Source organism: Streptococcus mitis, assembly GCF_000722765.2.
Classification (GTDB): domain Bacteria; phylum Bacillota; class Bacilli; order Lactobacillales; family Streptococcaceae; genus Streptococcus; species Streptococcus mitis_AQ.
In genome coordinates, this window is sequence record NZ_CP028415.1 from 420,415 (window position 1) to 533,167 (window position 112,753).

Annotated in this window: 118 protein-coding genes, 1 tRNA gene, 4 pseudogenes, 1 riboswitch and 2 other annotated features (2 of these 126 running past the window's edge); of the genes and pseudogenes, 81 read left to right on the top strand and 42 right to left on the bottom strand. The window is 41.3% G+C overall.

Annotated features, from left to right (window positions below):
- The 3 genes from SK637_RS02340 to SK637_RS02350 form a co-directional block, all read left to right on the top strand.
- Positions 1–283, top strand: partial view of a galactokinase gene (locus SK637_RS02340; RefSeq protein WP_033688216.1) — the final stretch only. It extends 896 nt beyond the left edge of the window; only the last 283 of its 1,179 coding nucleotides appear in the window; its start codon lies off the left edge, out of view; it ends in the stop codon at positions 281–283.
- 18 nt (positions 284–301) lie between these two features.
- Positions 302–1,783, top strand: a complete 1,482-nt coding sequence (locus tag SK637_RS02345) for a UDP-glucose--hexose-1-phosphate uridylyltransferase (RefSeq protein ID WP_033688217.1) — start codon at positions 302–304, stop codon at positions 1,781–1,783.
- A 69-nt stretch (positions 1,784–1,852) separates the two neighbouring features.
- Entirely contained in the window at positions 1,853–2,257 is a 405-nt protein-coding gene (locus tag SK637_RS02350; RefSeq protein WP_033688219.1) for a PaaI family thioesterase, read from the top strand.
- 39 nt (positions 2,258–2,296) lie between these two features.
- Here SK637_RS02350 and SK637_RS02355 read toward each other — a convergent pair whose 3' ends face one another.
- The 4 genes from SK637_RS02355 to SK637_RS02375 all read right to left on the bottom strand — a co-directional run bounded on the left by SK637_RS02355 (position 2,297) and on the right by SK637_RS02375 (position 6,045).
- Positions 2,297–3,559 (bottom strand): nucleobase:cation symporter-2 family protein, encoded by a 1,263-nt coding sequence (locus tag SK637_RS02355; RefSeq protein ID WP_033688221.1) that lies wholly within the window; start codon positions 3,557–3,559, stop codon positions 2,297–2,299.
- A complete protein-coding gene (locus tag SK637_RS02360) occupies positions 3,559–4,140 on the bottom strand; it encodes a xanthine phosphoribosyltransferase (protein WP_033688223.1) in 582 nt (193 codons plus the stop codon). Before SK637_RS02360 ends, SK637_RS02355 begins: the two co-directional genes overlap by 1 nt.
- A gap of 350 nt (positions 4,141–4,490) precedes the next feature.
- Positions 4,491–4,586: riboswitch (purine riboswitch) on the bottom strand.
- A gap of 233 nt (positions 4,587–4,819) precedes the next feature.
- A complete protein-coding gene (locus SK637_RS02370; RefSeq protein WP_033688224.1) occupies positions 4,820–5,206 on the bottom strand; it encodes a bleomycin resistance protein in 387 nt (128 codons plus the stop codon).
- Between the two features lie 11 nt (positions 5,207–5,217).
- The gene (locus tag SK637_RS02375; protein WP_000767453.1) at positions 5,218–6,045 is read right to left on the bottom strand and encodes an exodeoxyribonuclease III; all 828 of its coding nucleotides are present in this window, start codon (positions 6,043–6,045) and stop codon (positions 5,218–5,220) included.
- Between the two features lie 219 nt (positions 6,046–6,264).
- On the opposite strand from SK637_RS02375, the gene SK637_RS02380 reads away from it, so the two are divergent.
- The 17 genes from SK637_RS02380 (at position 6,265) to trpA (ending at position 21,902) form a co-directional block, all read left to right on the top strand.
- Positions 6,265–7,164, top strand: coding sequence for a CPBP family intramembrane glutamic endopeptidase (locus tag SK637_RS02380; RefSeq protein WP_033688225.1), 900 nt, complete (start codon positions 6,265–6,267; stop codon positions 7,162–7,164).
- Positions 7,148–7,435, top strand: a complete 288-nt coding sequence (locus SK637_RS02385; RefSeq protein WP_000006510.1) for an autorepressor SdpR family transcription factor — start codon at positions 7,148–7,150, stop codon at positions 7,433–7,435. Before SK637_RS02380 ends, SK637_RS02385 begins: the two co-directional genes overlap by 17 nt.
- Entirely contained in the window at positions 7,416–8,057 is a 642-nt protein-coding gene (locus SK637_RS02390) for an SdpI family protein (protein WP_080710456.1), read from the top strand. Before SK637_RS02385 ends, SK637_RS02390 begins: the two co-directional genes overlap by 20 nt.
- A gap of 126 nt (positions 8,058–8,183) precedes the next feature.
- The gene (locus SK637_RS02395) at positions 8,184–8,639 is read left to right on the top strand and encodes a DUF3290 family protein (protein WP_000675343.1); all 456 of its coding nucleotides are present in this window, start codon (positions 8,184–8,186) and stop codon (positions 8,637–8,639) included.
- Entirely contained in the window at positions 8,636–9,271 is a 636-nt protein-coding gene (locus tag SK637_RS02400) for a DUF421 domain-containing protein (RefSeq protein WP_000174453.1), read from the top strand. The genes SK637_RS02395 and SK637_RS02400 overlap by 4 nt, the downstream gene beginning before the upstream one ends.
- A gap of 54 nt (positions 9,272–9,325) precedes the next feature.
- Positions 9,326–11,071, top strand: coding sequence for an ABC transporter ATP-binding protein (locus SK637_RS02405; protein WP_033688227.1), 1,746 nt, complete (start codon positions 9,326–9,328; stop codon positions 11,069–11,071).
- The gene (locus tag SK637_RS02410; RefSeq protein WP_033688228.1) at positions 11,061–12,803 is read left to right on the top strand and encodes an ABC transporter ATP-binding protein; all 1,743 of its coding nucleotides are present in this window, start codon (positions 11,061–11,063) and stop codon (positions 12,801–12,803) included. The genes SK637_RS02405 and SK637_RS02410 overlap by 11 nt, the downstream gene beginning before the upstream one ends.
- Positions 12,804–12,933: 130 nt before the next feature.
- Positions 12,934–13,626, top strand: coding sequence for a sugar transferase (locus SK637_RS02415; protein WP_000922212.1), 693 nt, complete (start codon positions 12,934–12,936; stop codon positions 13,624–13,626).
- 42 nt (positions 13,627–13,668) lie between these two features.
- Positions 13,669–14,898, top strand: a complete 1,230-nt coding sequence (locus tag SK637_RS02420) for a DegT/DnrJ/EryC1/StrS family aminotransferase (protein ID WP_033688229.1) — start codon at positions 13,669–13,671, stop codon at positions 14,896–14,898.
- A gap of 40 nt (positions 14,899–14,938) precedes the next feature.
- Positions 14,939–15,164, top strand: a binding site (T-box leader).
- Between the two features lie 53 nt (positions 15,165–15,217).
- Positions 15,218–15,352 (top strand): hypothetical protein, encoded by a 135-nt coding sequence (locus SK637_RS10225; RefSeq protein WP_272898308.1) that lies wholly within the window; start codon positions 15,218–15,220, stop codon positions 15,350–15,352.
- Positions 15,346–15,571 (top strand) — a binding site (T-box leader). Its footprint overlaps the gene before it by 7 nt.
- 71 nt (positions 15,572–15,642) lie before the next feature.
- Positions 15,643–17,004, top strand: a complete 1,362-nt coding sequence (gene trpE / locus SK637_RS02425; protein WP_033688230.1) for an anthranilate synthase component I — start codon at positions 15,643–15,645, stop codon at positions 17,002–17,004.
- Positions 17,001–17,567, top strand: coding sequence for an aminodeoxychorismate/anthranilate synthase component II (locus tag SK637_RS02430; RefSeq protein ID WP_000601909.1), 567 nt, complete (start codon positions 17,001–17,003; stop codon positions 17,565–17,567). Before trpE ends, SK637_RS02430 begins: the two co-directional genes overlap by 4 nt.
- A gap of 10 nt (positions 17,568–17,577) precedes the next feature.
- Complete coding sequence (gene trpD, locus SK637_RS02435; protein ID WP_033688231.1) at positions 17,578–18,582, top strand: anthranilate phosphoribosyltransferase; 1,005 nt, start codon at positions 17,578–17,580, stop codon at positions 18,580–18,582.
- Positions 18,579–19,346 carry an indole-3-glycerol phosphate synthase TrpC gene (gene trpC / locus SK637_RS02440; protein ID WP_033688233.1) on the top strand — a complete coding sequence of 256 codons (768 nt, stop codon included), beginning with the start codon at positions 18,579–18,581 and terminating at the stop codon, positions 19,344–19,346. Before trpD ends, trpC begins: the two co-directional genes overlap by 4 nt.
- Positions 19,333–19,932 carry a phosphoribosylanthranilate isomerase gene (locus tag SK637_RS02445; RefSeq protein ID WP_033688234.1) on the top strand — a complete coding sequence of 200 codons (600 nt, stop codon included), beginning with the start codon at positions 19,333–19,335 and terminating at the stop codon, positions 19,930–19,932. The genes trpC and SK637_RS02445 overlap by 14 nt, the downstream gene beginning before the upstream one ends.
- On the top strand, positions 19,910–21,133 hold the full coding sequence (gene trpB / locus SK637_RS02450) for a tryptophan synthase subunit beta (RefSeq protein WP_033688236.1): 1,224 nt from the start codon (positions 19,910–19,912) through the stop codon (positions 21,131–21,133). Before SK637_RS02445 ends, trpB begins: the two co-directional genes overlap by 23 nt.
- Positions 21,126–21,902 carry a tryptophan synthase subunit alpha gene (gene trpA, locus SK637_RS02455; RefSeq protein ID WP_033688237.1) on the top strand — a complete coding sequence of 259 codons (777 nt, stop codon included), beginning with the start codon at positions 21,126–21,128 and terminating at the stop codon, positions 21,900–21,902. Before trpB ends, trpA begins: the two co-directional genes overlap by 8 nt.
- Here trpA and SK637_RS02460 read toward each other — a convergent pair.
- Positions 21,874–22,479, bottom strand: coding sequence for a prepilin peptidase (locus SK637_RS02460; protein ID WP_050489867.1), 606 nt, complete (start codon positions 22,477–22,479; stop codon positions 21,874–21,876). The two genes, trpA and SK637_RS02460, sit on opposite strands and share 29 nt — an antisense overlap.
- Positions 22,480–22,602: 123 nt before the next feature.
- Here SK637_RS02460 and SK637_RS02465 point away from each other — a divergent pair, with 123 nt between their 5' ends.
- Positions 22,603–23,058: a GNAT family N-acetyltransferase gene (locus SK637_RS02465; protein ID WP_033688239.1), complete on the top strand. Its 456-nt coding sequence runs from the start codon at positions 22,603–22,605 to the stop codon at positions 23,056–23,058.
- Between the two features lie 33 nt (positions 23,059–23,091).
- A pseudogene (locus SK637_RS02470) lies at positions 23,092–23,370 on the top strand (transposase); the annotation flags it as partial.
- Positions 23,371–23,464: 94 nt separating this feature from the next.
- On the opposite strand, the gene SK637_RS02475 reads toward SK637_RS02470, so the two are convergent.
- The 5 genes from SK637_RS02475 to SK637_RS02495 form a co-directional block, all read right to left on the bottom strand.
- The gene (locus SK637_RS02475) at positions 23,465–23,668 is read right to left on the bottom strand and encodes a CsbD family protein (RefSeq protein ID WP_033688241.1); all 204 of its coding nucleotides are present in this window, start codon (positions 23,666–23,668) and stop codon (positions 23,465–23,467) included.
- Between the two features lie 30 nt (positions 23,669–23,698).
- Positions 23,699–24,307 carry an Asp23/Gls24 family envelope stress response protein gene (locus tag SK637_RS02480; RefSeq protein ID WP_033688243.1) on the bottom strand — a complete coding sequence of 203 codons (609 nt, stop codon included), beginning with the start codon at positions 24,305–24,307 and terminating at the stop codon, positions 23,699–23,701.
- 38 nt (positions 24,308–24,345) lie between these two features.
- Entirely contained in the window at positions 24,346–24,516 is a 171-nt protein-coding gene (locus SK637_RS02485; RefSeq protein ID WP_000455065.1) for a DUF2273 domain-containing protein, read from the bottom strand.
- An 11-nt stretch (positions 24,517–24,527) separates the two neighbouring features.
- On the bottom strand, positions 24,528–25,100 hold the full coding sequence (gene amaP, locus SK637_RS02490; protein WP_033688244.1) for an alkaline shock response membrane anchor protein AmaP: 573 nt from the start codon (positions 25,098–25,100) through the stop codon (positions 24,528–24,530).
- A gap of 78 nt (positions 25,101–25,178) precedes the next feature.
- Positions 25,179–25,415, bottom strand: a complete 237-nt coding sequence (locus tag SK637_RS02495; protein WP_033688245.1) for a GlsB/YeaQ/YmgE family stress response membrane protein — start codon at positions 25,413–25,415, stop codon at positions 25,179–25,181.
- Between the two features lie 374 nt (positions 25,416–25,789).
- Here SK637_RS02495 and SK637_RS02500 point away from each other — a divergent pair, with 374 nt between their 5' ends.
- On the top strand, positions 25,790–27,271 hold the full coding sequence (locus tag SK637_RS02500) for an AcpB/EbpR/MafR family transcriptional regulator (protein WP_033688246.1): 1,482 nt from the start codon (positions 25,790–25,792) through the stop codon (positions 27,269–27,271).
- 392 nt (positions 27,272–27,663) lie between these two features.
- Here the strand turns inward: SK637_RS02500 and SK637_RS02505 are convergent, their stop codons facing one another.
- Positions 27,664–30,378 carry an SEC10/PgrA surface exclusion domain-containing protein gene (locus tag SK637_RS02505; protein ID WP_033688248.1) on the bottom strand — a complete coding sequence of 905 codons (2,715 nt, stop codon included), beginning with the start codon at positions 30,376–30,378 and terminating at the stop codon, positions 27,664–27,666.
- Positions 30,379–30,529: 151 nt separating this feature from the next.
- Between SK637_RS02505 and SK637_RS02510 the strand changes: the two genes are divergently transcribed.
- Positions 30,530–30,865, top strand: coding sequence for a helix-turn-helix domain-containing protein (locus SK637_RS02510; RefSeq protein ID WP_033688249.1), 336 nt, complete (start codon positions 30,530–30,532; stop codon positions 30,863–30,865).
- Positions 30,866–30,905: 40 nt separating this feature from the next.
- Here the strand turns inward: SK637_RS02510 and SK637_RS09695 are convergent, their stop codons facing one another.
- The gene (locus tag SK637_RS09695) at positions 30,906–31,070 is read right to left on the bottom strand and encodes a hypothetical protein (protein ID WP_153227741.1); all 165 of its coding nucleotides are present in this window, start codon (positions 31,068–31,070) and stop codon (positions 30,906–30,908) included.
- Positions 31,071–31,136: 66 nt separating this feature from the next.
- Here SK637_RS09695 and SK637_RS02515 point away from each other — a divergent pair, with 66 nt between their 5' ends.
- Positions 31,137–31,421, top strand: coding sequence for a tyrosine-type recombinase/integrase (locus SK637_RS02515; protein ID WP_050489868.1), 285 nt, complete (start codon positions 31,137–31,139; stop codon positions 31,419–31,421).
- Positions 31,422–31,472: 51 nt separating this feature from the next.
- On the opposite strand, the gene SK637_RS02520 is transcribed toward SK637_RS02515, so the two are convergent.
- Positions 31,473–31,545, bottom strand: a tRNA-Lys gene (locus SK637_RS02520).
- Between the two features lie 264 nt (positions 31,546–31,809).
- Entirely contained in the window at positions 31,810–33,081 is a 1,272-nt protein-coding gene (locus SK637_RS02525) for a replication-associated recombination protein A (RefSeq protein ID WP_033688250.1), read from the bottom strand.
- A gap of 115 nt (positions 33,082–33,196) precedes the next feature.
- Between SK637_RS02525 and SK637_RS02530 the strand changes: the two genes are divergently transcribed.
- The 6 genes from SK637_RS02530 to SK637_RS02555 all read left to right on the top strand — a co-directional run bounded on the left by SK637_RS02530 (position 33,197) and on the right by SK637_RS02555 (position 38,783).
- A complete protein-coding gene (locus SK637_RS02530) occupies positions 33,197–33,667 on the top strand; it encodes a DUF3013 family protein (RefSeq protein WP_033688251.1) in 471 nt (156 codons plus the stop codon).
- Positions 33,668–33,676: 9 nt separating this feature from the next.
- Positions 33,677–34,105, top strand: coding sequence for an NUDIX hydrolase (locus SK637_RS02535; protein ID WP_033688252.1), 429 nt, complete (start codon positions 33,677–33,679; stop codon positions 34,103–34,105).
- A gap of 137 nt (positions 34,106–34,242) precedes the next feature.
- Positions 34,243–35,193 (top strand): 50S ribosomal protein L11 methyltransferase, encoded by a 951-nt coding sequence (gene prmA / locus SK637_RS02540; RefSeq protein WP_033688409.1) that lies wholly within the window; start codon positions 34,243–34,245, stop codon positions 35,191–35,193.
- 1 nt (position 35,194) lies between these two features.
- A complete protein-coding gene (locus tag SK637_RS02545) occupies positions 35,195–35,938 on the top strand; it encodes a 16S rRNA (uracil(1498)-N(3))-methyltransferase (RefSeq protein ID WP_033688253.1) in 744 nt (247 codons plus the stop codon).
- Between the two features lie 10 nt (positions 35,939–35,948).
- Positions 35,949–37,745 carry an oligoendopeptidase F gene (gene pepF / locus SK637_RS02550; RefSeq protein WP_033688254.1) on the top strand — a complete coding sequence of 599 codons (1,797 nt, stop codon included), beginning with the start codon at positions 35,949–35,951 and terminating at the stop codon, positions 37,743–37,745.
- Positions 37,746–37,991: 246 nt separating this feature from the next.
- Positions 37,992–38,783 (top strand): DUF2785 domain-containing protein, encoded by a 792-nt coding sequence (locus SK637_RS02555; RefSeq protein ID WP_033688257.1) that lies wholly within the window; start codon positions 37,992–37,994, stop codon positions 38,781–38,783.
- Positions 38,784–38,890: 107 nt separating this feature from the next.
- On the opposite strand, the gene SK637_RS02560 is transcribed toward SK637_RS02555, so the two are convergent.
- Entirely contained in the window at positions 38,891–39,655 is a 765-nt protein-coding gene (locus SK637_RS02560) for a (S)-acetoin forming diacetyl reductase (protein ID WP_033688258.1), read from the bottom strand.
- 255 nt (positions 39,656–39,910) lie between these two features.
- On the opposite strand from SK637_RS02560, the gene SK637_RS02565 reads away from it, so the two are divergent.
- Positions 39,911–40,579 carry an MIP/aquaporin family protein gene (locus SK637_RS02565; RefSeq protein ID WP_033688259.1) on the top strand — a complete coding sequence of 223 codons (669 nt, stop codon included), beginning with the start codon at positions 39,911–39,913 and terminating at the stop codon, positions 40,577–40,579.
- A gap of 242 nt (positions 40,580–40,821) precedes the next feature.
- Here the strand turns inward: SK637_RS02565 and queF are convergent, their stop codons facing one another.
- The 7 genes from queF to SK637_RS02595 form a co-directional block, all read right to left on the bottom strand.
- On the bottom strand, positions 40,822–41,313 hold the full coding sequence (gene queF, locus SK637_RS09940) for a preQ(1) synthase (protein WP_000082587.1): 492 nt from the start codon (positions 41,311–41,313) through the stop codon (positions 40,822–40,824).
- 18 nt (positions 41,314–41,331) lie between these two features.
- Positions 41,332–42,048 (bottom strand): 7-carboxy-7-deazaguanine synthase QueE, encoded by a 717-nt coding sequence (gene queE, locus SK637_RS09945; RefSeq protein ID WP_033688260.1) that lies wholly within the window; start codon positions 42,046–42,048, stop codon positions 41,332–41,334.
- Positions 42,041–42,484, bottom strand: a complete 444-nt coding sequence (queD, locus tag SK637_RS02575; protein ID WP_000464576.1) for a 6-carboxytetrahydropterin synthase QueD — start codon at positions 42,482–42,484, stop codon at positions 42,041–42,043. Before queD ends, queE begins: the two co-directional genes overlap by 8 nt.
- Entirely contained in the window at positions 42,484–43,137 is a 654-nt protein-coding gene (queC, locus tag SK637_RS02580; protein WP_033688261.1) for a 7-cyano-7-deazaguanine synthase QueC, read from the bottom strand. The genes queD and queC overlap by 1 nt, the downstream gene beginning before the upstream one ends.
- A gap of 201 nt (positions 43,138–43,338) precedes the next feature.
- Positions 43,339–43,653 carry a thioredoxin gene (gene trxA, locus SK637_RS02585; protein WP_001029581.1) on the bottom strand — a complete coding sequence of 105 codons (315 nt, stop codon included), beginning with the start codon at positions 43,651–43,653 and terminating at the stop codon, positions 43,339–43,341.
- A gap of 15 nt (positions 43,654–43,668) precedes the next feature.
- Entirely contained in the window at positions 43,669–43,890 is a 222-nt protein-coding gene (locus SK637_RS02590) for a DUF4649 family protein (protein ID WP_000570253.1), read from the bottom strand.
- A 99-nt stretch (positions 43,891–43,989) separates the two neighbouring features.
- Positions 43,990–44,370 carry a MarR family winged helix-turn-helix transcriptional regulator gene (locus tag SK637_RS02595; RefSeq protein ID WP_033688262.1) on the bottom strand — a complete coding sequence of 127 codons (381 nt, stop codon included), beginning with the start codon at positions 44,368–44,370 and terminating at the stop codon, positions 43,990–43,992.
- 283 nt (positions 44,371–44,653) lie between these two features.
- Here SK637_RS02595 and SK637_RS02600 point away from each other — a divergent pair, with 283 nt between their 5' ends.
- On the top strand, positions 44,654–45,028 hold the full coding sequence (locus SK637_RS02600) for a CidA/LrgA family protein (protein ID WP_033688263.1): 375 nt from the start codon (positions 44,654–44,656) through the stop codon (positions 45,026–45,028).
- The gene (locus tag SK637_RS02605; protein ID WP_033688264.1) at positions 45,025–45,720 is read left to right on the top strand and encodes an LrgB family protein; all 696 of its coding nucleotides are present in this window, start codon (positions 45,025–45,027) and stop codon (positions 45,718–45,720) included. Before SK637_RS02600 ends, SK637_RS02605 begins: the two co-directional genes overlap by 4 nt.
- A 51-nt stretch (positions 45,721–45,771) precedes the next feature.
- Here SK637_RS02605 and gggC read toward each other — a convergent pair whose 3' ends face one another.
- The 4 genes from gggC to SK637_RS02625 form a co-directional block, all read right to left on the bottom strand.
- A complete protein-coding gene (gggC, locus tag SK637_RS02610) occupies positions 45,772–47,319 on the bottom strand; it encodes a streptosactin export ABC transporter GggC (protein WP_033688265.1) in 1,548 nt (515 codons plus the stop codon).
- 138 nt (positions 47,320–47,457) lie between these two features.
- Entirely contained in the window at positions 47,458–48,222 is a 765-nt protein-coding gene (locus tag SK637_RS02615) for a hypothetical protein (RefSeq protein ID WP_033688267.1), read from the bottom strand.
- Positions 48,223–48,237: 15 nt separating this feature from the next.
- The gene (locus SK637_RS02620) at positions 48,238–48,933 is read right to left on the bottom strand and encodes an ABC transporter ATP-binding protein (protein WP_033688268.1); all 696 of its coding nucleotides are present in this window, start codon (positions 48,931–48,933) and stop codon (positions 48,238–48,240) included.
- Positions 48,934–48,937: 4 nt separating this feature from the next.
- Positions 48,938–49,303, bottom strand: coding sequence for a GntR family transcriptional regulator (locus SK637_RS02625; RefSeq protein WP_033688269.1), 366 nt, complete (start codon positions 49,301–49,303; stop codon positions 48,938–48,940).
- Positions 49,304–49,442: 139 nt separating this feature from the next.
- Between SK637_RS02625 and nrdR the strand changes: the two genes are divergently transcribed.
- The 14 genes from nrdR to recG all read left to right on the top strand — a co-directional run bounded on the left by nrdR (position 49,443) and on the right by recG (position 63,615).
- Positions 49,443–49,916 (top strand): transcriptional regulator NrdR, encoded by a 474-nt coding sequence (gene nrdR / locus SK637_RS02630; RefSeq protein WP_001203672.1) that lies wholly within the window; start codon positions 49,443–49,445, stop codon positions 49,914–49,916.
- Positions 49,917–51,086 (top strand): replication initiation and membrane attachment family protein, encoded by a 1,170-nt coding sequence (locus SK637_RS02635; RefSeq protein WP_033688270.1) that lies wholly within the window; start codon positions 49,917–49,919, stop codon positions 51,084–51,086.
- A complete protein-coding gene (gene dnaI / locus SK637_RS02640) occupies positions 51,087–51,983 on the top strand; it encodes a primosomal protein DnaI (protein WP_033688271.1) in 897 nt (298 codons plus the stop codon).
- Positions 51,980–52,693, top strand: coding sequence for an NADPH-dependent oxidoreductase (locus SK637_RS02645; protein WP_033688272.1), 714 nt, complete (start codon positions 51,980–51,982; stop codon positions 52,691–52,693). The genes dnaI and SK637_RS02645 overlap by 4 nt, the downstream gene beginning before the upstream one ends.
- Before the next feature lie 13 nt (positions 52,694–52,706).
- On the top strand, positions 52,707–54,017 hold the full coding sequence (gene der, locus SK637_RS02650; RefSeq protein ID WP_001207696.1) for a ribosome biogenesis GTPase Der: 1,311 nt from the start codon (positions 52,707–52,709) through the stop codon (positions 54,015–54,017).
- Positions 54,018–54,102: 85 nt separating this feature from the next.
- On the top strand, positions 54,103–54,438 hold the full coding sequence (locus tag SK637_RS02655) for a hypothetical protein (RefSeq protein ID WP_033688412.1): 336 nt from the start codon (positions 54,103–54,105) through the stop codon (positions 54,436–54,438).
- A 65-nt stretch (positions 54,439–54,503) separates the two neighbouring features.
- Entirely contained in the window at positions 54,504–54,851 is a 348-nt protein-coding gene (locus tag SK637_RS10060) for a hypothetical protein (RefSeq protein ID WP_033688274.1), read from the top strand.
- 32 nt (positions 54,852–54,883) lie between these two features.
- A complete protein-coding gene (locus SK637_RS02665; RefSeq protein WP_033688275.1) occupies positions 54,884–55,171 on the top strand; it encodes a hypothetical protein in 288 nt (95 codons plus the stop codon).
- A gap of 145 nt (positions 55,172–55,316) precedes the next feature.
- Positions 55,317–57,830, top strand: a complete 2,514-nt coding sequence (gene secA, locus SK637_RS02670) for a preprotein translocase subunit SecA (protein ID WP_033688277.1) — start codon at positions 55,317–55,319, stop codon at positions 57,828–57,830.
- Positions 57,831–58,016: 186 nt separating this feature from the next.
- Positions 58,017–59,048: a 3-deoxy-7-phosphoheptulonate synthase gene (locus SK637_RS02675; protein ID WP_004258559.1), complete on the top strand. Its 1,032-nt coding sequence runs from the start codon at positions 58,017–58,019 to the stop codon at positions 59,046–59,048.
- 1 nt (position 59,049) lies between these two features.
- Positions 59,050–60,081 (top strand): 3-deoxy-7-phosphoheptulonate synthase, encoded by a 1,032-nt coding sequence (locus SK637_RS02680; RefSeq protein ID WP_000864041.1) that lies wholly within the window; start codon positions 59,050–59,052, stop codon positions 60,079–60,081.
- Positions 60,082–60,125: 44 nt separating this feature from the next.
- A complete protein-coding gene (acpS, locus tag SK637_RS02685) occupies positions 60,126–60,488 on the top strand; it encodes a holo-ACP synthase (RefSeq protein ID WP_033688278.1) in 363 nt (120 codons plus the stop codon).
- A complete protein-coding gene (alr, locus tag SK637_RS02690; RefSeq protein ID WP_033688280.1) occupies positions 60,478–61,581 on the top strand; it encodes an alanine racemase in 1,104 nt (367 codons plus the stop codon). Before acpS ends, alr begins: the two co-directional genes overlap by 11 nt.
- Before the next feature lie 18 nt (positions 61,582–61,599).
- The gene (gene recG, locus SK637_RS02695) at positions 61,600–63,615 is read left to right on the top strand and encodes an ATP-dependent DNA helicase RecG (protein ID WP_033688282.1); all 2,016 of its coding nucleotides are present in this window, start codon (positions 61,600–61,602) and stop codon (positions 63,613–63,615) included.
- A 526-nt stretch (positions 63,616–64,141) separates the two neighbouring features.
- Here the strand turns inward: recG and SK637_RS10230 are convergent.
- The 4 genes and pseudogenes from SK637_RS10230 to SK637_RS02715 all read right to left on the bottom strand — a co-directional run.
- Positions 64,142–64,288: pseudogene (locus SK637_RS10230) on the bottom strand (Rpn family recombination-promoting nuclease/putative transposase); the annotation flags it as partial.
- An 11-nt stretch (positions 64,289–64,299) separates the two neighbouring features.
- Positions 64,300–64,668: pseudogene (locus SK637_RS10065) on the bottom strand (Rpn family recombination-promoting nuclease/putative transposase); the annotation flags it as partial.
- A gap of 8 nt (positions 64,669–64,676) precedes the next feature.
- Positions 64,677–65,579, bottom strand: coding sequence for an Rpn family recombination-promoting nuclease/putative transposase (locus tag SK637_RS02710; RefSeq protein ID WP_033688286.1), 903 nt, complete (start codon positions 65,577–65,579; stop codon positions 64,677–64,679).
- A 136-nt stretch (positions 65,580–65,715) separates the two neighbouring features.
- Positions 65,716–66,266 (bottom strand): annotated as a pseudogene (locus tag SK637_RS02715) (GNAT family N-acetyltransferase).
- A gap of 434 nt (positions 66,267–66,700) precedes the next feature.
- On the opposite strand from SK637_RS02715, the gene SK637_RS02720 reads away from it, so the two are divergent.
- The 11 genes from SK637_RS02720 (at position 66,701) to SK637_RS02770 (ending at position 75,905) form a co-directional block, all read left to right on the top strand.
- Positions 66,701–67,681 (top strand): acetylxylan esterase, encoded by a 981-nt coding sequence (locus tag SK637_RS02720; protein ID WP_033688289.1) that lies wholly within the window; start codon positions 66,701–66,703, stop codon positions 67,679–67,681.
- A 200-nt stretch (positions 67,682–67,881) separates the two neighbouring features.
- Complete coding sequence (locus tag SK637_RS02725) at positions 67,882–68,580, top strand: N-acetylmannosamine-6-phosphate 2-epimerase (RefSeq protein WP_033688291.1); 699 nt, start codon at positions 67,882–67,884, stop codon at positions 68,578–68,580.
- 114 nt (positions 68,581–68,694) lie between these two features.
- On the top strand, positions 68,695–70,023 hold the full coding sequence (locus SK637_RS02730) for an ABC transporter substrate-binding protein (protein ID WP_033688293.1): 1,329 nt from the start codon (positions 68,695–68,697) through the stop codon (positions 70,021–70,023).
- 155 nt (positions 70,024–70,178) lie between these two features.
- Complete coding sequence (locus tag SK637_RS02735) at positions 70,179–71,045, top strand: carbohydrate ABC transporter permease (protein ID WP_161970153.1); 867 nt, start codon at positions 70,179–70,181, stop codon at positions 71,043–71,045.
- A gap of 15 nt (positions 71,046–71,060) precedes the next feature.
- Positions 71,061–71,900: a carbohydrate ABC transporter permease gene (locus tag SK637_RS02740; protein ID WP_001192010.1), complete on the top strand. Its 840-nt coding sequence runs from the start codon at positions 71,061–71,063 to the stop codon at positions 71,898–71,900.
- A 172-nt stretch (positions 71,901–72,072) separates the two neighbouring features.
- Complete coding sequence (locus SK637_RS02745) at positions 72,073–72,525, top strand: NanQ anomerase/TabA/YiaL family protein (RefSeq protein ID WP_033688295.1); 453 nt, start codon at positions 72,073–72,075, stop codon at positions 72,523–72,525.
- A gap of 19 nt (positions 72,526–72,544) precedes the next feature.
- Complete coding sequence (locus SK637_RS02750; protein WP_000057475.1) at positions 72,545–73,189, top strand: DUF624 domain-containing protein; 645 nt, start codon at positions 72,545–72,547, stop codon at positions 73,187–73,189.
- A gap of 172 nt (positions 73,190–73,361) precedes the next feature.
- The gene (locus SK637_RS02755) at positions 73,362–74,279 is read left to right on the top strand and encodes a dihydrodipicolinate synthase family protein (RefSeq protein WP_033688296.1); all 918 of its coding nucleotides are present in this window, start codon (positions 73,362–73,364) and stop codon (positions 74,277–74,279) included.
- A gap of 17 nt (positions 74,280–74,296) precedes the next feature.
- The gene (locus SK637_RS02760; RefSeq protein WP_033688298.1) at positions 74,297–75,181 is read left to right on the top strand and encodes an ROK family protein; all 885 of its coding nucleotides are present in this window, start codon (positions 74,297–74,299) and stop codon (positions 75,179–75,181) included.
- A gap of 96 nt (positions 75,182–75,277) precedes the next feature.
- Entirely contained in the window at positions 75,278–75,565 is a 288-nt protein-coding gene (relB, locus tag SK637_RS02765) for a type II toxin-antitoxin system RelB/ParD family antitoxin (RefSeq protein WP_020901685.1), read from the top strand.
- Entirely contained in the window at positions 75,555–75,905 is a 351-nt protein-coding gene (locus tag SK637_RS02770) for a type II toxin-antitoxin system RelE/ParE family toxin (RefSeq protein WP_000384865.1), read from the top strand. Before relB ends, SK637_RS02770 begins: the two co-directional genes overlap by 11 nt.
- 61 nt (positions 75,906–75,966) lie before the next feature.
- On the opposite strand, the gene SK637_RS02775 is transcribed toward SK637_RS02770, so the two are convergent.
- Entirely contained in the window at positions 75,967–76,818 is an 852-nt protein-coding gene (locus SK637_RS02775; protein ID WP_033688299.1) for a MurR/RpiR family transcriptional regulator, read from the bottom strand.
- A gap of 192 nt (positions 76,819–77,010) precedes the next feature.
- Between SK637_RS02775 and pbp2b the strand changes: the two genes are divergently transcribed.
- From pbp2b to SK637_RS02860, 16 genes are all read left to right on the top strand, one after another.
- Positions 77,011–79,068, top strand: coding sequence for a penicillin-binding protein PBP2B (gene pbp2b, locus SK637_RS02780; RefSeq protein WP_080710461.1), 2,058 nt, complete (start codon positions 77,011–77,013; stop codon positions 79,066–79,068).
- A 10-nt stretch (positions 79,069–79,078) separates the two neighbouring features.
- A complete protein-coding gene (gene recR, locus SK637_RS02785) occupies positions 79,079–79,675 on the top strand; it encodes a recombination mediator RecR (RefSeq protein ID WP_000966754.1) in 597 nt (198 codons plus the stop codon).
- A 175-nt stretch (positions 79,676–79,850) separates the two neighbouring features.
- Positions 79,851–80,894, top strand: a complete 1,044-nt coding sequence (locus SK637_RS02790; protein ID WP_033688303.1) for a D-alanine--D-alanine ligase — start codon at positions 79,851–79,853, stop codon at positions 80,892–80,894.
- An 83-nt stretch (positions 80,895–80,977) separates the two neighbouring features.
- Positions 80,978–82,351 carry a UDP-N-acetylmuramoyl-tripeptide--D-alanyl-D-alanine ligase gene (locus tag SK637_RS02795; protein WP_033688304.1) on the top strand — a complete coding sequence of 458 codons (1,374 nt, stop codon included), beginning with the start codon at positions 80,978–80,980 and terminating at the stop codon, positions 82,349–82,351.
- Positions 82,352–82,445: 94 nt separating this feature from the next.
- The gene (locus SK637_RS02800) at positions 82,446–83,150 is read left to right on the top strand and encodes a YwaF family protein (RefSeq protein ID WP_033688311.1); all 705 of its coding nucleotides are present in this window, start codon (positions 82,446–82,448) and stop codon (positions 83,148–83,150) included.
- A gap of 214 nt (positions 83,151–83,364) precedes the next feature.
- Complete coding sequence (ftsA, locus tag SK637_RS02805) at positions 83,365–84,744, top strand: cell division protein FtsA (protein WP_033688313.1); 1,380 nt, start codon at positions 83,365–83,367, stop codon at positions 84,742–84,744.
- A gap of 17 nt (positions 84,745–84,761) precedes the next feature.
- Positions 84,762–86,018 carry a cell division protein FtsZ gene (ftsZ, locus tag SK637_RS02810; RefSeq protein ID WP_033688314.1) on the top strand — a complete coding sequence of 419 codons (1,257 nt, stop codon included), beginning with the start codon at positions 84,762–84,764 and terminating at the stop codon, positions 86,016–86,018.
- Positions 86,019–86,022: 4 nt separating this feature from the next.
- Entirely contained in the window at positions 86,023–86,694 is a 672-nt protein-coding gene (locus SK637_RS02815) for a YggS family pyridoxal phosphate-dependent enzyme (protein WP_004261850.1), read from the top strand.
- Between the two features lie 9 nt (positions 86,695–86,703).
- The gene (locus tag SK637_RS02820) at positions 86,704–87,237 is read left to right on the top strand and encodes a cell division protein SepF (RefSeq protein ID WP_024057153.1); all 534 of its coding nucleotides are present in this window, start codon (positions 86,704–86,706) and stop codon (positions 87,235–87,237) included.
- Entirely contained in the window at positions 87,237–87,500 is a 264-nt protein-coding gene (locus SK637_RS02825) for a YggT family protein (protein WP_000576495.1), read from the top strand. Before SK637_RS02820 ends, SK637_RS02825 begins: the two co-directional genes overlap by 1 nt.
- Positions 87,497–88,282 (top strand): YlmH family RNA-binding protein, encoded by a 786-nt coding sequence (locus tag SK637_RS02830; RefSeq protein ID WP_033688316.1) that lies wholly within the window; start codon positions 87,497–87,499, stop codon positions 88,280–88,282. The genes SK637_RS02825 and SK637_RS02830 overlap by 4 nt, the downstream gene beginning before the upstream one ends.
- Before the next feature lie 8 nt (positions 88,283–88,290).
- The gene (locus tag SK637_RS02835; RefSeq protein WP_033688317.1) at positions 88,291–89,166 is read left to right on the top strand and encodes a DivIVA domain-containing protein; all 876 of its coding nucleotides are present in this window, start codon (positions 88,291–88,293) and stop codon (positions 89,164–89,166) included.
- 252 nt (positions 89,167–89,418) lie between these two features.
- Positions 89,419–92,211: an isoleucine--tRNA ligase gene (gene ileS / locus SK637_RS02845; RefSeq protein ID WP_033688318.1), complete on the top strand. Its 2,793-nt coding sequence runs from the start codon at positions 89,419–89,421 to the stop codon at positions 92,209–92,211.
- Between the two features lie 145 nt (positions 92,212–92,356).
- Positions 92,357–93,049, top strand: coding sequence for a phosphoglycerate mutase (locus SK637_RS02850; protein WP_000240129.1), 693 nt, complete (start codon positions 92,357–92,359; stop codon positions 93,047–93,049).
- 120 nt (positions 93,050–93,169) lie between these two features.
- Entirely contained in the window at positions 93,170–93,871 is a 702-nt protein-coding gene (locus tag SK637_RS02855; RefSeq protein WP_033688319.1) for an ABC transporter ATP-binding protein, read from the top strand.
- 1 nt (position 93,872) lies between these two features.
- Positions 93,873–96,581, top strand: coding sequence for an FtsX-like permease family protein (locus SK637_RS02860; protein WP_033688320.1), 2,709 nt, complete (start codon positions 93,873–93,875; stop codon positions 96,579–96,581).
- A gap of 208 nt (positions 96,582–96,789) precedes the next feature.
- Here the strand turns inward: SK637_RS02860 and tpx are convergent, their stop codons facing one another.
- From tpx to SK637_RS02885, 4 genes are all read right to left on the bottom strand, one after another.
- The gene (gene tpx, locus SK637_RS02870) at positions 96,790–97,281 is read right to left on the bottom strand and encodes a thiol peroxidase (RefSeq protein WP_000256026.1); all 492 of its coding nucleotides are present in this window, start codon (positions 97,279–97,281) and stop codon (positions 96,790–96,792) included.
- Between the two features lie 121 nt (positions 97,282–97,402).
- Positions 97,403–98,332 carry a metal ABC transporter substrate-binding lipoprotein/adhesin PsaA gene (gene psaA, locus SK637_RS02875; RefSeq protein ID WP_000733069.1) on the bottom strand — a complete coding sequence of 310 codons (930 nt, stop codon included), beginning with the start codon at positions 98,330–98,332 and terminating at the stop codon, positions 97,403–97,405.
- A 31-nt stretch (positions 98,333–98,363) separates the two neighbouring features.
- Positions 98,364–99,212, bottom strand: coding sequence for a metal ABC transporter permease (locus SK637_RS02880; protein WP_000559791.1), 849 nt, complete (start codon positions 99,210–99,212; stop codon positions 98,364–98,366).
- The gene (locus SK637_RS02885; RefSeq protein ID WP_000619162.1) at positions 99,209–99,931 is read right to left on the bottom strand and encodes a metal ABC transporter ATP-binding protein; all 723 of its coding nucleotides are present in this window, start codon (positions 99,929–99,931) and stop codon (positions 99,209–99,211) included. The genes SK637_RS02880 and SK637_RS02885 overlap by 4 nt, the downstream gene beginning before the upstream one ends.
- Positions 99,932–100,113: 182 nt before the next feature.
- Here SK637_RS02885 and pepO point away from each other — a divergent pair, with 182 nt between their 5' ends.
- The gene (pepO, locus tag SK637_RS02890; RefSeq protein WP_033688321.1) at positions 100,114–102,006 is read left to right on the top strand and encodes an endopeptidase PepO; all 1,893 of its coding nucleotides are present in this window, start codon (positions 100,114–100,116) and stop codon (positions 102,004–102,006) included.
- Positions 102,007–102,132: 126 nt separating this feature from the next.
- Here pepO and SK637_RS02895 read toward each other — a convergent pair whose 3' ends face one another.
- Positions 102,133–102,762 (bottom strand): MBL fold metallo-hydrolase, encoded by a 630-nt coding sequence (locus tag SK637_RS02895; RefSeq protein WP_033688322.1) that lies wholly within the window; start codon positions 102,760–102,762, stop codon positions 102,133–102,135.
- Positions 102,763–102,906: 144 nt separating this feature from the next.
- The gene (locus SK637_RS02900; RefSeq protein WP_033688323.1) at positions 102,907–104,328 is read right to left on the bottom strand and encodes an N-acetylmuramoyl-L-alanine amidase; all 1,422 of its coding nucleotides are present in this window, start codon (positions 104,326–104,328) and stop codon (positions 102,907–102,909) included.
- Between the two features lie 291 nt (positions 104,329–104,619).
- Here SK637_RS02900 and SK637_RS02905 point away from each other — a divergent pair, with 291 nt between their 5' ends.
- The 5 genes from SK637_RS02905 to dtd all read left to right on the top strand — a co-directional run bounded on the left by SK637_RS02905 (position 104,620) and on the right by dtd (position 110,289).
- Positions 104,620–104,997, top strand: a complete 378-nt coding sequence (locus tag SK637_RS02905) for a zinc ribbon domain-containing protein (protein ID WP_033688324.1) — start codon at positions 104,620–104,622, stop codon at positions 104,995–104,997.
- Positions 104,998–104,999: 2 nt separating this feature from the next.
- The gene (locus tag SK637_RS02910) at positions 105,000–106,592 is read left to right on the top strand and encodes an ATP-binding cassette domain-containing protein (protein ID WP_050489869.1); all 1,593 of its coding nucleotides are present in this window, start codon (positions 105,000–105,002) and stop codon (positions 106,590–106,592) included.
- Position 106,593: 1 nt separating this feature from the next.
- Entirely contained in the window at positions 106,594–107,415 is an 822-nt protein-coding gene (locus SK637_RS02915) for an ABC transporter permease (protein WP_033688325.1), read from the top strand.
- A 178-nt stretch (positions 107,416–107,593) separates the two neighbouring features.
- Positions 107,594–109,816: a RelA/SpoT family protein gene (locus SK637_RS02920; protein ID WP_033688326.1), complete on the top strand. Its 2,223-nt coding sequence runs from the start codon at positions 107,594–107,596 to the stop codon at positions 109,814–109,816.
- Positions 109,817–109,845: 29 nt separating this feature from the next.
- The gene (gene dtd, locus SK637_RS02925) at positions 109,846–110,289 is read left to right on the top strand and encodes a D-aminoacyl-tRNA deacylase (protein WP_033688327.1); all 444 of its coding nucleotides are present in this window, start codon (positions 109,846–109,848) and stop codon (positions 110,287–110,289) included.
- A gap of 38 nt (positions 110,290–110,327) precedes the next feature.
- On the opposite strand, the gene SK637_RS02930 is transcribed toward dtd, so the two are convergent.
- The 5 genes from SK637_RS02930 to SK637_RS02950 form a co-directional block, all read right to left on the bottom strand.
- A complete protein-coding gene (locus SK637_RS02930) occupies positions 110,328–110,741 on the bottom strand; it encodes a hypothetical protein (RefSeq protein ID WP_080710466.1) in 414 nt (137 codons plus the stop codon).
- A gap of 18 nt (positions 110,742–110,759) precedes the next feature.
- Positions 110,760–111,173: a hypothetical protein gene (locus tag SK637_RS02935; RefSeq protein WP_033688328.1), complete on the bottom strand. Its 414-nt coding sequence runs from the start codon at positions 111,171–111,173 to the stop codon at positions 110,760–110,762.
- 122 nt (positions 111,174–111,295) lie between these two features.
- The gene (locus SK637_RS02940; protein ID WP_201798903.1) at positions 111,296–112,003 is read right to left on the bottom strand and encodes a nicotinamide mononucleotide transporter; all 708 of its coding nucleotides are present in this window, start codon (positions 112,001–112,003) and stop codon (positions 111,296–111,298) included.
- Complete coding sequence (locus SK637_RS10070; RefSeq protein WP_033688329.1) at positions 111,960–112,142, bottom strand: hypothetical protein; 183 nt, start codon at positions 112,140–112,142, stop codon at positions 111,960–111,962. Before SK637_RS10070 ends, SK637_RS02940 begins: the two co-directional genes overlap by 44 nt.
- On the bottom strand, positions 112,123–112,753 hold the 3' portion of the coding sequence (locus SK637_RS02950) for a metal-dependent transcriptional regulator (protein ID WP_033688330.1). The gene runs 20 nt beyond the window's last position; the window shows 631 of its 651 coding nt (coding positions 21–651); its start codon lies off the right edge, out of view — the gene reads right to left on this strand; the stop codon is at positions 112,123–112,125. The genes SK637_RS10070 and SK637_RS02950 overlap by 20 nt, the downstream gene beginning before the upstream one ends.

Genomic DNA, 112,753 nt, shown 5'->3' on the forward strand with positions numbered 1-112,753 from the left:
ATTTGGTCGTTTGATGAATGCATCTCATGTTTCTCTGGAACATGACTATGAAGTAACTGGTTTGGAATTGGATACTCTTGTTCATACAGCTTGGGCACAAGAAGGTGTTCTCGGTGCTCGTATGACAGGGGCAGGTTTTGGCGGATGTGCCATTGCCTTGGTGCAAAAAGACACTGTTGAGGCCTTTAAGGAAGCTGTAGGCAAACACTACGAGGAAGTAGTTGGCTACGCTCCAAGCTTCTATATCGCTGAAGTTGCAGGTGGCACTCGCGTCCTTGACTAGTCAAAAGGAGGCTCTATAGTGACCTTAGTAGATAAATTTGTAACACATGTCATTTCTGAAAGTTCATTTCAGGAAATGGATCGAATCTACCTGACCAATCGTGTCTTGGCACGAGTGGGAGACGGTGTTTTGGAAGTTGAGACCAATCTGGATAAATTGATTGATCTCAAGGACCAGCTGGTTGAGGAAGCCGTTCGATTAGAGACGATTGAGGATAGTCAGACTGCGCGTGAAATCCTTGGTGCTGAATTGATGGACTTGGTGACCCCTTGTCCGAGTCAGGTCAATCGTGACTTTTGGGCAACCTACGCCCAGTCTCCTGAGCAAGCGATAGCGGATTTCTACCAACTCAGTCAGAAGAATGACTACATTAAACTCAAGGCCATTGCTAAAAATATCGCTTATCGTGTTCTGTCTGATTACGGTGAACTTGAAATTACCATCAACCTCTCTAAGCCTGAAAAGGATCCCAAAGAGATTGCGGCAGCCAAGTTGGTGCAAGCTAGCAATTATCCCCAGTGTCAGCTTTGTCTAGAGAATGAGGGCTACCATGGTCGAGTTAACCACCCAGCTCGCAGCAACCACCGTATTATCCGTTTTGAAATGGCTGGTCAGGAGTGGGGCTTCCAGTATTCGCCCTATGCTTACTTTAATGAGCATTGTATTTTCTTAGATGGCCAGCATCGTCCCATGGCCATTAGTCGTCAGAGCTTTGAACGTCTGCTTGCTATCGTAGAGCAGTTTCCAGGATATTTTGCAGGCTCTAATGCCGACCTGCCAATCGTGGGAGGCTCTATTCTGACTCATGATCACTATCAGGGAGGCCGTCACGTATTTCCTATGGAATTGTCTCCTCTGCAAAAGACCTTCCTATTTGCTGGTTTTGAGCAGGTCAAGGCTGGCATTGTCAAATGGCCAATGTCAGTATTGCGTTTGACTTCGGATTCCAAAGAAGATTTGATCAACTTAGCTGACAAGATTTTGCAGGAATGGCGTCAGTATTCAGATTCTGCAGTGCAGATTTTGGCAGAGACAGACGAGACACTGCATCACACCATCACACCAATTGCTCGTAAACGTAATGGACAATTTGAGTTGGACTTGGTCTTGAGGGACAATCAGATTTCTGCAGAACATCCTGATGGCATCTATCATCCTCACAAGGATGTCCAACATATCAAGAAGGAAAATATCGGCTTGATTGAGGTCATGGGCTTGGCAATCTTGCCACCACGTCTGAAAGAAGAAGTGGAGCAAGTCGCTAGATATCTCGTGGGAGAAGCTGTTACAGTTTCCGATTATCATCAGGAATGGGCAGACCAACTTAGAGCCCAATATCCAGCCCTAACAGATAAAGAAAAAGCCCTTGAAATCGTCAAGGACTCTGTTGGTGCTATCTTTGCGCGTGTGCTTGAGGACGCAGGAGTCTACAAGCAGACAGAACAAGGACAGGCAGCCTTTATGCGCTTTGTGGAGCAGGTCGGAATTTTGCCAGACTAGGAGCTTTCTCCTTGCACAGTCCTATAAAAAGTAGTATCATAGTGTCGTTTGAAATATCAGGAGGAAACGATGAAAGACTTTCATTTTGACGCTATATCTGCCTTTGAAAATTACGAAATTGAACAAATGAGAGATGGTCACGTTGTGGTGACGACCAAAGTAGTGGACTCGTCTCTCAACTACTATGGCAATGCCCATGGTGGCTATCTCTTTACCCTTTGCGACCAAATCAGTGGTTTGGTGGTTATCTCGCTGGGGCTTGATGGAGTGACACTCCAATCTTCTATCAACTACCTCAAAGCAGGAAAACTCGACGATGTATTGACCATTAAAGGAGAATGCGTCCATCAAGGTCGCACAACTTGTGTAGTAGATGTCGATATCACCAATCAAGAAGGAAGAAACGTCTGCAAAGCAACCTTTACCATGTTTGTCACAGGCCAGAGGTCAGAAGACAGACAGGTAAGTATATAGAGAAACAAAAAAGAGGCTCACACCTCTTTTTCTTATTTCTTATTTCTTTTTCCGATTTAATACGGCATTGAGGACAATAGCAAGTAGGCTAGCTACGACGATTCCGTTTGAGAAGAACATTTGGAAGGCTGTTGGCATGCTGACAAAGAGATTACTGTTATTGAGTCCGACACCTGCAGCGATGGAGACTGCTGCGATAAGGAAGTTATGTTCATTGTTGGCAAAGTCAACACGGGCGAGGATTTGCATCCCTTGAATAGACACAAAACCAAACATTACCAGCATGGCACCACCGAGGACAGGGCTCGGAATGATTTGGGCAAGGGCACCAAACTTAGGAAGAAGTCCAAGGAGAACCAGGAACCCAGCTGCATAGTAGATTGGCAGGCGTTTCTTGATGCCTGATAATTTAACCAAACCAACGTTTTGTGAAAATCCTGTGTAAGGGAAGGTGTTAAAGATTCCTCCGAGAAGTACGGCCAAACCTTCTGCGCGGTAACCGTTGCGAAGGCGTGTGCTGTCGATTGGGTCTTTCGTGATATCAGACAAGGCTAGGTAAACACCAGTCGACTCAACCATAGACACCGTTGCGATGATACACATCATGACAATAGATGAGATTTCAAAGGTTGGCATCCCAAAGTAGAGGGGAGTTGGGACGTGGACAAGTGGTGCTGCTGCAACAGGAGAGAAGTCAACCAAGCCCATGCTAGCAGCAATGGCAGTTCCAACAACCAAACCAATCAAAATAGAGATAGACTTGATAAATCCTTTGGTAAAGATGTTAATCAAGAGGATAATCAGAACAGTGATAGCTGCAAGCAAGAGACTTTGACCAGTTGGCTCTGGAACGTTATTTCCCATATTTCCAATAGCGACAGGAATCAAGGTTAAACCAATCGTGGTAATTACAGAACCTGTTACGATAGATGGGAAGAGATTGGCCACTTTTGAGAAGATGCCTGAAACAAGAACCACGTAAATCCCTGATGCGATAAGGGCACCAAACATAGCGCCACTACCATGGCTTTGTCCAATCATAATCAAGGGAGCGACGGATTGGAAGGCAACTCCAAGAACGACTGGTAGTCCAATTCCAAAGTATTTGTTGAGTTGGAGTTGAAGGAAGGTTGCCACCCCACACATGAAGATATCTGTAGAAATCAGGTAGGTCAACTGCTCAGCTGAATAGCCAAGGGCTGTCGCAATCATGATGGGAACCAGGATGGATCCTGAGTACATAGCTAGTAAGTGTTGCAAGCCAAGAACGGCTGCTTGCGAATGTTTTTCTTGAGTTTGCATTAGAGATCTGCCTCCTTAAATACGACTTGACCATTTTCAAAACGATCCAAACGAGCGAGTGATAGGACAGGATAGCCTGCTTTTTCAAGCAAATCACGGCCATCTTGGAAGGATTTTTCAATCACAATACCGATAGCTTCGACTGTTGCTCCAGCCTGTTCGATGATTTGAATCAAGCCTTTAGCAGCTTGACCATTAGCAAGGAAATCGTCGATAATCAAGACCTTGTCCTCTGGTGAGAGGAATTTTCCAGCGATAGAAACGGTGCTGGTCACTTGCTTGGTAAAGGAGTAAACTTGGGCAGTTAAGATGCCTTCGTTCATAGTGATGTTTTTAGCTTTTTTAGCGAAAATCATGGGAACGTTTAAGGCTTCGGCTGTAAAAACGGCTGGTGCAATACCCGACGCTTCAATGGTTACGACCTTGGTAATACCAGCAGAAGCAAATTTTTCCGCAAAAACCTTACCAATTTCTCTCATTAGGCTAAAGTCAACTTGGTGGGTTAAAAAGGAATCCACTTTGAGGATGCTATCACCCAAGATATGCCCATCCTTGAGGATGCGCTCTTCTAATAATTTCATAAGACCTCCTAAAGTCTAAAAGCCAGTTTACTTGTTGGTTAAATATTTCTATAGTGATCCAGTTTGCTAGTACTATATATTTGATAAAACTAGTACGAGCGAAGCGAGTCTTATCAAATATTTCCCGTTGTAGTGGTATCATAGACAATAATCTTGTTATTGTCTATGACGGGATTTTTGAGACTTTTGGCTCAAAAATTAGGGATGAAATTCCCTGAATTCCTGAAATTATTCACAGGATAATTTCACCTCCCGTCCGCACTAATTAAGGGAAATATTAAAAATATTCAAAAAGGACTTACTTAATCTCTAAGTAAGTCCCCAAAATAGGCGTGGCAAAAACGACCATACCTCCAAGCTAACTTACTTATTGTTAGGTGTTCCGGCACCTTGTAGAAACATCGTGCCAATTCACGACATAAACAAGTAAAACGATATTTAATTTTAAATAGGCTGGAGCCAATGTTTTTATTTTACACTAAATAACTTTAGAAATCAAATATTTTGTTAGTGTTTTGCTTTAAAAAGCGAACAAATATAATAAAAATGGGCAAAAAACAACTTATTGGCTAACATTTAGAAGGTTTTCCATCATAAAAGGGCATATTATCAAGATTTTTCAAGACTTGACAATATGCCTTTTTCTAACTTTAAAGACTTTTTCCCAATCGTTATTATTCTACTCGCTAAATCTTAAAAAATAGCCATCAGGATCCAAAATCGCAAATTCATGAGGGTAAATAAAGCTATCTCCCACTCGAAATTCTCTTTTTGTCAGGGGACGATGGATGGGATAGTCAGCTTCCAGCAGTTTTTGGTGGAGCTGAGGAACATCCTCAATGCCAAAGGAAATATTGACACCACGCCCGAAAGGATAAGTCAGCTGAGCTAATTCTTCTGCGTCGCCTTCTTCTAACATGAGTTGGCAGTCTTCAAGGGAGAGGAAGAGAAATTTCTCCTCGGGGCGTTCGTATTCGACAGAGAAGCCTAGCAAGTCGCAGTAGAAGTAGCGCGACTTTTCGATGTTGGATACCACAAATTCGGGGATGACAGCTTGATAGTCCATTAGCTTTCTCCTTAGAGTTCAATCTCCAAGACAATCGGTGTATGGTCTTGGCGAGCTCCTGAGTCGATCATATCGGACTTGGTCACCTTGTCAGCGATGCGGTTACTTGTGAGCCAGTAGTCGATTCTCCAGCCTGTATTGTTGATTTTAGAAGTCTTGCTGCGCTGTGCCCACCAAGTGTAGCGTTCCGGAACATCGCCGTGAATGTGGCGGAAGGTATCGGTAAATCCAGTTGCTAAAAGGTTGGTAAATCCAGCACGTTCCTCATCGGTAAATCCTGGTGAACGGCGGTTGCTAGCAGGATTTGCAAGGTCGATTTCATTGTGGGCAACGTTGTAATCACCTGTAGCAAGGACTGGTTTTTCTTTGTCTAGTTCAGCCAAGTACTCCGCATATTTGACATCCCAGACCTGGCGTTCTTCCAAGCGTTTGAGACCGTCGCCAGCGTTTGGTGTATAAACTTGGGTTACGAAAAATTCATCAAATTCTAGAGTGATGATACGGCCTTCCAGGTCCATGGTAGACGGGGCACCGATTTCTGGAAAAGTGACAGTGGGTGTGAGTTCTTTCTTATAAAGGAACATGGTTCCAGCATAGCCTTTACGGGCAGGCTCTTGGGAAGAGCGCCACGTGTTTTCGTAGCCTGGGAAGAGTTCTTCTAAAATTTCTAAGTGTTTCTTTGTAGGCCCCTTGGCAGAAAGCTTGGTTTCTTGGATAGCAATGATATCAGCATTTTCAGCGACCAAGGTTTGTAGGACTTCTTGGGACAATTTTGCACGAGCTGAGTCACTAGTTAGGGCAGCATTGAGGGAATCAATATTCCATGAGATAAGTTTCATAAAGTTACCTTTTTCATTCAGATTATAGATTTTATTATACCAAAAAAAGGTCTATTTCCCCAACGTATGGTTTGAAAAATCACTCTTTAGACTTTATCCTGAGAAAATAAAAATTCCCTAAACTATTTAGAAAAAAATCTAAATAGTTCTTGTGTTTAGAATAGAAAGGTGTATAATGTTATTTAGAAAAACATCTAAATAGAAAGTGGAGTTACATATATGTCAAATAAGAGAACAATCCTTCTTTTTGTTGTCTTGTCTTATGCCCTTGCTTGGATAGTATGGTTGACACTATGGCTAAGTGGTGTTGGTCTAAATTCTCCATGGAGTCAGCTTGCTAGTATTGTAGCCATGTGGATGCCTGCGCTTGCAGTCTTTATTTTGGGGAAAATCACGAATCAACCTAGTGGAATCAAATCTAAATTAGTCGTGAATCTCAAGAGCAACTGGCGCTTTTACTTACTAGCTATCTGGTTACCAGCAGTCATCAGTTTTTTAGGAGCGGGACTTTATTTTCTTGTATTTCCTAGCAATTTCAGCCTTGGTTTTGAATCTATTCAAGCCATCTTACAAGAAAAAGGTGTCTCTCAATCAACCATTCCCTTATCTTCTTTGGTCTTGATTCAAATCCTAGCTAGTTTGACCTACGCTCCTTTTCTTAATAGTTTCTTTGCATTGGGAGAGGAAATTGGTTGGCGTGGCTATCTTTACCCAGCTCTAAGAGGACGCTTTTCAAGAGTCCAGACTCATGTCTTGCTTGGTCTCATTTGGAGTCTTTGGCATCTACCAATCAATTTGCAAGGATATAATTATGGTCTTACTTATTTTGCTTATCCCGTTTTGGGAGTTGTTGCTATGTTTCTATTTTGTTTTAGCCTAGGAATATTGTTGAGCTGGTTGTTGGAAAAGACAGGTTCTATCTGGGCTTCTGCCCTATTTCATGGGGCAATCAATGCAACTGCAGGTCTTGGGTTACTCTTTCAATTACCAGGAGAAAAAGTTTCAAGCCTCTTGATTTTAGGCCCATCACCGACCGGAATGCTATCAGTTTTACCTTGCTTAGTCCTAGCCCTACTAATATTACAAAGGGAAAGGAGTCATTATGAGTTTTGCAAATAGTTTTAAAGCCTTATCTCATCCAGTTAGGAGAGAGATTTTAAATTTACTCAAAGCAGGTAGATTATCTGCAGGAGAAATTGCCAGTCAATTCGAGTTGACAAGTGCAACGATTTCACACCATCTCACGATTTTGAAAGCAGCGGATTTGATTCATGAAATGAAAGAAAAAAACTTTATTTATTATGAGTTAAACACATCGGTTTTAGAGGATATAATGGTTTGGTTAGCAGATCTGAAAGGAGATCATTTTGATGAAGATAAAAATCAATAAGAAATTGGTATTATTTACGAGCATTCTCATCCTACTACCTTCCCTTGTAGGTTCTGTTTTCTGGGATCAATTACCAGAGGAGATACCCACTCATTTTAATCTACTGGGTCAAGCGGATGGCTACAATCATAAAATGTCTGCTATCTTTGGATTACCGACTCTCATGCTTTTGATGCATTGGTTGCTTCTATTTATAATGATTAAGGATCCTAAATCTAGCAATATCAGTTCAAAAATACAACTTTTGATTTACTGGATTATTCCTTTTGTATCTTGTCTATTAATGATTTCTATCTTCGGAGAATCTTTGGGTTATTCCATGATGAGTGGGCTACTAGCTCAGATTTTTATGGGAGTCATGATGATCATAATTGGAAATTATCTACCAAAAACACACCGAAATTATATAATCGGTATTCGACTACCGTGGACCTTGGAGAATGATGAAAACTGGAGAAAAACGCATCGTCTAGCTGGAAAAATTTGGGTATTAGGAGGATTGTTATTGTTTCTAAATTCCTTTGTGCAACTATATGTTTACTGGGTATTCTTCTTGACACTTTTCTTTGTAGTGATAATTCCTAGTGTCTATTCCTATCAATTATCAAAATTAGAATCTTGAAACAGGTATTTGAGTCATTAGTTAGAGAAGTTGGTCTGATAAGTCTATTTCCCCAACGTATGGCTTGAAAAATCACTCTCTTTAGTTTATAATGAAGAATGATTTTATGAAAGGGAGTGAAAATAAATGAAATTTTACTCATATGACTATGTACTTAGCCAAATCAGTCAGCAAAATGGAATGATGATTGGCTTTGGGATTGTGCTCCTAGCTATCACAGGATTTTTTGCTTTTAAAGCCTATCGAGATAAAAAGGGGACTAAGTTTCGGGAATTGGTCATGATTTTGGCCTTGACCTTGGTGGCCATGCTTTTGGTGACAATCTCAAAATACCAGACCAATCAAGCCTCTAACAACCAATTTCAAACTTCCCTTCATTTCATAGAGGTTGTTTCCAAAGACTTGGGAGTGGATAAATCAGAAGTTTATGTCAATACTTCTGCAGCCACTGATGGAGCACTTATCAAGGTAGGTTCAAATTTCTATCGTGCCATGAACGGGAGCCAACCAGACAAGTATCTTTTAGAGAAATTAGAATTGCATCAAACAGACGCTATTGAATTGGTGGAGGTAAACAAATGACACTCAATTATATGGAAATTTTAATCAAACTGGCCTTGGGTCTTTTCTCTCTTGTTTTTGTTATTAATGTGACAGGAAAGGGGAATCTAGCACCTAACTCTGCTACAGACCAAATTCAGAACTATGTTCTTGGTGGTATCATCGGTGGGGTGATTTACAATAGTTCAATCAGCATTCTGCAGTACGCAGTGATTTTGATGATGTGGACGATTTTGGTCTTGACCCTCAAGTGGCTCAATAACAATGTTCGTTTTGTCAAACGCTTGATTGATGGAAAACCAACTCTCCTTATCAAAAATGGGCAGATTGACCCAGAAGCCTGTCGTTCAGTTGGTTTGTCTGCAGCAGAAGTTGCTCTCAAACTTCGTAGCCAAGGGATTTTCCAGATGAAACAGGTCAAACGCGCTGTGCAGGAGCAAAATGGCCAACTCATCGTGGTCCAAATAGGAGATGAAAATCCTAAGTATCCAGTTGTGACTGACGGTGTGATCCAAGTCGATGTCTTGGAAACGATTGGCCGTAGCGAAGAGTGGCTGCTTGATAATCTCAGCAAACAAGGACATGACAATGTAGCCAATATCTTTATCGCTGAGTATGACAAGGGTGCGGTCACAGTCGTAACCTATGAATAAGAAAAACCTGGGGTCTTGGCCTCAGGTTTCTATTTGCAATCAGAAAGGGATGTTATGTCCATTATTCAAAAACTTTGGTGGTTTTTCAAGTTAGAAAAACGCCGTTATTTAGTCGGGATTGTGGCTCTGGTCTTGGTTTCCGTCCTCAACCTCATTCCCCCAATGGTTATGGGGAGGGTCATTGATGCCATCACATCGGGGCAATTAACCCAGCAGGACCTCCTTCTTGCCCTATTTTATTTGTTGCTTGCGGCCTTTGGAATGTACTATTTGCGCTATGTTTGGCGGATGTATATCCTCGGGACTTCCTACCGTTTGGGACAGATTATGCGCTCTCGCTTATTTGAGCATTTCACAAAAATGTCTCCAGCTTTTTATCAAACTTATCGGACGGGGGACCTGATGGCACACGCAACCAATGATATCAATGCCTTAACTCGTCTCGCAGGAGGCGGTGTTATGTCTGCGGTGGATGCCTCTATCACGGCGCTGGTGACCTTGCTGACCATGCTTTTCAGCATCTCATGGCAGATGACCCTAGTTGCCATTCTGCCCCTGCCTTTCATGGCTTATGCGACCAGTCGTCTAGGGAGAAAGACCCACAAGGCCTTTGGCGAATCACAAGCTGCCTTTTCTGAACTCAATAACAAGGTGCAGGAGTCTGTATCAGGTATCAAAGTGACCAAGTCTTTCGGTTACCAGGCGGACGAGTTGAAGTCCTTTCAGGCAGTCAATGAATTGACCTTCCAGAAGAACCTGCAAACCATGAAATACGATAGTCTCTTTGACCCTATGGTTCTCTTGTTTGTTGGTTCCTCCTATGTTTTAACCCTTTTGGTCGGTTCCTTGATGGTTCAGGAGGGGCAGATTACGGTTGGAAATCTGGTTACCTTTATCAGCTACTTGGATATGCTGGTTTGGCCTCTTATGGCTATTGGTTTCCTCTTTAATATTACTCAGCGAGGGAAGGTGTCCTATCAGCGGATTGAGGATCTTTTGTCTCAGGAATCACCTGTACAAGACCCTGAGTTTCCTTTAGATGGAATTGAAAACGGGCGCTTGCAGTATGCCATTGATAGCTTTGCCTTTGAAAATGAGGAAACACTGACGGATGTTCACTTTCGTTTGGAAAAAGGGCAAACTCTGGGCTTGGTTGGGCAGACAGGTTCTGGAAAAACGTCCTTGATTAAACTCCTCTTGCGTGAATACGATGTGGATAAGGGAGCCATTTATCTAAACGGTCACGATATTCGTGACTATCGTCTGACAGACCTTCGCAGTCTCATGGGCTATGTCCCTCAGGACCAGTTTCTCTTTGCGACTTCGATTTTAGACAATATCCGCTTTGGTAATCCTAACTTGCCCCTCTCAGCGGTCGAGGAAGCGACGAAGCTAGCCCAAGTTTACCAAGATATTGTAGCCATGCCTCAAGGATTTGATACCTTGATTGGTGAAAAGGGAGTCAGTCTTTCTGGAGGTCAAAAGCAGCGTCTGGCCATGAGTCGGGCTATGATTTTAGACCCTGATATCTTGATTTTGGATGATTCTTTGTCGGCCGTGGATGCCAAGACAGAGTATGCGATTATCGACAACCTCAAGGAGACGCGAAAGGACAAGACAACCATTATTACGGCTCATCGCCTCAGTGCAGTTGTCCATGCAGATTTGATTTTAGTCCTGCAAAATGGGCAAATCATCGAACGAGGCAGACACGAAGACTTGCTAGCTTTGGATGGCTGGTATGCCCAAACCTACCAGTCTCAGCAGCTGGAAATGAAGGGAGAAGAAGATGCAGAATAAGAAAGAACAATGGACTGTATTGAAGCGCTTGATGTCTTATCTCAAACCTTATGGACTCCTTACCTTTTTGGCACTCAGTTTTCTACTAGCGACGACGATCATTAAAAGTGTCATTCCCCTTGTGGCCTCCCACTTTATCGACCAGTATCTCAGCAATCTCAACCAACTCGCTGTGACCGTTTTGCTGGCCTACTATGGCCTTTATATCCTACAAACTCTGGTCCAGTATGTCGGCAATCTTCTCTTTGCGCGCGTGTCTTACAGTATTGTTAGGGATATTCGTCGGGATGCCTTTGCCAATATGGAAAAGCTGGGCATGTCTTATTTTGACAAGACGCCAGCAGGCTCTATCGTCTCTCGTTTGACAAATGACACCGAGACTATCAGTGATATGTTTTCGGGGATTTTATCCAGCTTTATTTCAGCAGTTTTCATTTTTCTGACAACCCTTTATACCATGTTAGTGTTGGATTTCCGTTTGACTGCTTTAGTCTTGCTCTTTCTCCCCTTGATTTTCCTTTTGGTCAATCTCTATCGGAAAAAATCCGTCAAGATTATCGAAAAAACCAGAAGTCTCTTGTCAGATATTAATAGCAAGCTGGCTGAAAATATCGAAGGAATCAGGATTATCCAGGCCTTTAATCAAGAGAAGCGCCTACAGTCAGAGTTTGATGAAATCAACCAAGAACACTTGATCTACGCCAACCGTTCTGTAGCCTTGGATGCCCTCTTTTTGCGCCCTGCCATGAGTTTGCTGAAACTCCTAGGATATGCAGTTTTAATGGCCTATTTTGGCTATCGTGGACTTTATCTGGGAATAACAGCAGGAACCATGTATGCCTTTATCCAGTACATCAATCGTCTCTTTGATCCTCTGATTGAGGTAACTCAAAACTTTTCAACCCTTCAAACGTCTATGGTTTCTGCAGGTCGTGTTTTTGCCTTGATTGATGAGAGAACCTATGAGCCCCTTCAAGAAGATGGGCAGGCTAAAGTCAAAGAAGGCAATATTCGTTTTGAACATGTATGTTTCTCTTATGATGGAAAACATTCGATTCTGGATGACATTTCCTTTTCGGTTAACAAGGGTGAAACCATTGCCTTTGTGGGTCATACAGGTTCTGGGAAATCGTCTATTATCAATGTCCTCATGCGCTTTTATGAATTTCAATCAGGGCGAGTTCTCTTGGATGGTGTGGATATCAGGAACTACAGTCAGGAAGAGTTGAGAAAAAACATTGGTCTGGTCTTGCAGGATCCCTTCATCTATCATGGAACCATCAAGTCCAACATCGCCATGTACCAAGAGATCAGTGATGAGCAGGTAAAGGACGCAGCTACTTTTGTCGATGCAGATTCCTTTATTCAAGAACTTCCTCAGGGATATGATGCACCTGTTTCCGAGCGTGGTTCGAGTTTTTCAACTGGACAGCGTCAGCTTCTTGCTTTTGCTAGAACAGTCGCCAGTCAGCCTAAAATCCTGATTTTGGATGAAGCGACAGCCAATATTGACTCTGAAACAGAAAGTTTGGTTCAAGCTTCACTAGCTAAGATGCGACAGGGACGAACAACCATTGCCATCGCCCATCGTCTTTCTACCATCCAAGACGCCAACTGTATCTATGTTTTGGACAAGGGGCGCATTATCGAGAGTGGAACCCATGAGGAACTCTTGGCCTTGGGAGGAACCTATCACAAGATGTATAGCTTGCAGGCAGGGGCCATGTCTTAATACTCTTTGATTTTCATTGAGCATAAGAAGGAAATCCTTCAAATTACAGATTTCTTTCACCGCCTTTTCCATTTTGTGGTATAATGAAAAATGTTGACAAATAGTATAATAAAAACAAAGGAGAAACAGCATGCTGAAATGGGAAGACTTGCCCGTGGAAATGAAATCAAGCGAGGTTGAGTCTTACTACCAGCTTGTCTCTAAAAGGAAGGGTTCGCTGATTTTCAAGCGTTGTTTGGACTGGGTTTTGGCCTTGGTTGTACTGGTTCTGACCTCTCCCATCTTTCTGATTTTGAGCATTTGGATCAAGTTGGATAGCAAGGGGCCAGTGATTTACAAGCAAGAGCGCGTGACCCAGTACAATCGATCTTTCAAGATTTGGAAGTTCCGTACCATGGTGACGGATGCGGACAAAAAAGGCAGTCTGGTGACTTCTGCTAACGATAGCCGCATTACCAAGGTTGGCAATTTCATCCGCCGTGTCCGTTTGGATGAACTGCCTCAGTTGGTCAATGTCCTTAAAGGTGAGATGTCCTTTGTAGGGACGCGTCCTGAAGTGCCTCGTTACACAGAGCAGTATAGCCCTGAAATGATGGCGACCTTGCTTTTGCCAGCAGGAATTACCTCTCCAGCCAGCATCAACTACAAGGATGAGGACACTATCATCAGTCAAATGACGGAGAAAGGTCTGTCGGTTGACCAAGCCTATGTCGAACACGTCCTTCCTGAAAAGATGCGCTATAACCTCGCCTATCTCCGAGAGTTTAGTTTCCTTGGAGACATCAAAATCATGTTTCAAACCGTGTTTGAAGTGTTAAAATAAAGTAGTCATGAGAAAATGAGTACAAATAAAAGGAGCAAATAAATGCCAAATTACAATATTCCATTTTCACCACCCGATATTACAGAGGCAGAAATTGCTGAAGTAGCAGACACCCTTCGTTCTGGTTGGATCACAACAGGTCCTAAGACAAAAGAACTGGAGCGTCGCTTGTCTCAATACACACAGACGCCTAAGACTGTCTGCCTCAACTCTGCGACTGCCGCTCTGGAGTTGATTTTGCGCGTCTTGGAAGTGGGGCCTGGTGATGAAGTCATCGTTCCAGCCATGACCTATACAGCTTCATGTAGTGTCATCACGCACGTAGGAGCAACCCCTGTCATGGTGGATATCCAAGCAGATACGTTTGAAATGGACTATGACTTGCTTGAACAAGCTATCACTGAAAAGACTAAAGTGATTATTCCGGTTGAGCTTGCAGGGATTGTTTGCGACTACGACCGTTTGTTCCAAGTTGTGGAAAAGAAACGTGACCTCTTTACTGCGTCAAGCAAGTGGCAAAAAGCCTTTAACCGTATCGTGATTGTCTCTGATAGTGCCCATGCTTTGGGATCTACTTATAAAGGACAACCAGCTGGTTCTATCGCTGACTTTACTTCCTTCTCATTCCATGCGGTTAAGAACTTTACAACGGCAGAAGGTGGAAGTGCCACTTGGAAAGCCAATCCAGCGATTGATGACGAAGAGATGTACAAGGAATTCCAAATTCTTTCCCTTCACGGGCAAACTAAGGATGCCCTTGCCAAGATGCAACTGGGGTCATGGGAATACGATATCGTCACACCAGCCTACAAGTGCAACATGACCGATATCATGGCTTCACTTGGTTTGGTACAATTGGACCGCTATCCAAGTTTGTTGCAACGTCGTAAGGACATCGTGGACCGCTATGATCGTGGTTTTGCAGGTTCTCGCATCCATCCATTGGCACACAAGACTGATACTGTCGAATCTTCACGTCACCTCTACATCACCCATGTAGAAGAAGCGAGCTTAGAAGAACGCAACCTCATCATCCAAGAATTAGCTAAAGCAGGAATTGCAAGTAATGTACACTACAAACCACTTCCGCTCTTGACAGCCTATAAGAATCTTGGCTTTGATATGACGAACTATCCTAAGGCTTATGCCTTCTTTGAAAATGAAATTACGCTCCCTCTTCACACTAAATTAAGTGATGAAGAAGTGGACTATATCATTGAGACTTTCAAAACAGTTTCTGAAAAAGTGCTAACTTTATCAAAAAAATCGTAAAAAAGTCTTGACAAAGAAAAAACAAAGTATTAAAATAAGTTCAACAAATCAGAAAAGTAACTATTTTTAATCTTCAGGGAGCCTGTAGTGATTGTGAACAGGTGGTTGGAAGTAGTGAAAGTGGGCTGATTTTAAAAATGAATTTGAAACAATGAAAATTCGGTGTGCACACCTTACAGTGCAACTTGTTGTTAGACAAGGCAGAGATGTAAAGGGAAATAGTCCCTTTATAATTGAGGTGGCACCGCGTTACCAACGCCCTCACACGGAAGTATATTCTGTGTGTGGGCTTTTTTCGTAACATGATAGCGATAGAAAGTTGAAAGATTCCAACTGTCAAGGAAAGAAGCTAGTAAAAGTGTACCGAGATGAAAATCTTATCATCAATGTCTCTGGTCGTGGAGACAAGGACGTAGCTGCGATTGCAGACTACCTAGAAGCTAAAAAACAATAGATGGAAAAATTACAGTCTTTTCTCTCACAGAGAGCTTGTGGTTGCTGGAAACAAGCAGAGAAAGCTGTAAGGTTGGGTCCATCTGAAACGAGAGAAGAAAACATAATTCTCAAGGGAGTGCCCTTTATCGCACAACCTGTTACAGAATCTTTCTAAGACAGGAATGAGAGATAGGAGAAATCCTATAATTGAGGTGGCACCGCGAATTTCGTCCTCACGCAAGTTATTTTGCGTGGGGATTTTTCATACAGTCGCCACGAACTAGAAGTAGAACTGAAAGGGAAATTACAATGGAACGAATCATTCATGGAGATGTCTTATCACCAATCTTGGCTTATATGCGCCTAAAGGGGCAACACAAGGTTATCTTAGAGAGTATTCCGAGAGACAAGGAAACAGCTCGTTTTTCTATCTTAGCCTATAATCCTGTTTTTGAAATTAAGTTTGAAAATGGAATCCTCTATCAAAATGGAAAAGTGATTGATCGGGATCCCTTGGATTTCCTTTATCAAGTGACTCATAAGAGCCAGCATAATTCAGATCTCCCTTTTGGTGGTGGGGCAATTGGTTTTGTTAGTTACGATATGATTTCGCTTTATGAAAAAATTGGTCAAATTCCTCAAGATATCATTGGGACGCCAGACATGCATTTCTTCGTCTATGAGAGCTACATGGTCTTTGACCATAAGAAGGAAAAAATTCATGTTATCGAGGATGCTCTCTATAGTGAGCGTAGTCAAGAAGACTTGGAAAAAGCCTTGAACCAAGTGCTTGAGGAATTACGCATTCCTGATCCAAATGAATTTGAAGACTTGGATCTATCTCCGTTAGACTTCAAACCCCATATCGCTCCTCAGAAGTTTGAGGAAATGGTGGAAACAGCTCGTGACTTGATTCGTAATGGCGATATGTTCCAATGTGTACTCAGTCAGCGCTTCTCAGCAGAAGTTACTGGAAATCCATTTGACTTCTACAGAAATCTTCGCGTGACCAATCCATCTAATTACCTTTATTTCTATGACTTTGGTGATTATCAAATCATCGGTGCCAGTCCTGAAAGTTTGGTTTCTGTCAAAAATGGCATCGTAACAACCAATCCGATTGCAGGTACGCGACCAAGAGGAGCTACGGATGAAGAAGACAAGGCTTTGGCGACAGATCTGCTTTCGGATGAGAAGGAAACAGCAGAGCATCGGATGTTAGTAGACTTGGGTCGTAATGATATTGGTCGCATCTCTGAAACGGCCAGTGTCCAAGTCACCAAGTATATGGAAGTGGAGCTTTTCCGTTATGTCATGCATTTGACCAGTGTGGTCAAGGGGCGTTTGCTTCCAGAACTCACTGCCATGGATGCCTTGAAAGCAACACTTCCAGCTGGAACAGTGTCAGGAGCACCAAAGATTCGAGCCATGAGACGCATCTATGAACTGGAAACAGAAAAACGGGGCGTATATGCAGGAGCAATCGGCTACTTGTCTGCGACGGGTGATATGGATTTCGCCATTGCCATCCGAACGATGATTCTCAAAAATCAAACAGCTTATGTGCAGGCTGGGGCAGGGATTGTCTACGACTCCATCGCCCAAAACGAATACCAAGAAACCATTAACAAAGCTAAATCTATGACTAGAATTGGAGAACTAAGAACATGATTTTATTGATTGATAACTATGATTCTTTTACCTATAACTTGGCCCAATACATTGGGAATTTTGCAGAAGTGCAGGTCTTGAGAAATGATGATCCCAAGCTGTATGAAGAAGCTGAAAAAGCAGATGGTCTGGTCTTTTCTCCTGGTCCTGGTTGGCCAGTTGATGCTGGAAAGATGGAAGACATGATTCGTGACTTTGCTGGCAAGAAGCCAATTCTTGGGATTTGTTTGGGTCACCAAGCTATCGCAGAAGTCTTTGGCGGTAAGTTGGGCTTGGCTCCCAAAGTCATGCATGGGAAACAGAGCAATATCAGCTTTGAAGCGCCATCTGTTTTGTATCAAGGCATCGAGGATGGCCGTGCAGTCATGCGTTACCACAGTATTTTGATTGAAGAAATGCCAGAAGACTTTGAAGTGACAGCTCGCTCGACTGATGATCAAGCTATCATGGGAATTCAACATAAAAACCTACCGATTTATGGCTTCCAATACCATCCAGAGAGTATCGGAACGCCAGACGGCTTGTCTTCTATTCGGAATTTTATCGAGAAGGTTGTAAAGTGAGGAAACTAGGATGAAAGAGATTATTGAAAAACTAGCAAAATTTGAAAATTTATCAGGTGTGGAAATGACGGATGTCATAGAGCGCATCGTCACTGGGCGTGTAACGGAGGCGCAGATTGCTTCTCTCCTTTTGGCTCTTAAGATGAAGGGGGAAACACCTGAAGAGCGCACAGCCATTGCACAAGTCATGAGAGGCCATGCTCAACACATTCCAACTGAAATCCATGATGCCATGGACAACTGTGGTACAGGTGGGGATAAGTCCTTCAGCTTTAACATCTCTACAACTGCAGCCTTCGTCTTGGCTGGTGGCGGAGTTCATATGGCCAAGCATGGTAACCGTTCGATTTCTTCTAAATCTGGCTCTGCAGATGTTCTCGAAGCCTTGGGTATCAATCTTGATCTCAAACCAGCTGAACTAGGTAAGGTTTTTGATAAAACTGGAATCGTCTTTCTCTTTGCTAAAAATATGCACCCAGCCATGAAATACATCATGCCAGCTCGTTTGGAATTGGGAATTCCAACGATTATGAACTTGACTGGTCCACTGATTCACCCAATGGCCTTGGAAACACAGCTTCTTGGAATTAGTCGTCCAGAACTTCTAGAAAGTACAGCTCAGGTTTTGAAAAATATGGGTCGCAAACGTGCTATCGTGGTTGCTGGGCCAGAAGGACTGGATGAAGCTGGCTTGAATGGAACAACCAAGATTGCTCTTCTGGAAAATGGCGAAATCACCTTGTCAAGCTTTACTCCAGAGGATTTGGGAATGGAACGCTACGCTATCGAAGATATCCGTGGTGGCAATGCTCAGGAAAATGCAGAAATTTTGCTCAGCGTTCTTAAAAATGAACCAAGTCCATTCTTGGAAACGACAGTTTTAAATGCTGGTCTTGGTTTCTATGCTAATGGTAAGGTTGATAGCATCAAGGATGGAGTTGCCTTAGCTCGTCAAGTGATTGCTAGTGGCAAGGCCCTTGAAAAACTCAGACTGTTACAGGAGTACCAAAAATGAGTCAGGAATTTTTAGCACGAATTTTGGAGCAGAAGGCGCGTGAGGTTGAGCAGATGGAGCTGGAGCAAATCCAGCCTCTGCGCCAGACCTATCGCTTGGCTGACTATCTAAAACAACACCAAGACCGTTTACAGGTAATCGCTGAGGTCAAGAAAGCTAGTCCTAGTTTGGGAGATATCAATCTAGATGTGGATATTGTGCAACAGGCCCAGACTTATGAAGAAAACGGAGCAGTGATGATTTCTGTTCTGACAGATGAAGTTTTCTTTAAAGGGCATTTGGATTATCTGCGGGATATTTCCAGTCAGGTACAGATTCCGACGCTTAACAAGGACTTTATTATCGATGAAAAACAAATCATCCGAGCTCGCAATGCAGGTGCAACAGTTATCTTGCTCATCGTGGCAGCCTTGTCCGAAGAACGCCTCAAGGAACTTTTTGACTATGCGACAGAGCTTGGTCTGGAAGTTTTAGTGGAAACTCACAATTTAGCTGAACTAGAGGTAGCTCACCGCCTTGGTGCTCAAATTATCGGGGTCAATAACCGCAACTTGACCACCTTTGAAGTCGACTTGCAGACCAGTGTAGACTTGGCTCAGCACTTTGAAGAAGGGCGCTATTACATTTCTGAATCTGCTATTTTCACAGGGCAGGATGCGGAACGAGTAGCACCATACTTTAACGGAATTTTAGTAGGGACAGCTCTCATGCAGGCAGAAGATGTAGCCCAGAGAATCAAGGAGTTGCAGATTGACAAAGGTTAAAATTTGCGGATTATCTACTAAAGAAGCGGTGGAAACAGCCGTTTCAGAAGGAGCCGACTACATCGGTTTTGTCTTTGCACCTAGTAAAAGACAGGTGACCTTGGATCAGGCTGCTGAGCTGGCAAAACTTATTCCTGCAGATGTGAAAAAGGTTGGTGTATTTGTTTCACCAAGTCGGGAAGAACTGCTAGAAGTGATTGAAAAAGTTGGTTTGGACTTGGTTCAAGTTCACCGTCAGGTGGCAGATGATTTATTTGAGAATTTGCCTTGTGCCAGTATTCAGGCTGTGCAGGTGGATGGAGAGGGACATGTCCCCAATTCTCAGGCAGACTATCTACTCTTTGATGCCCCTGTGGCTGGGAGTGGCCAGACCTTTGACTGGGCTCAACTGGATACGATTGGACTAACTCAGCCTTTCTTTATCGCAGGTGGGCTTAATGAAGACAATGTAGTAAAAGCAATTCAACACTTTACTCCCTATGCAGTAGATGTATCGAGCGGAGTGGAGACAGATGGACAAAAAGATCATGAAAAGATTAGAAGATTTATAGAGAGGGTAAAGAATGGCATATCAAGAACCAAATAAAGATGGATTTTACGGAAAATTCGGTGGACGTTTCGTCCCAGAAACATTGATGACAGCAGTTTTGGAGTTGGAAAAGGCCTACCGTGAAAGTCAGGCAGATCCAAGTTTCCAAGAGGAATTAAACCAGCTCTTACGCCAGTATGTGGGGCGTGAAACTCCTCTTTACTATGCAAAAAATTTGACTCAGCATATTGGCGGAGCCAAGATTTATCTCAAACGTGAAGACCTTAACCATACAGGGGCCCACAAGATTAACAATGCCTTAGGACAAGTTTTGCTTGCCAAACGCATGGGTAAAAAGAAAATTATCGCAGAAACGGGTGCTGGCCAGCACGGTGTGGCAACTGCAACTGCTGCAGCCCTCTTTAACATGGAATGTACTATCTATATGGGTGAGGAAGATGTCAAACGCCAAGCCCTCAATGTGTTCCGTATGGAGCTTTTGGGAGCTAAGGTTGAGGCAGTGACAGATGGTTCACGCGTGCTCAAGGATGCGGTCAATGCAGCCCTTCGTTCATGGGTAGCAAATATCGATGATACCCACTATATCCTTGGTTCTGCCTTGGGACCTCATCCATTCCCAGAAATTGTTCGTGATTTCCAAAGTGTCATTGGTCGAGAAGCTAAACAACAGTATCGCGATATGACAGGTCAAGATCTGCCAGATGCCCTAGTAGCCTGTGTTGGTGGTGGTTCTAATGCTATAGGGCTCTTCCATCCCTTTGTAGAAGATGAGTCTGTAGCTATGTATGGGGCTGAAGCAGCAGGACTTGGTGTGGATACAGAGCATCACGCAGCGACTTTGACTAAGGGTCGTCCGGGTGTCCTTCACGGTTCCCTCATGGATGTGCTCCAAGATGCCCATGGTCAAATTCTTGAAGCCTTCTCTATCTCAGCAGGTTTGGACTATCCTGGTATCGGTCCAGAACATTCTCACTATCACGATATCAAACGTGCCAGCTATGTTCCTGTGACAGACGAGGAAGCCTTGGAAGGATTCCAACTCTTGTCTCGTGTGGAAGGGATTATCCCAGCCTTGGAATCTAGCCATGCTATCGCCTTTGCGGTGAAATTGGCCAAAGAACTTGGACCAGACAAAGCCATGATAGTCTGTCTATCAGGTCGTGGGGACAAGGATGTGGTTCAAGTCAAAGACCGCTTGGAAGCAGATGCAGCAAAGAAGGGAGAAGCTCATGCCTAAGACACTAACAGAAAAATTAAATGCTATTAAAGCAGCTGGAAAAGGAATTTTCGTTCCCTATATCATGGCTGGTGACCACGAGAAAGGTTTGGATGGTCTAGCTGAAACAATCCATTTTTTAGAAGATTTGGGTGTTTCAGCTATTGAATTGGGCATTCCCTTTTCAGATCCTGTCGCAGATGGACCTGTTATCGAAGAAGCTGGCTTGCGCAGTTTAGCCCACGGGACCTCTACCCAGTCTTTGGTTGAAACCTTGAAAACTATTCAAACAGAGGTTCCGCTGGTCATCATGACCTACTTCAACCCCCTCTTTCAGTACGGTGTGGAGAACTTTGTCAAAGATTTGGCTGATACAGCGGTTAAGGGTTTGATTATTCCTGACCTGCCTCATGAGCATGCCAACTTTGTAGAACCATTTTTGGCAGATACAGACATTGCTTTGATTCCTCTAGTTAGTTTGACGACAGGAATTGAGCGTCAGAAAGAGTTGATTGATGGGGCGGAGGGATTCGTCTATGCCGTTGCCATCAATGGGGTGACAGGAAAATCAGGCAATTACCGTGCAGACTTGGACAAGCACTTGGCACAATTGCATCAAGTGGCTGATATCCCAGTCTTGACAGGTTTTGGCGTATCTAGTCAAGCCGATGTAGAACGCTTTAATGCGGTATCAGATGGTGTTATCGTTGGTTCAAAAATCGTAAAAGCTCTCCATGAAGGAGAGCCGATTGAGGACTTTATCAAACAAGCAGTAGCTTACCAAAAATAATCACACAAGCAGCGAGTAAGAGGAAAGGCACGAAAGGAAGTCTTTCCTTTTTCTTTTGCAGGAGAAAGGCTAGAATTCCTGTTGCAGAAGCAAACTGAATCAAGATCAACAACTCTGTCGCACTAAAGATAAGAGAACAAGAAGCTAAAAAGAGAAAATCCCCTGCGCCCATGCGGATATCAATAAAATGAGCCAAAATTCCAAGGACAAGGAAGAAGACCATGACTAGATTCCAACCGGAGCCGGCCATTAGGATTAGGTGGAAAGTCATCCAGACCAGTAAGGGATATTCCTGATGGCGAAAGTCGTAGATGCCCAAGGTCAAACCAGCAGTGATTAGGATGACTTGACTCAAGGAAAGTAATTCCCAAAAGTAAAGCAGAAATATGAGTCCTAAGCTTAGTTCAAAAAGGGCATACCAGACAGGATAAGGAGCCTTGCAGTAGCGACAGCGAAAGCGATTGAGCACCTGTGAGAGAATCGGAATCAAATCTAAGGGACGCAAGGGAGTCTGACAGGAATCGCAGTGACTAGCTGGACTGATAATGGATTGCTCTGGAAAACGGTCAATGACCAAACCAAGAAAGGAAGCGAGAATGCTCCCGACAAGAAAAAATAAAAATCAATCATACTTATCTATTCGTAAAAAATAGGAGAAGTAGTATAATGGAGAAACATAGATAAGATGGTGAGGAAATAGATGACAATTCATTTTGAAGAAAATGTGAGCGCAGAAAATGCTCAGCTCGTATGCCAATGGTCCAACTCCCTTGGCAAATCATTTCAAGAACAATGGATGGGAACAATGATTCCTTTTCCCTTGACAATTCAAGTCTTGCAAGAGTTGGAAGGAATCTCTTCAATCTTTGAAGGACAAGAGTTTGTCGGGCTTATCCAGAAAATCAGGCTAGAAGACAGTAATCTTCATATTGGAAGATTTTTTATCAACCCCCAGAAACAGGGGCAAGGCTTAGGTAGCCAGGCTTTAAGGAAATTTGTTAGTTTGACCTTTGAAAATGAAGACATAGATACTATTTCTCTAAATGTCTACGAGGCAAATCAAAGAGCTCAGAATCTTTACCAAAAAGAAGGATTTGAAATCGTTCAAATGGTTGAAGCACCTGAAAGGAAATATATTATGAAAAAGAGGAGATAGAAAGTAAAAATACTTGAAATCAATCTTGACTGCGATGATGAACCTGAATCAGCCCCTCAAAAGGGACTGTATATGAATGAACGTTACCAGTGTTTAAAAACTAAAGAATATCAGGCACTTTTATCTTCCAAGGGTAGACAAATTTTCGCTAAACGTAAGATTGATATGAAATCTGTCTTTGGGCAGATAAAGGTTTGTTTGGGTTATAAGAGATGTCATCTGAGAGGTAAGTGTAAAGTAAGAATTGACATGGGATTCGTACTCACGGTCAACAACCTGCTGAAATATAATAAGAGAAAGAGGCGAAATTAAAAAGCTAGAGTTCCGCAATTGGAAATCTCTAGCTTTTTGTTTTCTGAGAATCATCTTGACTAATGTTACTAAAAAGATAAAGTAACTTTTAGCCTTATTTATTGTCGCCACTCAACATGTTTTTAACACCTTCGATAGCGCCTTCTACAGCGTCTTTGGCATCTTCAGCAACTTCTTTTACTTTAGAAACAACTTTTTCTGCTGTTCCTTCTTTTTCTAATTTTTCATCACCGATGGCTTTCCCAACACCTTCTTTAATAGAACCTTTAGCTTGATTTAATTTTTCTTCTACTGACATGATAATTTCTCCTGTTATATTTATTTTATCTTAGTTTACACGAGTGTTTTCGTGAGATACTACACCAGTTGCTGCACCTTTAACAGCTTCTACACCTTCGCTAACTTTTTCTTGAACAGTTGAGAAACCAGATCCAAGACTAGATTTAGCTTTTTCGAATTGTTCTGAAGCGAATTCTCCTGTTGATTCAGCAACGTCAGATACGCGATCTTGAAGGCTTACTGAATCTGCTTTATGTTGTTCTTTAGTTTTGATGTCGACAACGTTTACGTTGATTTCAACAACTTCCAAGTCAGTCATTTTAGCAACTTCTGAAGATACGATTTCTCTGATTTCTGAATATAAAGCTGGAACATTTTTTTGGTACTCAACAATAACGTTTAAGTCAACTGCAACTTGTGTTTTACCAACTTCTACGTTAACACCACTTGTTACGTCATCACTGTTAACGATTTTTTCTTTAAGATTTGAGAAGAAACCACCGTCGATTCCCAAAAGACCTGAAACGTTTTCTAGTGACAGACCAATGATTTTTTGGATAACTTTATCTTCGTAAGTAAGTTCCCCTTTGATTTCGTGAGCTACAACAGTAGCATCTTTCTTTTCTACGTTAGTGTTTGTGTTTTTTTCGTTTGACATATGAAACTCCTTTAATTAAATTAGTAATTTTTATTTTTTTATTTATCTATATAGTTTTTTTCGATATAGAATCCAGCTGCAACTCCCAGTGCTCCTAAAATCAATACAAATATTGTTTTGAAGAAGCCAAAGGAGACAATCAAACAAGCGAGAAATACGCCTATGAGACCAGCGATAATTGGATATCGATATTGTTTAAGCCATTCCATTTTTTACTTCCTTACTTCACACGACTAACAGTCTTTTTGTTTTGGGGTTTTGGTTTAGGCTGGTAGTCTTTTACTAGAACTTCTAGTTTAACCTGACGCTCAATACCAAAAAACTGCTTCAATCCATTAGTTATTTCACTTTGAATTATTTGGCATCTGTCAGCGATGTTGTCCGAAGGAAGAATTTTACCTTCTACATGAACGAAACATTTATTTTTTCGTAAATTTACATGAACAGTTGGGTTCTTGATCAATCCATGATCACTCACCAAACTTCTAACAAAACCTTCAATTGCCGAATTCTTTAATTTTAATGTATCGTTTTTAGTTTCAAGTTGAATTTCCAAATAACGTTTAGGATAAAACAACACAACTAACATCGATAACAAAACTAAAGTTGATAGAGCCACTATCCCCCAGAATATATATCTAGAGAGATAAAATTCAACGAAATGATTCTGTCTCCAGCTAAATAGCTGAATGCCTAGATCACTAACTTGATGATAATCTATCAAAACAGGAAGGAAAATTGTCAAGATTAAAATACAGAAAATAATGAAACATATTTTCTTTGCTTTTGACATATACAATCCTTTCGATTTAACATTTAAACTATTTTTTACCCGTCTAATCTATTTAAAAATAGTTTATTCTACAAGTAATTATTTTTTACCTGTAAAGAATGATACTACAGTAACAACAATTGCTGCTCCTGCAATAGATGGGATCAAAGCCATTCCAGCGATGGATGGGCCCCAACTACCTAAAAGGGATTGTCCTACAGATGACCCGATTAAACCAGCGAATACATTTGCGACGATTCCCATAGAACTACCTTTTTTAGTGATTCTACCTGCTACAAGTCCAATCAGACCTCCAGCAATGATTGACCACAACATTGCTTACCCTCCTTTTTTATTTTAATATCAAAAAATAAATCAATTTCTTTGATTATTTCTATTATATAATTTTAATACAAAAAATCAATTATTTTGATTGTTATATAATTTTAATATCAAAAAATCAAATTCTTTGATTGTTGCTATTATATAATTTTTAAAATTAAAAATATACTCTTTCGACTTGAATTTGATTCTGTATTCACGCCCTCAATAGACGGTAAAATAAGAAAATTGTTTATATATTGCTCCCGTAGTGTTATTATACGAAATAAAGGATCTTAGTAAAAGTCGTTACAGCATGTTCTACCTATTCTTTGTGGTATAATTGCAAGAGGTTTAATCCGATAATTTATAAAGAGAGAAAGACATTCATGAGAGATTTATTATCTAAAAAAAGTCATAGGCAATTAGAATTATTAGAATTATTATTTGAACATAAACGTTGGTTTCATCGTTCTGAACTAGCAGAGTTACTAAATTGTACAGAACGTGCAGTCAAAGATGATCTATCCCATGTTAAATCTGCTTTTCCTGACTTGATTTTTCATTCTTCTACTAATGGTATACGCATTATTAATACCGATGATAGTGATATTGAAATGGTTTACCATCATTTCTTTAAGCGTTCAACTCATTTTTCGATTTTAGAATTTATCTTCTTTAATGAAGGTTGTCAAGCTGAGAGTATTTGTAAAGAATTTTATATCAGTTTCTCCTCTCTTTACCGTATCATCAGTCATATTAATAAAATTATTAAGAAACAATATCGTTTTGAAATCAGCCTTAATCCAGTTCGAATCACAGGAAATGAGATTGATATCCGTTATTTTTTTGCTCAGTATTTTTCAGAGAAATATTATTTCCTTGAATGGCCTTTTGAAGATTTTTCAGTAGAACCTTTGTGTAAGCTGTTAGCACTAGTCTATAAAGAAACAGCATTTCCTGTCAATTTCGCAACTCAAAGAATGCTAAAGTTGCTCCTCGTTACGAATTTATATCGAATAAAGTTTAGTCATTTCTTGGAAGTTGAGAAAAATTCTTTTAACAATCAATTGTTAGAATCTTTCATGCAGGCAGAAGGAATCGAAGACATTGTAGCGAGCTTTGATTCTGAATATCACATCTTTCTGAATAAAGAAGTGATAGGTCAACTGTTTGTATCCTATTTTCAAAAAATGTTTTTCATAGACGAAGAAGTATTTCTGAACTATGCCAAAACAGACAGTTATGTAAAAAAATCATATCGATTATTGGGAGAGTTAGTTGATCAGGTATCAAGAGAGTATAATCTTCAAATAGACAATAAGGACAATCTAATCTGGCATCTACATAATACGGCACATCTGCATCGTCAGGAATTATCTACAGAGTTTATCCTTTTTGATCAAAAAGGCAATACAATCAAGAACTTTCAAAATATTTTTCCTCGATTTGTTTCGGAGGTGAAGGAAGGAATTGAACATTATCTAGAGGCTTTGGATATGGATTGTAATTCGATGAAAGTCAATCATTTATCCTATACTTTTATCACCCATAGCAAACACTTAGTTCTAAATCTTTTACAAAATCAACCCAAATTAAAGGTTTTAGTCATGAGCAATTTTGATCAGTATCATGCAAAATCAGTAGCAGAAACACTTTCTTATTATTGCAGCAACAATTTTGAACTGGAAGTTTGGAGTGAATTAGAGTTATCACTTGAGTCTCTAAAAGATTCACCTTACGATATCATTATTTCTAATTTTATTATTCCTCCTATTGAAAATAAGAGACTGATCTATTCCAATAATGTCAATACAGTCGCTCTCATCTCTTTGCTTAACGCAATGATGTTTATTCGATTAGATGAGTAACCTAAAATAAAAATGCTATTTCTCGTTTTGAACTGTACCTCAAAAGTTAGATAGAAAAAATCTAATTTTTGGGGTGTTTTTGTTAAGAAAAGACCTTCAATCATTTAAGCAAAATGTACATCTAGATTCATAGTCCTCTAAAACTCTTGCTTTTTTTGTAGAAGATACGAAAAAAGCCTTGTAACCAAGGCTTTTCCTGTTGTATTTAGATGCCCCTTACAGTCGATTTGGAGTTAAAATAAGTAAAAATGAGTAACAAAAATATTGATAAATCAAGGTTTTGCCACTCTCTAAATCGTATGTAAAAATAAAAGGTAGAACAAAAGTAGAACAGATTATTATTTTTCTTCTTTATCACAAAATCTCCCTACGTTAGTAAGGAGATTTATTTTTTATTGTGATTTTTTGCGTTTACGGTATACAAGACCGATAGAAGATAAAGCTGTGATAATCGCAAGAGTAGCAGTATTAGTATGCTTTTCTCCTGTATTTGGAAGTTGTTTCTTAGGTTCTGCTTTAACATTTGTAGCTTTTGCAGGCGCTTGATATGTTTTATCTCCTTTAGTTCCTACTGTTGCAACTACAGCCTTATTTTGAGCCTTGGCATCTACAACATCAACCACTTTACCGTCAGCATCAAGGACAGGTTTAACCTCTCCACCTGACTGCACAATAGCATCCTTCTTGTCTTTCAAAGCTTGCAAGCGTTGTTGTTCAGCAAGGTATGCGTCATGGTCAGCTTTGAGTTGCTTAAAGTTCTCATACCCACGAGCCTTAGCTTCAGCGATACCCTCAAGACGAGCCAACTCGTCCTTAGCAGTCTTCAACTCAGCACGAAGTACACCAAGTTTAGCATTAGCATCAGTAAGCTCTTTGTCCAAAGCCTTAAGGACTTCATCACGCTTAGTAAGGGCAAGTTCAAGAACTGTGTAGATGTCACTAGCCTCTTTAGACGCTTCACGTTTGCGAGCAAGGTCTTGACCAGCTGACTTACGAGCCAAGACTGCTACATCGTGGGCTTTAGTAAGGACTTCCAATTCACCTTTGGCAGTTGCAAGGGATTGGTTGGCAGTTGATTGTTCAGCCTTAGCAGTTTCAAGAGCTGACTTAGCATCAGCAAGAGCCTTAGCTTTGTCAGTAGCGTTTGATTTAGCTAGAGCAAGCGATTCCTTAGCAGTTTGTAATGCTTTAGTGTCTTGTGCTAGTTTATCTTTAGCATCAGCAAGAGCCTTTTCAAGAGCTGGAACATCAATCTTGTTACCTACTACGTTAGATAAGTTAGTACGAGCATTAGCAAGAGCTGTTTCTGCATTAGTGTAGGTAGTTTGTGCTGATTTGACGGCTGTTTTAGATTCTTGAGAGGCTTTGACTGCTTCGTTGTAGGCTTTTTGAGCAGATTTAACTGCTTTTTCATCTACTTTCTTAGTAGTTGCAGTAGTTGATTGAGGGGCTGACAATGTGATAGATGCTTCATAGCCTTTATTAAGTTGGCTAATCATAGCACCGATACCCACTCCAAGGATAGTCTTATCAGCATCACGCAATCCAAGAAGAGAAAGTGCACCACTGAAACGGTCTTCACTACCTGTATTAGACTCCCCACCCATCAAGGTATTAACGATACCTGAGTATAATACTTGCTTGATGCGAGCCATAGTTGTAAGGTTCTCACCAAGACCAAGGAAATGAGGGATACTTGAAGTACGAACTGCTAAAGCAGAACCAGTCGTATTTGCAGTTTTCTTAGCCATGTTTAGCTTATCAGACAAGCTAAGGGTTTGGTTGTTTAGTGGATTGTATTCACCACTATTACCTGCAACATAGCCATTTGCGTTGTTGTTAAAGGCTTCAGCCAATTTAAGAGAACTATCACCTACTGTAACAGGTTTAGTACCAAACTTAGCACGCAATTCGTTGACAATTGACGCTGCATAGGTAGTCAATCGGATTTGTTGGTCTTTAGTTAAGTGTTGGAAGTCAGCAATTTCTGTTGCATCTGTGTCTTCTGCACCGTAAGGGATGTACTGACCTTTGTAATAACGTGTACCTGTAGAGTTGAAATCGTTAAGAGAGTCGGCAGTTGCACCGTATTTAGGGTCAGCATAAGGAACTTCATAAACTGCAGTGTCTACTGCATCTGTAGTACCTGCACCGTTGGCAAGAGCCTTGATTGCATCAATATACCCTTGTGAAAGAGCTGGAGAGTAAGTTGCCTTAGGAATATCGTACATTGTTTCAGAAGATGTAGTTGTTTCAGTAACACCCTGTTTAGCTACTTCTAGGGCTGATTTAGCTGTAGTGACTGCCTTATCTTTGTTAGACTGGTCAGCTTTAGCATTAGCAAGGGCTGTAGTAGCTTGAGATAGCTGGGCTTCAGCGCTAGATACCCTAGTTTGGGAGTCTTTGACAGCTTGTTCTTTGTTAGATTGAGCCTTTTTAGCATTGTCAAGGTTAGTCTGAGCAGTCGATACGGCTTGAGTGTCAGTCTTGACTTTGTTAGTAAGCGTAGCTACCTTTTTTTCAAGGGGAGCAACATCAGTAGTAGATGAAAGAGAATCTACTTTCTTCTGAGCGTCAGCTACCTTATTAGCTGTAGCAGTGGCAGTTTTCTCAGCATTTGATACTACCTTAGTTTGGTCAGCAACCTTCTCAGCCGTAGTAGAAACAGACTTATCAGCGTCAGCTACAGTTTTTTCAGCCGTAGCAAGCTCATTAGCTTTCTTTTCAGCATCTGCCTTAGCCTCAGCTACCTTTTCAGGTGTAACAGACTTAGCTTCTTCTGTTTTCTTAGTAGTATCAGCGATAGTCTTTTCTACATTGGCAATGTTTGCTTCAGTAGTTGAAACAACTTCTTTTTGCTTAGCTACATCCTGACTAGCCTTATCAGATTCAGCCTTAGCCTTGTCAACGTCTTGTTGGGTAGAAACTTTAGGTTTAACATCGTCCTTAGCAACTACCCTAGTTGCAGGTTCGTTAACGGCTACTTCAGTTTCGTTAGCTGATACCCCAGTAGATACCCCAAAAGCTGTAAGTGCTAAAGTAGAAACGACTGCACCAGTACGCAATTTCTTGATGGTTCCGTGACCTTGTGTGTTTGATTCTATCATATAAACTCCTTTATGTCTTAAAAGACTGTTTTATAAATAATATTATACCACACTTTACAGTCTTTTAAATATTATTTTTGTAACTATTTCAGTCTTTTGATAATGATTTATTCAATGGGATAAACTTGTATGATAGTTATGAGGTACTATCATGACTGAAAAAATAAATTTAAGAGAATTTGTTGCAAAACAAATCAGACTTCTAAGACTGAAAAGCGGAATGACACAAGAATATCTAGCAGAAAAAGCTGATTTGGGTTTTAACTATATATATAGGTTAGAGAATAAACAGTTAAACGTTAAGCTTGAGACTATTGAAAAAATCATACAAGCGCTTGAAGTTGATATGAATACTTTTTTTGATATTGAAAATCAAAATCAAAGCGGAGAATTTTCACAACTCATTGAAGATATTAGAAATCTACCAACAGAAAAAAGAGAACCTACTATAAAAGCTCTCCGAGATATATTAAAACAAATAAATTAAGCCAAGTATTTTTGAACTTGGCTTTTTTAAATTTGCTAATTTAGTTTTTAGTTTCTTTCTTTATACCATGCCCTGTTTTAGTCTGACTATAAATAAATTCAGATATATCTTCACCATTCAATTCTTTCTTAGCGTTATTGAATAACCAATCTAGTAAAACAAATTTATCATAAGTTTTTCCAAATTTAATGTTAAATTCATTCATACTAGCTAGTCCATTAGTTGCTTTTTCAATGCAATCTAATAAGAAAATTTCCTTTTCTATGATGTTGTGTATGGAGTTCCTAGTAATAATGCAGTAAATCAAAGTTTACAATCGCTACTAAAAAAATTAGATATTTCTCCATATAATTTAACAGCTACGGGTATTAGACATACTTATGCTAGTATGTTGCTTGCAAAAGGAATTGATATCTGGGTAGTTGCTCATGTGATGGGCCATAAAAATATAAAACAGGTAACAGAAACGTATGGTCATCTTTTGAAAGAGAAGAAAGAAGAACATCAGATTATTCGAAACCTTTTAAGTGAGTATTCGTTGGTAGAACAAAAGTAGAACAAATAAGCAAAAAAGCCTTTATTCCAAGGCTTTTCCTGTTGTATTAGATGCCCCCTACAGGGATCGAACCTGTGACCCACGGATTAAGAGTCCGCTGCTCTGCCAGCTGAGCTAAGGAGGCAAAGAAAAAAGCTGTATTGGTGCCGAAACTTCACGGTTTGTATTGAACCCGCGCAATTAAGCAGGTGGGCAACTCGCTCTAACTGAAGCTGTTTCCGTGTGAGACGGCCTACATGCTGTTAGAAGACTTTTGTTTCCCTAATAATACAAAAAATAGTCGGTCAACACTTAAGTGTGAAGTCGTACACCACAGCGTTTCTATGTTTATATGATACCACTTTTTCAAAAAAAATCAAGAGGAAAGTGCAATTTTTTGAAAAGGATTTCAGATTTTTCGCAAACGGTCGATAGCTTCCTTTCTTTGAGCCAAAGCCCGTTCATATTTACCAGTGTCTTCTGCTTGAAAATAGTGATGACTGCGAATTTTTTCTGGCAGATAGTCTTGCTTGACCCAATTTCCAGGATAGTTGTGTGGATAGAGGTAGTCTTGGGCATTCCCCAGTTCCTTGCTTCCGCTGTAGTGGCCATCACGCAGGTGTCTCGGAATGGGCAAGTGCCCTGATGTTTTGAGGTCGGCAAGTGCCTTATCCATAGCTACATAGGCTGAGTTGGATTTTGGAGAAAGGGCCAAATCAATCACGACATTGGCAATGAGAATGCGAGCTTCGGGGAAGCCAATCTTTTGGGCAGCATCCAGAGCAGTCACAGTATGAATCTGAGCTTCAGGATTGGCCAAGCCGATATCTTCATAGGCGATAACGGTCAAGCGACGCGCGAGACTAGGCAGGTCCCCAGCCTCAATCAAGCGGGCAGCATAGTGAAGACTAGCATCAACATCTGAGCCACGGATAGACTTTTGTAGGGCAGATAGAACGTCATAGTGACCGTCTCCATCCTTGTCCATGGTAATGTAGCTCCGCTGCAGGCTATTTTCCATGATGTCGAGGGTGATATAGCGGATGCCCTTGTCATTCTCAGGGGTAGAGAGAACAGCCAAATCCAGTGAGTTGAAGGCAGAACGTAGGTCTCCGTTTGTAGAAGTTGAGATGAAATCCAGCGCATCCTCATCTAGTTCTACTGGAAAATCAAAACCACGCTCAGGGTTACTTAGAGCTATCTGAAGAGCCTCTTTGACGTCTTGGTTAGACAGAGGTTCCAACTCAAAAATCTGAACACGGCTACGAATGGCAGGAGTGACAGAAAAGAAAGGATTTTCAGTCGTAGCGCCAATCATGATGATCAGACCACTTTCCAAGAGAGGCAAGAGGAAGTCTTGCTTGGTTTTATCTAGTCTATGAATCTCGTCTAGCAATAGGACGAGACCACCAGAGAATTTAGCCTCTTCCGCGATTTCTTGCAGTCGCTTTTTACTATCAACTGTCGCATTGAAGGTTCGAAAGGCATACTTTGTAGTCCCAGCGATGGCAGAGGCAATACTGGTCTTGCCGATTCCTGGAGGTCCGTAGAGAATCATGGAGGACAAGCGATTGGCTTCCACCATGCGACGGATGATTTTTCCAGGTCCGACCAGATGCTCCTGACCAATGACCTGGTCGATGGTTTTAGGGCGCATACGAAGCGCGAGATTGTCTGGCATAGCAGTCCTTTCTAACGTAGATTTTCTGATGTATATGTGGTAAGATGGTAGTATCTATTTTAGCATATTTCCGAGCAATCGGGGCGATTAAAGAGTCGCATAGAAAGAGGACAAAATGGCAACATACGGATTTTTAGATGTTTTAGAGGAAGAGTTGGAGAAGAACTTTCCCTTTGACTTTGAGATTAGTTGGGACAAGCGTAACCACGCAGTTGAAGTGAGTTTTTTGTTAGAAGCGCAAAACGCTGCAGGCGTGGAGATGGTGGATGAAGACGGAGAGGTTTCGTCAGATGACATTCTCTTTGAAGAAGCAGTTCTTTTCTACAATCCTGCTAAATCAACAGTCAATGCAGAAGACTATTTGACTGTCATCCCTTACCTGCCTAAAAAAGGATTTTCTCGTGAATTCTTAGCTTATTTTGCGCTATTTCTCAAAGATACTGCAGAGGTTGGACTAGATGCCCTCATGAACTTTTTGGAAGACCCAGAAGCAGAAGAATTTGTCATGGAATGGAACCAAGAAGTCTTTGAAGAAGGAAAAGCAGGCTTGGAAGAGGGAGAATTTTACCCTTATCCGAGGTATTAGGAGTCTAGCATGGAAATAGAACTTACTGATTTCCAAGGTTGCAAGATTGCCTTATTTTGTGGTGATAAGCTACTGGTCATCTTGCGTGATGATAAGGCAAGCATTCCCTGGCCTAATATGTGGGAACTGCCCGGTGGTGGGCGAGAGGGGGATGAAAGTCCTTTTGAATGTGTGGCGCGTGAAGTTTATGAAGAACTGGGAATTCATTTGACTGAGGATTGTCTACTTTGGGCGAAGGTTTATCCAAGTATGCTTTTTGCGGATAAACAATCTGTATTTCTAATCGGTCTGTTGACACAGGCCCAGTTTGACAGTATCGTCTTTGGAGATGAGGGACAGGGTTATCAGTTAATGAATGTTGAGGAGTTTCTTAGTTCCAGTCAAGTTGTACCTCAGTTGCAAGAGAGAGTAAAAGATTATTTAAAAGTAAGTGATTAGAAAGGATGGTTCGGTTAGATTTCTAAACTGAACCCGCCCTAAGCACTGTGCCAAAAAGATAAACTTCTCTTAGACACAAGCGTCTTCAGAGAAGTTCCTATTTTGGCTTTGTGTTTTACGGGCTTGGTATCTTAATTATGGAAACATGGCAAGAGTTAAAAGTTACAGTCAAGCGTGAGGGAGAGGAGTTGGTTTCCAATCTCCTGATTGAGCTGGGAGCGCAAGGTGTTGCGATTGAAGACAGCATGGACTATGTGGGAAATGTTGACCGCTTTGGCGAGATTTTCCCAGAGGTCGAGCAGCAAGAAGAAATAGTTGTGACAGCCTATTATCCTGATACGGTGGATGTGGCAGTGGTTGAGGCAGACTTACAGGCTCGTTTAGCAGAATTGATAGATTTTATGGATTTGGGTGAGGTCAAGATGGGGACGACTGCCTTGGCTGAGGAAGACTGGGCAGACAACTGGAAGAAATACTATGAGCCAGCTCGAATTACTCATGACTTGACTATCGTGCCGTCTTGGACAGACTATGAGGCGACTGCGGGAGAAAAGATTATCAATCTGGATCCAGGTATGGCTTTTGGTACGGGGACCCATCCAACGACTAAGATGAGCCTCTTTGCCTTGGAGCAGGTCCTTCGTGGTGGCGAAACGGTGCTGGATGTGGGGACTGGTTCAGGGGTTCTCTCTATTGCAAGCTCGCTTCTGGGTGCTAAGGAAATTTTCGCCTACGACCTAGATGATGTGGCAGTTCGTGTTGCTCAGGAAAATATTGAGCTCAACCCTGGCATGGAAAATATCCATGTAGCGGCTGGAGATTTGCTTACAGGCGTGGAGATTGAAGCAGATGTGATTGTGGCTAATATTTTGGCGGATATCCTCATTCATCTGACAGAGGATGCTTATCGCTTGGTCAAGGATGAAGGCTACCTCATCATGAGTGGCATTATCAAGGACAAGTGGGACATGGTGCGCGAGTCGGCTGAGTCAGCTGGATTTTTCCTCGAAACTCACATGATTCAAGGGGAATGGAATGCCTGTGTCTTTAAGAAAACCAAGGATATTTCCGGTGTGATTGGAGGCTAGCATGCAACAGTATTTTGTCAAAGGCAGTGCTATCTCTCCTGTCACCATCGAGGACAAGGAAACCAGCAAGCATATGTTTCAGGTTATGCGCTTGAAAGAAGATGATGAGGTTACTTTGGTCTTTGATGATGGCATTAAACGTTTGGCGCGCGTCTTGGATGTTGAAAATCGTCAGTTTGAGTTGGTTGAAGAGTTAGCTGACAATGTGGAACTACCAGTCCAAGTGACCATCGCATCCGGCTTTCCTAAGGGAGACAAGCTGGAGTTTATCGCTCAAAAAGTAACCGAACTGGGTGCCAGCCAGATTTGGGCCTTTCCTGCTGATTGGTCGGTAGCCAAGTGGGATGGCAAGAAATTGGGTAAAAAGGTTGAAAAACTAGAAAAAATTGCCCTTGGAGCAGCAGAACAAAGCAAGCGTAATATCGTTCCAAGTATTCAGCTTTTTGAAAGGAAAGCAGACTTTCTAGCCCAACTTGACCAGTTTGACCGTATCGTAGTGGCCTATGAAGAGTCGGCCAAAGAAGGTGAAGCCGCTGCACTTTTACAAGTAGTTAGTGGCATTGAAAAAGGAGCTAAATTGCTCTTTATCTTTGGCCCAGAAGGTGGCCTGTCACCTACAGAAATTGAAAGTTTCGAAGCTAAGGGAGCAGTCTTAGCAGGACTTGGTCCTCGCATTTTGCGAGCAGAAACAGCGCCACTTTACGCCTTATCAGCCCTTAGTGTTTTATTAGAATTAGAGAAATAAGAGGAAGAAAATGGAACAAAAACACCGTTCAGAATTTCCAGAGAAGGAACTTTGGGATTTAACAGCCCTATATCAAGACCGTGAGGATTTCTTGCGTGCAATCGAGAAGGCTCGCGAAGACATCAATCAATTTAGCCGTGATTACAAGGGAAATCTTCATACTTTTGAAGATTTTGAGAAGGCCTTTGCGGAATTGGAACAAATCTACATTCAGATGAGCCATATTGGTAACTATGGCTTTATGCCTCAGACGACAGACTATAGCAATGACGAATTTGCCAATATTGCCCAAGCTGGTATGGAATTTGAAACAGATGCCAGTGTAGCCTTGACCTTTTTTGACGATGCTTTGGTGGAAGCTGATGAGAAAGTCTTGGACCGTTTGGGGGAACTTCCCCACTTGACGGCAGCTATTCGTCAGGCCAAAATCAAAAAAGCCCACTACCTTGGAGCAGATGTGGAGAAGGCCTTGACCAATCTCGGTGAAGTTTTCTACAGTCCACAGGATATTTACACTAAGATGCGAGCTGGTGACTTTGAAATGGCTGACTTTGAAGCTCATGGCAAGACCTACAAAAACAGTTTTGTTACCTATGAGAATTTCTACCAAAACCACGAGGACGCAGAGGTTCGTGAGAAATCCTTCCGTTCCTTCTCAGAGGGACTTCGTAAGCACCAAAATACGGCTGCCGCAGCCTATTTAGCCCAAGTCAAGTCTGAAAAACTCTTGGCGGATATGAAGGGCTATGACTCAGTTTTTGATTATCTTTTAGCTGAGCAGGAAGTAGACCGTACCATGTTTGACCGTCAGATTGACCTCATCATGAAGGATTTTGCGCCAGTTGCTCAGAGATACCTCAAGCATGTTGCCAAGGTAAATGGTCTTGAAAAGATGACCTTTGCAGACTGGAAATTGGACTTGGATAGTGCACTCAATCCTGAAGTGACTATTGATGATGCCTATGATTTGGTCATGAAGTCGGTAGAACCTTTGGGGCAGGAATATTGTCAGGAAGTTGCTCGTTACCAAGAAGAACGCTGGGTGGACTTTGCTGCTAATAGTGGCAAAGATTCTGGTGGTTATGCGGCGGATCCATATCGCGTGCACCCATATGTCCTTATGAGTTGGACAGGCCGTTTGAGTGATGTCTATACCTTGATTCATGAGATTGGGCATTCTGGTCAATTCATCTTTTCGGACAATCACCAGAGCTACTTCAATGCCCACATGTCTACCTACTATGTCGAAGCACCGTCAACCTTCAATGAGTTACTTTTAAGTGATTACTTGGAGCACCAGTCTGACGACCCTCGTCAAAAACGCTTTGCTCTGGCTCACCGCTTGACAGACACCTACTTCCATAACTTTATTACTCACCTCTTGGAAGCAGCCTTCCAGCGTAAGGTGTATACATTGATTGAAGAAGGGGAGACCTTCGGAGCAAGCAAACTCAATAGTATTATGAAGGAAGTCTTGACGGATTTCTGGGGAGATGCCATTGAAATCGACGATGATGCAGCTTTGACTTGGATGCGCCAAGCTCACTACTACATGGGCTTGTATAGCTACACCTACTCAGCAGGACTAGTCATCTCGACAGCTGGTTACCTCCATCTTAAAAACTCAGAAACTGGAGCTGAAGACTGGCTCAATCTCCTCAAATCAGGTGGTAGCAAGACACCACTTGAGTCAGCCATGATTATCGGTGCTGATATTTCAACAGACAAACCACTCCGTGATACCATTCAATTCTTGTCAGACACGGTTGACCAGATTATCACCTACAGTGCCCAGTTGGGAGAGTAGGGGAATAGAGAGCTTGTTCTAGAATGATGTTTATGAGCTTGTTAAGCGTCATTCTATTTGTTTTAGCTGTAGCTATTTTCAAACACGCCGTTGAAGGTCGTGATGTTAAATTTAAACTTGCTGTAGAGTTGATATTGATAGTTATTTACTTCATTGTATATCAGATTGTGTTTAATTGAGAATTCAATATTAAGTCATTTAAGGCTGGTTTTTTGAACAGCTGCTAGAAATGTAGAGGTATTGACCATGTATCAAAAGTTACGTAGAAAAATAGCAGAAGAAAAACCAAGTTATAACCAGGAAGAAATCCAGTGGTTGCTTGATCATTTGGGAGATTCTTCTCCAGAAATTCGCGATGACCTTGTTTTTACAAGCTTTGCTAGAGGGATTCAGAAAGAGCTATTTACACAGGAACAATTTCATTTCATTGCTGAGGAAATTTCATCTGATGGAGGGTTAGATAAAGAGATTGATAAGGTAGGCCTGTCAACCCTTGAACGTTCTTTTAGAGCACTTGTTTATGCAAATCTCTTGTCTGCAGATGCCAACCAGCAATCGATTTTTTATCAGGGATTAAATGCAGGAATTCGTAATGTCCTTTTAAATCAAGGTTTGTATTATCTTTCAAAAGAAAAGGATACAAGGGGTTTTTCAAGTCGATATGGTTGGGTTCATGCTTTTGCACATGGAGCCGATTTACTGACAGAGGTGGTTTGTCATCCAAACTTTCCTAAAAACAGAGTTCATGAAGTATTTGATATACTTGGCCAACTATTTAAAAGAATTTCGATTCGCTTTACAGATGATGAGGATTGGCGTTTAGCAAGAGTGATCTATGAACCTATTTTACAAGGGAAGTTGGAGCAAGAGCAAGTAGCTTCTTGGATAAAAGCTGTTGACTTTCCGATAGAAGAAAGGGAAGATTTTTATAAATTTTCCAACTTCAGATCCTGTCTGTTGGAAGTCTATGTCCAACTTGACCAGAGAAATAGTTTACAAGATGACTTGAAAGAAGCTATCCAGTCTTTTCAATACTAGGGATAAGCTAATATTACTTATTGAAAGAGTTTCTATTGTATCCTCCTAACTAATAATGAAAACTAATAAAAGAGGTTGAATCATTTTCCAACCTCTTTTTGTGTATTTTAATGGAATTGCATACCACCATCAACGATAATGGTTTGTCCTGTAATGTAGTTTGAATCTGGTCCTGCAAGGAAGCTGACAGCAGCAGCCACATCTTCTGGTTCAGATAGACGTTTTAGGGTAATATCTTTTGCAAATGTCTGCATACCCCATTCGTCATCTTTTCCTGCATTTTTACCAACTTCATGAGCGATGTCGTACATCATTGGTGTTTTCACAATACCTGGTGCGTAGGCGTTAACAGTGATGCCTGAGTCTGCTAAATCACGTGCTAATGTTTGCGTAATTCCACGAACAGCAAATTTGGTTCCACCATAAACAGTTAGATTTGGATTACCGACTACCCCGGCTTGAGAGGTTGCGTTGATAATTTTACCTCCGTGGCCAAGTGCTTTAAATTGCGCTTGTGCAGCTTGTGAACCCCAAATGACACCACCAACATTGATTCCGAAAGTACGTGTAAATTGTTCCTCAGTAATTGTATCAAGAGGAGTAGTTGGAGCAACACCAGCGTTATTTATGACAACATTCAAATCACCAAAATGGTCAACAACCTTTTGAAATGCTTGTGCAACTTCTGCCTGTTTCGAAACATCAGCCACGACAGCAAAGGCATTTTCAGCTGATAATTCGGCAACAGCTTTTTCAGCTGTTTCGGGATTGTAGTCTAAGACTCCCACCTTAAAGCCATCTTGAACCAATCGTTTTGCGATTGCAAAACCGATTCCTTGACCTGCACCTGTGACAATAGCAACTTTAGACATATGATTCCTCCTTGGTATCCACGATACCATTCAAACGTTCATAAAAGAACAGCAAAGTTGTAAAAATTAGTTCAAATGAGGGAATAAATAATTTATTAGAACTATATTGACATTATATACCTTTAGAAAAAATGTTTCAACTAAACACTACCGTTTTTAGAGAATTTTATCCTGAAAATTTCCAAACAATTTTCTTGAAACCCTTTCCCTCTTTTGATAGACTAGTACCTAGTTTTTGAAAAAAGGAGAAAGAAAATGAAAAAATTTGTTGCTGAATTAATCGGTACTTTTATGCTTGTGTTCGTCGGAACAGGAGCTGTTGTTTTTGGAAATGGTCTTGAAGGTCTTGGTCATCTTGGAATTGCTTTTGCCTTTGGTCTGGCAATCGTGGTTGCAGCCTACTCAATCGGAACTATTTCAGGTGCTCACTTGAACCCAGCGGTTTCGATCGCTATGTTTGTAAACAAACGTTTATCATCTTCAGAGCTTGTAAACTACATCCTTGGACAAGTAGTTGGAGCTTTCCTTGCGTCAGCTGCGGTATTCTTCCTCTTGTCTAACTCAGGCATGTCTACTGCTAGTCTTGGTGAAAATGCCTTGGCAAACGGTGTCACTGTCTTGGGTGGTTTCTTGTTTGAAGTCATCGCAACCTTCTTGTTTGTCTTGGTTATCATGACTGTGACATCAGTAAGCAAGGGCAATGGCGCGATTGCTGGTTTGGTAATTGGTTTGTCCTTGATGGCGATGATTCTTGTCGGATTGAACATTACTGGACTTTCAGTAAACCCAGCTCGTAGCTTGGCACCAGCTGTTTTGGTAGGTGGCGCAGCTCTTCAACAAGTTTGGATTTTCATCCTTGCGCCAATCGTTGGTGGGGTTCTTGCAGCCCTCGTTGCAAAAAACTTCCTTGGAACAGAAGAATAATTGAAACTCAAAAAGCCTTGCTCCTCATTTTGAAGAACAGGGCTTTTTCGTATGATACTCTTCGAAAATCTCTTCAAATCACGTCAGCTTAACCTTGCCGTATGTATGTTACTGACTTCGTGCAACCTCAAAACAGTGTTTTGAGCTGACTTCGTCAGTATTATCTATAACCTCAAAGCAGTGCTTTAAGCAACCTGCGGCTAGCTTCCTAGTTTGCTTTTTAATTTTCATTGAGTATGAGTTTAACGGTTGTCAATTTTCTCTGGATAAAGGTCGTGTTGGAAGAGGCGTTGTTCTGCCAAGCCTTCATACTTAGTTCCTGGCTTACCGTAGTTGTAGTAGGGGTCAATTGAGATGCCACCGCGCGGAGTGAATTTTCCCCAGACTTCTAAATAGCGAGGATCTAGCAAGTTGACCAAGTCTTTCCCGATGGTGTTGATACAGTTTTCGTGGAAATCTCCGTGATTTCGGTAGCTAAAGAGGTAGAGTTTGAGAGATTTTGACTCAACACAGAGCTTGTCAGGGATGTAGGAAATATAGATAGTTGCAAAGTCTGGCTGAGCGGTAATAGGGCAAAGTGAGGTAAATTCAGGACAGTTAAATTTGATGAAATAGTCATTTTCCACATGACGATTGTCAAAGGATTCCAGGACTTCTGGTTGATACTCGAAAATGTAGTTGGTTTCTTTGTTGCCGAGGAGGCTTAGGTTTTTCATTTCTTCTTGTTGTGACATGATTTTTTCTTTCTAATATTAAACACCACGTTTGTTATCGTAGAGGAGGGTATGCAGTTGAGGAAGGACGCGGACATTGCCCCAGCTATCGTCGGCAGCGATGCGTTCCCAGAGTTCTTTGAGACGGTCCAGTTGGTCTTGGACAATATTACCCGTAGCCTTGGGCTCAGGATTTCCTGCAGATAAGAAGAGAACATCTGGTTGGTAGCGTTCTTGAATGTCTTTGGCAAAGGCTAAATCCGCATCATCAAAGATAGGGATTTTAAAGGTGACCTTGTCTGGATCCAGTTGGGAAACGATAAAGTCCAAGGTCTCAAAGTTGACTTCCATTTTGGATGAAGGAGGTTTGGGACTCAGAGTGACCTGGTCGATGTCTTTCAACCAATTTTGCCAGCGAGAGCCTTGAGTTTCAACAGCCAGAGTGACACCACGTTCCTTGAGTTTAGTGACGAGTTCAGCCATGTTGGCTGCTAGGATAGCAGGATTCCCCCCAGACAGGGTGACATAGTCGTAGCTCCCTAATTTATCCAAGGCAGCAATGACTTCGTCAGCTGTCATACGAGTTGGCTTTTCAGAGCCATCCCAGGTAAAGGCAGAATCGCACCAGTCGCAGTGGTAGTCGCAACCAGCAGTGCGGACAAACATGGTTTTCTGCCCGATAGCACGGCCTTCGCCTTGAAAGGTTGGACCAAAAATTTCCAAAACTGGTAGTTTGAGGACACGTTCCCTAGTCATCTAACCACTCCCGTCTAAACTCCGCAAAGGAAGTCGGAGTTTCATAGAGGCGAACGTATTCCAAACGGAGACCACGTTCGTCTGGCAACTCTTGACTCATAGTTTGGAAAATCCAGTAAACCATATTTTCGGCAGTCGTGTTCATATAAGGTAGGGTTTCATTGAGATAGCGATGATCCAAGTGAGGTTCTAAGTAGTTCTTGTAGATCGCTTTGATGTCTCCAAAATCGTAGGTCATGCCCCGTTCATCTAAAAAACCACTGACAGCAATCTGCAGATGATAAGTGTGGCCGTGCAGGGATTTGCATTTTCCCTCATAGTGAAAGAGGTGGTGGGCAGCATCGAAGGTAAACTCTTTTGATACCAAGGTTCTGTGAGGATTGTAGACAAGAGACTCCCCGGTTTCCTGTTTGATTTCTTTGGGTGCAAAAAACATTAGGCCTCTCCTTTCTGTGAGAGATAAACATCTAGACCATGTTGACGTAGGTGGCAGGCTGGGCAATCTCCACAGCCACTTCCGATAATCCCGTTGTAGCAGGTTAAGGTCTTTTCACGAACATAGTCAAAGGCACCGAGTTGGTCGGCTAATTCCCAAGTTTCAGCCTTGTCTAGCCACATGAGAGGTGTTTGGATAACAAAGTCGTAATCCATGGCAAGGTTGAGGGTAACATTAAGGGATTTGACAAAGACATCCCGACAATCGGGGTAGCCTGAGAAGTCTGTCTCGCAGACACCTGTCACGATATCTGTAATGCCCCGTTGCTTAGCAAGAACTGCCGCAAAGGATAGAAAGAGGTGGTTGCGACCGTCAACGAAGGTATTGGGAACCTCTCCCTCTTTTTGCTCAATCTCCATATCAGAGGTCAAGGCATTTTCAGTGATTTGTCCCAGCAGAGACATATCTAGGATATGATGACGAATCCCCTGTTCCTTGGCGATTTCTCTAGCAACTTGAATTTCGAGATGATGACGTTGGCCGTAGGCAAAGGTAACGGCTTCGACCGTTTTATAGTGTTCTTTAGCCCAAAAGAGGCAGGTTGTAGAATCTTGACCGCCGCTAAAGACGACCAAGGCAGATTGACGTTTCATAGTACTCCTTCCAAAATGGGGAATGTTCAGAGCACGCAAAAAGCTCCCTTGAGGGAGCTAAAAAATACCAAGTCAAGGTTTTTTTTAGCGATGGCATGTCCCAAACATCGTAGTATTCTACCTATAGTCTAGCATATTTTTTGAAAAATGGCAAAGGGCAAGAAAAAAGAGACCAAAGCAAGTACTTGGTCTCTAGTATGATTAGCTCAATTCAGCAACGATGGCCTTGATTTGTTCTGCAGTATGAACACCTGCAACTTGTTTGACAACTTGGCCGTCTTTTTTGAAGAGAAGGGTTGGGATAGACATGATACCAAAAGCACGAGCTGTGTTTGGATTTTCATCAACGTCCATTTTAACGATTTTCAAAACATCTTCTGAAAGTTCTTCAGACAATTTGTCCAAGATTGGACCTTGCATACGACATGGACCACACCAAGTTGCCCAGAAGTCTACCAAGACCAAACCGTCTTTAGTTTCTTGTTCGAATGTTGCGTCTGTAATTGCTTTTGCCATTGTATTTCTCCTTTTTTAGTTATATTGGCTTAAATCTTGTTTCTTGAGATAGAAGAAGATATCTCCATAAGTCCCATGGTAGTCCAAATCATGACCCTTGTAAGTTAATTTTTGGACAGGGTAGTAGTCTGCGACGCCGATAAGGCAAGCTTGTTGTGAACGATCAAAGTCTTCATAAGATTCGAAAGTTACAGTTCTTTCGTTCTTGCTGGCATCTAGATAGGTAATTTCAATCATTTTAAAAACTCCTTTGTTTAATGATGACTTTATTTTACTCCTTGTAAAAGAGAATGTCAAGAAAAATGATTGCGCACGCAACTTTTTTCTAAAATCATCTTAAATCAAGAAATCCAAACCAGTTTCCAAGCTTTCTTCGACAGCCTTCTGTAGAGCGGCCAGTGTCTTTTGCCCATCACTTGTCAGGCAGATAAAGCTAGAACGTCTATCTTGATCACAACACATGCGACTAAGTAGACCGCAATTTTTGGCTTCCAAGCGAGCCACCATCCGAGAAACAGCGCTCGGACTCAGATGAAGTTTATCTGGCAGGTCAATCTGGCGTAGAGATTTTTCTTGTGCCAAGTCCAGATAGTAGAGCAGATAGAACTCTTTCAAGGTCAGACTTTGCTCGCTGTGCTGGGCAATAGTCTCTTCCAAGAGACTTTCAATTTCTTTCTGACGCCGATTGAAGTCAAACCATTTTTCCAAATAGGTCATAGTATCTCCTTTCTTTTTAGAGTTATAAATAGAAGAAAGTCCATTCACGGACAGTCTTTGTATCACAAGATGATTGCGCATGCAATAATTATACTACTTTTCAAGAAAGCTGGCAAGAAAGACACTGGAAGATTTTATCCTAAATCATACCTGTTTTTACTAGTCTTTAATTGTCTGTATCCCCTTTCTTCTCTAATTTTCATTATCTCTTGTGCATTTCCTTGAAATTTTCTGAAAAAAGAGTAAACTGGTATGCAAGAAGTCTATTTCGTGGAGTTTTAGGATGAAATTATATGTTCAATTAATGATTCTCTTTGTGATTTCTCTAATCGGAGAGGGGATTTCCAGTTTCTTTCATTTGCCCATCCCAGGCAGTATTATCGGTTTGATTATTCTCTTTCTCGCCCTGCAATTCAAGTGGCTGAGAACTAGGCATGTCAATATGGTGGGGAATTTCTTGCTGGCCAATATGACCATTCTCTTTTTGCCGCCAGCAGTGGGAATCATGGAAAAGTTTGATGTGATTGCTCCCTATCTTTTTCCAATTGTTTTGATTGTCTTTTTTGCAGCAGTCATCAATATTATCCTCATAGCCTTGGTGGTTCAGTTTATCAAACGACGGTTTGAGGGAGATTATGAGAAAGGAGATGCCAAATGAGTGAATTTGTTTCCAATCCCCTGTTTGGGCTTGCCCTGTCTATCCTAGCTTATCTAGTAGGAATGCTGATTTACAGACGGTTTCCCCATCCTTTGACAACGCCCTTGCTTTTGTCAGCTGTTTTCATTATCATCTTTCTAAAAGTGACGGGTATTTCTTACCAAGATTACTACCAAGGTGGGGTTTATCTGAACAATTTGATTGTCCCATCGACTGTTGCTCTAGGGATTCCGCTTTACAAGAGTTTTCACCTGATGAAGCACCATGCACGGAGTATTCTCTTTGGTAGTCTGTTAGCAGTAGTTGTCAATACCTCTTTCACAGCCTTGGTGGCGAAAATATTTGGCATGGACTTTTTCCTAGCCATTTCTCTCTTTCCCAAGTCAGTAACAACCGCCATGGCAGTGGGAATCACAGAAAAATTGCAAGGTTTGACGACTGTGACCTTGGTGGTTGTAGTGGCGACTGGGATTTTAACCAGTGTGATCGGCCCAACCCTTTTGAAGTGGTTGAGAATTGACGACCCAGTAGCTGTTGGTCTTTCCCTTGGAGGAACAGGCCATGCAGTTGGAACGGGAACAGCCTTCCGATACGGCTCTGTAGCAGGAGCTATGGGTGGTTTGGCTATCGGTGTTACCGGTATTCTCTATGTCTTTGTCAGCCCTATTGTGGCCAGTTTGATATTGAGTTAAAAAGCAAGGAATTCGGATTCCTTGCTTTTTAAAATCGTATGTTATAGACTATTACTTTTCTATGCTTAAATGAATGACTTGGTCATAGTGTTTTAAGTCTTCTTCTGTGTAGTGGTGAATGACTTCAATGACTGTTTGAGGTAGGGAGAAGAGCAAGTCGCTAATTTTTCTGCTATTTTCCGAGTCAAGATTGGCCTTAATTTCATCTGCTAAGATGAGTTGGCTATCATGGTAGAGGGCGCGAGCGATTTCTAGGCGTTGTTTCTCGCCACCAGATAGACTATCATTGCTGAGCGTTCTATTTTCCAAATGTTCTAATCCTGTTTTTTTGAGGATGTGAGTTAAAGTTTCTTCTTTTTTATCCAGTCCTAGAAGGATATTGTCTTCCAGAGATAGTGTGTCAAAGTAATGGCTATCTTGGAGGATATAGGAACTAATGCCCGTGATTTCTTGACGTGATAGCTTTTGACCAGCAAAGCTAATCTGTCCACTTGTCGGTGTCTCTTCTCCATGAATGATATTGAGCAGGGTTGTCTTACCAGAGCCACTTTCCCCGATAATGGCAATTTTTTCTCCTTGCTTGATGTGTATGGAAATCGGAGATAAGAGGATATTCCCATCTTTTTCTAGGGAGATGCTGTTAAGTTGGATAGGAAAAATGTTCTCTATGCTTCTAGGCGAGATGGAGTCAGACTGACCCAAAAGTTTTTGGTATTTGTTGAGAAGAGTTCGAGTCGCTTTTCGGGTGTTGGTAAAGTAAGCCAACTCTTGGAATTGATAGCCGATATTATGTGAAACTAGATAGATGGCCACAAAACTCGCCGCATCTAAATAATTATAGTAGGTCATAAAGCCACCGATGACGATTGGTGTGACAGAACAAAAGGCATCGATGCTATTGATCAAGAGACTGTTTAAAGTTCGTTGTTTTTCATAGTTGATTTCGGCATCTAGACTGGTTTGTAATTGTTTTTGATAGCGAGCAAAAAAGTAGTCTTGCCCCTGATAATGGCGAATTTGTTGGCTACCACCAATAAAATTTGTCAAGCTTGCTAAGTAGCTTTGGTTAACAGTTGACCGCTTTTCAGAAAGTGAGTCCAAACGCTTTGATCCGATAGCACTGCAGAGGACAGGAAAGGAGTAGAAGAGGATGAAAATCAAGCCCAGGTAAAAATTGGTCCATAGGGCATAGAGAATGGACACAGTTGTGAAGCCAAGGGAAGAAATGATGATGACCGTTGGTTCAATATAGCTTTCTTCTAGTTGCTTGACGTCGTTTTCTAGGTCAGACAAAATATCCTTTTCATCAATCTCATAACTGTTTAAAAATCGCTTGAAAATAGCACTCTTGATTCCATATTTGAAGTCAGTAATCAAACGAGCGTAGTAATAGCGTTTTCCAGCCAAGCCTAGTAAGAGGATAAGATTACCAAGGATTCCTAGAATCAATACTTTCCAAAGAAGGCCTAGCTCTTGATTGCTAAAACTAGCAACAATATTTTGAACAAGGACTGGTGTGATAATTGCTTCCAGCCAAGTAATGGCAATAGAAAAGAAGTAAAGTACAAGGTGCTTTTTAGTAACAAATCTTCTCAGCATAAAGAGTTGCCCTCCTTATCGATATACATGTAATTAGTTTTAAAGTCATTATACTCCTTTATCTCAAATACTTCATATAAAAATGTAAATCCTGAGAACGAAAAAAGTCTAGCGAGTTATTGTCGCTAGACTCTAAGATTATTGCAAATTAACCTTGTTTTTCAAAATGTGATAAGTTCCTAGATAGTAGATGGCTATAAGAATAACTTCTTCCAGAATAGTCATGATAATGCCCATCTGGAACTGATCAGCCCCTCCTGTGGTTGATGGGAAGTAGAAACCAGGGTTAGAACGATAGAAGAGTTCAATGAAGCCAACGACAATTTGGATACCAATGTAGGCTACAATTGACAGTGCAGTACGGTATTCATTGAAAAGCTGTCCAATGGAAATAGCCAAGTAGATGCAGAGGATTCCAGAAATGGTATTTAGTAGGAAAGATACCCCCATAAGAGAGAGTTGAGGAAGGTGTGTTCCTATAAATGGAATCAAGTCAGAAGTTGCAAACCAATCTGGAGCCGTTAGAGTCAGAACAATAAAAGCACTTAGAGCTAGTACAGCGGTGCTGACAATAGACCAAATAAAGGCACCGACTAATTTAGCAGTGATGATATGGTGTTCAGAAACTGGCAAGGTTAAAGTCAGATAGCCTTGTCGGTCATAGACACTTCCTTTGAATCGTTTAATAATCAAGAAGATAGTTGAAATCACAAGTGTAACCATTAAACCACCAAAGACAGTAGCTAGAAAAACAAGTAGAACAGATAGATTTTTTTCAGGTAGTTTGATTAAGGATTGTGCCTGTATTCCGATAAGGGCAGAAAGGATGAGCACGGCAGCGTAAAGGGCTAAATACCACTTGTTAACATTTTTAAATTCGTAGCGAACTAAATTCCAAAACATAATAATCTCCTTTGCTTAGGCCTTAAATTCCTGACGGAAGAGCTGGTCAATGGATTCACCAGACTCATAGCGAATATCATCTACATTACCCTGACGGACGACTTTTCCGTCTTTGAGGAAGACAATTTCATCCAAGATTGGCTCGATATCAGAAATCAAGTGGGTAGAAATCAAAACGGTAGAAGTTGGGGAGTAGTTGTTGATAATGGTATTGAGGATATACTCACGGGCTGCTGGGTCCACCCCACCAATGGGTTCGTCTAAAACGTAGAGACGAGCATCACGGCTCATAACCAAAATCAGTTGTACCTTTTCCTTGTTCCCTTTTGATAATTTCTTGAGACGACTATTTTCATCAATACCCAGGTCTGCAAGTAGATGATGGGCGCGTTCCAGATTGAAATCTTTATAGAAGGTCTTGAAGTAGGTTAGGGCCTCTTTGACCTTCATTTGCTCATTGAGATAGGTCGTATCCGGCAAATAAGCCACGATGGCCTTGGTTGCTGGGCTTGGGTCCATATCGTTGATCAAGACACGTCCCTGATCTGGTTGTAAGAGGCCGTTGATTAGTTTAATCAGGGTTGTTTTCCCTGAGCCGTTTGGCCCAAGAAGACCGACAATTTTTCCAGCTGGGATATCAAGAGAAACATTTTCAAGGACTGGGGTTGCTCCATATGATTTGGATACATTTTCAAATGCTAGTAATGACATAGGCTTAAACTCCTTTAATATAATCTCCGACTACGCTTGGTAGTTCTTCTTTTTCATAGCCAAAATGGGTCATGGAGGAAACGAAGTGTCCCAATTCTTCTTCTGATAATTGTTTGCGTGATTGGGCGATTAGCTTCTTATCCTCAGTCACAAATCGTCCAGTTGTGCGCTTGCTGTAGACAAATCCTTCTCGTTCAAGGTCTGACAAGGCTCTTTGGATGGTGTTTGGATTGACCCCTGCCTCGCTAGCTAACTCTCTTACTGTTGGAAGTTGTTGATTGGGTTCCAGTGTATGGGAAACAATCTGAAGCTTGATTTTCTCCATAATCTGTAAATAAATGGGTTTTTTGTTGTCAAATGTCCAGGACATCTTGGTCTCCTTTCTTTTATCCTTTTGTCTTAATTAAATAATACAACAAAACAAAAAACTTGTCAAGCAAAAAGAAGAATTGTTTTGGGAATCGCTTAAAAAATGGTATAATGAAAAGAAAACGATAAGGAGGGAAAGGATGCGTTGTCCAAAATGTGGGGCTACCAAGTCAAGTGTTATCGATAGTCGCCAAGCAGAAGAAGGGAACACCATTCGTAGAAGACGTGAGTGCGATGAATGCCAACACCGTTTTACAACCTACGAACGGGTAGAAGAAAGAACCTTAGTGGTTGTTAAAAAAGATGGCACACGGGAACAATTCTCTAGAGATAAAATCTTTAATGGAATTATCCGCTCAGCCCAGAAACGTCCTGTGTCAAGTGATGAAATCAACATGGTAGTCAATCGTATCGAACAGAAACTCCGTGGTCGAAATGAAAATGAAATTCAAAGTGAGGACATTGGTTCACTCGTCATGGAGGAGTTGGCTGAATTGGACGAGATTACCTATGTACGTTTTGCCAGTGTCTATCGTAGCTTTAAGGATGTGAGTGAGTTAGAGAGTTTGCTCCAACAAATCACCCAGTCCTCTAAAAAGAAAAAGGAAAGATAAATGAAGCCAATTGACCGTTTTTCTTATCTAAAGAATAATCGGGTGTCGCAAGATACCTCATCTCTGGTACAGTGCTACCTCCCGATTATCGGTCAGGAGGCACTGAGCCTTTATCTTTATACGATTAGTTTTTGGGATAATGGTAGAAAAGAATATCTTTTTTCAAGTATCCTCAATCATCTCAACTTTGGGATGGATAGACTGATAAAATCCCTGAAAATCCTATCTGCTTTTAATCTCTTAACCCTCTATCAAAAGGGGGATGTTTATCAGCTAGCCCTCCATGCTCCTCTTTCAAGTCAGGATTTCTTGGAACATCCTGTTTATCGCAGACTTTTGGAGAAGAAGATTGGTGATGCAGCTGTGGAGGATTTGAAAGTTGAGAATGCTGAGGGAGAAGAAAGACCTGTTTCACTCAATCAAGTCTTTCCGGACTTGGCAGAGCTGGGAAGTCAAGAAGACCTTGGTCTCAAGAAGAAAGTGGCCAACGATTTTGACTTGGATCATTTTCGTCAGCTTATGGCTAGAGATGGGCTTCGCTTTGCGGATGAGCAGTCCGATGTCTTAAACCTCTTTGCCATCGCCGAGGAGAAGAAATGGACTTGGTTTGAAACCTATCAATTGGCCAAGTCAACAGCTGTTTCCCAGGTTATTTCAACCAAACGCATGCGGGAAAAAATCGCTCAAAAACCGACTTCCTCTGACTTTAGTCCTAAGGAAGCGACCATAATTAAAGAAGCTAAAAGTAAAGCTGCCCTGCAGTTCTTGGCAGAAATCAAGCAAACACGCAAGGGAACCATTACCCAAACAGAAAGAGACCTCTTGCAACAGATGGCTGGCTTGGGCTTGCTGGACGAAGTCATCAATATCATTCTCTTGTTAACCTTTAATAAGGTGGATTCAGCAAACATCAATGAGAAATATGCCATGAAGGTAGCCAATGACTATGCCTATCAAAAGATTCATTCGGCAGAAGAAGCAGTCCTGCGAATCCGTGAGCGTGGGCAGAAGAGCCAGGCTCAAAAGACTAGTAAACCGAGTCCTACCAAGTCCAATGTACCCAAGTGGAGCAATCCAGATTATAAAAATGAAACCAGCGAGGAAACTCGTCTGGAACTAGAACGTAAGAAACAAGAACTATTAGCTCGATTAGAAAAAGGAGGAGATTAGATGGAAAGTGTCGGAGACGTACTCAAACGTCAACCTAGCCGTTTTCATTATCAAGATTTGGCCCAGAAAATCATGAAGGACCCTGATGTTGCGGCCTTTATCCAGCAAGAATCCCTTACTCCAGAGGAATTGAATCGCAGTATCTCCAAGTTTAATCAATACATCACTGAGAGAGACAAGTTTCTTCGTGGTGATATGGATTATATTGCCAAAGGCTACAAGCCAATTTTGGTTATGAATCATGGCTATGCAGACGTTTCTTATGAAGAAACTCCTGAACTAATCGCGGCTGAAAAAGAAGCGGCGATTAAGAATCGTCTCAAGTTAATCAATCTGCCAGCCAGTCTCAGGAAAGCTAGTTTAGCTCAAGTAGACTTGGATGATTTGGGGCGCTTGCCAGTTTTTGAAAAGCTATTAGCCTTCGTGGAGCAATATCCAGCTATTCGAAAAGGTCTTTACCTATATGGAGACTTTGGTGTGGGTAAAAGTTTCATGGTGGCTGCCTTAGCCCATGATTTATCAGAAAAACGTGGTGTTTCATCCACTCTCCTCCACTATCCTAGTTTTGTCATCGATGTCAAAAATGCTATCAGTGATGGCAATGTCAAGACCTTGGTGGATGAGATTAAGCTGTCTGAAGTCCTGATTTTAGATGATATTGGTGCCGAGCAATCAACAGCTTGGGTGCGGGATGAAATCCTGCAGGTCATTCTCCAATATCGGATGCAGGAAAATTTACCGACCTTTTTCACATCCAACTTCGACTTTGAAGATTTGGAGAAGCATTTTGCTAAAGTGAAACAAGGACCTGACGAAATCTGGGAAGCCAGACGGGTCATGGAACGCATCCGTTATTTGGCTGAGGAGACTCGTTTAGAAGGAGTAAACCGTCGATGACAGAAACAATCAAATTAATGAAGGCTCATACTTCAGTGCGCAGGTTTAAAGAGCAAGCCCTTCCTCAGGAAGACTTGACTGAAATCCTGACAGCAGCCCAGATGGCCTCGTCTTGGAAGAATTTCCAATCCTACTCTGTGATTGTGGTACGAAGTCAAGAAAAGAAAGATGCCTTGTATGAATTGGTGTCTCAAGAAGCCATTCGCCAGTCAGCTGTTTTCCTTCTCTTTGTCGGAGACTTGAACCGAGCAGAAAAGGGAGCCCAACTTCATACCGACACCTTCCAACCCCAAGGTGTAGAAGGTCTCTTGATCAGTTCAGTCGATGCAGCTCTTGCTGGTCAAAATGCCCTGCTGGCAGCTGAAAGCTTGGGCTATGGTGGTGTGATTATCGGTTTAGTTCGATACAAGTCAGAAGAAGTGGCAGAGCTTTTTAACCTGCCTGACTACACTTATCCTGTCTTTGGGATGGCACTAGGAATACCAAATGAAGAACATGAAGTCAAACCTCGCTTGCCATTGAATCAAGTAGTGTTTGAGGAAGAATACCAAGAGCAACCAACTGAGGCAATCCAAGCTTATGACCGTGTGCAGGCTGACTATGCTGGAGCGCGTGCGACCACAAGCTGGAGTCAGCGCCTAGCAGAACAGTTTGGTCAAGCTGAACCAAGCTCAACTAGAAAAAATCTTGAACAGAAGAAGTTATTGTAGAAAGTGAGAAATTATGGCCCTACCAACTATTGCCATTGTAGGACGTCCCAATGTTGGGAAATCAACCCTATTTAATCGGATCGCTGGTGAGCGAATCTCCATTGTAGAAGATGTCGAAGGAGTGACACGTGACCGTATCTATGCAACGGGTGAGTGGCTCAATCGTTCCTTTAGCATGATTGATACAGGAGGAATCGATGATGTCGATGCTCCTTTCATGGAACAAATCAAGCACCAGGCAGAAATTGCCATGGAAGAAGCTGATGTGATCGTCTTTGTCGTGTCTGGTAAGGAAGGAATTACCGATGCGGACGAATACGTAGCCCGTAAGCTTTATAAGACCCACAAACCAGTTATCCTCGCAGTCAACAAGGTGGACAACCCTGAAATGCGAAATGATATCTATGATTTCTATGCCCTCGGTTTGGGTGAACCACTGCCAATCTCCTCTGTCCATGGTATCGGTACAGGGGATGTGCTAGACGCTATTGTAGAAAATCTTCCAAATGAATATGAAGAAGAAAACCCGGATGTCATTAAGTTTAGCTTGATTGGTCGTCCCAACGTTGGAAAATCAAGCTTGATTAACGCTATCTTGGGAGAAGACCGTGTCATTGCTAGTCCTGTTGCTGGAACAACGCGTGACGCCATTGATACCCACTTTACAGATACAGATGGCCAAGAGTTTACCATGATTGATACGGCTGGTATGCGTAAGTCTGGTAAGGTTTATGAAAATACCGAGAAATACTCTGTCATGCGTGCCATGCGTGCTATTGACCGTTCAGATGTGGTCTTGATGGTCATCAATGCGGAAGAAGGCATTCGTGAATACGATAAACGTATCGCAGGATTTGCCCATGAAGCTGGTAAAGGGATGATTATCGTGGTCAACAAGTGGGATACGCTTGAAAAAGATAACCACACTATGAAAAACTGGGAAGAAGATATCCGTGAGCAGTTCCAATATCTACCTTACGCACCGATTATCTTTGTATCCGCTTTGACCAAGCAACGTCTCCACAAACTTCCTGAGATGATTAAGCAAATCAGCGAAAGTCAAAACACACGTATTCCATCAGCTGTCTTGAACGATGTGATTATGGATGCTATTGCCATTAACCCAACACCGACAGACAAAGGAAAACGCCTCAAGATTTTCTATGCGACCCAAGTGGCAACCAAACCACCAACCTTTGTTATCTTTGTCAACGAAGAAGAACTCATGCACTTTTCTTACCTGCGTTTCTTGGAAAATCAAATCCGCAAGGCCTTTGTTTTTGAGGGTACTCCAATCCATCTCATAGCAAGAAAACGTAAATAAAAAAGTAGAATCTGGAATGACATTTCCAGATTTTTTTGATAGAATGAAAGTGAAGAAAACGCTATCAAATAGAGGGGGGCTGGTGATGAAACATTTGTTTAAATTGATAATCCTATTTCCCTGGTTTTACTTTTTCAGCTGGATTGAAAAGGATAATAGAGATAGTAAATTTTTCCCATTTTTTTACTATTTTTACTGGATTTACATCCCCCTCTATGCTCTTTTTAGCCTTGCTTGGACAGTTATTTCAGTTCTGTTTTTCAATATCGTCTTGAGAAATGTGACAGATATCAAGTTATGGGGCATTTGGTTTCTTTTTATTCTGCTAGCTATTGGTCTGAATAGGTTAACTTATTTCTGTTTCAAAAAAATGCTTCGTTTGAGACGGGAGCTAGGGAAGTCTAAAGGTGGAAGGCATTGATTTATATTGGTAAGAACATTTAATAGAACGAAACTAAAGAAAACAATTTCAAAGAGGAGGTGTCGATGATGAAACTGTCCTTTAATTGGTTTCATTTGATACTCTTATTTCCTTGTTTATATTTTTTCTATTGGATAGACAATGCTGACAGAAACAGTAAAATTTTCCCCATCTTATACTATTTTTACTGGATTTATATTTCCCTTTTAGCTCTGTTTAGCATGGATATGACAATTTTTTCATTCTTATTTTTCACTTTTGTTCTAGATTATGTATCAGATGATAGTGATTGGGGTGTTTGGTTGCTTTTGATAGTCTTATCTCTAGGCAGTGACTGGTTAACCTATATCTTTTTCAAAAACATGTTTCGCTTGAGACGAGAACTAGGGAAGTCAAAAGGTGGAAGGCATTGATTTATATGGTTTTTATTGATAGGAGGTAGCTTATGACACGTCTAAAATCATTTATTACACGCTATTCCAAGGTTTATATTGGTTTAGTTCTGCTAATCTGGCTTGCGTTCTTCTTTCTTCCTTGGGGCAGTCCGATTCTGGGGGGAAAGATTGACCTCTTCAGCATACAGAAAGTCTTGCTAGTTTTTGGTATTCTGTCTATTTTGATGGCCTTGCTGTCCAAGAAAGTCAGTCTCTTTGTTTTTGGATTGATCTGCTGTTTTTCTCTTTGGATTAATCTATTTATCCTATTTGCGATTTTGCCGATTTTTGGCAATTAAAGTATCATAAAAGTCTGAGAGGTTAGCTTGGAAACTAGCCTCTTTTTCCTTTTCAAAATGGGGATTCTTCCTTGAAAATAATCAGTAATTGTGCTAAAATTAAAAGAACATTCTAAAATATTCGGAATTTAAAGTAAGGAAAAACATGGCTAATATTTTAAAAACAATTATCGAAAATGATAAAGGAGAAATCCGTCGTCTGGAAAAGATGGCTGACAAGGTTTTCAAATACGAAGACCAAATGGCTGCTTTGACTGATGACCAACTAAAAGCAAAAACAGTCGAATTTAAAGAACGTTATCAAAATGGAGAATCACTGGATTCATTGCTTTATGAAGCATTTGCGGTTGTCCGTGAAGGTGCCAAACGTGTCCTAGGACTCTTCCCATATAAGGTTCAGGTCATGGGAGGAATCGTTCTTCACCATGGTGACGTGCCAGAGATGCGTACAGGGGAAGGGAAAACCTTGACTGCGACCATGCCCGTATACCTCAATGCCCTTTCAGGTAAAGGGGTTCACGTAGTTACGGTTAACGAATACCTGTCCGAACGTGACGCGACTGAGATGGGTGAATTGTACTCATGGCTTGGCTTGTCAGTAGGGATTAACTTGGCTGCCAAATCTCCAATGGAGAAAAAAGAAGCCTATGAGTGTGATATTACTTACTCAACCAACTCAGAAATCGGATTTGACTACCTTCGTGATAACATGGTCGTTCGTGCTGAAAACATGGTACAACGTCCGCTTAACTATGCCTTGGTCGATGAGGTTGACTCAATCTTGATTGATGAGGCCCGTACACCTTTGATCGTATCAGGTGCTAACGCAGTTGAAACCAGTCAGCTCTACCACATGGCAGACCACTATGTAAAATCTTTGGACAAAGACGACTACATCATCGATGTGCAGTCTAAGACTATTGGTTTGTCTGATTCAGGGATTGACAAGGCTGAAAGCTACTTCAAACTTGAAAACCTCTATGACATCGAAAACGTAGCTCTGACTCACTTTATCGATAACGCCCTTCGTGCTAACTACATCATGCTTCTCGATATTGACTATGTGGTGAGCGAAGAACAAGAAATTTTGATTGTTGACCAATTTACAGGTCGTACTATGGAAGGTCGTCGTTATTCTGATGGATTGCACCAAGCCATTGAAGCTAAAGAAGGTGTGCCAATTCAGGATGAAACCAAGACATCTGCCTCAATCACTTACCAAAATCTCTTCCGTATGTACAAGAAATTGTCTGGTATGACGGGTACAGGTAAGACTGAGGAAGAAGAATTCCGTGAAATTTACAACATTCGTGTTATTCCAATCCCAACAAACCGTCCTGTTCAACGTATTGACCACTCAGACCTTCTTTATGCAAGTATTGAGGCTAAGTTTAAGGCGGTTGTCGAAGACGTTAAGACTCGTTACCAAAAAGGTCAACCTGTCTTGGTTGGTACAGTTGCAGTTGAAACCAGTGACTACATTTCTAAAAAATTGGTCGCAGCTGGTGTTCCTCACGAAGTCTTGAATGCCAAAAACCACTATAAAGAAGCCCAAATCATCATGAATGCTGGTCAACGTGGTGCTGTTACCATCGCAACCAACATGGCTGGTCGTGGTACCGACATCAAGCTTGGGGAAGGGGTTCGCGAATTAGGTGGACTTTGTGTGATTGGTACAGAACGACATGAAAGCCGTCGTATCGATAATCAGCTTCGTGGACGTTCAGGTCGTCAAGGAGACCCAGGTGAGTCACAATTCTACCTATCTCTTGAAGATGACTTGATGAAACGTTTTGGTTCTGAACGCTTGAAGGGAATCTTTGAACGCTTGAATATGTCTGAAGAGGCCATTGAGTCTCGTATGTTGACACGTCAGGTTGAAGCAGCGCAAAAACGTGTCGAAGGAAATAACTACGATACCCGTAAACAAGTCCTTCAATACGATGACGTCATGCGTGAACAACGTGAAATTATCTACGCTCAACGTTACGACGTCATCACTGCAGATCGTGATTTGGCACCTGAAATTCAGGCTATGATCAAACGCACGATTGGTCGTGTCGTTGATGGTCATGCGCGTGCAAAACAAGATGAAAAACTCGAAGCAATTTTGAATTTTGCTAAGTATAACTTGCTTCCAGAAGATTCTATTACGATGGAAGACTTGTCAGGCTTGTCTGATAAGGCCATCAAGGAAGAGCTCTTCCAACGTGCCTTGCAGGTTTACGATAGTCAGGTTTCAAAACTACGCGATGAAGACGCAGTTAAAGAATTCCAAAAAGTTTTGATTCTACGAGTGGTAGATAACAAGTGGACAGATCATATCGATGCCCTTGATCAATTGCGTAACGCGGTTGGACTTCGTGGCTATGCTCAGAACAACCCTGTTGTTGAGTATCAGGCAGAAGGTTTCCGTATGTTTAATGACATGATTGGTTCGATTGAGTTTGATGTGACACGCTTGATGATGAAAGCCCAAATTCATGAACAAGAAAGACCACAAGCAGAACACCATATCAGTACAACAGCGACTCGTAATATCGCTGCCCACCAAGCAAATATACCTGAAAATCTGGATTTGAGCCAGATTGGACGGAATGAACTTTGCCCATGTGGTTCTGGTAAGAAGTTTAAAAACTGTCACGGCAAAAGACAATAAAATGAGATAGTTTAGAGGCGGATACCTTGTGAAAAGTAATACTCAATGAAAATCAAAGAGCAAACTAGGAAGCGACCCGAAGCCTGTACTTGAGTACGGCAAGGGGAAGCTGACGTGGTTTGAATTTGATTTTCGAAGAGTATAAATTTTTACTTGGTATCCGTTTGCCTTATAAGGAGATGAGTTATGGTATTTACAGCAAAAAGTCCTAAAATTAATATTGAAGAAGTTCGTGCCTTATCAAAATTAGAAGGCCAAGCTTTAGAGAGAAAATCACAGCGCGATCAAGAGCTAGAAGCCATTATACGTGGAGAAGACCAGCGGATTCTCTTGGTAATCGGGCCATGCTCATCTGACAATGAAGAAGCTGTCCTTGAGTACGCTAAACGTTTGGCAGCTTTGCAAGAAGAAGTGGCAGACCGTATCTTTATGGTTATGCGCGTTTACACTGCCAAACCTCGTACCAACGGAGATGGCTATAAGGGCTTGATTCACCAACCTAACGCGACAGAAGCGCCTAGTCTTATAAATGGAATCAAAGCCGTTCGCCATCTTCATTATCGTGTCATCACGGAAACAGGTATGACTACTGCTGATGAAATGCTTTATCCTGAAAATCTTCCGCTTGTGGATGATTTGATTTCTTACATGGCAGTTGGTGCTCGTTCGGTTGAAGATCAGCAACACCGCTTTGTGGCCAGTGGGGCAGATTTCGCGACTGGTTTTAAAAATCCAACCTCTGGAAATCTCAATGTTATGTTTAATGGGATTTATGCTGCTCAAAACAAACAAAGTTTCCTTTTCCTAGGAAAAGAAGTGGAAACAACTGGGAACCCGCTTTCGCATGCCATTCTTCGTGGAGCAATTAATGAGTATGGTAAGAATATTCCTAACTACTACTATGATAATTTGATGGATACCATTGCTCAGTATGAGAAAATGGGCTTGGAAAATCCATTTATCATTGTGGACACCAATCATGACAATTCTGGCAAGCAATATATGGACCAGATTCGAATTGTCCGCCAGACCTTGATTAACCGTGATTGGAATGAAAAAATCAAGCAGTACGTTCGTGGTTTTATGATTGAGTCTTATCTAGAAGACGGCCGTCAAAACGAACCAGAAGTATTTGGCAAGTCTATCACAGACCCTTGTCTTGGCTGGGAAAATACGGAAGTCCTCGTCAGAGAAATCTACCAAACGCTAGGAGAATAAGATGGCATTTATTGAAAAAGGTCAAGAAATCGATATTGAAGCAATCAAGGCAGAAACCCAATTGTCTGCGGAAGCCTTGCGACTAAAGGAGCGCCGTGATAGAGAATTGGCAGACATCATTTCAGGGGAAGATGACCGTATCCTCTTGGTGATTGGTCCTTGCTCTTCTGATAATGAAGAGGCTGTCTTGGAATATGCCCGCCGTTTATCAGCCTTGCAAAAGAAGGTGGCGGACAAGATTTTCATGGTTATGCGTGTTTATACAGCTAAACCTCGCACCAACGGAGACGGTTATAAGGGCTTGGTTCACCAACCTGATACGTCTAAGGCTCCAAGTCTGATTAACGGCTTGCAGGCTGTGCGCCAGTTGCACTACCGCGTGATTACAGAGACTGGTTTGACAACGGCAGATGAGATGCTTTATCCGTCAAATCTGGTCTTGGTGGATGACTTGGTCAGCTACCATGCTGTTGGGGCTCGTTCTGTGGAAGACCAAGAGCACCGCTTTGTGGCTTCAGGAATTGATGCACCAGTAGGGATGAAAAATCCAACCTCAGGAAATCTTGGAGTCATGTTTAACGGTATCTATGCTGCTCAAAACAAACAAACCTTCCTCTTTCATGGCCAAGAAGTTGAGACTTCAGGAAATCCCTTGGCCCATGTCATCCTTCGTGGCGCAGTTAATGAATATGGGAAAAATGAGCCTAACTTTTACTATGAAACCCTGCTAAATGCCATTGAACGCTATGAAGCCATGGGACTTGAAAATCCCTTTATCCTCATCGATACCAACCATGATAACTCGGGCAAGCAATATATGGAGCAGATTCGAATTGTTCGCCAGACCTTGCAAAATCGTGATTGGAATGAGAAAATCAAAAAGACGGTTCGAGGATTTATGATTGAATCTTACCTAGCAGATGGTCGTCAAAATCAACCAGAGGTCTTTGGTTGCTCCATTACCGACCCTTGCCTAGGTTGGGAAAATACAGAGGCCTTGGTAGAAGAAATCTATGCTACCTTGACAAAATAAGTGAAAAGGATGGAGTTGGGAGATCTCAACTCCTTTTGATGAGAATGATAGTTGGACACGGAATTGACATCGAAGAATTAGCTTCGATAGAAAGCGCAGTTACACGACATGAAGGCTTTGCTAAGCGCGTGCTGACCGCTAAGGAAATGGAGCGCTTCACTAGTCTTAAAGGGCGCAGGCAAATCGAATATTTGGCTGGTCGCTGGTCGGCTAAGGAGGCCTTTTCCAAGGCTATAGGAACGGGTATTGGCAAGCTCGGTTTTCAGGATTTGGAAGTCTTGAACAATGAACGTGGGGCGCCTTATTTTAGTCAGTCACCATTTTCAGGAAAGATTTGGCTGTCTATCAGCCATACCGATCAGTTTGTGACAGCCAGTGTCATTTTGGAGGAAAATCATGAAAGCTAGTCCACATAGACCAACCAAGGCTCTGATTCATCTGGGAGCTATTCGACACAATATTCAGCAAATGGGGGCTCATATCCCTCAAGGAACGCTCAAATTTGCCGTAGTCAAGGCTAATGCCTATGGGCATGGGGCTGTTGCTGTTGCGACGGCGATTCAAGATGATGTTGATGGCTTTTGTGTTTCCAATATCGATGAAGCTATTGAACTCAGACAAGCTGGACTCAGCAAGAAAATCCTCATTTTAGGAGTTTCTGAAATCGAAGCTGTTTCTCTTGCTAAAGAATACGACATCACCTTGACAGTGGCTGGACTGGAGTGGATTCAAGAGCTCTTAGATAGGGAAGCGGACCTAACTGGATTGACAGTCCATCTCAAGATTGATTCAGGAATGGGACGGATTGGTTTTCGAGAGGCTCGTGAGGCTGAGCAGGCTCAAGATTTGCTCCAACAACATGGTGCTCGTGTTGAAGGGATTTTTACCCACTTTGCTACTGCAGACGAGGAATCAGATGACTACTTTAATGCCCAGTTAGAACGGTTTAAAACTATTTTGGCCAGTATGAAAGGTCTTCCAGACTTGGTTCATGCTAGCAATTCTGCAACAACTCTTTGGCATGCAGAGACTATTTTTAATGCGATCCGTATGGGAGATGCTATGTATGGTCTCAATCCAAGTGGAGAGGTTTTGGACTTACCCTATGACTTGAAACCAGCTTTGACCTTGGAGTCTGCTCTGGTTCATGTTAAGACAGTTTCAACTGGAGCTTGTATGGGCTACGGAGCTACCTATCAGGCAGATAGCGAGCAAGTCATCGCGACGGTACCAATTGGCTATGCGGATGGTTGGACACGAGACATGCAGAATTTCTCCGTCTTGGTAGATGGGCAAGCTTGCCCAATCGTTGGGCGAGTTTCTATGGACCAAATTACCATTCGTCTGCCTAAGCTTTATCCGCTGGGAACAAAAGTCACCCTCATTGGTTCTAACGGGTGCAAGGAAATCACTGCTACTCAGGTAGCGACCTACCGTGGAACCATTAACTATGAAGTGGTTTGTCTTCTCAGCGACCGCATTCCGAGAGAATATGATTAAAAAAGAAAGGAGTGGAGCATGAATCTACATCAACCCTTGCATGTCTTACCTGGTGTGGGACCAAAGTCAGCAGAGAAATACGCCAAACTAGGAATTGAAAACTTGCAAGATCTCTTGCTCTACTTTCCTTTCCGTTACGAAGATTTCAAGACTAAGCAGGTGCTGGAGCTAGAAGACGGTGAGAAGGCGGTTCTTTCTGGTCAAGTCGTGACTCCTGCCAGTGTCCAGTATTATGGTTTCAAGCGCAATCGCCTGCGCTTTAGTCTTAAGCAGGGAGAAGTCGTTTTTGCGGTGAATTTCTTTAACCAGCCTTATCTAGCTGATAAGATAGAGTTGGGAGCAACTCTTGCTGTCTTTGGGAAATGGGACCGTGCTAAGGCCAGTTTGACTGGGATGAAGGTCCTAGCTCAGGTGGAAGATGACCTCCAACCTGTCTATCGATTGGCTCAGGGAATTAGTCAGGCCAGTCTGGTTAAGGTTATCAAGACAGCCTTTGATCAAGGGTTGGACCTTTTGATTGAGGAAAATCTTCCCCAGTCTTTACTAGACAAATACAAACTTATGTCCCGTTGTCAGGCGGTTCGAGCTATGCATTTTCCTAAGGATCTGGCAGAATACAAGCAGGCCCTTCGCCGTATCAAGTTTGAAGAACTCTTTTATTTCCAAATGCAATTGCAGATGCTTAAGTCTGAAAATAGAGTTCAGGGCAGCGGTCTGGTTTTGAACTGGTCTCAGGAAAAAGTGACAGCAGTCAAGGAAAGCTTGCCTTTTGCCCTGACCCCAGCTCAGGAAAAGAGTTTGCAGGAAATTTTGACCGACATGAAGTCCGACCACCACATGAATCGTCTTTTGCAAGGGGATGTGGGGAGCGGGAAAACGGTAGTCGCTGGCTTGGCTATGTATGCGGCAGTGACGGCTGGCTACCAAGCAGCCCTCATGGTACCGACAGAAATTCTTGCAGAGCAACATTTTGAGAGTTTACAGGACCTCTTTCCAGACTTGCAACTGGCTCTTTTGACAGGATCCTTGAAAGCTGCAGAAAAGAGAGAAGTCTTGGAGACTATTGCCAAGGGTGAGGCTGATTTGATTATCGGAACCCACGCTCTGATTCAGGATGGGGTGGATTATAATCGCCTTGGTTTGATTATCATCGATGAGCAGCACCGTTTTGGTGTAGGGCAAAGGCGTGTTCTGAGAGAAAAAGGCGACAATCCTGACGTTCTCATGATGACGGCGACTCCCATTCCACGGACCTTGGCGATCACAGCCTTTGGCGATATGGATGTTTCCATTATTGACCAGATGCCAGCAGGACGTAAGCCTATTGTGACACGTTGGATCAAGCATGAGCAACTACCTCAGGTCTTGACTTGGTTAGAGGGGGAAATTCAAAAAGGTTCTCAAGCCTATGTCATCTCTCCCTTGATTGAAGAATCAGAAGCTCTGGATCTGAAAAATGCTATTGCTTTATCAGAGGAGTTGACGGCTCATTTTGCAGGTAAGGCAGAGGTGGCTCTTTTACATGGTAAGATGAAGAGTGATGAAAAAGACCAGATTATGCAGGAGTTCAAAGAGAGAAAAACGGATATTCTGGTTTCGACGACGGTTATCGAGGTCGGGGTCAATGTTCCCAATGCGACCGTCATGATTATCATGGATGCCGATCGCTTCGGTCTCAGCCAGCTTCACCAGCTCAGAGGTCGTGTCGGTCGGGGAGACAAGCAGTCTTATGCAGTTCTCGTTGCCAATCCTAAGACGGATTCTGGGAAAGACCGCATGCGCATCATGACAGAAACGACCAATGGATTTGTCCTTGCGGAGGAAGATTTGAAAATGAGGGGTTCTGGTGAGATTTTTGGAACCAGACAGTCAGGTCTTCCAGAGTTCCAAGTAGCTGATATTATCGAAGATTTTCCGATTTTAGAAGAAGCAAGAAAGGTTGCTAGCTACATTAGTTCGATAGAAGGATGGCAAGAGGATCCAGAGTGGCGGATGATTGCCCTTCATCTGGAAAAGAAAGAACATCTAGATTAAGCTTTCTCTAAGGAAATCTTATACTCAATGAAAATCAAAGAGCAAACTAGGAAGCTAGCCGCAAGCTGTACTTGAGTACGGTAAGGCGACGTTGACGTGGTTTGAATTTGATTTTCGAAGAGTATTAAGCTAGCTTTCAGGTTTGCCCTTTATACTAGAGTCATCAAAAAGAAACGAGGACTCTCATATGACAGTAACGATTAAAGTAAATTACCAAACCACTTTCCAAAAGAAAGAAGCAAAAAACTAATAGAAATAGAAGGAAGAAAGAGCAAAATGCTCTTTTTTTGTTTCTAAAACTACAATTTATTGAATCTGAAATAGTAAACCGTGGATTCTAAAACATTTCTAGAAATTAATTTGACTTTCCTAATTTATTTGTGCACATCTTATTTCAATACACTATATCTTACTGTTTCAGAGCTCACATCTACCATAACTAAAAAACAGATTCTTCCATCTATCACGGAAAAATCTGTCATTGATTTAATGATTTACAAAAACTCCTTCTCAAAGCATCCCATTAGTCCAGCAGTTGGTCTGCCTGGCTGATGGCTCGCTCGGGTTGCTGGGTAAAGGGTTTATTCCAGAAAAACTCCAACCACGGTTTACGAACCTTGTCTTTGCTGGTTTCTCTGTATTTTTTAAGTTCCAAGAACGCCATCTTGACTATTAGTGCTGGTCTTACAACAATGCCTCAAACTCAGCGACGGTCATACCCAATTGTTCACTCGCAAATTCGGAAGTTAGAACATGTTGGCGTACTAAATCTAGAAAGGTAAAGATTTTTCCACGTTCTAAACCTTGTTCAATACCTTGTTCCAGCCCCTCTGCCCTAGCAGTTTCCAAGGCATAGTCCTGTGCTAACAAGGCTTGTTCTTCTCTCATACGTAGTTGACTAAACATTTTCCTGTCCTCCTCGGACCAGCTCTTGTAGTCCAGCAGTTGGTCTGCTTGACTGATGACTCGCTCGGGTTGTTGGGTAAAGGGTTTATTCCCAAAAAACTCCAACCAGGGCTTGCGAACCTCGTCTTTGCTGGTTTCTCTGTATTTGTTAGGTCTTATTTATAATGGTTCTTCAATAGCGCTTCAAACTCTGCTACTGACATACCCAGTTGCTGACTCGCAACCTCCGAAGTCAGAAGACCTTGACGAACCATATCTAGGAAAGCAAAGACTCTTCCTTCAACTTTCCCACGCTCCAATCCTTTTTCTTCGGCTCGTTCCAAGGCATAGTCCTGTGCTAACAAGGCTTGTTCTTCTCTCATACGTAGTTGACTAAACATTTTCCTGTCCTCCTCGGACCAGCTCTTGTAGTCCAGCAGTTGGTCTGCTTGGCTGATGGCTCGCTCGGGTTGTTGGGTAAAGGGTTTATTCCCGAAAAACTCCAACCATGGTTTACGAACTTTGTCTTTGCTGGTTTCTCTATATTTTTTTAATTCCAAGAATGCCATCTTGACCAGATGGTTTTCCTGACCGTTGTTTGTAATTGTTAAGACCTCACCTGTCGTATCCTCTCGCATGCTAAAACTATGAAAAGCCAAGTCATCTGAGAAATAATTGCTATCCACAATAGCTATCGCATAAACAGGTGCAATGTGTTTGTAACTCTGGTGAGTGTTTCCTTCTTGCTGGCGAATTTGTTCTAGATTTTGATTGACCTGACTACACAAGTAAGCCCACAGGCGATTAATGAAAAAATTCTGATGATGCACCTGAATCTCAATGATAACCTGTGTCCCATTATCTAGTTCAGCTAAAACATCTATACTGGTATAGAAATCCTGCGCTGAGTACGGCAGGGAAGGCAAGACATGAATATTACTTCCCTCTAAAATGGTCACATTTTTGGCTGGTAAGTCCAGCATATCGCGAATAAATTGACAAGTGATTTCTGGATTGCTAAAAATCTTCTTAGCAACCAAATCATTGGTCGGGCTGATGCCCGGATGACGTACAGTCATATTTCTTCTCCTTTCATTATACCATAGTTTTAAATCTAGGTTTACTAGATTCTCTGTTACTATCTATTTATTCGGAAAGGAGAGGATAAATGAAATAGTAAATAAAAAAACAGCGGATAAGTAATAAATTTTAAGCTTATCTGTCTTCCCCGTTTATCTGATAACAAATGACATCCGTAATATAGACTTTTCTCTCCACCCTATTTGAAACAGTCTTTAGATAGGACATTCCAGCCTTTTCCATCACATGACCTGAAGCTGGGTTGAGACTGGCATATCGAGCCCTAACCTTTTGAAAGCCTACTTGAGTAAAACAAAAGTCAAAACAGCTTTTAAGGCCTCTGTCATAAGACCACGACCCCAATAGTTTTTTCCTAAAACATAGCCAATTTCACAACTCGAATTGGTCTCATCTATCTTAACGATGCTGATATCCCCTATCACTTGCTCTGGGTTTTCTTTGAGACAAATGGCCTATTTGTAATAGCTGGGATTGGTATAGGAGCCAACCCAATTACAAATCGAGTTTCGAATCACCTCAAGATTCGTATGGGGATCCCGAATGAAATAGGTCAAATTCTCAGCAGATAAAGCCCAATTCTGAAACATGGCTTCCGCATCACTCTCCACAAATCTTCTCAAAATCAAACGTTCTGTCTGTAACATTTGCGTATTGATAGATTTCATGATGTTGCCTCACTTTCTGATAGATGATTCTCAATTCAATCCCCATTGAAACTATAGTATATCGAGATAAGCTGTAGACGAATCAACTGGACCATTCACATTAATTTCTAAAAATACTTTAGAAGGTAATTCGGACTATTCTAGATTCAATTTATTAGACTTTCAGACGATAGGTTTGAGGGAGGAGAATCAAAAATTTCTATCTATTTATACTCAATGAAAATCAAAGAGCAAACTAGGAAACTAGCCGCAGGCTGCTCAAAACACTGCTTTGAGGTTGTAGATAAGACTGACGAAGTCAGTTACATATATAATCCAAGGCGACGTTGACGTGGTTTGAAGAGATTTTCGAAGAGTATTACCCTTCTTTCTTGCATTGCTTTTCTAGATATGCTACAGTTGTGGTAGCGATTATAAAATAAAGGGAGCATGCTATGAAAAATCCAGCTTTGTTAGAAGAAATCAAGACCTATAAAGGAAGGGATGAGGTTCCAGAAGACTTTGATGCTTTCTGGGATGAGGAAGTGAAAAAAGTTTCCACTCTTCCAGTCTACCAGTTGGAGGAAAGAAATTTCCACATTCCTCAGGTCAAGTGCTATGAGTTAACCTTTGAAGGAACCAATGAAGGCAAGGTTTATGCACGCGTCGTTCTTCCAAAGAGTGAGGAGAAGGTTCCGCTAATCTTCCATTTCCATGGTTATAAGGGACGTGGCTGGGACTGGGCTGATATGCTGGCCTATACTGTGGCTGGTTACGGTGTTGTTTCCATGGATGTGCGGGGGCAGTCAGGTTATTCGCAAGACGGTTTGCGTTCTCCTTTAGGAAATACAGTTAAGGGGCATATCATCCGTGGTGCTGTGGAAGGTCGGGATCATCTCTTTTATAAGGATGTTTATCTGGATATTTACCAGTTGATTGAGATTATGGCCAGTCTGCCTCAGGTAGATGAGGAAAGACTTTCTAGCTATGGTGCTTCTCAAGGTGGTGCTCTAGCCTTGGTTGCGGCAGCACTCAATCCACGGATTCAGAAAACAGTTACCATCTATCCCTTCTTGTCAGACTTCAGACGAGTGCTTGAGATTGGGAATACTAGCGAGGCTTACGACGAACTCTTCCGTTATTTCAAGTTTCATGATCCTTTCCATGAAACTGAGGAAGATATCATGGCGACCCTGGCCTATATCGATGTGAAAAATCTTGCCCATCGTATCAAGGGTGAGGTTAAGATGATTACGGGCTTGGACGACGATGTTTGCTACCCTATTACCCAGTTTGCGATTTACAACCGTCTCACCTGTGATAAGGCCTATCGCATCATGCCTGAGTATTCTCACGAAGCCATGAATGTCTTTGTTAATGACCAAGTCTACAACTGGCTCTGCGGCAGTGAGATTCCTTTTAAATATGTGAAGTGATGAATGAGAGAGCCTAGTAGCTCTCTTTTTATAGTTCAGTAAAAATGATTTAATATAGATGACTCTCTGAAACTACTTTCAGAAACGGCTGTTCTATAAAATACTTTTGAAACTGAAATCTATTCTACCACAAAGTATTGAAAGCGCTTTAAAAATAATATATAATGAACCCATAAGAACAAAGAAAAGGAGGAAAGAGGATGCCACAGATTAGTAAAGAAGCCTTGATTGAACAAATCAAAGATGGAATCATCGTTTCTTGTCAGGCCCTTCCTCACGAACCGCTTTATACAGAAGCGGGAGGAGTGATTCCCTTGCTGGTCAAAGCGGCTGAGCAAGGTGGAGCAGTCGGTATCCGAGCAAACAGTGTTCGCGATATCAAGGAAATCAAGGAGGTCACAAAACTTCCAATCATTGGGATAATAAAACGAGATTATCCACCGCAAGAACCCTTCATCACGGCTACTATGAAAGAAGTTGATGAATTGGCAGAACTCGACATCGAGGTGATTGCTCTGGATTGTACCAAGCGTGAACGCTACGATGGTTTGGAGATTCAAGAGTTCATTCGTCAGGTTAAGGAAAAATATCCTAACCAGCTCTTGATGGCTGATACTAGTACTTTCGAAGAAGGCATAGCAGCTGTTGAAGCAGGAATTGACTTTGTCGGAACAACCTTATCAGGATATACATCTTACAGTCCTAAAGTGGATGGTCCCGATTTTGAATTAATCAAAAAACTCTGTGATGCTGGCGTGGATGTCATTGCAGAAGGAAAAATTCATACACCAGAACAAGCCAAACAAATCCTAGGATATGGAGTAAGAGGCATTGTTGTTGGTGGCGCTATTACTAGACCAAAAGAGATCACAGAACGCTTCGTTGCTGGTCTTAAATAACACAATCTCAAAACAGAGGAGAGTGGTGGATGCGTCGGATAAAATGAAAACGTATACAAATGCAATCTTACTCATTATCCAATATGGATACGCTTATCAATTAGGAGAATACAAATGAAATTTAGAAAACTAGCTTGTACAGTACTTGCGGGTGCTGCGGTTCTTGGCCTTGCTGCATGTGGTAATTCTGGCGGAAGTAAAGATGCTGGAAAATCTGGTAGCGATAGCGGAAAAACAGAAATCACTTGGTGGGCATTCCCAGTCTTCACACAAGAAAAAACTGGTGACGGTGTTGGAACATATGAAAAATCAATCATCGAAGCTTTTGAAAAAGCAAATCCAGATGTAAAAGTGAAATTGGAAACCATCGACTTCAAGTCAGGTCCTGAAAAAATCACAACAGCTATCGAAGCAGGAACAGCTCCAGACGTACTTTTTGATGCACCAGGACGTATCATTCAATACGGTAAAAATGGTAAATTGGCTGAGTTGAACGACCTCTTCACAGATGACTTTGTTAAAGACGTCAACAATGAGAACATTGTAAAAGCAAGTAAAGCTGGCGATAAAGCTTATATGTATCCAATCAGTTCAGCACCATTCTACATGGCTATGAACAAGAAAATGTTGGAAGAAGCTGGAGTTGCGAATCTTGTAAAAGAAGGCTGGACAACAGACGACTTTGAAAAAGTATTGAAAGCACTCAAAGATAAAGGCTATACACCAGGTTCATTGTTCAGTTCAGGTCAAGGGGGAGACCAAGGAACACGTGCCTTTGTAGCAAACCTTTACGGAGCTTCTGTAACAGATAAAGATGTTACTAAGTATACAACTGATGATCCTAAATTTGTTAAAGGTCTTGAAAAAGCAGCTAGCTGGATTAAAGATGGTTTGTTGAACAATGGTTCACAATTTGATGGTGGAGCAGACATCCAAAACTTTGCTAACGGTCAAACATCTTACACAATCCTTTGGGCACCAGCTCAAAATGGTATCCAAGGTAAACTCTTGGAAGCAAGTAAAGTAGAAGTAGTAGAAGTACCATTCCCATCTGATTCTGGTAAACCAGCTCTTGAATACCTTGTAAATGGATTTGCAGTATTCAACAACAAGGACGACAAGAAAGTTGCTGCTTCTAAGAAATTTGTTCAATTCATCGCTGATGATAAAGAATGGGGTCCAAAAGATGTTGTTCGTACAGGAGCATTCCCAGTTCGTACATCATTTGGTAAACTCTATGATGACAAACGTATGGAAACAATCGGTGCTTGGACTAAGTACTACTCACCATACTACAATACAATTGATGGTTTTGCAGAAATGAGAACTCTATGGTTCCCAATGTTGCAATCAGTGTCAAATGGCGATCAAAAACCAGCTGATGCATTGAAAGCATTTACTGAAAAAGCAAACGAAACTATCAAAAAAGCTACTAAACAATAAACCCTAAACAGATTTTGTAGCCCCTTTTCCCTTTGCACACTTGTGTAAGAAAAGGGGGCTTTTATTTAAAAGGTAAATCATCATTCTCTTAGGAGATTATCAATAAAAAAGAAAAGGAAAGAGAGGTGCCTACAGTGAAAGTTAATAAAATTCGTATGAGAGAAACTATTATTTCTTATGCTTTCCTAGCGCCAGTTTTATTCTTCTTCATTGTCTTCGTTTTAGTACCAATGATTATGGGATTCATCACAAGTTTCTTTAACTACTCTATGACTAGTTTTGAATTTGTGGGCTTAGATAACTATATCCGTATGTTTAAAGATCCTGTCTTTACAAAATCTCTGATTAACACAGTTATTTTGGTTGTTGGATCTGTACCGATTGTTGTTCTCTTTTCGCTCTTTGTGGCGTCGCAAACCTACCATCAAAATGCTATTGCCAGATCCTTCTACCGTTTTGTCTTTTTCCTTCCTGTCGTAACAGGTAGTGTTGCCGTAACGGTTGTATGGAAATGGATTTATGACCCACTATCAGGTATCTTGAACTTTGTGCTTAAATCAAGTCATATTATTACTCAAAATATTTCATGGCTGGGAGACAAACACTGGGCATTGCTGGCAATTATGATTATCCTCTTGACAACTTCAGTTGGTCAACCAATCATCCTTTATATAGCTGCTATGGGGAATATTGACAATTCACTGGTTGAAGCGGCTCGTGTAGACGGTGCAACTGAATTTCAAGTTTTCTGGAAGATTAAATGGCCAAGCCTTCTTCCAACAACTCTTTATATCGCAATCATCACAACAATCAACTCATTCCAAGTTTTCGCCTTGATTCAGCTTTTGACATCTGGTGGGCCAAACTACTCAACAAGTACCTTGATGTACTACCTGTACGAAAAAGCCTTCCAATTGACAGAATATGGTTATGCCAACACAATTGGTGTCTTCTTGGCAGTCATGATTGCTATCGTAAGCTTTGTTCAATTTAAAGCACTCGGAAACGACGTAGAATACTAAAGAAAGGAGACAGCTATGCAATCTACAGAAAAAAAACCATTAACAGCCTTTACTGTTATTTCAACAATCATTTTGCTCTTGTTGACTGTGCTGTTCATCTTTCCATTCTACTGGATTTTGACAGGGGCATTCAAATCACAACCTGATACAATCGTTATTCCTCCTCAGTGGTTCCCTAAAATGCCAACCATGGAAAACTTCCAACAGCTCATGGTACAAAACCCTGCTATGCAATGGATGTGGAACTCAGTATTTATCTCATTGGTAACTATGTTCTTAGTCTGTGCGACTTCATCTCTAGCAGGTTATGTATTGGCTAAAAAACGTTTCTATGGTCAACGCATTCTATTTGCTATCTTTATCGCTGCTATGGCGCTTCCAAAACAAGTTGTCCTTGTACCATTGGTACGTATCGTCAACTTCATGGGAATTCATGACACTCTTTGGGCAGTTATCTTGCCTTTGATTGGATGGCCGTTTGGTGTCTTCCTCATGAAACAATTCAGTGAAAATATCCCTACAGAGTTGCTTGAATCAGCTAAAATTGATGGTTGTGGTGAGATTCGTACCTTCTGGAGCGTAGCCTTCCCGATTGTGAAACCAGGATTTGCAGCCCTTGCAATCTTCACCTTCATCAATACCTGGAACGACTACTTCATGCAGTTGGTTATGTTGACTTCACGTCAAAACTTGACCATCTCACTTGGGGTTGCGACCATGCAGGCCGAAATGGCAACCAACTATGGTTTGATTATGGCAGGTGCAGCTCTTGCAGCCGTGCCAATCGTAACAGTCTTCTTAGTCTTCCAAAAATCCTTCACACAAGGTATTACTATGGGAGCGGTCAAAGGTTAAGAAAAGTAAACTAGTGTGTCAAGATTGCGGAAGTGGTCTTGGCATGCTATGGAAATATAGATGTTATAAGTGTCTACAAAATGTTGGGTATTTGCTTACCTTAGAGATTTTGTCAGACACTTATAAACTTAATTTACGATTTTAGTTAACTATCAGAAACGAAGGAAACAGTATGATTTTTGACGATTTGAAAAATATTACCTTTTACAAAGGGATTCATCCCAATCTAGACAAGGCCATTGACTATCTCTACCAACACCGTAAAGATTCATTTGAACTAGGAAAGTATGAGATTGATGGAGATAAAGTCTTTCTAGTTGTTCAAGAAAATGTCCTCAATCAAGCTGAAAATGACCAGTTTGAACATCATAAGAACTATGCAGACTTGCATTTGCTGGTAGAAGGACATGAATATTCGAGTCACGGTTCACGTATCAAAGATGAAGCAGTAGCATTCGACGAAGCGAGTGACATTGGCTTTGTGCATTGTCATGAACACTACCCACTCTTGTTGGGTTATCACAATTTTGCGATTTTCTTCCCAGGAGAACCACATCAGCCAAATGGCTACGCAGGGATGGAAAAGAAGGTTCGCAAATATCTCTTTAAAATTTTGATTGATTAAAAAATCAGGAGGAGCAAACATGGCACAAAAAGGAGTAAGCCTTATCAAGGCAGCATTTGATACAGATAACTTTCTCATGCGTTTTAGTGAGAAGGTCTTGGATATCGTGACAGCCAATCTTCTTTTTGTCGTCTCTTGTTTGCCCATCGTGACGATTGGAGTGGCTAAAATTAGTCTCTACGAGACTATGTTTGAGATTAAGAAGAGCAGACGTGTGCCTGTCTTTAAAATCTATCTAAGAGCTTTCAAGCAAAATCTGAAGCTGGGTCTTCAGTTAGGTCTGCTTGAGTTGGGTATCATCTTATTAAGCCTTCTAGACCTCTATCTCTTCTGGGGGCAGACAGCTATGCCTTTCCAAATGGTAAAAGCTATTTGTCTAGGCGTTCTTATCTTCCTCACTATCGTGATGTTGGCTAGCTATCCCATAGCTGCGCGATATGATTTGACTTGGAAAGAAGTGCTACAAAAAGGACTTATCTTGGCAAGTTTTAACTTTCCTTGGTTCTTCCTCATGTTAGTTATTCTCTTTCTCATTGTGATGGTTCTTTATCTGTCCGCCTTCAGTTTACTTTTAGGTGGCTCAGCCTTCCTGCTTTTTGGGTTTGGGCTCTTGGTATTTCTCCAGACTGGATTGATGGAGAAAATTTTCGCAAAATACCAATAGGATGGCTTGTTTCTGAAACTACTTTCAAGCCATAAACATTTCAAAATTCATATCGAAACTAAAATCTAAGTATACACAAGATGTTGAAAGCGTTTTTTACAAGGTGTATACTAAACACGTAAAGAATAAATCCTGCTTTTAGCAGAAAAAAAGAAATCTTAGGAGAAAATCTATGTCAGATTTAAAAAAATACGAAGGTGTCATTCCAGCCTTCTACGCATGTTATGATGATCAAGGAGAAGTAAGTCCAGAGCGTACGCGTGCCTTGGTTCAATACTTCATTGATAAAGGTGTTCAAGGTCTTTATGTCAATGGTTCTTCTGGTGAATGTATCTACCAAAGTGTTGAAGACCGCAAGTTAATCTTGGAAGAAGTCATGGCAGTTGCCAAAGGTAAGTTGACTATTATTGCCCATGTTGCTTGCAACAATACCAAGGATAGTATGGAACTGGCTCGCCACGCAGAAAGCTTGGGTGTAGATGCCATTGCAACAATTCCACCAATTTACTTCCGCTTGCCAGAATACTCAGTTGCCAAATACTGGAACGATATTAGTTCTGCAGCTCCAAATACAGACTACGTGATTTATAACATTCCTCAACTGGCAGGTGTTGCTTTGACTCCAAGCCTTTACACAGAAATGTTGAAAAATCCTCGTGTTATCGGTGTTAAGAACTCTTCTATGCCAGTCCAAGATATCCAAACCTTTGTCAGCCTTGGTGGGGAAGACCATATCGTCTTTAACGGTCCAGATGAACAGTTCCTAGGTGGCCGCCTTATGGGAGCAAAAGCTGGTATCGGTGGTACTTATGGTGCGATGCCAGAACTCTTCTTGAAACTCAATCAGTTGATTGCGGGTAAAGACTTGGAAACAGCGCGTGAATTGCAATATGCTATCAATGCAATCATTGGTAAATTGACTGCTGCACATGGAAATATGTACGGTGTGATTAAGGAAGTCTTGAAGATCAATGAAGGCTTGAACATTGGTTCTGTTCGTTCACCATTGACACCCGTGACTGAAGAAGATCGCCCAGTTGTAGAAGCAGCTGCAGCCTTGATTCGCGAAACTAAGGAGCGCTTCCTCTAATCTATAAGGAGGTATTTATGACACACTACGTTGCAATTGATATCGGTGGAACCAATATCAAATATGGTTTGATTGACCAAGAAGGCCAACTTGTTGAATCGCATGAAATGCCAACAGAGGCGCATAAAGGTGGACCTCATATCTTACAAAAGACCAAAGATATCGTAGCCAGCTATTTAGAAAAAGGTCCAGTAGCAGGTGTTGCTATTTCTTCTGCAGGGATGGTAGATCCTGACAAGGGTGAAATTTTCTATGCTGGGCCTCAGATTCCTAATTATGCAGGCACCCAATTCAAGAAGGAAATCGAGACTAGCTTTGCGATTCCTTGTGAAATTGAAAATGATGTCAACTGTGCAGGTCTTGCTGAAGCGGTATCTGGTTCAGGTAAGGGAGCGAGTGTCACCCTTTGCCTGACTATTGGAACCGGTATCGGTGGTTGTTTGATTATGGATGGGAAAGTCTTCCATGGATTTAGCAATTCAGCCTGTGAAGTGGGTTATATGCATATGCAGGATGGAGCGTTCCAAGATTTGGCTTCTACAACAGCTTTAGTGAAATATGTAGCTGAAGCACATGGAGAAGATGTTGATCAGTGGAATGGCCGACGCATCTTTAAGGAAGCCACTGAAGGAAACAAAATCTGTATGGCTGGTATTGACCGCATGGTAGATTACCTTGGGAAAGGTCTGGCTAATATTTGCTATGTGGTCAATCCAGAAGTAGTCATTCTCGGTGGCGGTATCATGGGACAAGAGGCTATCCTCAAACCCAAGATCCGTACAGCTTTGAAAGATGCCTTGGTGCCAAGCCTAGCTGAAAAAACACGATTAGAATTCGCCCATCATCAAAATACAGCAGGTATGTTGGGTGCTTATTATCATTTTAAAACAAAACAATCCTAGTTTGGTTTAACCAAACTAGGATTTTCTAATCAAGTTCCCTTGACTTTCTTTATAATTATGATACAATAAATAAAATACATAAAGGAATTATATAAAATGGCTATAGCAAATTCAAGTAAAGTTGTGACCTTCCAAGCTAATAGAGAATTAGTAAATGATGCCATGGAAGTGTTAAAAGAAAAAAATCTCTCTCTTTCATCGGCACTTAGATTATTTTTAAAGAATGTTGCCGTAACAAATGAAGTAGATTTACTTAGTGAAGAGGAATTGGAGAAGGAGTATTTATTTAGACAATTACAAGCAGAAGTTCAAGAAAGTTATGCTAAGATTGAGGCTGGGAATTACTTGACAGATGAGGATGTTGTGACACGCTATGGATTATAAAAAATATAGGATTTTGTATTCTCCTAGAGTGATTGATAGTTTGGATAAAATATATCAGTATATAGCAGAGGAAATCGGTTCTGTAGAGTCTGCGAGACGAAAAGTGGCGAGTATCAGAAAAGATATTAATCGTCTAGAAATTTTCCCCCAAGCTGGATTTGATGCCGATGAAAAATTTGGTAAGAAATTAGACCCTCGCTACCAAACGCGAGGATTGGCCTTGAGTAAGGATTATATTGTATTATATACAATTGTTGAGGATACCGTCAGACTTGCTTATTTACTTCCTTCAAAAAGTGATTACATGAAATTATTCAAGACTAAGTCGAGATATGACTAATTCATAATCTAGAAGATGTATGTTTAGTGATGAATAAAAATCCTAGTTTGGCTCAGCCAAACTAGGATTTTCTTACACGTTTTTGTCTACGATAGCCATTGAGTTTCTTATTTTCCCAATAGCTATTAAAGATTTTCTCCTTGCTTTCACGATTGATTTCCAAAAAATAGGCATAAATCAAATCGATAAAGAAGAGCATAGGAAGTTGAGCAGATATACGTTGAATGTAGGAAGGCTGACTGTGGCTAGCAACAAGAACGGTTTCTGTATAGGTCTGACTATCTTTATTGGGAACACTTGTAAAGAGTACAGTCTTTGCCCCCATCTCCTTAGCGTCTAATAGACTATCTAAAATAGAAGGTGTTGTGCCAGAAAGTGAGAAACCGAGTACGAGACAATTTTCATCCATAATACTGGTTGTCCAAGCAAAGCCGTCTTGATCAGTCAAGGCCTCGCAGACCACACCTAGACGCATAAAGCGCAATTTCATTTCACGAGCGACAAGGCCAGAACTACCTGTTCCAAAGAAGTAGACACGATCAGCATCTTCGATTAACTGGGCGATTCGTTCAAGTTGTTTTTCGTCAATCAAGTCCTGTGTTTGTTCCCGCATGTGATTGTAGCTTCTAAGAACTCGTTTTGTCAGGGGGCTGTGGTCGGGATGTTGGCTAGCTTGATTATCTGCTTGGTGTTGGTATTGGAAAATAAATTCTCGATAACCTGTAAAACCACACTTTTTAGCAAAGCGGGTCAGTGCGGCTTGAGAGATATGTAATTTTTGAGTGACCTGCTGAGAAGATAAATCATCCTCGATTGTCTCAGTTTGCAAAAAATAGCGAGCAATTTCTTGCTCTAGGTCTGTCATTTCTTCGAAGTGGGAATCAATGAGGGTTGTTATATCTGGTTTGTCCATAGGGAAGGCTCCTTTAAATGAGTCGTATTGGAAAAAGACCGGGTCATCGAACTTTTACATTCATTATATCATATAATATAGAGATAGATAAATAAAATCGTATTTTCCCGTAAAAAGGGAAAAAAGCTTTTTCCTTTTCCATAATTTTCTTCTCAAATTGTGGTACAATGAAGAGTAAGATTTTAAATAGAAATGAGACTGATTTGTATGAGAAAATTTGATAGCCATTCGATTCCGATTCGGCTTAATTTATTGTTTTTAATTGTTATTTTGCTTTTTATGGCTATTATTGGTCGCCTGCTTTATATGCAGGTTTTGAACAAGGATTTTTATGAGACAAAATTAGCATCGGCTAGTAAAACAAAGGTGACCACTAGTTCGGCTCGGGGAGAAATTTATGATGCCAGCGGCAAGCCCTTAGTTGAAAATACTGTGAAACAAGTTGTTTCCTTTACTCGAAACAACAAAATGACGGCTGCAGATTTAAAAGAAACAGCTAAGAAGTTGTTGGCTTATGTGGGAGTTTCTTCTCCAACATTGACTGACCGACAGTTGGCGGACTATTATCTAGCAGATCAAGATGTTTATAAGAAAGCAGTGGAAAGTTTACCAAGTGATAAGCGCCTTGATTCTGATGGCAATCAATTATCTGAATCCGAACTTTACAATAATACTGTTGAAAGTATCGATCCAAGTCAATTGTCCTACTCGGATGACGAAAAGAAAGAAATTTATCTTTTTAGCCAACTCAATGCAGTTGAAAATTTTGCGACAGGAACCATTGCGACAGATTCCTTGACAGATACACAGATTGCATTAATTGCTTCGGCTTCTAAGAATTTACCTGGTATCAGTATTTCAACTTCATGGGATCGAAAGGTTCTAGATACCTCACTTTCTTCTATAGTAGGTAGTGTATCTAGTGAAAAAGCTGGTCTTCCAGCTGAAGAAGCAGAGGCTTATATCAAAAAAGGTTATTCTCTAAACGACCGTGTTGGAACCTCTTATCTAGAAAAACAATATGAAGAAACCTTGCAAGGGAAACGCTCGGTGAAAGAAATCCATCTAGATAAGTACGGCAACATGGAAAGTGTCGAAAATATCGAAGATGGTACCAAAGGAAACAATATTAAACTGACTATTGATTTGTCCTTCCAAGATAGCGTGGACAATCTGCTTAAGAGTTACTTCAATTCCGAGCTAGGAAATGGAGGGGCCAAGTATTCGGAAGGTGTGTATGCAGTTGCTCTAAACCCAAAAACAGGTGCGGTTTTGTCTATGTCAGGACTCAAACATGACTTGAAAACGGGAGATTTAACACCTGATTCCTTGGGAACAGTAACCGATGTCTTTGTCCCGGGTTCTGTTGTCAAGGCAGCGACCATCAGCTCAGGTTGGGAAAATGGAGTCTTGTCAGGGAACCAGACCTTGACAGACCAACCGATTGTCTTCCAAGGTTCAGCTCCGATTAATTCTTGGTACACTCAGGCCTACGGTTCATTCCCGATTACAGCGGTGGAAGCCTTGGAGTATTCTTCTAATACCTATATGGTTCAAACGGCTTTGGGCATTATGGGTCAGACCTATCAACCCAATATGTTTGTTTTAACTAACAATTTAGAATCCGCTATGGGGAAACTTCGTTCGACATTTGCGGAATATGGTCTTGGAGCCTCAACAGGCATTGACCTTCCAGATGAGTCAACTGGTTTTATACCAAAAGAGTATAATTTCGCTAATTACATTACCAATGCATTTGGTCAGTTTGATAACTACACCCCACTGCAATTGGCCCAGTACGTTGGAACTATTGCCAACAACGGTGTTAGGATTGCACCTCACATTGTCGAGGGGATTTATGGAAACAATGAACAAGGAGGCTTAGGGGACTTAATCCAATCTGTTGAAACCAAGGAAATGAATAAAATTAATATTTCTGAGTCTGATGTTTCCATCCTCCAACAAGGTTTTTATCAAGTTTCTCACGGAGGGAGTGCTTTGACAACCGGTCGTGCCTTTTCAAATGGAGCAGCAGTTTCCATTAGTGGTAAAACAGGTACTGCCGAAAGTTATGTTGAGGGTGGTCAAGAAGCTAACAATACCAATGCTGTGGCCTATGCACCATCAGATAATCCTCAAATCGCTGTAGCTGTTGTCTTCCCTCATAACACCAACCTTACAAATGGTGTCGGACCTTCCATTGCGCGCGATATTATCAACCTCTATAACCAACATCATCCAATGAATTAGAAAGGAACATATGCTTTATCCAACACCTATTGCTAAGCTAATTGACAGTTATTCTAAGTTACCGGGTATCGGGATTAAGACGGCTACACGTCTGGCCTTTTATACGATTGGGATGTCTGATGACGATGTCAATGAATTTGCTAAAAATCTCCTTTCTGCTAAGAGAGAGCTGACCTACTGTTCCATCTGCGGTCGCCTGACTGATGACGATCCGTGCTCTATCTGTACCGATCCGACTCGTGACCAGACGACAATTTTGGTGTTAGAGGATAGTCGCGATGTGGCAGCCATGGAGAATATCCAAGAATACCATGGACTCTATCATGTTTTACATGGACTCATTTCTCCCATGAATGGTATCAGTCCAGATGATATCAATCTCAAGAGCCTCATGACTCGTCTGATGGATAGTGAAGTTTCAGAAGTGATTGTGGCGACCAATGCTACAGCAGATGGTGAAGCGACATCCATGTATCTTTCACGCTTGCTCAAGCCAGCTGGTATCAAGGTTACGCGTCTAGCACGAGGTCTAGCTGTGGGAGCGGACATTGAGTATGCGGATGAAGTTACACTCTTACGAGCCATTGAAAATCGGACAGAGTTGTAAGTGGAGACAAATGAACACACTCCATTCATTTATTTAAAAAATCGAGGAGACCGACAGTTGTTTTATCGGTCTCTTTTTAGATTTATTGAAGACCAGTATCAGGTTCAAGTTTCAAAAAAGAAGCAAATATGATATACTAAAGAATGAGTATTCTATTAGAATTGGAACAGATAATATGAAACAAACGATTATTCTTTTATACGGTGGACGTAGTGCAGAGCGTGAAGTCTCTGTCCTTTCAGCTGAAAGTGTCATGCGTGCGGTCAACTACGATCGTTTCACAGTCAAGACTTTCTTCATTAGCCAGTCAGGTGACTTTATCAAAACACAGGAATTTAGTCAGACCCCAGGTCAAGAAGACCGTCTCATGACAAATGAGACCATTGATTGGGATAAGCAAGTTGCACCAAGTGCTATCTACGAAGATGGTGCAGTAGTCTTCCCAGTCCTTCACGGTCCGATGGGAGAGGATGGCTCAGTTCAAGGATTCTTGGAAGTTTTGAAAATGCCTTACGTTGGTTGTAATATCTTGTCATCTAGTCTTGCTATGGATAAAATCACCACTAAGCGTGTCTTAGAATCTGTCGGGATTGCTCAAGTTCCTTATGTGGCCATTGTCGAAGGTGATGATGTGACTGCTAAAATTGCCGAAGTTGAAGAAAAATTGACTTATCCAGTCTTCACAAAACCATCAAACATGGGGTCAAGTGTCGGTATTTCTAAGTCTGAAAATCAAGAGGAACTTCGTCAAGCCTTGAAACTTGCCTTCCAATATGACAGCCGTGTCTTGGTAGAGCAAGGGGTAAATGCCCGTGAAATCGAGGTTGGTCTCTTGGGCAACTACGATGTCAAGAGCACGTTGCCAGGAGAAGTTGTCAAGGATGTTGCCTTCTATGACTACGATGCCAAGTATATTGACAACAAGATTACCATGGATATCCCAGCTAAAATCAGTGATGATGTGGTAGCTGTCATGCGTCAGAATGCAGAAACAGCCTTCCGTGCCATTGGTGGCCTCGGTCTCTCTCGTTGCGATTTCTTCTATACAGACAAGGGAGAGATTTTCCTAAACGAGCTCAATACCATGCCAGGTTTCACCCAGTGGTCTATGTATCCACTACTTTGGGACAATATGGGAATCAGCTACCCAGACCTAATCGAGCATTTGGTTGATCTTGCTAAAGAAAGTTTTGACAAGCACGAAGCGCATTTGCTATAAAATGAAAGAGAGGGTAGGAGCCAGAACCATCACTGCAAGGTGATTAGAGTTCTCGAGCTTCGACCCTTTTTAAAGGAGTAGAAATGAAATTAACCATCCATGAAGTGGCCCAAGTTGTAGGAGCTAAAAATGATATCAGCATCTTTGAGGACGCCCAGTTAGAGAAAGCTGAGTTTGACAGTCGTTTGATTGCGGCAGGGGATTTATTTGTCCCCCTCAAAGGTGCGCGTGACGGTCATGACTTTATCGAAACAGCTTTTGAAAATGGCGCTGCTGTAACCCTGTCTGAGAAAGAGGTTGCAAATCATCCCTATATTCTAGTAGATAATGTCTTGACTGCCTTTCAAACCCTCGCAGCCTACTATATAGAAAAAACGGGAGTCGATGTCTTTGCTGTCACAGGTTCAAATGGCAAGACGACGACCAAGGATATGTTAGCTCACTTGCTATCAACAACCTACAAGACCTACAAAACACAAGGAAACTACAATAACGAGATTGGCCTTCCCTACACAGTTCTCCACATGCCTGAAGGAACAGAAAAGTTGGTCTTGGAGATGGGACAGGATCACTTGGGAGATATTCATCTCTTGTCAGAATTGGCTCATCCAAAAACAGCCATCGTGACCTTGGTTGGAGAAGCCCATTTGGCCTTTTTCAAAGACCGTTCAGAAATTGCTAAAGGAAAAATGCAAATTGCAGATGGTATGGCATCGGGTTCTTTGCTTTTGGCACCGGCTGACTCTATTGTAGAGGACTACTTGCCAGCTGATAAAAAGGTGGTTCGTTTTGGGCAAGGAGCAGAGCTGGAAATCACAGACTTGATTGAGCGCAAGGACAGTCTGACCTTTAAGGCTAATTTCTTGGAACAAGCCCTTGATTTGCCAGTGACTGGTAAGTACAATTCTACTAATGCCATGATTGCATCCTATGTTGCCCTGCAAGAAGGAGTTTCAGAGGAGCAAATTCGTCAGGCCTTCCAAAATCTTGAATTGACGCGTAACCGTACTGAGTGGAAGAAAGCAGCCAATGGTGCAGATATTCTATCAGATGTTTACAATGCCAATCCAACTGCTATGAAGCTGATTTTAGAGACTTTTTCGGCTATTCCAGCCAACGAAGGTGGCAAAAAAATCGCTGTCTTAGCGGACATGAAGGAACTCGGTGACCAGTCTGTTCAGCTCCATAACCAGATGATTTTGAGCCTCTCGCCAGATGTGCTGGATACCGTTATTTTCTATGGAGAAGACATTGCTGAATTAGCCCAATTGGCTAGTCAAATGTTCCCAATCGGCCACGTTTACTACTTCAAGAAAACAGAAGACCAAGACCAATTTGAAGACCTAGTCAAGCAGGTCAAAGAAAGCCTTGGAGTCCATGATCAAATCCTGCTCAAAGGCTCCAACTCTATGAATCTAGCCAAGTTAGTAGAAAGTTTAGAAAATGAAGCTAAGTGATTTTGTCAAACATTTACGTATTTCTAAATCCATTTTTGACAAATAGCATGGTATAATAAAATGCAGGAAAATTTTGAATCATGAGGAAGACTAGATGAATTTATGGGATATTTTCTTTACGACCCAAGCAACAGAGCCACCCAAATTTGACCTTTTTTGGTATGTCAGTATATTTACACTCTTGGCCTTGACCTTTTATACAGCCTATCGTTATCGTGAAAAGAAGGGTTACCAACGATTTTTCCAAATCTTGCAGGCCGTTCAGTTAATCCTTCTTTATGGATGGTACGGGGTTAATCATATGCCATTGTCAGAAAGCTTACCCTTTTACCATTGCCGTATGGCTATGTTTGTGGTGCTTTTGCTTCCTGGTCAGTCCAAATATCGGCAGTATTTTGCATTACTAGGAACATTTGGGACATTAGCAGCCTTTGTTTATCCAGTGCCAGATCCTTATCCATTCCCACATATTGCCATTTTATCCTTTATCTTTGGCCACTTAGCTCTCTTGGGGAACTCTCTAGTTTATCTATTGAGACAGTATAACGCGCGATTGCTGGATGTGAAGGGAATTTTTCTCATGACTTTTGCACTAAATGCCTTGATTTTTGTGGTCAATTTAGTAACAGGCGGAGATTACGGATTCTTGACAAAACCACCATTGGTTGGAGATCATGGCTTAGTAGCTAATTATTTAATCGTTTCCCTGGCCTTATCAGCAGCGATTACGTTAACAAAGAAAATCTTGGAACTATTTTTAGAACAAGAAGCAGAAAAAATGATTGCAAAGAAAGCTTAGAAATGAGCTTTCTTTTTTTCATAAATCTGATTTTTTATAACTTGTTTGGAAAATAAAAAAATTTGATGAGCGAATGTGAAAAAATGGTAAGTAAATTTAGGAAAAACTAAGCACGATTGGATTTTTTGTGTTATAATATTCTGTGAATAGCTATGCCCTATTTTAGCTATATTGAATAGAAGTTTGAAACTTGGAAGAGAGAGGATGCGATGTAATGGCTAGAGATGGTTTTTTTACAGGCTTAGATATCGGAACTAATTCGATTAAAGTATTGGTTGCCGAGCTTAGAAATGGTGAACTTAATGTAATTGGTGTAAGTAATGCCAAGAGTAAAGGTGTAAAGGATGGGATTATCGTTGATATTGAAGCAGCAGCAACTGCTATCAAGTCAGCTATTTCCCAAGCAGAAGAGAAAGCTGGCATTTCAATCAAATCAGTAAATGTTGGTTTGCCTGGAAATCTTTTGCAAGTAGAACCAACTCAAGGTATGATTCCAGTTACATCTGATACAAAAGAAATTACAGATCAAGATGTTGAAAATGTTGTTAAATCAGCCTTGACAAAGAGTATGACACCAGATCGTGAAGTCATTACTTTTATTCCAGAAGAATTTATCGTAGATGGTTTCCAAGGTATTCGTGACCCACGTGGTATGATGGGGGTTCGTCTTGAAATGCGTGGTTTGCTTTACACAGGTCCCCGTACTATTCTTCACAATTTACGCAAGACAGTTGAGCGCTCAGGTGTTCAAGTTGAAAATATTATTATTTCACCATTGGCTTTGGTTCGTTCAGTCTTGAACGAAGGAGAGCGTGAATTTGGAGCTACTGTGATTGATATGGGAGCAGGTCAAACAACTGTTGCTACAATCCGTAACCAAGAACTCCAGTTTACAAATATTCTTCAAGAAGGTGGAGATTATGTCACAAAAGATATCTCTAAAGTCTTGAAGACTTCACAAAAACTAGCTGAAGGATTGAAATTGAACTATGGTGAAGCCTACCCATCACTTGCTAGCAATGAAACCTTCCAAGTTGAAGTGATTGGTGAAGTAGAGCCTGTAGAAGTTACAGAAAGCTACCTAGCAGAGATTATTTCAGCTCGCATTAAACACATTTTTGAACAAATCAAACAAGAGTTGGAAAGAAGACATTTGTTGGATCTTCCAGGTGGGATTGTTCTGATTGGTGGAAATGCTATTTTACCAGGTATTGTAGAACTTGCACAGGAAGTCTTTGGTGTTGGTGTCAAACTTTACGTTCCAAATCAAGTTGGAATTCGTAACCCTGCCTTTGCTCATGTGATTAGCTTGTCTGAATTTGCTGGTCAATTGACTGAAGTGCATTTATTGGCACAAAGAGCAGTCAAGGGTGAAGATACTTTGCGTCACCAACCCATTAATTTTGGTGGGATGATTCAACGTGTTACGCAGGTAGCACAACCGACCCCTATTCAACCAGTTCAAAATACTGAGGTAGAGCAATCAGCTTCTACGAACGTAGTTGCTCCGAAAGAAGATAAAGTATCTTCTCAAAATAAACCAAAAATCGCAGATCGTTTCCGTGGCTTAATCGGAAGCATGTTTGATGAATAAAAGAGGAAAAATAAACTATGACATTTTCATTTGATACAGCAGCAGCTCAAGGTGCAGTTATTAAAGTAATCGGTGTTGGTGGAGGTGGTGGTAACGCCATTAACCGCATGGTTGACGAAGGTGTTGCAGGCGTAGAATTTATCGCAGCAAACACAGATGTACAAGCTTTGAGTAGTACAAAAGCTGAGACAGTAATTCAGTTAGGCCCTAAATTGACTCGTGGTTTGGGTGCTGGCGGTCGACCTGAAATTGGTCAAAAGGCTGCTGAAGAAAGCGAAGAAGCCTTGACTCAAGCTATTACTGGAGCAGATATGGTCTTCATTACTGCAGGTATGGGGGGTGGCTCAGGTACTGGTGCAGCTCCTGTTATTGCCCGCATTGCTAAAGATCTAGGTGCTCTTACAGTTGGTGTTGTGACACGTCCTTTTGGTTTTGAAGGAAGCAAACGTGGACAATTTGCTGTTGAAGGAATCAATCAACTTCGCGAACATGTAGATACTCTATTGATTATTTCAAACAACAACTTGCTTGAAATTGTTGATAAGAAAACGCCACTTCTTGAAGCTCTTAGCGAAGCAGATAACGTACTTCGCCAAGGTGTTCAAGGGATTACGGATTTGATCACAAACCCTGGTTTGATTAATCTTGACTTTGCCGATGTGAAAACAGTTATGGCAAATAAAGGGAACGCCCTAATGGGTATTGGTATTGGTAGTGGAGAAGAACGTGTGGTAGAAGCAGCTCGTAAAGCAATCTACTCACCACTTCTTGAAACAACGATTGATGGTGCAGAGGATGTCATCGTCAACGTTACTGGTGGACTTGACTTGACTTTGATTGAAGCAGAAGAAGCTTCAGAAATTGTCAACCAAGCAGCTGGCCAAGGAGTGAACATCTGGCTTGGAACATCAATCGATGAAAACATGAAAGATGAAATCCGTGTTACAGTCGTTGCAACTGGTGTTCGTCAAGATCGTGTTGAAAAAGTTGTGGGACATGCACCAAGACAAGCTGTTCGTCATGAACAAGTAAGTCCTAGTCATGCACACAATCATAATCGTCAGTTTGATATGGCTGAAACTGCAGAAATTCCAAGTCCAGCACCTCGCCGTCCAGAAACTTCTCAAACTTCAGCATTTGGTGATTGGGACTTGCGTCGTGAGACAATTGTTCGTCCGACTGATTCAGTTGTATCACCAGTTGAACGTTTCGAAGCACCATCTTTACATGATGAGGATGAATTAGACACTCCTCCATTTTTCAAAAATCGTTAAGTAAATGAATTTGAAAGAAAATACAGAACGTGTTTTTCAACAAATAAAAGATGCAAGTCAGCAGTCAGGAAGAGAAGCCAATTCTGTTTCGGTTGTTGCTGTTACAAAATATGTAGACGTACCGACAGCGGAGGCTTTGCTTCCGCTAGGTGTGCATCATATTGGTGAAAATCGTGTGGATAAGTTTCTTGAGAAATATGAAGCTTTAAAAGATAGAAATATTACCTGGCATTTGATTGGAACCTTGCAAAGACGCAAGGTCAAAGATGTCATTCAGTATGTTGATTATTTCCACGCTTTGGATTCATTAAAGCTAGCAGAGGAAATTCAAAAAAGAAGTGACCGAGTTGTTAAGTGTTTCTTACAAGTAAATATCTCAAGGGAAGAGAGCAAACATGGTTTTTCAAGGGAAGAACTATTAGAGCTCTTGCCAGAATTGGCCACCTTAGATAAAATTGAATATGTCGGCTTGATGACCATGGCTCCTTTTGAAGCTAGTAGTGATGAGTTGAAAGAGATTTTTAAAGCTACGCAGGATTTGCAACTAGAAATTAGAGAAAAACAAATTCCCAATATGCCAATGACGGACTTGAGTATGGGTATGAGTCGTGACTACAAGGAAGCGATTGAATTTGGCTCAACATTTGTCAGAATTGGTACAGCATTTTTTAAGTAGGAAAGAAATATGTCTTTAAAAGATAGATTTGATAAATTTATAGATTATTTTACAGAAGATGGAGAAGATGTTGGTACTGCATATCAGCCTAAAGCTGAAGAGCCGATTGTGACTCCAGTCCCTTCTGTTCAAGAGTTGCCTCAACAAGCTGGTAGCACGCTATCTAAAGATAAAAACATCACTCGTCTTCATGCCCGTCAACAAGAGTTGGCTATGCAAAGTCAACGTTCTACTGATAAGGTGACAATTGATGTTCGTTATCCACGTAAATACGAAGATGCCACAGATATTGTTGATTTATTAGCTGGTAACGAAAGTATTTTGATTGATTTTCAATATATGACAGAAGTTCAAGCTCGTCGTTGTTTGGACTATCTGGATGGGGCGCGCCACGTTTTAGCTGGTAACATGAAAAAGGTAGCATCTACCATGTACCTGCTGACACCAGTTGATGTGGTTGTCAATATTGAAGACATCAAAATCCCAGATGAATCACAAAATGGTGAATTTGGCTTTGATATGAAACGTACGAGAGTGAGATAATGATCTTTCTCATTCGTTTTGTTCAAAATGCAGTGGATATCTATTCACTGATTTTAATTATTTTTGCTCTGATGTCTTGGTTTCCCAATGCTTATGAATCACGTCTTGGACGCTTGATTATTAGTTTAGTGAAACCGATAATCGCTCCCTTGCAACGTTTACCCCTCCAGATTGCAGGTCTTGACTTGTCTGTCTGGATTGCGGTATTACTAGTTCACTTCCTAGGGGAGCAGTTGATTCGACTTTTAGTAATCTTTCTATGAACAAGATGATTTATCAACACTTTTCTAAGAATGATTCGTCTTTTATTGATAAGGGAGTAGAATGGATAAAAAAGGTAGAAGATTCTTATTCTCCTTTTTTAACACCCTTTGTAAATCCCCATCAAGAAAAGATTTTAAAGGTTCTAGCATCAACCAACGGCATCTCCTACATGAGCAGTCGGCAGTTTCTTGAAACTGAATATGTACGGGTACTCCTGTATCCTGATTATTTTGAGCCGGATTTCTCTGATTTTGAGCTATCCTTGCAAGAAATTGTCTATCCTAATAAGTTTGAACGCTTAACGCATGCAAAAATATTAGGGACTGTTTTAAATCAGCTAGGAATCGATAGGAAGCTATTTGGTGATATCTTAGTCAATGAAGAGAGAGCACAGATTATCATTAATCGACAGTTTATGCTCCTTTTTCAAGACGGCATTACGAAAATTGCTCGTTTACCGGTTCGTCTAGAAGAACGGGATTTTACTGAGAAAATTGCTACAGTAGAAGATTATCAAGAATTAGATATTTGTATTGCTAGTTCTAGATTAGATGTTTTTCTAGCAGGTGTCTTCAAGCTGTCTAGAAATCAGGCAAGTCAGTTAATTGAAAAACAGGCAGTCCAAGTGAATTACCATTTAGTTGAAAAATCAGATTATGCAGTTCAAGTTGGTGATTTGATTAGTGTTAGGAAATTTGGTCGATTGAAACTCGTTAGAGATAATGGGCAAACAAAAAAAGATAAAAAGAAATTAACGGTCCAATTGTTATTAAGTAAGTGAGGAAAAATATGCCAATTACATCGTTAGAAATCAAAGATAAAACTTTTAGCACACGCTTCAGAGGGTTTGATCAAGAAGAAGTAGATGAATTTTTAGATATTGTAGTCCGTGATTATGAAGATTTGGTTCGCTCTAATCATGATAAGGATTTACATATTAAGAGTTTGGAAGAGCGTTTGTCTTACTTTGATGAGATGAAAGATTCATTGAGTCAATCTGTATTGATTGCACAAGATACAGCAGAGCGAGTAAAACAAGCTGCAACGGAACGTTCAAACAATATTATCCAACAAGCAGAGCAAGATGCCCAACGTTTGTTGGAAGAAGCTAAGTACAAGGCAAATGAAATTCTTCGTCAAGCAACGGATAATGCTAAGAAAGTTGCTGTTGAAACAGAAGAATTGAAGAACAAGAGTCGTGTCTTCCATCAACGTCTTAAATCTACAATTGAGAGCCAGTTAGCAATTGTCGAATCTTCAGATTGGGAAGATATTCTTCGCCCAACAGCGACTTATCTTCAGACAAGTGATGAGGCCTTCAAAGAAGTGGTCAGCGAAGTCTTAGGTGACTCTGTCTTGCAACAACATCCAGAGGAAGAACCAATTGATATTACTCGCCAGTTTTCTCCCGAGGAAATGGCAGAGTTGCAAGCGCGTATCGAAGCGGCTAATAAGGAACTTGCAGAAGCCGAAGCAAGAGCTGAGCAGGAACAAGTGGTTTCACCAGCTCCGGTTGTTGAAGAAAGTTCAGCTCATCCAGTTGGTCCAATGTATGAAGAGCCAGAAGTAGCTCCAAGCCATTATCCAGGACCAACACCAGCTACTGAAGCTGTAAGCTCAGAACCAGGTTTTGCGGCACCGCAAGAATCTGTTACAATTTTATAAGAAATAATCTGAGAACAATATCTTATCCTTATATTTCCAGCGAGCAGGAGATGGTGTGAGTCCTGCATTCCCTAATGATAAGATTATCCTCTCAAAAACTCAAGTCTGAATGGAGTAAGATTTGACGTTCCCCACGTTACGGGATAAGAGGGAGAAAGACAAAATCTTTTTCCGAATAAAGGTGGTACCACGATTTTCGTCCTTTTTGGCAGTCGTGGTTTTTAATTTGTTATTATTTATAAAGGAGATACCATGAAACTCAAAGATACCCTTAACCTTGGGAAAACAGCTTTCCCAATGCGTGCAGGACTTCCTACCAAAGAGCCAGTTTGGCAAAAGGAATGGGAAGATGCAAAACTTTACCAACGTCGTCAAGAATTGAACCAAGGAAAACCTCATTTCACCTTGCATGATGGCCCTCCATACGCAAACGGAAATATCCACGTTGGACATGCTATGAACAAGATTTCAAAAGATATCATTGTTCGTTCAAAATCTATGTCAGGTTTTTACGCACCATTTATCCCAGGTTGGGATACTCATGGTCTGCCAATCGAGCAAGTTTTGGCAAAACAAGGTGTTAAACGCAAAGAAATGGACTTGGTTGAGTACTTGAAACTTTGCCGTGAATACGCTCTTTCTCAAGTAGATAAGCAACGTGAAGACTTTAAACGTTTGGGTGTTTCTGGTGACTGGGAAAATCCATATGTGACGTTGACTCCTGATTATGAAGCAGCCCAAATCCGTGTCTTCGGTGAGATGGCTAATAAAGGTTATATCTACCGTGGTGCAAAACCAGTTTACTGGTCTTGGTCATCTGAGTCAGCTCTTGCTGAAGCAGAGATTGAATACCATGACTTGGTTTCAACTTCCCTTTACTATGCCAACAAGGTAAAGGATGGCAAAGGTGTTCTAGATACAGATACTTATATCGTTGTTTGGACAACTACTCCATTTACTATCACAGCTTCTCGTGGTTTGACGGTTGGAGTGGATATTGATTACGTCTTGGTTCAACCTGCTGGTGAAGCTCGTAAGTTTGTCGTTGCTGCAGAATTATTGACTAGCTTGTCTGAGAAATTTGGTTGGGCTGATGTTCAAGTTTTGGCAACTTACCGTGGTCAAGAATTGAACCACATCGTAACAGAACATCCATGGGATACAGCTGTAGATGAATTGGTTATTCTTGGTGACCACGTTACGACAGACTCTGGTACTGGTATTGTCCATACAGCCCCTGGTTTTGGTGAGGACGACTACAATGTTGGTATTGCTAATGGTCTTGAAGTCGCAGTGACTGTTGACGAACGTGGTATCATGATGAAGAATGCTGGTCCTGAGTTTGAAGGTCAATTCTATGAAAAGGTAGTTCCAACTGTTATTGAAAAACTTGGTAACCTCCTTCTTGCCCAAGAAGAAATCTCTCACTCGTACCCATTTGACTGGCGTACTAAGAAACCAATTATCTGGCGTGCAGTTCCACAATGGTTTGCCTCAGTTTCTAAATTCCGCCAAGAAATCTTGGACGAAATTGAAAAAGTGAAATTCCACTCAGAATGGGGTAAAGTCCGTCTTTACAACATGATTCGTGACCGTGGCGACTGGGTTATCTCTCGTCAACGTGCTTGGGGTGTTCCTCTTCCAATCTTCTACGCAGAAGACGGCACAGCGATCATGACTGCTGAAACGATTGAACACGTGGCTCAACTCTTTGAGGAACATGGTTCAAGTATTTGGTGGGAACGTGATGCTAAGGACCTTTTGCCAGAAGGATTTACTCATCCAGGTTCTCCAAATGGGGAGTTCAAGAAAGAAACAGATATCATGGACGTTTGGTTTGACTCAGGTTCATCATGGAATGGGGTTGTAGTAAACCGTCCTGAGTTGACTTACCCAGCAGACCTTTACCTAGAAGGTTCTGACCAATACCGTGGTTGGTTCAACTCATCACTCATCACATCTGTTGCCAACCATGGTGTAGCACCTTACAAACAAATCTTGTCACAAGGTTTTGCCCTTGATGGTAAAGGTGAGAAGATGTCTAAATCTCTTGGAAATACCATTGCTCCAAGCGATGTTGAAAAACAATTTGGTGCTGAAATCTTGCGTCTCTGGGTAACAAGTGTTGACTCAAGCAATGACGTACGTATCTCTATGGATATCTTGAGCCAAGTCTCTGAAACTTACCGTAAGATCCGTAATACCCTTCGTTTCTTGATTGCCAATACATCTGACTTTAACCCAGCTGTGGATGCAGTAGCTTACGAAGAACTTCGTTCAGTTGATAAGTACATGACGATTCGCTTTAACCAGCTTGTTAAGACCATTCGTGATGCTTATGCAAACTTTGAATTCTTGACAATCTACAAGGCCTTGGTGAACTTTATCAACGTTGATTTGTCAGCCTTCTACCTTGATTTTGCTAAGGACGTTGTTTACATCGAAGGTGCCAAATCACTGGAACGCCGTCAAATGCAGACTGTCTTCTATGACATTCTTGTGAAAATCACCAAACTCTTGACTCCAATCCTTCCTCACACAGCAGAGGAAATCTGGTCATATCTTGAGTTTGAAGCTGAAGACTTCGTTCAATTGTCAGAATTGCCAGAAGCAGAAACTTTTGCTAATCAAGAAGAAATCTTGGACACATGGGCTGCCTTCATGGACTTCCGTGGACAAGCTCAAAAAGCCTTGGAAGAAGCTCGTAATGCCAAAGTTATCGGGAAATCACTTGAAGCACACTTGACAGTTTATCCAAACGAAGTTGTGAAAACTCTACTCGAAGCAGTAAACAGCAATGTGGCTCAACTTTTGATCGTGTCAGACTTGACCATCGCAGAAGGACCAGCTCCAGAAGCTGCCGTTAGCTTCGAAGATGTAGCCTTCACAGTTGAACGTGCTGCAGGCCAAGTATGTGACCGTTGCCGTCGTATTGACCCAACAACAGCAGAACGCAGCTACCAGGCAGTCATCTGTGACCACTGTGCAAGCATCGTAGAAGAAAACTTTGCGGCCGCAGTAGCAGAAGGATTTGAAGCGAAATAAGATTGTTGCATAATACTAAGAAGGAAAAGGATTGTCAAACAGTCCTTTCCTTTTTGGTTTTGACTAGCTTTTTTGTGAAAAATTGTGTAAAATAGAATAGATAAACGAGGGAAAACCTCGGAAAATTTAAAGGAGAATCCATCTAATGGTAAAATTGGTTTTTGCTCGCCACGGTGAGTCTGAATGGAACAAAGCTAACCTTTTCACTGGTTGGGCTGATGTTGATTTGTCTGAAAAAGGTACACAACAAGCGATTGACGCTGGTAAATTGATCAAAGAAGCTGGTATCGAATTTGACCAAGCTTACACTTCAGTATTGAAACGTGCGATTAAAACAACGAACTTGGCTCTTGAAGCTTCTGACCAATTGTGGGTTCCAGTTGAAAAATCATGGCGCTTGAACGAACGTCACTACGGTGGTTTGACTGGTAAAAACAAAGCTGAAGCTGCTGAACAATTTGGTGATGAGCAAGTTCACATCTGGCGTCGCTCATACGATGTATTGCCTCCAAACATGGATCGTGATGATGAGCACTCAGCTCACACTGACCGTCGTTACGCTTCACTTGACGATTCAGTTATTCCAGATGCTGAAAACTTGAAAGTGACTTTGGAACGTGCCCTACCATTCTGGGAAGATAAAATCGCTCCAGCTCTTAAAGATGGTAAAAACGTATTCGTAGGAGCTCACGGTAACTCAATCCGTGCCCTTGTAAAACACATCAAAGGTTTGTCAGACGACGAAATCATGGACGTGGAAATCCCTAACTTCCCACCATTGGTATTCGAATTCGACGAAAAATTGAACGTAGTTTCTGAATACTACCTTGGAAAATAATTTATAGACAGAAATCCTAGGAATTCCTAGGATTTTTTGTATCTGCTTCTGGTTTCCAACTAGTTGAAAAAGCGTTATAATGGTAGTATGAAGTAATTTGTTTGAGAGAGGGTGGGTCTGATGGCTTATATTGAGATGAAACACTGTTACAAGCGTTATCAGGTTGGGGACACGGAGATCGTGGCCAATCGTGATGTGAATTTTGAGATTGAAAAGGGTGAATTGGTTATCATTCTAGGTGCGTCTGGTGCAGGCAAGTCAACGGTTCTTAACCTTCTTGGGGGAATGGATACCAATGATGAAGGGGAAATCTGGATTGATGGGGTCAATATTGCAGACTATAGTTCCCACCAGAGAACCAATTACCGTAGAAATGATGTTGGTTTTGTTTTTCAGTTTTATAATCTAGTGTCCAATCTGACCGCTAAGGAAAATGTGGAGTTGGCTTCAGAAATTGTGACAGATGCCTTGAATCCTGAACAGGTCTTGACAGATGTAGGTTTGGCTCATCGTCTCAATAACTTTCCAGCCCAGCTTTCTGGAGGGGAGCAACAGCGAGTCTCCATTGCACGCGCAGTAGCCAAAAATCCTAAAATTCTCCTTTGTGACGAACCGACAGGCGCCTTGGATTATCAGACGGGCAAGCAGGTTTTGAAAATCCTCCAAGATATGTCTCGTCAAAAAGGGGCAACAGTGATTATCGTGACTCACAATGGAGCTTTGGCACCCATTGCTGATCGCGTGATTCATATGCACGATGCCAGTGTCAAGTATGTGGTGATCAACAAGCATCCTCAGGATATCGACAGTTTGGAGTACTAGCATGATCAAGCGAAAAACCTATTGGAAGGACTTAATTCAGTCCTTCACAGGCTCCAAGGGGCGTTTTTTATCCATCTTAACCTTGATGATGTTAGGGTCTCTAGCCTTAGTAGGCCTCAAAGTGACTAGTCCCAACATGGAGGCGACAGCTAATGCCTATTTAACAACTGCTCAAACCTTGGATTTGGCAGTTATGTCTAACTATGGTTTGGATCAAGCAGATCAAGAAGAACTAGAACAGATAGAGGGCGCAGAGGTTGAGTTTGGCTATTTGACAGATGTGACTATGGAGAATGGGCAGGATGCCATTCGGCTGTACTCCAAACCAGAGCGAATTTCAACCTTTCAGCTAAGAGAGGGACGACTTCCTCAGTCAGACAAGGAAATCGCCTTGGCCACTCATTTGCAAGGCCAATACAGCGTGGGACAGGAGATTAGCTTTAAAGAAAAAGAAGAGGGTCATTCCTCTTTAAAAGACCATACTTATACCATTACTGGTTTTGTGGATTCAGCTGAAATCCTCTCCCAGCGAGATATGGGCTACGCAGGAAGTGGAAGTGGGACTCTGACAGCCTATGGAGTGATTTTACCTAGTCAGTTTGATCAGAAAGTCTACAATATAGCTCGTTTGAAATATCAAGATTTAGCAGGTTTAAATGCTTTTTCAGTAGCTTATGAAGAGAAATCCAAGCAACATCAGGAAGATCTTGAACAAGTTTTATCAGATAATGGCAAGGCACGTCTGCAACTCTTGAAAAAAGAAGGGCAAGAGTCTCTAGACAAAGGTCAAGAGACCCTTGACAAGGCTGAGACTAATTTGCAGGAAGGCAAGCGTCGTTTAGCAGCTGCTCAAGCTCGTTTACAGGATCAGGAAAGTCAACTAGCCTTGCTTCCTCAAGATCAGAGAGAGCAGGCCAGTGCTCAACTTACCCAAGCTAAGCAGGAATTGAGCAAGGAAGAGGACAAACTAAAGCACGCTGAACAAAATCTAGTCCAAGAAAAGGAAAAATTAGAAAAACATCAGCGAGTCTTGGATGATTTGGCGGAGCCAAGGTATCAAGTCTATAATAGGCAAACCATGCCTGGCGGTCAAGGCTACCTCATGTACAGTAATGCTTCAGCCAGTATTCGGGCAGTGGGCAATATCTTTCCTGTAGTGCTTTATGCCGTAGCGGCTATGGTGACCTTTACAACCATGACTCGTTTTGTGGATGAAGAGCGAACACATGCAGGGATTTTTAAGGCCTTGGGCTATCGTAGCAAGGATATTATTGCCAAGTTTCTCCTTTATGGTCTAGTAGCTGGGACTGTAGGAACAGCTCTAGGTAGCATACTTGGCCATTATTTACTAGCCGGTGTGATTTCAAGTGTCATTACAAAAGGCATGGTGGTGGGAGAAACCCAGATTCAGTTCTATTGGACCTATAGCTTACTGGCTCTTGGTTTGAGTTGGGTGGCGAGTGTGTTACCAGCCTACTTGGTAGCTCGTAGGGAACTTCATGATGAAGCAGCCCAGCTTTTACTGCCTAAACCTCCTGTTAAAGGAGCTAAAATCTTACTGGAGCGCATCCGTTTTATCTGGCGCCGTCTCAGTTTTACTCATAAGGTAACAGCCCGCAATATCTTCCGTTATAAGCAGCGGATGTTGATGACGATCTTTGGTGTGGCAGGTTCTGTAACCCTGCTCTTTGCAGGTTTGGGAATCCAATCCTCTGTAGCAGGAGTTCCGTCTAGACAGTTTCAACAAATCCAACAGTATCAGATGATTGTCTCTGAAAATCTTAGTGCGACCAATCAGGACAAGGCAAATCTAGAAGAAGTGTTGAAAGGGCAGGACATTAAAGCCTACCAGAAAATTTATTCTAAGACGCTAGACAAGGATTTTAAAGGCAAGGCTGGTCTTCAGACTGTTACTCTTATGATGACAGATAAGGAGGATTTGACGCCCTTTATTCATCTGCAACATCATCAGCAAGAGCTGACATTAAAAGATGGCGTCGTTATTACAGCTAAACTAGCCCAGTTGGCAGGTGTCAAGGTTGGGCAAACTCTAGAAATTGAAGGTAAGGAGCTAAAGGTCGCTGCCATTACTGAGAACTACGTTGGTCACTTTATTTATATGAGTCAGGCTAGCTATGAGCAAATTTACGGACAGGTGCCGCAAGCTAATACTTATCTGGTCTCGCTAAAGGATTCTAGTGCGACTAGTATCGAAAGGCAGGCAGGCTTACTTATGAATCAATCTGCCGTGTCCAGTGTTGTCCAGAATGCTTCAGCCATTCGACTCTTTGACTCCGTCGCTAGCTCACTTAATCAGACCATGACCATCTTGGTCATCGTATCGGTTCTGTTGGCTATTGTTATCCTCTACAATCTGACCAATATCAACGTGGCTGAGAGAATACGTGAACTCTCCACTATCAAGGTTCTCGGTTTTCATAATAATGAAGTCACTCTCTACATTTACCGTGAGACGATTGTGCTGTCCCTTGTGGGAATCGTACTTGGTTTGGTATCTGGTTTCTATTTACACCAATTTTTGATTCAAATGATTTCGCCTGCGACTATTCTCTTTTATCCGCAGGTAGGCTGGGAAGTCTATGTAATCCCAGTGGCAGCAGTAAGTATCATTTTGACCTTGCTTGGTTTCTTTGTCAATTACCATCTGAGAAAGGTTGATATGCTTGAAGCCTTGAAATCTGTAGAGTAATACTCAATGAAAATCAAAGAGCAAACTAGGAAGCAAGCCGTAAGTTGCTCAAAGCACCGCTTTGAGGTTGCAGATAAAGCTGACGTGGTTTAAAGAGATTTTCGAAGAGTATAAGGTAGTTATTTTTAGCTGATTGACCTTGTATTTACTCGTAAACAAAAATCCTCCGTTTCAAAGAGTAGGGAACTCTTTGTGACAGAGGATTTTTCTATAGGGCTTTAGCAGCTGCAATTGCGGCTTCGAAGTTTGGTTCAGAGTTGATATTGTCCACGTATTCAACGTAGCGAATAGTATTGTCAGTATCGAGGACAAAGACCGCGCGTGCCAATAGGTGCCACTCATTGATTAAAAGTGCATAGTCACGCCCAAAGGAATGGTCGAAATAGTCTGAGAGCATGATGGCATTTTCAATACCTTCAGCACCACACCAACGTTTTTGAGCAAAAGGTAGGTCCATGGAAACAGTCAATACGACCGTGTTGTCCAGTCCAGCCAGTTCTTCATTAAAGCGACGCGTTTGAGTTGAGCAGATACCTGTATCGATAGAAGGAACGACACTCAAGACTTTTTTCTTGCCATCAAAATCAGCCAGAGATTTTTTAGAAAGGTCTGTTGTAGTAAGAGAAAAATCGAGCGCCTTGTCGCCGACTTGTAGTTGTTTACCTGTAAAGCTCACAGGATTTCCGAGAAAAGTTACCATAGGATACTCCAATCTTTTTTCTTCCATTTTAGCTGAAACGGTCAGAATTTTCCAATGATTTGACTGGAAATATGGGCATAGAAAAAACGCCAGCTCATGTGAGAATGACGTTTTTAGAGGCTTATTTTGCCAATCCTTCAGCAATCTTGTCAAGGTTGTATTTCATCATGTTGTAGTAGCTGTCGCCTTCTTTACCTTGTTCTGCGATAGAGTCAGTAAAGATTTGTGCGTAGATTGGGATATTTGTATCTTGTGAGACAGTCTTCATTGGACGGTCATCTACACTTGATTCTACAAAGAGTGATGGAACTTTTGTTTGGCGAAGTTTTTCAACCAAGGTCTTGATTTGTTCAGGTGTTCCTTCTTCTTCAGTATTGATTTCCCAGATGTAGGCACTTGGGACACCATAGGCTTTAGAGAAGTATTTGAATGCTCCTTCGCTGGTTACAATGAGTTTCTTTTCAGCAGGGATGTTATTAAATTTATCCTTACTTTCTTTATCAAGTTTGTCTAACTTATCAGTATATTCTTTGAGATTTTTTTCATAGAATTCCTTGTTGTTAGGATCTTTAGCGCTCAATTGTTTGGCGATATTTTTAGCAAAGATAATTCCATTTTCAAGGTTAAGCCAAGCGTGTGGGTCTTCTTTACCTTTTTCATTTTTTCCTTCAAGGTAGATAACATCAACACCTTCACTGACTGCAAAGTAGTCTTTGTTTTCAGTCTTCTTGGCATTTTCTACCAATTTGCTAAACCAGGCATTGCCACCTGTTTCAAGGTTGATACCGTTATAGAAAATGAGGTCAGCCTCAGAAGTTTTCTTAACATCTTCAGGGAGTGGTTCGTATTCGTGTGGGTCTTGTCCAATCGGAACGATACTGTGAAGATCAATCTTGTCACCAGCAATATTTTTAGTAATATCAGCGATGATTGAGTTTGTAGCAACAACTTTTAGTTTTTGACCAGAAGCTGCATCTTTTTTTCCGCTAGCACATGCTACAAGAGCAATAACGGAAAGAAAGAGAACGAGTAATGTACCTAATTTTTTCATTAGATCCTCCAATTTATTGGGGTTTTGCCCCTTATTTTAACAAATGTTTATTTTTCAGTTTCAAATATCGTTGTTTAGGAGAGATAAAGAAACTGATTAAGAAGAAGCTAGCAGCTGTAAGTACGATGCTAGAACCAGCTGCTAAGTTTAAACTATAGCCAATAAAGAGTCCCAAAACTGAAGCTGTAGCTCCAAAGGTTGAGGAAAGGAAAATCATACTTTTCAGGCTATTAGCATACAGATAAGCAGTTGCAGCTGGGGTAATCAGCATGGCTACAATCAGGATAGTTCCAACACTTTGCATGGCTGTCACAGACACGAGAGTCAGGAGTATCATGAGGAGGTAGTGATAGAAATTGACAGGCATTCCCATGGCTTTGGCCAAGAGTTCATCAAAGGAAGTTATCAAGAGTTGCTTGAAGAAAATCCAGATTAACAAGAGAATGACCGCCCCTACGCCCATAGTGATAAACATATCCGTATCTTGGACGGCTAGAATATTACCAAAAAGGATATGGAAAAGGTCAGTTGAACTTTTAGCGACACTAATCAAGATGATACCGAGGGCTAAGAAAGAAGAAAAGGTAATGCCGATGGCGGTATCGCTTTTGATAATCGAGTTCCCCTTGATGTAGGTAATGATGATAGCAGCTAGCAATCCAAAGACAATGGCTCCGATAAAGAAGTCAACGCCCAAGATGAAGGAGAGGGCTACACCTGGCAAGACAGCATGTGAAATGGCATCTCCCATGAGTGACATCCCGCGTAGGATGATGAAACATCCCACAGCTCCAGCTACGACCCCGACGACAATAGCTGTTATCAAGGCATTTTGTAGGAAATGGAATTTTTGCAATCCATCGATAAATTCTGCAATCATAGGTCACCTCCATTGAAAAAGAGTCGATTACCGTAAGCTTCTTTGAGATTGGCTTCGGTAAAGGTTTCTTTGGTTGGACCAAAGGCAATCACTTCTCGATTGACAAGTAAGACTTGATCGAAGTAGTGGGAAACCTTGCTGAGGTCGTGGTGAACGATGAGAACCGTCTTACCAGCTTTTTTCAAATCTCTCAGCGTATTCATGATGATTTCCTCACTGACAGAGTCAATCCCAACAAAGGGTTCATCCAAGAGGATATAGTCGGCTTCCTGCACCAAACATCTGGCAATCAAGACCCTCTGGAACTGACCTCCAGACAGTTGACTGATTTGCCGTTCAGCGTAGTCAGCTAGGCCGACGATTTCAAGGGCTTCCTCTACTTTTTTCCAATGTTTAGCGTTTAAACTGCGAAAGAGAGGGATAGAGGGAAAGAGTCCTAGCGAGACGCATTCCTTGACCTTGATGGGAAAGTTGTAGTCGATATTGATTTTTTGTTCGACATAGGCAATTCGGTGTAAGGATTTTTTAACTTCCTTGTCATCGAGAAATGCTTGACCTTGATGTGGGATAATTCCCAGCATACCTTTTAGTAATGTTGATTTTCCAGCGCCGTTCGGACCAATGATTCCGGTAATCGTTGGTCCTTGGAGCACCAGTGAAATATCCTTAAGTGCCAACGTTTCTTTATAAGAGACACTTAGGTTTTCGATACGTATCATACACTTGTATACCTCCTGTTTATTAATATACCTTAAAAATAAAATTAAGTCAAGTTAATTTTTCAAAAAATTAAAATATTAACAGTAAAATATTTAAGTTCTTTTAATCTTGTATTTTAATTGCATTCCCCAGCAATTTTTGTTAAGCTAGCAATAACTTAAAAAATGAAAGCGAGAACAAGATGACACGTTATCAAGACGATTTTTATGATGCTATCAATGGAGAATGGCAAAAGACAGCTGAAATCCCAGCAGATAAGTCTCAAACAGGAGGTTTTGTTGATTTAGACCAGGAAATTGAAGATTTGATGTTGGCGACAACAGACAAGTGGTTGGCAGGTGAAGAGGTGCCTGAGGATGCTATCTTGGAAAACTTTGTCAAATACCATCACCTAGTTCGTGATTTTGACAAGAGAGAAGCTGACGGTATCACACCTGTCTTACCACTCCTTAAAGAATTCCAAGAATTGGAGACTTTTGAGGATTTTGCAGCTAAACTAGCAGAGTTTGAGCTTGCTGGCAAACCAAACTTCCTTCCTTTTGGTGTATCTCCAGACTTTATGGATGCTAGAATCAACGTTTTATGGGCCAGTGCTCCAAGCACAATCCTGCCAGATACGACCTACTATGCAGAAGACCATCCTCAGCGCGAAGAGCTCTTGACTCTTTGGAAAGAAAGCAGCGCAAATCTCCTCAAGGCTTATGATTTCTCTGATGAAGAAATTGAAGACTTGCTAGAGAAAAGACTAGAATTGGACCGCCGAATTGCGGCAGTAGTGCTCTCTAATGAAGAAAGTTCAGAATATGCTAAACTCTACCACCCATATGCTTACGAAGATTTCAAGAAATTCGCACCTGCACTACCTCTGGATGACTTCTTCCAAACCGTTCTTGGACAAGTGCCAGACAAGGTTATCGTAGATGAGGAACGTTTCTGGCAAGCAGCAGACCAATTCTATAGTGAAGAGGCCTGGCCTCTCCTCAAGGCAACCTTGATTTTGAGTGTTGTCAATCTCTCAACTAGCTATTTAACAGAAGAAATCCGTGTCTTGTCAGGTGCCTACAGTCGTGCGCTTTCAGGTGTTCCAGAAGCCAAAGACAAGGTCAAGGCAGCCTACCAGCTAGCACAAGGTCCTTTCAAACAAGCCTTGGGTCTCTGGTATGCCCATGAAAAATTCTCTCCAGAGGCCAAGGCAGACGTGGAGAAAAAAGTGGCAACCATGATTGATGTCTATAAGGAACGCTTGGCTAAGAATGACTGGCTGACTCCAGAAACTCGTGACAAGGCCATCGTCAAACTCAATGTCATCAAGCCTTATATCGGTTACCCAGAAGAATTGCCAGAACGTTATAAGGACAAAGTAGTAAATGAAACGGCTAGCCTTTTTGACAATGCTCTAGCCTTTGCGCGTGTGGAAATCAAGCACAGTTGGAGCAAGTGGAACCAACCTGTAGACTACAAAGAATGGGGCATGCCTGCTCATATGGTTAATGCCTACTACAATCCACAGAAGAATCTGATTGTCTTCCCAGCAGCTATTTTACAGGCGCCTTTCTATGACTTGCATCAGTCATCTTCTGCTAACTACGGGGGTATTGGTGCAGTTATTGCCCATGAAATTTCCCACGCATTTGATACCAACGGAGCTTCCTTTGATGAAAATGGTAGCCTCAAGGATTGGTGGACAGAGAGCGACTATGCTGCCTTTAAGGAAAAAACACAAAAAGTTATTGACCAGTTTGATGGACAAGATTCTTATGGAGCAACAATCAATGGTAAATTGACTGTGTCAGAAAACGTGGCTGACTTAGGAGGAATCGCTGCAGCGCTTGAAGCAGCTAAGAGAGAACCAGACTTCTCGGCAGAAGAATTCTTCTACAACTTCGGTCGTATCTGGCGCATGAAAGGTCGCCCAGAATTTATGAAACTTTTGGCTAGCGTCGATGTGCACGCGCCAGCCAAACTCCGTGTCAATGTACAAGTACCAAACTTCGATGATTTCTTTACAACCTATGATGTCAAAGAAGGAGATGGTATGTGGCGTTCACCAGAAGAGCGCGTGATTATTTGGTAAGGCAAAAAATCTAGTCATCAGAAAAAGGCATCCAATCAGGTGTGAAAACCTTGATAGGATGCCTTTTATAGTGGAAAGACTGCTGGATAATGTACTTAAAATGCGATAGTCATTGTCACCATCTTGTTAGAAAAAAGGATTGAAAGTTTTTTCGTGAGCGATAGTAGTAGCTGGACCATGCCCTGGATAGACATCATAGTTTGGTAGAGTGAAGAGTTGGGTCTGGATACTATGAAGGAGTTGCTCCATGCTACCAGTTGGAAGATCTGTTCGTCCGATTGTTTCTCGGAATAGGGCATCACCTGTCAAGACTAGGTGAGCTTGTGGAAAGACGATAGAAACACCACCGATAGAGTGACCTGGTGTTGGCAAGACGGTGAAACGAAATTCCTCTAGTTGGTATTCTTCGTGAAAGATAAAAGTGTGTTCTGCAGGTTTTGCGACCACGTCTTCCATATCATCGTGGCGTGGAAGCCCAGAGAGATTATCGACAGGAGTATAGAGCCAGCTGGCTTCGCTCTCTGCGATATAGACAGGAGGATTGCCAAAAGTCTCTCGCACCAAGTCCAGACTCATGATATGGTCATAATGGGCGTGGGTCAGGAGAATAGCGCAGATCGGTTTGTTGATGTTCTCTATGGTCTTGCGAATGGCTTCCCAATGGCTGCCAGGATCGACGACGATGAGGTGTTTTTCACCTTCTAGGTAATAGGTGTTTTCATAGGCAACAGGATTCACGGTTTTATGGATTTTCATATTAGCTCCAATCTCAAAGAATGTACTAAATTAAGTATAGCACAGTTGGGGAGAATAAGCATAAAAAGGAAATAGTTCTAGAAAGAAGGATATGGTTTGGATAAGAAAAAATAAGCCCCGAATGAGTTCGAGGCTTAGACTGTTTTAATTTCCAGCATAATATTTTTGGATTCCCTTGATAATCCCTTCAACTAGTTTATCTTGATAGTAACTACTGCGGATTTTTTGGTTTTCTTCTGGATTATCCATATATCCCATCTCTAGCAAAACAGCTGGTTTAGCTGTTTCACGGAGAACAGCAAAGGTAGCTTGTAAGAGGCCAGCATCCCTAGCCCCAGTCTCTGCTAGCAGTGAAGAATGGATATCAGCTGCGAGACGATTACTTTCACTCATCCGTTCAGGATTGTTGTGCCAATCCTTGTTAATCTTGCTAGGGAAACCAGGTTCATCCTTGTAAGAATAAGTCTGGATACCCAGATTAACGGTTGTATCATTCCCTTTTGCATTGAAATGAAGGCTGATGAAAAAGTCAGCATTGGTCTTGTTAACCATACGAGAACGCTCGGTAATAAAATCAACGTCTATGTCACTATCTCGAGAGGTGAGAACGGTATAGCCGAGTCCTTCTAGTCGTTTACGTAGCTTACGATAAACTTGTAGGTTCAATTCTTTCTCAGCTATGCCATAGTAATAAGCCCCGCGGTCCTTACCACCGTGTCCTGGATCGAGAAAGATGGTTTTAGAGTATTGTCCTTTTTGAAAACCTTGCGCTAATTCACGAACCCATTTTCCATTCTCTTGGAAGAGCTGGTTTTTACCATCCACAGCATAGGTACCTGTGACATACACACCATCGTCCTTAAGATAGTACCAAGCTTGATAGTCTGGGTCATAAATCCATTCCTTGTGGGCCATGTAGCCACCAGATTTAAGATAGTAGGAACCAATCCATTGTTTTTGGGCATAGCGTCCGCCAGATTTTAGGTAAAACCAACTAGAGTAGCTTTGGTCGTAGACCCATTCCTTATCTGCCATGGCACCGCTGGATTTGAGGTAGTAATCGCCTTTCCAGACATTGGCCAACATTCTACCGTAGCCATCAAAAGCATACCACTTGCCATTGATTTGGCTCCATTGGTTGGATAAATATTTACCTGAACCATTGATATAGTACCAATTATTTCCCATCTGGTACCAGCTGTTTTCAAGCAAGTAGCCATGACTATCAAAGAAATAACCATCATAGAGGGTGTCTGTAAATTTAACCCCAGTTTGACTATAAAAAGTCCACTTGTTCCCTTCTTTTACCCAGCCAGTTTGTGTAGGTTGATTGGGTTTGGTTTCACTAGAAAGAGAAGGTTTGCTTTCTTGCTCACTCGAACTAGCTATACTTGACGAAGTTTCTGTACTAGCTTGAGAACTGTTAGCAGAAGTATTTGTAGAATTGCTTGTTGCACTAGTTATAGGAGTAGTAGTGGAATGACTTGTGTCATCAGCCAAAACGACTTGGCTGGATAAGCCAAGAACAGCCAAGGCTAAAAGTGTCAGTCTTTTGTGTAATTTCATATGATTTGCCTTTCTAGAAAAATGAAAATTCAGTAATTATCGTAAAAAAACTGTTTATATTACCATTATACACTAAAAAGGTTAGAAAATTACCAAAATATCAAACCTTATTTTAAAAAAGATAGAGAAGATAAGGAAAATTGGGAAGATTTTTAAAAGGAAATCAGAAGTATGCTATAATAGAGGAAAATAATAAGGTAAGTTTCTGTTGGAATTTTAAGAATGTAAGGTTATATGTTATACTAAAAATGAGAAAATAAAGACTTGCTCAAGTAAGTACGAGGAGAAGTTATGGCTTTTTTAGATCAATTAAGAGATAGTGCTAGAATCGTGAAAGAAACGACAAGTAATGTCATTTCAGAAGGAAAGCAAAATGTTGAAAATAACCGTAAGAGGAAAGAAATCCAATTGCGACAAAATAAAATTAATGACTTATATAGATTAATTGGAATTAAATTTGTTGAAGAAAATTTAGAAGAAATAAAGGAAAATTCTCTCTATTCTTCAGAAATTGCTGAGATAAAAGAGTTATTTAAAGAACAAATTAGTATTCAAAAATCGATTGACATGGATGACCAAGATTTGATTTCTTGTCCAAATTGTGGAGAAAGTTTAGCAAGAAGTTTTGAGTTTTGCATCAATTGTGGTAAAGCAGTGAAGAAGAGTTAAAAATGAAAGATTATACTGTAAAAATAGTCTGTCCAAGTTGTTCTAAAAAGATAGGAGTAGGTTGGAAATTTTGTGCTTTTTGTGGAGAATATGTTGATAATTCAAAACCAAAAGTAGAACTACGCTATCTTGATGACAGCAGGAGTGACTACAATCAAAAGGAAAAAAATGCGCATTTTAAAATGCCATCTAGCTTTAAGCAGGTTAGCGAAAAAATAAAGGATAGTATTTCTGAAAAAATCGATAAGGGTGAGGAAGTTTCAGATAATACCTTGTCCTTCTTTACCTTTGTAATTACAAAAGATGGCGTTGAAATAAAGGAACTTGATGAAATTGTAAATGCTCTTCAAAATAGTTCTATACAAAAGGATTATCTTGGTTACTACTTACAAAGTGAATCAGAAGATATCTATGTCAACAATGTAAAAATTGAAGTTGGGAAAAAACACTATCTAACGAATAGAGATACGCTTAGACAGGGTGAGACTATTTATATATTTAGTCTCATGAATCAAAAGGGTGTTGAATGGCAGCAGGAAGAAATTACTCTTCAAATTGCTGATAAAATTGGTGATAGTTTTGAAGTCTTTGATGATGAAATTCTCTATCTTATGCCAAATGACGATCAAGTAATTTTAAATAACAGCATTCCTCAGGATAAAATTCGTTTAAAAAACTATGATTTAGTATCCATTCATCACAGATTATTCCTTGTCTACGGTAATCAATTAATTTTTCAAAATGAATTAACTGAAGAGCAAGCGAAAAGTATTGCTGAAAATATCAATAGTATTTCAGATGATACAAGCTTATCTGTTTCAATTCGAAAACGTTTGGCTGGAGAAAAGCTGTTGCTTTCGGATATTGATTTTTCAGTGTCTTCTGGGGAAATCGTACTCATTTTAGGTGGATCTGGTGCAGGAAAAACAACACTCATCAATGCAATAATGGGAATTGAAAAAGCAGATGCTGAAATCTTGTTAGGAAATATCAATATTTATAATCAATTCGATAAGGTTAAAAGAATGATTGCGAATGTTCCTCAATTTAGTTTGCATCGTGAAAAAGACAGTGTCTATATGACATTGAAAAATGCTGCTGAGATGAAACTAGTTAGGGATTTTACTAAAGACAAGTCTTTATTGGAAGATAAAATTTCAAGGGTTTTAGAGACCGTGAAATTGACAAAGAAAAGAGATTCTTTAGTATCAGAGCTTAGTGGCGGGGAAAAGAAGAGACTAAGTATTGCAACGGAGTATATTGCAGATCCTGTTTTATTTGTCTTGGATGAACCAGATTCAGGTGTAGATGGTAGCAATGCTCGTTCTATCATGTCTAGTCTTAGAAATATAGCTGATGACAATAAGATTGTTTTTATTATTTCTCATAGTCCTGATAGAACGCCTGAGTTGTTTGATAAGGTCTTAGTTCTGGCTAAAAGTGAAGAAGAATCTTGTGGTAAATTAGCTTTTTACGGTTCTGTAGAAGAGACTTTGAGTTTTTTCAATGTAAACCAATTGGAACTTGTGGTATCTGAAGTAGAAGCGACTCCAGATGACTACATTAAAAAATATAAAGATTATAGAGGAGATTAAGATGAATTACGTATCGAATAAAGAACAGGTGTTAATCTATTTAGGGAAATTTAAACGCAATTTCTTAAATTCAAATGGCTGGTATGCATTTGTCAGTACAGCAATAATTGCCCTCATTACATGTATAGTTTCTGGTAGTGCAGGTCTTGAAAATGGGAGGATAGGTAAGACCTCGTTTATTATTGTTTGTGCTTGTATCTGGATTGGAATGTTTAATTCTATTACCTTGATTTGTCGCGAGAGGGATATTATTAAGCATGAGTATCGTGGAGGGATGAACTTATCATCTTATATGTTTGCTCATATGCTATTCCAAGGAATTATTTCCTTGATTCAAGCTGTCATTTTTTCAAGTATCCTGTTTTTGTTCTATGGTAGTGATATAGCAGAGTTTCCAACTACATTTAATAATGATATTTTACGCTTTATTTCTTATTTTCTAACCATATTTTTAACGATTTATTCTGCTGATGCTTTAGGTCTATTCGTTTCATCAATTGTCAAGAATGTTGAACAGGCTATGACCGTTATGCCCTTTGTGATTTTATTACAATTCCTATTTTCAGGTAATCTTCCTTTGGATGGTGTTTTAAAATTTTTCTCTTTTCTTACAGTGAGTAGATATGGTTATGATGGACTTTTAGAATTGGCTAATATTTCCATACAGGGGGGGAGTGGAAGTATTCAAACTAGAGACTTTCATACTGAAGATGTACTAATTAATTTTCTAGTTGGATGGATAATTCTGATTGCATTTTCAGTTCTCTTTGCATACTTGGCAAGTAAGTTTTTAAAATCTGTTGAAAATGATACTAGAAGTTAAAGTCTTTTTATAAACATGCATTAGTAGAAATTACTTCCTATCTATTGAGAATATAAGAACAAAACTAGTTACCTGTCCTAGATAGGTAACTGGTTTTTCTTTTGGGTGGAATCCTCTTTTTCTAGTTTTCATATTCTTAAAAAAGTGATAAAATGGTAGGAAGAATTGGAGAGTAGAGATGCCAAAAGAAGTGAATTTAACAGGCGATGAGGTTGTCGCTCTAACGCAAAAATATTTATCAAAAGAAGATGTTGCTTTTGTCCATAAGGCCTTGGTCTATGCGGTGGAATGCCACAGTGGCCAGTATCGCAAATCAGGAGAGCCTTATATCATTCACCCTATCCAAGTAGCAGGGATTTTAGCCAAACTTAAGCTAGATGCTGTAACGGTAGCTTGTGGTTTCTTGCATGACGTGGTAGAAGATACAGAAGCGACCCTGGATGATTTGGAAAGAGAGTTTGGTCCGGATGTGCGGGTAATCGTAGATGGGGTTACCAAGCTTGGTAAAGTTAAATACAAGTCTCACGAAGAGCAGTTGGCAGAAAATCATCGCAAGATGCTCATGGCCATGTCTGAGGACATCCGTGTTATCTTGGTCAAACTGTCTGACCGCTTGCACAATATGCGGACCCTGAAACATCTTCGAAAAGACAAGCAGGAGCGTATTTCCAAAGAAACTATGGAAATCTATGCCCCGCTTGCCCACCGTTTGGGGATTTCTAGCGTTAAATGGGAATTGGAAGACCTATCTTTCCGTTATCTTAATCCAACGGAGTTTTACAAGATTACCCATATGATGAAGGAAAAGCGTAGAGAGCGTGAAGCCTTGGTGGATGAGGTGGTCACAAAATTAGAGGAATATACGACAGAACGTCACTTGAAAGGGAAGATTTACGGTCGTCCCAAGCATATTTACTCGATTTTCCGCAAAATGCAGGATAAGAGAAAACGGTTTGAGGAAATCTATGACCTGATTGCTATTCGCTGTATTTTAGATACCCAAAGTGATGTTTATGCCATGTTGGGTTATGTGCATGAACTTTGGAAACCCATGCCTGGTCGTTTCAAAGACTATATCGCCAACCGCAAGGCCAATGGTTACCAGTCTATCCATACGACAGTTTATGGGCCAAAAGGGCCGATTGAATTCCAGATTCGAACTAAAGCCATGCACGAGGTGGCTGAGTACGGGGTTGCGGCTCACTGGGCTTATAAGAAAGGTGTTAAGGGGCAGGTTAACAGCAAGGAATCGGCTATTGGGATGAACTGGATCAAGGAGATGATGGAGCTCCAAGATCAGGCTGATGATGCCAAGGAATTTGTGGATTCAGTTAAGGAAAACTATCTGGCTGAGGAGATTTACGTCTTTACCCCAGATGGAGCTGTCCGTTCACTTCCCAAAGATTCAGGACCGATTGACTTTGCCTACGAAATTCATACAAAAGTCGGAGAAAAAGCGACTGGTGCCAAGGTCAATGGTCGCATGGTTCCACTGACAACCAAGCTCAAGACAGGGGATCAGGTTGAAATTGTCACCAACCCCAACTCCTTTGGACCGAGTCGTGACTGGCTCAACATGGTCAAGACCAGCAAGGCTCGTAACAAGATTCGTCAGTTCTTTAAAAACCAAGATAAGGAATTGTCTGTCAACAAGGGTCGTGAAATGCTGATGGCCCAGTTCCAAGAAAATGGCTATGTAGCCAATAAATTTATGGACAAGCGCCACATGGACCAAGTTCTTCAAAAGACCAGCTACAAGACAGAAGAATCCCTCTTTGCGGCCATTGGTTTTGGAGAAATCGGTGCTATTACTGTCTTTAACCGTCTGACTGAAAAGGAACGTCGTGAAGAAGAACGTGCCAAGGCCAAGGCTGAAGCAGAAGAACTTGTCAAAGGTGGAGAGGTCAAGGTTGAAAACAAAGAAACCCTCAAGGTTAAGCATGAGGGTGGTGTGGTCATTGAAGGAGCCTCAGGTCTCCTAGTGCGGATTGCCAAGTGCTGTAATCCCGTGCCTGGTGATGATATTGTTGGCTACATTACCAAGGGTCGTGGTGTGGCTATTCACCGTGTGGACTGTATGAACCTGCGCGCCCAAGAAAACTACGAGCAACGTCTCCTTGATGTGGAATGGGAAGACCAGTACTCTAGCTCAAATAAGGAGTATATGGCTCATATCGATATCTACGGCCTCAACCGTACAGGACTGTTGAATGATGTACTGCAAGTTCTTTCAAATACAACCAAGAATATTTCAACGGTCAATGCTCAACCAACCAAGGATATGAAATTTGCCAATATCCATGTGTCTTTTGGTATTGCGAATCTCTCGACGCTGACTACGGTTGTGGACAAGATTAAGAGTGTGCCAGAAGTTTACTCTGTTAAACGGACCAACGGCTAATTGTCCTAGCTCTTACTAGAAAGGCTATTATGAAAATCATTATCCAACGGGTTAAAAAAGCCCAAGTGAGTATCGAAGGTCAGGTTCAGGGAAAAATCAATCAGGGGCTCTTATTGCTGGTGGGTGTTGGACCAGAGGACCAAGAGGAAGATTTGGACTATGCTGTGAGAAAGCTTGTCAATATGCGGATTTTTTCAGACGAAGAAGGCAAGATGAACCTGTCTGTCAAAGATATTGAAGGAGAAATCCTTTCTATTTCACAGTTTACCCTCTTTGCGGATACCAAGAAAGGCAATCGTCCAGCCTTTACAGGTGCAGCCAAGCCTGATATGGCATCAGATTTTTATGACGCTTTCAATCAAAAACTAGCGCAAGAAGTGCCCGTTCATACAGGTATCTTTGGAGCGGATATGCAGGTTGAGCTGGTCAATGACGGACCAGTTACCATTATCCTTGATACGAAAAATAGATAAGAAAGACCAAGCCCAGCCGGCTTGGTTTTTCTCATCTATCATAAAATACTCCAAAATGAAATCGATTCTTGATAGGCTTGGGGGAAGTCTCTTTTCAGGCTTTGGCAGGTGAGGTAGGAGGGGATGAGGTGTCCTAGGATGAGGAGAGTTCCCTGAAGGAAAAGTGGCATACCCCTTAAACATATCAAGGAGAGAATGATCAGGCTATCCCATAGAAGGATTTGTAAGGTAAAACGCCAGAATCTCGGTCTAATCTGGGAATAGAGGTGACTAAAGTGGTCACAAAGCTGGTTGGACAGATAGGTCAATAGCACAGGATGAAAGAAAATAAGCCAACTGCTATACATCAAAATCCAGTCCCAAGTAAGCCCCCCTTTAAATGTCAAAAATGCCAGCATAATTCCATCAATGACAAGGAGCTCAATGGTTTTGATGAAGATGATTTTTTTCATGCTAAAACCTCCTTCTCCTTAGAGACACTCCCATAAAGAGATGTGTTTGTTGTAAAAATCTGGATAGTTTTCTCTTAGGTAGTCCGCCGTCCTATAATATAAAGTAGAATGACAAGCAGTGATGATTGGCATAAGAGAGGGAGAACGCTGAGAACTAACGAAGATTAAAAGGACAAAAAATAGAAAATCAATGGAGAGAACCCCTAAATAGTAGAAGCGAATCTTTTTATTGATTTGAGGATAAATCTCAGAGAAATGTTTTTTGAGTCGATTGACCAAGCGAAATAGCAGGAGTCCTTGAGCAAGGAGGAAAATAAAACCAGAGAGCAAGAGCCACTCCAAAGATGTCTCGGGTCTAGTGATAAAAAATGCAAATAGTAGCAAATCGATGACTGCAATTGCTACAAAATGGATTCTAAAGAGTTTTTTCATGACAAAACCTCCCTCTTTTACCTATCTTCATTCTACTCCAAAAGAATGGGAGTTACAAGTAAAATGATAAAAAATTTTAGTAAGGAGATTCTGTTAGATTTCTTTATTTGATTTCCTTCTTATTATTCCACTTCTTCATCGTTCCAGACAAATAAAGCTCCGATTGCATTGAGGATATAAAAGATGTATTTTCCGATATTGGCAAAGTTTCCTTGAATGCCAGCCTTTGTCAACTGAACGAAATTATAAATCAACCAAAAGCCCCACTGAGTTGTTAGTTTCAATGCGTTCAAAGCATTGGCAATGAGGGACAGTGCAAAGGCAATAGTTGTTACGTAGGCAAGGAGATTCATCTTTCCTCCATAGCCGATAAAGTTTGTCACAAAGGCAAAGAGGAAGGCGATGATGGAAATGATGATGGCCGCCAATTTTAGCTGTTTTTGGCTCATTTGGTTGGGTCTACCTTCTTTCGAAGCTTCCCATTTCTTTATAGCAAAGGTATAAATGAGGAAGGTGACGGGATAGGTAATGATGGCCGCCTTATTTCCAAGGATATAATCAATAGCACCGGACAAAATGGTATTAACAATACCAAAGTAATTTCCCCATTTGCTTAATTTCCCCGTGAAACGAGTGGATAACATGGAAATCCCAACGTTGGTTACGGAAATCAATCCAAAGGGAACAAGAGCTGTCCATGGGCCCCAGTCTACGAATTTGTCGAGACGGGAGTTGAGGTAACCAGATGCAATTGCAATCCCAACGACCAGAGCAACTCCAAAGAGGTCAAACCATTTGGATGTCGCAAAAATTTTTAGTGATTTCTTCATATGTTAAACTATCTTTCTTGTTTTTTACAAACATTCTACAACTAAATGAAAGTAAAATCAAATGATAGAAATAAAACCCTGAAAATTTGATTTTCAGGGTTGGTAGGGGACTTGAGAAATTAGTTGATTTTCTCGACATAGAGTTGTTTTGCAATGTCCATACTTACTTGTAAGTCCTCGTCTTTACTAAGGATAGTGAAGGTATTGCTGAAGCCATCAAACTGCTTGACTTGGAGCGAATCACCGATGTGAAGTGAGTGCTTGTCCAGATAATGGAGAATGTCAAAACTATCGTGCACCCGAGTTAGACGGTAGGATCCACTCTCTTTGATATCAGCTAGTGGTAGGTTATTGATTTCAACTAAGAGTTCTCCCTTGGCAGGAATAGTTCCTCCGTGAGGGCAGGTCTTGGGGAATCCAAGTAATTTTTCTAGTCTCTCCACGAATAGCTCAGAGACAGTATGTTCCAATACCTCAGCTTCTTCATGAATCTGGTCACTAGTATAGTCTAAATGATGAACTAGAAAAACTTCAATCAAGCGGTGTTTACGATAGAGCTCAGAGACTAGTTTGAGGCCGAGGTCAGTCAGTAGATAGCCACATTCCTTGTCCTTGAGGATGAGGTTTTCGCTCTTCATCCGTTTAATCATTTCAGTTACAGCAGGGGGAGAGACTTGCATGCGGGCAGCAATTTCCTTGTTGGTAATTTTATGCAGGTCTATGCCAATTTCATAAATACACTTTAGATAA

What these genes read in the sequence shown, in the direction of transcription:
- SK637_RS02350 (WP_033688219.1), top strand. Translation starts at nt 1,853, where the DNA reads ATGAAAGACTTTCATTTTGACGCTATATCTGCCTTTGAAAATTACGAA.
- SK637_RS02355 (WP_033688221.1), bottom strand. Translation starts at nt 3,559, where the DNA reads ATGCAAACTCAAGAAAAACATTCGCAAGCAGCCGTTCTTGGCTTGCAA.
- SK637_RS02360 (WP_033688223.1), bottom strand. Translation starts at nt 4,140, where the DNA reads ATGAAATTATTAGAAGAGCGCATCCTCAAGGATGGGCATATCTTGGGT.
- SK637_RS02370 (WP_033688224.1), bottom strand. Translation starts at nt 5,206, where the DNA reads ATGGACTATCAAGCTGTCATCCCCGAATTTGTGGTATCCAACATCGAA.
- SK637_RS02375 (WP_000767453.1), bottom strand. Translation starts at nt 6,045, where the DNA reads ATGAAACTTATCTCATGGAATATTGATTCCCTCAATGCTGCCCTAACT.
- SK637_RS02380 (WP_033688225.1), top strand. Translation starts at nt 6,265, where the DNA reads ATGTCAAATAAGAGAACAATCCTTCTTTTTGTTGTCTTGTCTTATGCC.
- SK637_RS02385 (WP_000006510.1), top strand. Translation starts at nt 7,148, where the DNA reads ATGAGTTTTGCAAATAGTTTTAAAGCCTTATCTCATCCAGTTAGGAGA.
- SK637_RS02390 (WP_080710456.1), top strand. Translation starts at nt 7,416, where the DNA reads ATGAAGATAAAAATCAATAAGAAATTGGTATTATTTACGAGCATTCTC.
- SK637_RS02395 (WP_000675343.1), top strand. Translation starts at nt 8,184, where the DNA reads ATGAAATTTTACTCATATGACTATGTACTTAGCCAAATCAGTCAGCAA.
- SK637_RS02400 (WP_000174453.1), top strand. Translation starts at nt 8,636, where the DNA reads ATGACACTCAATTATATGGAAATTTTAATCAAACTGGCCTTGGGTCTT.
- SK637_RS02405 (WP_033688227.1), top strand. Translation starts at nt 9,326, where the DNA reads ATGTCCATTATTCAAAAACTTTGGTGGTTTTTCAAGTTAGAAAAACGC.
- SK637_RS02410 (WP_033688228.1), top strand. Translation starts at nt 11,061, where the DNA reads ATGCAGAATAAGAAAGAACAATGGACTGTATTGAAGCGCTTGATGTCT.
- SK637_RS02415 (WP_000922212.1), top strand. Translation starts at nt 12,934, where the DNA reads ATGCTGAAATGGGAAGACTTGCCCGTGGAAATGAAATCAAGCGAGGTT.
- SK637_RS02420 (WP_033688229.1), top strand. Translation starts at nt 13,669, where the DNA reads ATGCCAAATTACAATATTCCATTTTCACCACCCGATATTACAGAGGCA.
- trpE (WP_033688230.1), top strand. Translation starts at nt 15,643, where the DNA reads ATGGAACGAATCATTCATGGAGATGTCTTATCACCAATCTTGGCTTAT.
- SK637_RS02430 (WP_000601909.1), top strand. Translation starts at nt 17,001, where the DNA reads ATGATTTTATTGATTGATAACTATGATTCTTTTACCTATAACTTGGCC.
- trpD (WP_033688231.1), top strand. Translation starts at nt 17,578, where the DNA reads ATGAAAGAGATTATTGAAAAACTAGCAAAATTTGAAAATTTATCAGGT.
- trpC (WP_033688233.1), top strand. Translation starts at nt 18,579, where the DNA reads ATGAGTCAGGAATTTTTAGCACGAATTTTGGAGCAGAAGGCGCGTGAG.
- trpB (WP_033688236.1), top strand. Translation starts at nt 19,910, where the DNA reads ATGGCATATCAAGAACCAAATAAAGATGGATTTTACGGAAAATTCGGT.
- trpA (WP_033688237.1), top strand. Translation starts at nt 21,126, where the DNA reads ATGCCTAAGACACTAACAGAAAAATTAAATGCTATTAAAGCAGCTGGA.
- SK637_RS02465 (WP_033688239.1), top strand. Translation starts at nt 22,603, where the DNA reads ATGACAATTCATTTTGAAGAAAATGTGAGCGCAGAAAATGCTCAGCTC.
- SK637_RS02475 (WP_033688241.1), bottom strand. Translation starts at nt 23,668, where the DNA reads ATGTCAGTAGAAGAAAAATTAAATCAAGCTAAAGGTTCTATTAAAGAA.
- SK637_RS02480 (WP_033688243.1), bottom strand. Translation starts at nt 24,307, where the DNA reads ATGTCAAACGAAAAAAACACAAACACTAACGTAGAAAAGAAAGATGCT.
- SK637_RS02485 (WP_000455065.1), bottom strand. Translation starts at nt 24,516, where the DNA reads ATGGAATGGCTTAAACAATATCGATATCCAATTATCGCTGGTCTCATA.
- amaP (WP_033688244.1), bottom strand. Translation starts at nt 25,100, where the DNA reads ATGTCAAAAGCAAAGAAAATATGTTTCATTATTTTCTGTATTTTAATC.
- SK637_RS02495 (WP_033688245.1), bottom strand. Translation starts at nt 25,415, where the DNA reads ATGTTGTGGTCAATCATTGCTGGAGGTCTGATTGGACTTGTAGCAGGT.
- SK637_RS02500 (WP_033688246.1), top strand. Translation starts at nt 25,790, where the DNA reads ATGAGAGATTTATTATCTAAAAAAAGTCATAGGCAATTAGAATTATTA.
- SK637_RS02505 (WP_033688248.1), bottom strand. Translation starts at nt 30,378, where the DNA reads ATGATAGAATCAAACACACAAGGTCACGGAACCATCAAGAAATTGCGT.
- SK637_RS02510 (WP_033688249.1), top strand. Translation starts at nt 30,530, where the DNA reads ATGACTGAAAAAATAAATTTAAGAGAATTTGTTGCAAAACAAATCAGA.
- SK637_RS09695 (WP_153227741.1), bottom strand. Translation starts at nt 31,070, where the DNA reads ATGAATGAATTTAACATTAAATTTGGAAAAACTTATGATAAATTTGTT.
- SK637_RS02525 (WP_033688250.1), bottom strand. Translation starts at nt 33,081, where the DNA reads ATGCCAGACAATCTCGCGCTTCGTATGCGCCCTAAAACCATCGACCAG.
- SK637_RS02530 (WP_033688251.1), top strand. Translation starts at nt 33,197, where the DNA reads ATGGCAACATACGGATTTTTAGATGTTTTAGAGGAAGAGTTGGAGAAG.
- SK637_RS02535 (WP_033688252.1), top strand. Translation starts at nt 33,677, where the DNA reads ATGGAAATAGAACTTACTGATTTCCAAGGTTGCAAGATTGCCTTATTT.
- prmA (WP_033688409.1), top strand. Translation starts at nt 34,243, where the DNA reads ATGGAAACATGGCAAGAGTTAAAAGTTACAGTCAAGCGTGAGGGAGAG.
- SK637_RS02545 (WP_033688253.1), top strand. Translation starts at nt 35,195, where the DNA reads ATGCAACAGTATTTTGTCAAAGGCAGTGCTATCTCTCCTGTCACCATC.
- pepF (WP_033688254.1), top strand. Translation starts at nt 35,949, where the DNA reads ATGGAACAAAAACACCGTTCAGAATTTCCAGAGAAGGAACTTTGGGAT.
- SK637_RS02555 (WP_033688257.1), top strand. Translation starts at nt 37,992, where the DNA reads ATGTATCAAAAGTTACGTAGAAAAATAGCAGAAGAAAAACCAAGTTAT.
- SK637_RS02560 (WP_033688258.1), bottom strand. Translation starts at nt 39,655, where the DNA reads ATGTCTAAAGTTGCTATTGTCACAGGTGCAGGTCAAGGAATCGGTTTT.
- SK637_RS02565 (WP_033688259.1), top strand. Translation starts at nt 39,911, where the DNA reads ATGAAAAAATTTGTTGCTGAATTAATCGGTACTTTTATGCTTGTGTTC.
- queF (WP_000082587.1), bottom strand. Translation starts at nt 41,313, where the DNA reads ATGTCACAACAAGAAGAAATGAAAAACCTAAGCCTCCTCGGCAACAAA.
- queE (WP_033688260.1), bottom strand. Translation starts at nt 42,048, where the DNA reads ATGACTAGGGAACGTGTCCTCAAACTACCAGTTTTGGAAATTTTTGGT.
- queD (WP_000464576.1), bottom strand. Translation starts at nt 42,484, where the DNA reads ATGTTTTTTGCACCCAAAGAAATCAAACAGGAAACCGGGGAGTCTCTT.
- queC (WP_033688261.1), bottom strand. Translation starts at nt 43,137, where the DNA reads ATGAAACGTCAATCTGCCTTGGTCGTCTTTAGCGGCGGTCAAGATTCT.
- trxA (WP_001029581.1), bottom strand. Translation starts at nt 43,653, where the DNA reads ATGGCAAAAGCAATTACAGACGCAACATTCGAACAAGAAACTAAAGAC.
- SK637_RS02590 (WP_000570253.1), bottom strand. Translation starts at nt 43,890, where the DNA reads ATGATTGAAATTACCTATCTAGATGCCAGCAAGAACGAAAGAACTGTA.
- SK637_RS02595 (WP_033688262.1), bottom strand. Translation starts at nt 44,370, where the DNA reads ATGACCTATTTGGAAAAATGGTTTGACTTCAATCGGCGTCAGAAAGAA.
- SK637_RS02600 (WP_033688263.1), top strand. Translation starts at nt 44,654, where the DNA reads ATGAAATTATATGTTCAATTAATGATTCTCTTTGTGATTTCTCTAATC.
- SK637_RS02605 (WP_033688264.1), top strand. Translation starts at nt 45,025, where the DNA reads ATGAGTGAATTTGTTTCCAATCCCCTGTTTGGGCTTGCCCTGTCTATC.
- gggC (WP_033688265.1), bottom strand. Translation starts at nt 47,319, where the DNA reads ATGCTGAGAAGATTTGTTACTAAAAAGCACCTTGTACTTTACTTCTTT.
- SK637_RS02615 (WP_033688267.1), bottom strand. Translation starts at nt 48,222, where the DNA reads ATGTTTTGGAATTTAGTTCGCTACGAATTTAAAAATGTTAACAAGTGG.
- SK637_RS02620 (WP_033688268.1), bottom strand. Translation starts at nt 48,933, where the DNA reads ATGTCATTACTAGCATTTGAAAATGTATCCAAATCATATGGAGCAACC.
- SK637_RS02625 (WP_033688269.1), bottom strand. Translation starts at nt 49,303, where the DNA reads ATGTCCTGGACATTTGACAACAAAAAACCCATTTATTTACAGATTATG.
- nrdR (WP_001203672.1), top strand. Translation starts at nt 49,443, where the DNA reads ATGCGTTGTCCAAAATGTGGGGCTACCAAGTCAAGTGTTATCGATAGT.
- SK637_RS02635 (WP_033688270.1), top strand. Translation starts at nt 49,917, where the DNA reads ATGAAGCCAATTGACCGTTTTTCTTATCTAAAGAATAATCGGGTGTCG.
- dnaI (WP_033688271.1), top strand. Translation starts at nt 51,087, where the DNA reads ATGGAAAGTGTCGGAGACGTACTCAAACGTCAACCTAGCCGTTTTCAT.
- SK637_RS02645 (WP_033688272.1), top strand. Translation starts at nt 51,980, where the DNA reads ATGACAGAAACAATCAAATTAATGAAGGCTCATACTTCAGTGCGCAGG.
- der (WP_001207696.1), top strand. Translation starts at nt 52,707, where the DNA reads ATGGCCCTACCAACTATTGCCATTGTAGGACGTCCCAATGTTGGGAAA.
- SK637_RS02655 (WP_033688412.1), top strand. Translation starts at nt 54,103, where the DNA reads ATGAAACATTTGTTTAAATTGATAATCCTATTTCCCTGGTTTTACTTT.
- SK637_RS10060 (WP_033688274.1), top strand. Translation starts at nt 54,504, where the DNA reads ATGATGAAACTGTCCTTTAATTGGTTTCATTTGATACTCTTATTTCCT.
- SK637_RS02665 (WP_033688275.1), top strand. Translation starts at nt 54,884, where the DNA reads ATGACACGTCTAAAATCATTTATTACACGCTATTCCAAGGTTTATATT.
- secA (WP_033688277.1), top strand. Translation starts at nt 55,317, where the DNA reads ATGGCTAATATTTTAAAAACAATTATCGAAAATGATAAAGGAGAAATC.
- SK637_RS02675 (WP_004258559.1), top strand. Translation starts at nt 58,017, where the DNA reads ATGGTATTTACAGCAAAAAGTCCTAAAATTAATATTGAAGAAGTTCGT.
- SK637_RS02680 (WP_000864041.1), top strand. Translation starts at nt 59,050, where the DNA reads ATGGCATTTATTGAAAAAGGTCAAGAAATCGATATTGAAGCAATCAAG.
- acpS (WP_033688278.1), top strand. Translation starts at nt 60,126, where the DNA reads ATGATAGTTGGACACGGAATTGACATCGAAGAATTAGCTTCGATAGAA.
- alr (WP_033688280.1), top strand. Translation starts at nt 60,478, where the DNA reads ATGAAAGCTAGTCCACATAGACCAACCAAGGCTCTGATTCATCTGGGA.
- recG (WP_033688282.1), top strand. Translation starts at nt 61,600, where the DNA reads ATGAATCTACATCAACCCTTGCATGTCTTACCTGGTGTGGGACCAAAG.
- SK637_RS02710 (WP_033688286.1), bottom strand. Translation starts at nt 65,579, where the DNA reads ATGACTGTACGTCATCCGGGCATCAGCCCGACCAATGATTTGGTTGCT.
- SK637_RS02720 (WP_033688289.1), top strand. Translation starts at nt 66,701, where the DNA reads ATGAAAAATCCAGCTTTGTTAGAAGAAATCAAGACCTATAAAGGAAGG.
- SK637_RS02725 (WP_033688291.1), top strand. Translation starts at nt 67,882, where the DNA reads ATGCCACAGATTAGTAAAGAAGCCTTGATTGAACAAATCAAAGATGGA.
- SK637_RS02730 (WP_033688293.1), top strand. Translation starts at nt 68,695, where the DNA reads ATGAAATTTAGAAAACTAGCTTGTACAGTACTTGCGGGTGCTGCGGTT.
- SK637_RS02735 (WP_161970153.1), top strand. Translation starts at nt 70,179, where the DNA reads ATGAGAGAAACTATTATTTCTTATGCTTTCCTAGCGCCAGTTTTATTC.
- SK637_RS02740 (WP_001192010.1), top strand. Translation starts at nt 71,061, where the DNA reads ATGCAATCTACAGAAAAAAAACCATTAACAGCCTTTACTGTTATTTCA.
- SK637_RS02745 (WP_033688295.1), top strand. Translation starts at nt 72,073, where the DNA reads ATGATTTTTGACGATTTGAAAAATATTACCTTTTACAAAGGGATTCAT.
- SK637_RS02750 (WP_000057475.1), top strand. Translation starts at nt 72,545, where the DNA reads ATGGCACAAAAAGGAGTAAGCCTTATCAAGGCAGCATTTGATACAGAT.
- SK637_RS02755 (WP_033688296.1), top strand. Translation starts at nt 73,362, where the DNA reads ATGTCAGATTTAAAAAAATACGAAGGTGTCATTCCAGCCTTCTACGCA.
- SK637_RS02760 (WP_033688298.1), top strand. Translation starts at nt 74,297, where the DNA reads ATGACACACTACGTTGCAATTGATATCGGTGGAACCAATATCAAATAT.
- relB (WP_020901685.1), top strand. Translation starts at nt 75,278, where the DNA reads ATGGCTATAGCAAATTCAAGTAAAGTTGTGACCTTCCAAGCTAATAGA.
- SK637_RS02770 (WP_000384865.1), top strand. Translation starts at nt 75,555, where the DNA reads ATGGATTATAAAAAATATAGGATTTTGTATTCTCCTAGAGTGATTGAT.
- SK637_RS02775 (WP_033688299.1), bottom strand. Translation starts at nt 76,818, where the DNA reads ATGGACAAACCAGATATAACAACCCTCATTGATTCCCACTTCGAAGAA.
- pbp2b (WP_080710461.1), top strand. Translation starts at nt 77,011, where the DNA reads ATGAGACTGATTTGTATGAGAAAATTTGATAGCCATTCGATTCCGATT.
- recR (WP_000966754.1), top strand. Translation starts at nt 79,079, where the DNA reads ATGCTTTATCCAACACCTATTGCTAAGCTAATTGACAGTTATTCTAAG.
- SK637_RS02790 (WP_033688303.1), top strand. Translation starts at nt 79,851, where the DNA reads ATGAAACAAACGATTATTCTTTTATACGGTGGACGTAGTGCAGAGCGT.
- SK637_RS02795 (WP_033688304.1), top strand. Translation starts at nt 80,978, where the DNA reads ATGAAATTAACCATCCATGAAGTGGCCCAAGTTGTAGGAGCTAAAAAT.
- SK637_RS02800 (WP_033688311.1), top strand. Translation starts at nt 82,446, where the DNA reads ATGAATTTATGGGATATTTTCTTTACGACCCAAGCAACAGAGCCACCC.
- ftsA (WP_033688313.1), top strand. Translation starts at nt 83,365, where the DNA reads ATGGCTAGAGATGGTTTTTTTACAGGCTTAGATATCGGAACTAATTCG.
- ftsZ (WP_033688314.1), top strand. Translation starts at nt 84,762, where the DNA reads ATGACATTTTCATTTGATACAGCAGCAGCTCAAGGTGCAGTTATTAAA.
- SK637_RS02815 (WP_004261850.1), top strand. Translation starts at nt 86,023, where the DNA reads ATGAATTTGAAAGAAAATACAGAACGTGTTTTTCAACAAATAAAAGAT.
- SK637_RS02820 (WP_024057153.1), top strand. Translation starts at nt 86,704, where the DNA reads ATGTCTTTAAAAGATAGATTTGATAAATTTATAGATTATTTTACAGAA.
- SK637_RS02825 (WP_000576495.1), top strand. Translation starts at nt 87,237, where the DNA reads ATGATCTTTCTCATTCGTTTTGTTCAAAATGCAGTGGATATCTATTCA.
- SK637_RS02830 (WP_033688316.1), top strand. Translation starts at nt 87,497, where the DNA reads ATGAACAAGATGATTTATCAACACTTTTCTAAGAATGATTCGTCTTTT.
- SK637_RS02835 (WP_033688317.1), top strand. Translation starts at nt 88,291, where the DNA reads ATGCCAATTACATCGTTAGAAATCAAAGATAAAACTTTTAGCACACGC.
- ileS (WP_033688318.1), top strand. Translation starts at nt 89,419, where the DNA reads ATGAAACTCAAAGATACCCTTAACCTTGGGAAAACAGCTTTCCCAATG.
- SK637_RS02850 (WP_000240129.1), top strand. Translation starts at nt 92,357, where the DNA reads ATGGTAAAATTGGTTTTTGCTCGCCACGGTGAGTCTGAATGGAACAAA.
- SK637_RS02855 (WP_033688319.1), top strand. Translation starts at nt 93,170, where the DNA reads ATGGCTTATATTGAGATGAAACACTGTTACAAGCGTTATCAGGTTGGG.
- SK637_RS02860 (WP_033688320.1), top strand. Translation starts at nt 93,873, where the DNA reads ATGATCAAGCGAAAAACCTATTGGAAGGACTTAATTCAGTCCTTCACA.
- tpx (WP_000256026.1), bottom strand. Translation starts at nt 97,281, where the DNA reads ATGGTAACTTTTCTCGGAAATCCTGTGAGCTTTACAGGTAAACAACTA.
- psaA (WP_000733069.1), bottom strand. Translation starts at nt 98,332, where the DNA reads ATGAAAAAATTAGGTACATTACTCGTTCTCTTTCTTTCCGTTATTGCT.
- SK637_RS02880 (WP_000559791.1), bottom strand. Translation starts at nt 99,212, where the DNA reads ATGATTGCAGAATTTATCGATGGATTGCAAAAATTCCATTTCCTACAA.
- SK637_RS02885 (WP_000619162.1), bottom strand. Translation starts at nt 99,931, where the DNA reads ATGATACGTATCGAAAACCTAAGTGTCTCTTATAAAGAAACGTTGGCA.
- pepO (WP_033688321.1), top strand. Translation starts at nt 100,114, where the DNA reads ATGACACGTTATCAAGACGATTTTTATGATGCTATCAATGGAGAATGG.
- SK637_RS02895 (WP_033688322.1), bottom strand. Translation starts at nt 102,762, where the DNA reads ATGAAAATCCATAAAACCGTGAATCCTGTTGCCTATGAAAACACCTAT.
- SK637_RS02900 (WP_033688323.1), bottom strand. Translation starts at nt 104,328, where the DNA reads ATGAAATTACACAAAAGACTGACACTTTTAGCCTTGGCTGTTCTTGGC.
- SK637_RS02905 (WP_033688324.1), top strand. Translation starts at nt 104,620, where the DNA reads ATGGCTTTTTTAGATCAATTAAGAGATAGTGCTAGAATCGTGAAAGAA.
- SK637_RS02910 (WP_050489869.1), top strand. Translation starts at nt 105,000, where the DNA reads ATGAAAGATTATACTGTAAAAATAGTCTGTCCAAGTTGTTCTAAAAAG.
- SK637_RS02915 (WP_033688325.1), top strand. Translation starts at nt 106,594, where the DNA reads ATGAATTACGTATCGAATAAAGAACAGGTGTTAATCTATTTAGGGAAA.
- SK637_RS02920 (WP_033688326.1), top strand. Translation starts at nt 107,594, where the DNA reads ATGCCAAAAGAAGTGAATTTAACAGGCGATGAGGTTGTCGCTCTAACG.
- dtd (WP_033688327.1), top strand. Translation starts at nt 109,846, where the DNA reads ATGAAAATCATTATCCAACGGGTTAAAAAAGCCCAAGTGAGTATCGAA.
- SK637_RS02930 (WP_080710466.1), bottom strand. Translation starts at nt 110,741, where the DNA reads ATGAAAAAAATCATCTTCATCAAAACCATTGAGCTCCTTGTCATTGAT.
- SK637_RS02935 (WP_033688328.1), bottom strand. Translation starts at nt 111,173, where the DNA reads ATGAAAAAACTCTTTAGAATCCATTTTGTAGCAATTGCAGTCATCGAT.
- SK637_RS02940 (WP_201798903.1), bottom strand. Translation starts at nt 112,003, where the DNA reads ATGAAGAAATCACTAAAAATTTTTGCGACATCCAAATGGTTTGACCTC.
- SK637_RS10070 (WP_033688329.1), bottom strand. Translation starts at nt 112,142, where the DNA reads ATGTCGAGAAAATCAACTAATTTCTCAAGTCCCCTACCAACCCTGAAA.